The following is a 115,343-nucleotide window of genomic DNA, read 5'->3' on the forward strand; positions in this document are numbered from 1 at the left end:
CAGGTACCTTTGTGGTGGTTTTTACGTCTATCTCAATCTGTAACATATGGCTGGCAAAATCGCCTCTATCTGTTATAGATTGAGATTGTTTATCTCGAGCCATACGGTTTGTCTCGATCTGTAACAACAAGACGGGGATTCGGCCCCTAGATGTTACAGATCGAGACATCGGTCGTTTGATTTGGAGGAAGCCTTATGCGTACGATCACCGAGTCCGAGTCCACCCCGAGGGCCGACGGCTTCTTCATGCCCGCCGAGTTCGCCCCCCAGGACCGCGTGTGGATAGGCTGGCCCCACCGCACCGACACCTGGGCCCACGGCGCCAAGCCCGCCCAGAAGCAGTATGCCGCCATCGCCCGCGCCATCTCCGAGTTCACCCCGGTCTACATGTGCGCCAACCAGGTCGACTACGCCAACTGCAAGGCCGTCTTCGAGAACGACGAGAACGTCACCGTCGTCGAGATGACCACCGACGACGCCTGGTTCCGCGACACCGGCGCCACCTACGTCATCAACGGCAAGGGCGAGAAGCGCGCCAACCACTGGCACTTCAACGGCTACGGCGGCCTCATCGACGGCCTGTACTTCCCGTGGGACAAGGACGAGCAGATCGCCCTCAAGATGGCCGAGCTCTCCGGCTGCCGCCGCTACCGTCCCGACGACATGATCCTCGAGGGCGGCTCCATCACCGTCGACGGCGAGGGCACCCTCGTCGTCACCGACCAGTGCCTCCTGTCCCCCGGCCGCACCTGCTCCGCGGTGCTCGAGGAGGAGGACCCCGAGTCCCTCTGGCCCAAGTACCGCAAGAAGTTCGAGCCCTGGAGCGAGGAGCTTCGCGGGTACATGACCGAGCACCTCAAGGACTACCTCGGCGTCGAGAAGGTCATCTGGGTCAAGGAGGGCATCGACCCCGAGGAGACCAACGGCCACATCGACGACGTCGCCACCTTCATCGCCCCGGGCGTCATGGTCTGCATCTGGACCGACGACCCCGAGTACCCGTTCTACGAGCAGTGCCACGCCGCCTACGAGACCCTCTCCAACGCGGTTGACGCCAAGGGCCGCAAGCTGAAGGTCTACAAGCTCTGCATGCCCGTGAAGCCGCTGTACATGGACCAGGCCTCCTGCGACACCATCGACGCCGACGAGAACGCCGAGCCGCGCGTCCCCGACGAGCCGCTGATCGCCTCCTACATGAACTACCTCGTGACCAACCACGGCGTCATCGTCCCGCAGTACGGCGACGAGAACGACCAGCTGGCCGTCGACACGCTCCAGGAGATCTACGACGAGGTCTGGGGCGAGGGCGTCTACAAGTGCGTGGGCGTCAAGTCCGACCAGGTCGTCTACGGCGGCGGCAACATCCACTGCATCACGCAGCAGGAGCCCTCGGCGTAATAGTCTGTCTTCCCGGGGCACGGCACCTTGCCCTTCAATCGTCGGGCATGACCCTTAAGGTCTATGCCCTCCTCTTTCAGGGCAATCTGCCGCACCTCGGAAACCCAGCCAATCACGCCGACGCTTAATCGTCTGGCTTCCTGAGGCACCCCATCTCGCCGCTCAAACCGTCGCACGCGTACCAAAGTACGCTTCGCTCCTCTTTCGCGGCGACCTGGGGCACCTCGAAAACCCAGCCGATCAATCGGACCGACGCAGCTTGTTACCGCATTAGTCATTGGTGCCAACCCTGGCAACGACGCTGGTAGAAAAACGTCAGCGAAAACCCGTACACGCGAGCAAGGTGCCTTGAAGCGAGGCGGCATTGACCTTTTGGTCATGCCGTCGAAGCTGAAAGGCAGATTGCTCGCGTGTACGGGTTTGTAGCGTCGGCCGGTTACGGCGTTTGGTAAAACGCCGTAACCTACACCCGCTCTGCGATCTCGTGGATGAGGTAGTCGGTCTTTTCCCAGCCCAGGCACGGGTCGGTGATGGACTTGCCAAAGACGCCGCCGTCGACAGACTGGTTGCCGTCCTCCAGGTAGGATTCGATCATAAAGCCCTTGACCAGCTTGGAGATGGACTCGTTGCGGCGGCAGCTGTCGAGCACCTCCTTGCAGATGCGGTGCTGCTCCAGCGGGCGCTTGCCCGAGTTGTCGTGGTTGCAGTCGATGATCGCCGCCGGGTTGGCGTAGCCGGCATGCTCGGTATAGCGCTCAGCCAGACGCTCCAGATGCTCGTAGTGGTAATTGGGATAGGTACGACCGTCGAGACCAATGTAGCCACGCATGACGGCGTGCGCGAGCGGATTGCCGTCGCACTCGACCTCCCAGTTGCGGAAGATGAAGCTTTGATGTGCCTGGGCGGCGTAGATGGAGTTGAGCATAACGGTGGTGGAACCGGCGGTGGGGTTCTTCATGCCCACAGGCACCGAAATGCCGCTCGACACCAGACGATGCTCCTGGTTCTCGACCGAGCGCGCGCCCACGGCGACGTAGCTCAGCAGGTCGACGAGGTACTGGTAGTTGGACGGGTAGAGCATCTCATCGGCGGTAAAGAAACCGGTCTCCTCGATGACGCGCAGGTGCATATGGCGGATGGCCTTGACGCCCTCGAGCAGGTCGTCGGGAGCCTCGGGGTTGGGGTTGTGCAGCAGGCCCTTGTAGCCAGTGCCCTTGGTGCGCGGCTTGTTGGTATAGACGCGCGGAATGATGATGAGTTTGTCCTTGACCTCTTCGGCGACCTTGGCCAGTCGGCTCATGTACTCAAGCACCGAGTCCTCGCGGTCGGCAGAGCACGGGCCGATAATGAGCACCTTGCGCGCGTCCTCGCCGGTAAAGACCTTGGCGACCTCGGCGTCGAATGCCTGTTTTTTGGCGATAAGATCGGCGGAAAGCGGCATTTCCTCGCGGATTTCCATGGGGATCGGCAACCTGCGCTTGAATTCCATGGCCATACGGGGCCTCCTCAATCAAATAAGACAAAGTGTGCATTGTCGAATGCTCGGCATTATCCGCTGTCGCACGCTAAAGTGCAAGCCCTCGTCACCCCAAAACCTGCCAAAAAGGGACAGGTTTATTTTGGCAGGTTTTATCTGGGCAAACGTTGGCTGGCCCTGGAATGGAATGATGCCACGCGGCTTGGAAGAGGCCGTCGATTTGGTCCCAGGGGAGGCGGTTTGAGGGTCGCAGAACAAAAAACGGGGGCACAGGTTGTCCTGCGCCCCCGTTCTCGGGTGTTATTCGTTCCCTGCGGCAGAATTTACGCCGCTTCGTCGAACTGCGAGTTGTACAGGTCGGCGTAGAAGCCGCCTTGGGCGAGCAGCTCGTCGTGCGTGCCCTTCTCGACGATGTCGCCGTCGCGAATTACCAAGATCACGTCGGCGTTGCGGATCGTGGACAGGCGGTGTGCGATAACAAAGCTGGTGCGGCCCTGCATCAGCGCATCCGTGGCGCGCTGAATAAGCTCCTCGGTGCGGGTATCGACGTTGGATGTCGCCTCGTCCAAAATCAGCGCCGGGCGGTCGGCCAAAATGGCGCGGGCAATGGTCACGAGCTGGCGTTGGCCCTGCGAAAGGTTGGTGCCTTCCTCGTTGATCATAAAGTTGTAACCGCCGGCGAGCGTATGGATAAAGTGGTCGCAGCGTGCAGCGCGTGCAGCGGCCTCGACCTCGGCATCGCTTGCATCGGGGCGTCCGTAACGGATGTTCTCGCGGATGGTGCCGTTAAACAGCCACGTATCCTGCAACACCATGGCAAACTCGCCGCGCAGTGCCGCGCGGTCCCAATCGCGTACGTCGACGCCATCGACGCGCAGCGAGCCGCCGTCCACGTCGTAGAAGCGCTGAAGCAGCTTAATGAGCGTGGTCTTGCCCGCGCCGGTGGGACCGACGATGGCGATGGTCTGGCCGGGCTGTGCCTCGCAGCTAAAGTTGTGGATGATGGTCTTGTCGGGCGTGTAGCCAAACTTGACGTGGTCAAACTCCACATGGCCAGGGCGCTTTTCGGGAATCTGCGCGTCGGCCTTCTGCTCCTCCTCGGGCGCGGCCAGGAACTCAAAGACGCGCTCGGTGGCAGCGGCCATAGACTGCATCGTGTTGCTCACGTTGCCCAGCTGCTGCACGGGTTGCGTAAAGTTGCGAACGTACTGGATAAAGCTCTGTATGTCGCCGGGCGTGGCATTGCCGGTCAGCGCGAGCTGTGCGCCCACCACGACGACGCCCACGTAGCCCATGTTGCCCACCAAGCTCATAAGCGGCATCATCAGGCCCGACAGGAACTGCGAGCGCCAGCCACTAATAAAGAGGCGGTCGTTTTGACGGTCGAACTCTTCGATTGAGGCCTCGGCGCGGTCGAACACCTGAATGACGTTCTGGCCGGCAAAGTCCTCCTCGATAATGCCGTTGACGGTGCCCAGGACCTGCTGCTGCTCGCGGAAGTACGGCTGCGAGAAATGAATCATCACGGTCAGGATAATCGCGGCGGCCGGCAGTGTGAGCACGGTGACGCCGGTAAGCGGCAGGCTGATCGACAGCATCATGACGAGCACGCCGATAATCTGCGTCACCGACGTGATGAGCTGCGTCACGCTCTGGTTGAGCGACTGACCCAGCGTATCGACGTCGTTGGTGATGCGGCTGAGCACATCGCCCTTGCTGTGTCCGTTAAAGTAGCTCATCGGCACGACAGCGATCTTGGCGGCGATCTCCTTGCGCATGCGGTAGCAAATCTTTTGCGTGACGCCGGTCATGAGCCAGCCCTGGATGAGGCTGCAAACAGAGCTTGCCAGATACAGGCAGAGCAAAAAGCCGAGCGTCTTGGCGATCCAGGCAAAGTCGACATCGCCGGTACCGTTGACCTTGGCGACCAGGCCTTCGAACAGCTTGGTCGTAACCTGGCCGAGCACCTTGGGTCCCACAATGTTAAAGACGACCGAGCACACGGCAAAGGCGACGGCGGCAAGCACGGCAACCTTGTGTTGACCGATATAGCCGAGCAACTGCCGCATGGCGCCCTTAAAGTCCTTGGCCTTCTCGCCGCGGCCCATGCCACCCATGCGGCCCATGGGACCGCGCTGGCGGGTGGGCTTGGGAATCTGAGTCTTGGTCTCGTCTGCCATTAGTGCTCGCCTCCCTCCATAACGGCTGCAATTTCTTCTTGAGTGAGCCCCAGCTCCTCGGCGGAAAGCTGCGACTGTGCGATCTCCAGGTACGCCGGGCAGCTGTGCAGCAGCTCCTCGTGCGTACCAGTGCCCACCACGTGACCGTCGTCGAGCACGATGATCTGGTCGGCGTGCATGATGGTCGCGATGCGCTGGGCTACGACAACGAGCGCGGCGTCGGTAACGTTTTTGGCAAGCTCTTCGCGCAGGCGCGCGTCGGTCTTGTAGTCGAGGGCGCTAAACGAGTCATCGAACACCAGGACCTCGGGCTTTTTTGCCAACGCGCGGGCAATGGCCAGACGCTGGCGCTGACCGCCCGAGACATTGGAGCCGCCCTGGCTGATGGGGGAGTCGTAGCCGCCCTCGCGCTCGTCGATAAAGTCCTCGGCTTGGGCGATGCGCGCGGCCTCGTGCATGTTCTCGTCGCTTACCATGTCGCCGGCAAACTTAAGGTTGCTCTCCACGGTGCCCGAGAACAGACGCCCCTGCTGAGGGATGTAACCAATGCGGCGGCGAAGCTCGGAAAGGGTCATATCGCGCACGTCGATACCGTCGAGCGAAATGCTGCCGCCCGTGACGTCGTATAAGCGCGGAATCAGCTGTACGAGCGTGGACTTGCCCGAGCCCGTGGAACCAATGATGCCGAGCATCTGACCGGCATGCGTGGTGAAGTTCACGCCGCTCATGACGTCGGCGCGGGCATCGGGATACTGGAAGCTCACGTCGCGGAAGGTGAGCTCACCGCGCGGTGCGCTGGCCGCGGGCAGTTTGGGCGAGGCGGGGTCGTTGATGCTCGTGGGGCAGGTGATGACCTCTTCCACGCGCTCGGCTGCGACCTCGGCGCGGGGCAGGATGACCGAAACCATGGTGAGGATCATAAACGCCATGACGATCTGCATGGTGTAGGAGATAAACGCCATCATGTTGCCGACCTGCATCACGCCATCGGACACGCCCTGCGCGCCAAACCAGACGATAAGCACGGTGATGCAGTTCATGACGAGCATCATGAGCGGCATCATAAAGCTCATGGCACGATTGGTGTAGAGCTGCGTGGTCATTAGGTCGAGCGAAGCCTTGTCAAAACGCTCGAGCTCATGCTCCTCGCGGTTGAACGAGCGGATGGGCATAAGGCCGTCGAGCAGCTCGCGGGCGGTGAGGTTCACGCGGTCCACAAAGCTCTGCATCTTTTTGAACTTGGGCATGGTGAGGCCCATAAGCACGCCGACGACGGCCGAGACCGCGATGATGGCCACGGCGATGGTCCACTCCAGGCCGGTGTGGTTGGCCAGGACGCGCATGACGGCGACGATGCCCATGACGGGGGCCATCAGGCACATGCGGATAAACAGGGTTGCGGCCATCTGAATCTGCTGAATGTCGTTGGTGCAGCGGGTGATGAGCGAGGCCTGGCTAAACTTGCCCACCTCGGCCGGCGAGAAGTGCATAACCTTGTTGAAGGTCTCGCGGCGCAGGTCGCGTGCGATGGAACAGGCGGTGCGCGAGGCCACGGCGCCGGTCAGGATGGTGGCGATGAGCGAGATCAGGCACAGACCAAACATCGTGGTTGCCATGCGGCCCAGATAGGCGTTCTGCACGTCGGCGGGGTCGATGCCCTGCGCCTTGTACTCGTCTTGTACATAGCTCACGGCGCGTTGGGTCACGATGGAACCCGACATGGAGCCCATTTTGTCCGCCATATCGTTGGCACCCTCGACGAGCTTGCCCTGGTCGATTAGGCCGCCTTCAACGCCTAGGCGCAGGCTCTTCATGGTGATCTTACCGCCGTCGGTGTCAATTTGCTTTTGCATGTTCTGCGCTGCCGCGGCCTTCTGCTGCGTCTCGGCGAGCTGCTCGGGCGTCATTGCCGCCATCTGCTCGGGGGTGGGCATGGCCTGGGCGGCGTTGTTGTTATTCTCGCTGGACGAACCCATCATGTCATCCATGGAGTTGGCGTCAATGCCCTGGTTGAACGAAAGGACGACGGTCTCGGGCAGGCTCACGATGTCGGCAATCTTGCCGCCGTCGGCGCGCTCCTCCTCGGTGCCCTTGTACGTTCGAATGCCGTTATTATCCGCCTTGCTAAACACGGCCTCCACAGCTTTGGCGTCCTTATCGCTCATAAAGAGTTCGAGGTCGTCGAGCGATTCGGTGCGAATGGTGTCAGGTACGGGCGAGGCGATACCGCCTTGCTGCACGCCCACGTCGACGATGTCGCTCATATACGTAGGCAGCGCCAGATCGGCGTTGCAGCTGATTACGATAAGTACGATAGCTGCGAACAGTGCCAGGACATGCTTTTTAAAGAGCTTGAGAATCCTCACTCGGCATCTCTCCTTTCTTGATTTCGGTCGATAATTTCGTTGGCACGCCTAAGAAGGCGCACCATCTCTTGGGTATCTGTTTCGCCGAGCTGCTCGAGGAAGGCCGCGGTGCGGTCCTCGAATTCCCGATGCTTGATTTCGAGATCATGGAATCCCTTGTCGGTCACCGTGACGTGTACGCGACGACGGTCGGTCTTTGAGTGCTCGCGCTCGACCCAGCCTTTGGCTTCGAGAGCGCGCAGGATATTGGCGATGCGGGCGCTCGAGACCCAGGCACGATCGGCGAGTTCGCTTGGCGTGAGCGAACCGCCAGCGAGCATGAGGGCGCGCATGACGGCCATCTCGCCACTGAGGGCTTTGTCCGCAAAGCGCGAAATGCGCTGATGCATGCTGCCGAACTCGGTAAGGAGCTGACGCCCAAGTTCACGGAAATCGGTATCTTTCACCGAAAACCCCTAACACTAGAAACTATTTCTGGTGAAAGATGATACCTCCCGCTCAACCATCCTATTCGGTAGATTTCTGGACATGTCCCAAAAATCTACTTGGCCACTAGGCAATATAAAGAGCGCATAAAGACTTAAAATAATACAATTGCTGAAGCGTTTCAAAGAACTATTATGCCCGCGGTTAGGCGAGGGGATGTCGCCTTCTTTCTGACATAGGCGCGTGCGGCTACGATTCGCATGCATCCAAAGGAGATATATTCTTCCCGAGCTTTAAGAAGATGATGGCTCCGGCACTTTCCGCCATCATCGTGCTCGTCTTCTTTGCCATGGGCTCGACCATGACCTTTGGCCAGCTCATCAACGGCGGTCTTCCCGGCATCCTGCTCGGCGTGATCTGCTCGGTGGTCTTTGCAATTCCCATCATCGCGGTCGATAAGTTCACGGGCGGTACGGGTGTCGCAGGTGCGGCCATTTCGAGCTGCGCCGGAGCCAATGTTGCCACGCCTGCCGCCATGGCGAGCGTCAACGAGGCCATGTACGGTGGTGCCGTGCTTGCGACGGCTACGGCGCAGGTTGCAGCGTGCGCCATCGTGACGGCCATTTTGACCCCGCTGGTCACCAGCTGGTGCTTCAAGCATTTTGAGGGCCAGGGTCACGGCGACAGCAAAAAGGCCGCGGCTGACAAGGTCACCGCAGCCGCCTAATGCCAAGCGGCAATCAAAGCTAAATAACTAGCCACGCCACAGGGCCGCCCCGGGGGAAATCCCGTGGCCGCCCTGCAGTTTCTGTGGGTCTCTGGGGCACTTTACCCTGCTAAAGCTGGCATAACAGCTAGAGTGAACGTCGTACAAAGGCAAGGAAAAATACCAAACAAATCGGTGAACGGTAGTTGTTCACGCTCGCATTTCCTGCGGATTTGTTAAAAACGCCCTAATGGTATAAAAAAAGAAACATATAACAGCCCTGATGAAGGGGGTGGCTATGTTATCCTTCTCAAACGGGTGAAATCTTGGGTTTTTGGGTTGCAGTTCCAAGGTGAACAAACGTTTTTTCCTGTGCTAACGCGCGATGGAAGGCAAATGAAGCCGGTCATGCAACCCGAACATTCAAGAATTCAATAAGCAGCGGTGTGAGAGAGCGCCGCATTATACGTAACTAGGAGCGTGGTTACACAATGCAGGAGGCATGGGAAGGCTTCAAGGAAGGCATCTGGACGGGAGAGGTTGACGTCCGAGACTTCATCCAGAAGAACTACACCCCCTACGAGGGCGACGAATCGTTCCTCGCCGGTCCGACCGAGCGTACCAAGGAGCTGTGGGGCGAGGTTCTCGACCTGCTGCTCAAGGAGCGCGAGCAGGGCGGCGTCCTCGATATGGACACCAAGACTGTCACGGGTATCGTGAGCCACCCCGCTGGCTACATCGATAACGCCCACCGCGAGAAGGAGACCATCGTCGGTCTTCAGACTGACAAGCCGCTCAAGCGCGCTCTGCACGTCAACGGTGGTATCCGCATCGCTTGCCAGGCTGCCAGCCAGCACGGCTACAAGATCGACGAGAACGTCGTCGAGCGCTACACCTTCGAGCGCAAGACCCACAACGCCGGCGTCTTCGATGTCTACACCCCCGAGATGCGTGCTTGCCGCTCGGCTCACATTATCACCGGTCTGCCCGATGGCTATGGCCGCGGCCGCATCATCGGCGACTACCGTCGTGTCGCCCTGTACGGCGTCGACTACCTGATCAAGGACAAGGAGGCCCAGAAGGCTTCCACCCCGACGGTCATGACCGCCGACAACATCCGCGATCGCGAGGAGCTGCAGGAGCAGATCCGCGCCCTCGGCGAGCTCAAGATGATGGCCGAGACCTATGGTTTCGATATTTCCAAACCTGCTACCAACACGCAGGAGGCCATCCAGTGGATGTACTTCGCCTACCTCGCTGCCGTCAAGGAGCAGAACGGCGCCGCTATGTCCATCGGCCGTACCTCTACGTTCATCGACATCTACGCTGAGCGCGACCTTGCCAACGGCACCTTTACCGAGGAGCAGATCCAGGAGTTCGTGGATCACTTCATCATGAAGCTCCGCATGGTCAAGTTTGCCCGTACCCCCGAGTACCAGGCCCTGTTTACCGGCGATCCGCAGTGGGTCACCGAGTCCATCGGCGGCATGGGTGTTGACGGCCGTACGCTCGTTACCAAGATGAGCTTCCGCTACCTGCACACGCTCGAGAACATGGGCACCAGCCCCGAGCCCAACATGACCGTTCTGTGGTCGACCCGTCTTCCCGAGAACTTCAAGAAGTTCTGCGCCAAGACTTCTGTCGCCAGCTCCTCGGTCCAGTACGAGAACGACGACCTCATGCGCGTTTACCACGGCGACGACTACGGCATCGCCTGCTGCGTGTCCTCCATGCGCATTGGCAAGGAGATGCAGTTCTTCGGCGCTCGTGCCAACCTGGCCAAGTGCCTGCTGTACGCACTCAACGGCGGTGTTGACGAGGTCTCCAAGAAGCAGGTCGGCCCCAAGTATCGCGCCGTCGAGGGCGACACGCTCGATTACGATGACGTTATGGCCAAGTACAACGACATGATGAAGTGGCTCGCTGGCGTGTACGTCAACTCGCTGAACATCATTCACTACATGCACGACAAGTATTGCTACGAGCGCATCCAGATGGCTCTGCACGACAAGCACGTGCACCGCTGGTTCGCTACGGGCATCGCTGGCCTTTCCGTCGTGGCTGACTCCCTGTCCGCCATCAAGTACGCCAAGGTCCACCCCGTCCGTGACGAGAACGGCATCATCGTCGACTTCGAGACCGAGGGCGAGTTCCCCAAGTACGGTAACGACGACGACCGCGTCGACCAGATCGCTCACGACGTTGTGCACCAGTTCATGGAGTACATCCGCATGAACGACACCTACCGCAACTCCGTGCCCACGACCTCGGTTCTGACCATTACCTCCAACGTCGTGTACGGTAAGAAGACCGGCTCCACGCCCGACGGCCGCAAGGCTGGCCAGCCGTTCGCCCCGGGTGCTAACCCCATGCACAAGCGCGATAGCCAGGGCGCCATCGCTTCGCTGTCTTCGGTTTCCAAGCTCCCGTTCCGCGATGCCCAGGACGGCATCTCCAACACCTTCTCCATCATCCCGGGCGCGCTCGGCAAGGAGGACCAAGTGTTCTTTGGTGATATCGACCTTGATCAGCTGGGCGAGTAACTATTGTTAGTGCTATACTAACAATAACGATTACTGATTAGTGCACCGGTTTCGTCCGGCGCCTATCGATTGAAGGAGACACATTATGAAGGTTTCTGAAGTTTCCGAGACTCAGGCCGACAACCTGGTCCACATGCTCGACGCTTACGCCGAGAAGGGTGGCCACCACCTGAACATCAACGTCTTCAACCGTGAGACGCTGCTCGACGCTCAGGCTCACCCCGAGAAGTACCCGCAGCTGACCATCCGCGTTTCCGGCTATGCCGTGAACTTCCACACGCTCACCAAGGAGCAGCAGGACGAGGTCATTTCGCGTACCTTCCACAACAAGTTCTAAAGGGACTCAACTCCCACCGGAGACCCGGTAAGGCCTACGCACTTTGCCTCTCAAACGTCCTCGCCGCTTCGCGGCTGCGGAATGTTTGCGAGGCAAAGTGCTCCCGGCCTTGCCGGGTCTCCTGCGTTATCGCACTTTAGGGAACCACGCTAAATTAAATTGGTGTCCTCGGACATGCAAGAAGCCCTCGCTGCGCACTTCGTGCGGCGAGGGCTTCTTGCGTCCTGCGGAATGTTTTGGGAGGTAGCCCAAACAGCCCCGGCGGGGGTCCTGTGTAGTCACCCTTTAGGCGGAACTCTCCTAATGGGTTGAGCGTTCTGGATACTTACTTGCTACCGTTTATCGCGTATAGCTACCGTTTGCGGAGTAAGTAACACTTAGTAATAAACCGTGTAAAATCTCAGTTAAGAACGGAGTTTTCCAGGGAGACGCTGTCCTTTGTTTTGTGCAAGGGACGGCGTCTCTTTGGCGCTTGGAGGCCGTTCTGTAGCAGGACGGCGGACGTGCGTCACATATTAAAAAGTCAACGTCGAGATGGGTCGTGATAAGAATGGGCAAGTACGTAATCGTGGTTGAATCTGGTTCGGATGTGACGCCAGAGCTCTGCGAACGCTACGGCATCGTGCGTGTGCCCATGCATGTCACGATTGGTGACGAGACCGTCGAGGACGGCTCGATCGATCCGCTCGAGATCTATTCGCGCTGCAACGAGTTTGGCGTGATGCCCAAGACCAGCGGCTGCGCGCCGGCAGATTTCTCTTGCGTGTACGACCGCATTCACGCCGAACAGCCCGACGCGACCATTTTGCATCTTGCGTATTCCGAGGCCACGACCTGTTCGCATCAGTCCTCGAAGATCGCGGCAGAGGGGCGCGACTACGTGTTCTCCATGGACACGCGTTTTGTCTCGGTGGGCCAGTCGCTTGTTGTCGTCGAGACCGCCAAATACATCGAGGCTCATCCCGATGCCACCGTCGACGAGATCTTCGCCTTCGCGAGCTCCGTTATGGACCGCGTGTTGCTGGGCTTTGTTCCTACCGACCTTGCCTTCCTTAAGGCGGGCGGTCGCTTGTCCAACGTCGCGTTCCTAGGCGCCCATCTGCTCAAGATTAAGCCCTGCATTGAGGTAACGGGTGGCAAGTTCGTGGCGACCAAGAAGTTCCGCGGCTCTATGCTCAAGTGCGCCCGCGCCTTTATTGACCACATGGTTGCGAAGGGCGAAATTGACTACTCGCACATTGGCCTGGCGTATTCGGTAGGCCTTTCCGAGGAGCTGCGCGACGACATGGAAGTCTATGCGCACGACCTGGGCTTTAAGGACGTTACCTGGACTCAGGTCGGCGGCGTCATCTCGAGCCATTGCGGCCCGACCGCCTTCGGCGCGGTGCTCACGCTCAAGGCGTAACGCCTGGCGTCTATCGATTTCTATTGCCTCGGCGGCGGGCGGGTTGCGACAACCTTCCCGCCGCTTTTGCATGGGGCCAAAAAGGACAATCCAATTGACCGCTAAACCGTTTCGCCATCAAGCATATAGGCTAGAATGACTCTGGCATTTATGTAGCTAAAACCAATGAGAGGCAAGGTAGCGGGAATGGCTGAGATGAAGCTCGAGGGTATGGACGCTCGTCCTGAGGACTCCGCGTTTGCCCTGGGCCGCGTGCATTCGATCGAGACGATGGGAACGGTCGATGGACCCGGCATCCGCTTTGTGGTGTTTGTTCAGGGCTGCCCCATGCGCTGTGCGTATTGTCACAACCCCGATACCTGGTCGGTTAACGGCGGCACCATGGTGACCGTCGAGCACCTGATAGACGAGTTCCAGAGCAACCATGAGTTTTACCGCAGCGGTGGTATTACGGTATCCGGCGGCGAGCCGCTCCTGCAGCCTGAGTTCTTGGCCGACCTGTTCCGCGCAATGCACAACAACCCCGATGGTCGCGTACATACCTGCTTGGATAGTTGCGGCTATGCGTTCGACCCCGCGCATCCCGAGAAGTTCGATGCCGTACTCAACGAGACCGATATGGTGCTGCTCGACATTAAACACGCCGATCCCGTCGAGCATAAAAAGCTGACCGGTTGCGATCCTGCGCGCATCCTGGCGTTTGGCGATGAGCTGGCGCGTCGCAGGATTAAGGTCGTTATCCGTCACGTGGTAGTACCGGGCATTACCGACACGGCAGAGGAGTGCGAGGCACTCGGTCGTCTGATTGCTCCGTGGCATAACGTGGTGGGCCTGGAAATGCTGCCGTATCACACGATGGGCGTCGTCAAGTATGAGCAGCTGGGGATTCCCTATAAGCTCGAGGGCGTTCCACAGATGGATACCGCGCGCATGCCCGAGCTGCGCAACGCCGTCATGACGGGCATGAAAAAACGCCGCGCGGAACTCAAAAACGCCATCGGCTAGGGGTAGCTCATTTGGGGCCGGTAGGGTGGAGAAGTAGCTAAAAGAGCCCCGTCCTAAAAAGACTGCTCTCTGGGTTGCGGTGAGATGCGCAACAGAATCGTGCCATTTGGATAAATACGCTTGTGGTTTCTTTAAAGACACCTTAAACGCTTCTGAATATCTTCGGAAAGAAATGCCTGCTCGGTATTATGCTGCTCGTATATGAACGGGAGCAGCCAGGAGACCACGTGCGAAACGACGCATCGCGGGACGAGCATGTGCCGCAGCATAGCAGCAGATATGAGACGAAGGGCACGTCTTCGCGTGGCCTTGCCGACGCTCGCATCCGCGTGACGAAGATTGCCGCCGTTGGGATGCTAACGTTGGCGGTTATTATCCTCGGAATTACCGCTAAAACCTACGCGTCGGAGCGAACGGCACACTCAGATGCGTCAACGGTACAGACGCAAAACAAAAAGGTCTCTAAATCTAAAGCCGCCGCAAGTCAAACCCTGTCGACAGCGAGCCTCAAGACGAGGCTTTCGAAGGCGGACTTTAACGATATTCCCTCAGGCGATACCGTGCAGACCTTCTCGCTGGTTGATGACCAGATCCCCGCTCTGGAGGATGAGAGCCTCGCCGCGCTCCAAGATACCCTTGATCAGGCCCAGGAATTGGGCGACGTGGGCGTGGTGTTTTACGATCTTTCGAGCGGCAAGGGCGTGACGTATAACGCGGACGCCGAGGTGTACGGTGCGAGCAGCTACAAGGCGCTCTATGTACTCTACGTCTGCGAGTTACTGGTCGAGACAGGGCAAGTATCGCTCGATGATGCTCTGGGCACCTATGGCGGCTACAGTATGGGCTGGCTGACGGTTCGCGACCTGATCGAGACCTCGGTCGTCAACTCGGATAACGACTCGTTTGTCGCGTTGCGTGCAACGTTTGATCAAGATGGCTACGAGGATTGGATTGCCGCACTCGGCGTTGAAGACGAGGTCGCGCTCGATCCAATGAGCGATTTCCCCACCTATTGCCCGCGCACCTCGGCCAAGTTGTGGCGCGAGATGAGCGAGTATTTGAGCCGCGAGAGCGAGACGTCGCAATGGCTGTCGGGCCTTCTGGCCTCTACGACCCGGTCCTTTATCCGTGACGGCATTGCGGACGACCATGCCATGGTGCGTAACAAAGCCGGCTGGATCAGCGAGGCAGGTTGCAATGCGACGTGCGATGCTGGCCTCATCGATGTCGATGGCGACACCTACATTATGAGCATCATGTCATCGATGCCGTGGAGTGACCGTTCGAGTGAGGCCGTGGCCGCCATCGCCAAGGCGCTCTACGATACCCGCGCTGCGCTGGCCTAACGGCTTCGTATTGCGCGGTTGAGTCAAAATGCTGGTACCATACCGTGGATAAACAGTTTTCACAGGTTTGGGGGATGGTATGCCTACCATCGCAATCATCGGTGCACTCGAAAAAGAGGTTGCGCAGATTAAAGAAGAACTGAACGGCGCCCATGTGTCGCAAGAGGCAGGCTTGAGCGTTGTAAGCGGCGAACTCAACGGTCTGTCAGTGGTCGCCACGACCGCTGGCATGGGAACCGTAAACGCCGCTGGCGCAACACAGCATCTCATCAGCAAATATGCTCCGCAGGCCGTTGTGTTTTCGGGCATTGCGGGTGGCTTAAACTCCAAACTCCATATCAATGACGTGGTTATTGGCAAGTGCCTGCGCTATCTGGATACCGACACGGCGCTCATCGCCGAGTCGGCGCCGGAGCTTGAGGAGTTTGCCTCGACACCGGCTCTGGTTGACATCGCCACCACCGTGCTTGCAAAACATGGGTTTATCGATGCTTACGCTTCTGATTCCGCTGCGGAGAAGGACCCTAAACAGTTCCTGGTTGGCACTATCGCTACAGGCGACCGCTTTGTAACGGGCGACGTCATGCGCAGCGCCGCCATCGAGGCGACGCATGCCGATTGCGTTGAGATGGAAGGTGCTGCGATTGCCCATATTGCAGCCAAGAACGGTGTCGATTGTCTGGTGCTGCGTGCTATCAGCGATAATTGTGACGAGGCATATGACGCGTTTTGCGAGCGAGAGTTCGATTTGGACGAGTACGCCCGCACCGCGAGCGGCATTACACTCGATATCGTCCGCTGCATCGCCGCTGCGTAATCGTGCATCCCTATTGTAAGAACCTACGACCAAGGAGTATCCATGGCCGATTCCATTAACTACCAGCTTGCCAAGTTCGTCGCCAGCTACGGCAAGGTTTCGCAGATCCCCGAGTCCACCTGTCCCGAGGTGAGCTTTGTGGGCCGCTCCAATGTGGGCAAGTCGTCCATCATGAACAAGCTCTTTGGCCGCAAGAACCTGGTCAAGGTTTCGAGCACGCCGGGCAAGACGAGCAATATCAATTTCTTCGAGGCCGACGACGTGCACTTTGTGGACCTGCCGGGCTACGGTTTCGCCCGTCGTTCCAAGGCCGAGCGCGACCGCTGGGCCGAGCTCATCGGCGACTTCTTCGACTCCGAGCGCAGCTTTAACCTGGTTGTGTCGCTGGTGGACATTCGCCATGACCCCAGCAAGCTCGACCATGACATGATCGACTACCTGCAGGGCAACGAGTTCAACTTTATCGTCTGCCTCACCAAGGCCGACAAACTCAGCCGCACCCAGCAGGCCCGCCAAGCGGCAGCCATCAAAAAGCAACTCAACGTCCCGGCCGAAAACGTAATCATCACAAGCTCCCAGACCGGCACCGGCATCGACGAGCTCAAGCGCCGCATTGCCGAGGCCTGCCTCTAGTAGGGGCTCTTGGCAGACAATAGTTTGCATCTATCTATAGCACCCCAGTGATAGTTGTTGGTACACTATCACTGGGGTGATATTTTTATTCGGAGGTCGATATGGAGCTTTGGCACGGGTCGGAGGTTGTTGTCGAACGTCCGTCGTTGGATAAATGCAGACCATTCAATGACTATGGGCGCGGGTTTTATTGCACGCCACATGAGGAAATGGCGATGGAATGGGCATGCCGGACCGAGTCTGATGGCGTTGCCAATCGATATGAGCTTGATTTAGATGGCCTTTCGGTCTTGGATTTGGAGTCTGGGGAGTTTTCAATCCTCAATTGGCTTGCAATTCTGGCGAATAACAGAGAGTTCAATGTTTCGACGCCATTGGCGCGTGAAGGGCTTCGCTATCTACTTGATAACTGCTTAATTGATACATCTCCTTATGACGTTATTCGAGGCTATCGTGCTGACGACTCCTATTTTTCGTTTGCAAGACAGTTTGTCAGCGGCATGATATCGCTCAAACAGCTGCAACGTATCATGTGCTTGGGTGATGTGGGTATCCAATATGCCCTTATGAGCGAGCGCGCATTTTCGATGATTAGATTCTGCGATTGGAAGCGGGCTTCGGGGTCTGAGTTTTATCCCAAGCGTTTTGAGCGAGAGCAGAATGCTCGACGCAAATACTTGGATACGGTCAATGGGTTCGATTCCGAAGGCATCGACATTAGGGATTTAATGGCAGGGAGGGTTGATTTAAATGATCCAAGAGTTAACAGATCGTGGACCGAGTAGGACATATCCCGTCTACTACCTCGAGGACGCAATGAACAACCTCGGCGACTGCTTCGACTATGCCGTCAATGACTATGGAGCAGAAGGATCTGAAGTTGCTGAACTCTTTTGCCTGAGCGGGGTTGCTCGCGAGTTTGAACGCGGCAACGCATGGGTCGTGTCGGGAAAATCGGGTGTTGAGCTGTTCGCGCTTATCGCTGAAAGGTCGGGCTATCAAAACAGGCCTATACCGGACTGCACCTATCGATTTGAGAAGACGCCGGAATATTGGGCGGGCTGGATGCTGGCATACCTGCAGTGGCGCCTAGGAGAGTCTTTCGAAGATTTGCTGCATGTCGTTCCATTTGATGTGCTGCGCAGTCTGTATTACCCCTGGCACGAAGCCTCGGAGGAACGAGTGGTTCGCCTCGTCTGCGATATGGCGAAAAAAGCGTCCAGGCAAACCAAACTTGCGTTAGCAAGAAAGAAGCTTAAGAAAACCCAACAAGACCTAGCATACGAATCGGGTGTGTCACTACGCTCAATCCAAATGTACGAGCAGCGCCAGAGAAACATCAATGAAGCTTCGGTAACAAGCGTAAGAGCCATAGCAAAAGCCCTCCACTGCAACATCGAAGACCTCCTAGAACCAGTCTTCGAATACAAGGAACCCAGCGCAGCCTAAACCAAGCACATAGTCGAAGCCTGTCACTAGTAAGTGCTCCAGCCTAGCAAGAGCCCCTATCAATAAAGGGCCATAATTTCAGCCCGGCGCCCCTTCAAAGCGTGGGTCCCTAGAGACATCGCTAGCCACGTTGCCATAGGGCCACCCGGGGGCATCCCCTTAAAAACATTCCGCAGCACGAGGCCCGCTTATCCGCAGCTCCGAAGGAGCAGGATAAGCGGGCCTCAAGTGCGAGGACGTTTTTAAGGGGATGTCCCCGGGTGGCCCGGACAGACCGATCGGCGATGTCTACAGGTACTCGATTTGAGCGCCCTCGGTGTCGCACGTTAGAATGTGCGTCTCACACTTGGGGAACTGCTCACGCAGCTTGACCTGCAGGAATTTTGCCACGATGGTGTCGTCGGTCACAGCCATAAGGGTAGAGCCCGAACCGCTGATCCAGATGGTCTTGGCGCCGCCGTTAAGGCAGGTGTCGCGCACAGCGTTGTAGTCGGGAATCAGGCGACGACGATAGGGCTCCTGGATGCGGTCGTCATTGGCGGCAGCAATCAGGTCGAGGTCGCCGGCCTCCAGGCCTCGCGTCATGCCGGCGATACGGCCCATTTGCCATACGGCGGTGGAGAGCGGAATCTCCTGCGGCACGACCTTGCGCGCCTCGCTCGTGTGAACCTCGTAGGGCGGAATCACGGTAATAAAACGCAAGCGATCGCTCACCTCGTAGCGCAGGCACTGGGGGAGCGAATCGGTCGGCGTAAAGGAGCAGACGGCGCCGCCCAGGATGGCGGGAGCGACGTTATCGGGATGGCCCTCGACCTCGGTGGCAATGCGGACGAGCTCAGCGCGGTCGACGGTGTGGCCTGTCAGTGCGGCGGCGGCCATAATGCCAGCGACGACGCAAGTGGAGCTGGAACCCAGGCCGCGAGCGACGGGTACATCGGTTTGAATGTCGATGGCGACGGGGAAGGCCGGCTCGCCCCATGCGGCCAGCGCATCGACAAAGCTGACGTAGACCAGGTTGTTCTCGTTTTGGAACTCCTCGGGGCAGCCCGTGATGGTGAGCTTGTCAGCGCGCTCGAAGGTGAAGTGCGAGTAGAGGCTGACGGCCATGCCGAGGGTGTCGTAGCCGATGCCTAGGTTGGCGCTGGTTGCTGGGACGGTGATCTTGATCATGTGGGTCCTCCTGGCGTGCCTGGCTGTTTAGTTTGCTGCTCGGGCAGTCCTGCACAAGACGGAAAGCACATTAAGCGCTTTCCTTTGCGTGCGGAACTCGCGACGAACTAAACAGCCAGGCACGCTGTGCGCGTTCGTCATCATCCCGGGGGTTATCTGATAAAAGAAGGTGCGCCGGCTTTCGCCGGCGCTTAATAAGGGTTTTAGTTGGTAGCCATCTTTTTTGCTGCAGACTCGACGTAGCTTGCCATCTCATCGACGTCACAGACGTCTTCGAAGCGGACGGGTTTGGACTCGAGCTCGGCGAGCTGTGCCGGTGCGGCCGTATTGGTGGCCTGCTCGAGCACGCGCATGGCCTCAAAGTCGTCCTCGGGAACGTTGAGCCCCAGAGCATCGCAGCAGGCACGCGGGAACTTGTAGGGGCTGGCGGTCGAAAGCAGCACACGGGCCTTGGCGCCCTCGGCGGGAGCGACATTTTCAAAGACGTGATAGCCGCAAGCGGTGTGCGGGTCGATCACGTAGCCGTTCGCATCCCAGCAGCTCTTGATGGCAGCGCGCACCTCGTCCTCGCTGGCCCAGCCGCAGCCAAAGACGCTCTGAATCTTTGCCAGCAGGTCGGCGGGAACCTCATAGTGACCAGTCTTTGCCAGCTGCTCCATAAGGCCGGCAACAAGTTCGCAGTCGCCATCGGACAGGAAGTAGAGCATGCGTTCCAGGTTGGAGCTGATGAGGATGTCCATCGACGGCGAGATGGTCGTGAAGAACGGACGGTTGCGGTCGTAGACGCCGGTGGTCAGGAAGTCAGCCAGCACGTTGTTCTTGTCGCTCGCGACAATGAGCTTGGCGACGGGCAGGCCCATGCGCTTGGCATAGTAGCCGGCCAGGATATCGCCAAAGTTGCCGGTCGGTACGCAGAACTCCACGGCGTCGCCGGCCTCGATGGCGCCGGCGCGCAACAGCTGCGCATAGGCGGCAAAGTAGTAGACGACCTGCGGCACCAGACGGCCGACGTTGATGGAGTTGGCACTCGAGAGCACCGTTCCGGCGGCCTCCAAGCGCTCGGCAAGCTCCTTATCGGCAAAGATGCGCTTGACGGCACTCTGGGCATCGTCGAAGTTGCCGCGAATGCCGCAGACGGCGACGTTATCGCCTTCCTGTGTGGACATCTGCAGATTCTGCACGCGGCTGACTTTGCCTTCGGGATAAAAGACGGTGATGCCCGTGCCCGGAGCGTCGGCAAAACCGGCGAGTGCGGCCTTGCCGGTGTCGCCCGACGTGGCGGTGACGATCATGATGCGCTCGGCGCCGCCGTCCTTGGCGGAAGTGCGGGCCATGAGGCGGGGGAGCATCTGCAGGGCGACGTCCTTAAAGGCACTCGTGGGGCCGCCAAAGAGCTCAGTCACATAGGTCTGAGGGGCGTCAGCGCCCGGCGCAGCGTCGAGTTTGACGAGCGGCGTAACCTCTTCACTCGCGAACGTGCCGCGATATGCCTCATTCACACAGGCCGAAATTTCTTCGCCCGTGTAATCATTCAGTAACATTCCCAACACATCTTGAGCGATTTCAAAGTACGATTTATCTGCAAGCGAGCTGATATCGACCTGCTGGGTGCCGAGCTCGTCCGAGACAAACAAACCCCCGTCGGGAGCGATGCCGGTGCGGATTGCCACCTTACTTGAGCACGATAAAGTGCGTCCTCGTGTACTATGATAAGTTCCCATATAACACTGCTCCTCGGATGCCTTGGTCCCAATCGGTGAAACCATGGTATCAGAGCGTGCAAAATAGGTTCGCAGAGGCTTTTTAGAAAGGTAACCTCCAGCCCATGATTAAGATTGCCAAGTTTGGCGGCTCGTCGGTCGCCGACGCCGAACACTTTAAGAAGATCAAGGCCATCGTCGATGCCGACCCGGCCCGCCGTTTTGTGGTGGTTTCCGCCTGCGGTCGCCGCTTTAAGGGCGACACCAAGGTGACCGACCTGCTCTACCTGGTTAACGCGCACGTTAAGTATCACGTGTCGTGTGAGGAGCTGCTCGAGGACATTGGCCAGCGCTATTTTGATATCGCTGACGAGCTGGAGCTCACCTATCCCATCCGTGAGGAGTTCGCGGCCTTTGCCGAGCGCGCCCGCTCGGGCGGCTACTCCACCGAGGAGCTTGTGAGCCGCGGCGAGTACTTCACCGCTCGCCTGATGGCCGAGTACCTGGGCCTGCCGTTCCTGGACGCCGCGACGGTTGTGGCGTTCCATCACGACGGTACGCTCAGCATGAACCGCACCTCCGAGCTGGTGCAGGAGTACGGTCAGCAGGGCGGCTTTGTTATGCCCGGTTTCTATGGCGCGACGCGTGAGGGCCAGATTAAGCTGCTCGATCGTGGCGGCGGCGATATCTCGGGCTCGATCCTGGCCAAGTGTCTGGACGCCGACCTTTACGAGAACTGGACCGACGTCTCGGGCTTCTACTCTGCCGATCCGCGTATTGTTCCCGAGGCTCAGCCCATTGCGCGCGTTACCTACGAGGAGCTGCGCGAGCTTTCGTACATGGGCGCAAGCGTCCTGCACGAGGAGGCCGTGTTCCCCGTGCGCGAGGCGGGTATTCCGCTGGTCATCAAGAACACCAATGCGCCGCAGGACCCTGGCACCATCATTAGCGAGACGGCTGATGAGGGCGAGGCGGAGCCCATCATTACCGGCGTGACCGGCAAGCGCGGTTTTGTCGCCATCAACGTGGCCCGCGATCGCACCAAGCCCCGCGTCGGCTTTATGCGCCGTGCACTTTCGGTCTTCGAGCGCTATGACGTTTCCGTCGAGCACATGCCCACCGGCGTCGACCGCTTTGGCGCCGTGGTGCAGGAGCAGGATGTGCACGATTCGCTGTACTCGCTCGTGGGCGACATCCAGCAGGAGGTTGAGCCGCTCGAGATTGAGGTTGTCGAGGGCCTGGCGCTCATCGCGACCGTCGGCCGTAACCTGCGCGGCCGCGCAGGTATTTCCGGCCACCTGTTTGGCATGCTCGGCCAGGCTGGCGTGAGCGTGCGCATGATTTCGCAGAGCTGCGACGAGATCAACATCATTATCGGTGTCGAGGATAAGGACTTCGACCTGGCGATTCAGACCATTTACCGTGCCTTCTCCGACGAGAACGGCATTGTGAAGGTCTCCGATCTGGAGGCTCCTGCACCGATTGAACCCGCCCTGGCTGCCCTCCACAAATAGCGACCATCCCGGTAGATTTTTGGGATATGTCTAGAAATCTACCTTTTGGCGCACGAGTGGGTTTTGAGGCATGCTCCAAAAAATCTAGCGCGGGGCGTTTCGTTTCGGTTTCGTTTCGACGGGGTGGGTTTCGTGTCCGCCCCGTTCTTGTATACACTGGGCAAGAATATCCTGCCTGCTCGGCGTGCGGGCAAAAGCCACAACCTTTAAAGGGGGAAGCATGAAACAGTACACGGTTGCTATTTTGGGCGCGACGGGGGCCGTGGGCACCCAGATGCTCGAGTGCCTCAACGAGCAGGAGTTTCCGGTTGGCAAGCTCAAGCTGCTGGCGAGCGCGCGTTCTGCGGGCAAGACCGTCGAGTTCCGCGGCGAGCAGGTTGTTATTGAGGAGGCTTGCCCCGAGGCCTTTGAGGGCTGCGACATCGTACTCGGCGCTGCCGGCGACGATATCGCCAAGGAGCTGCTGCCCGAGGCCGTCAAGCGTGGCGCCGTCGTGGTCGACAACAGCCACGCCTTCCGTATGGATCCCGAGGTGCCGCTCGTCGTGCCCGAGATCAATGCCGACGACATCAAGTGGCATCACGGCCTTATCGCTAACCCTAACTGCGCAACCATCATCGGCCTGGTTCCCACCTGGCCGCTGCACAAGCTCGCCGGCGTGAAGCGCATGATCGTCTCGACGTACCAGGCGGCTTCGGGCGCTGGTGCTCCCGGTATGGCCGAGCTCGAGGCCCAGCTGGCCGCCCTGGGTCGTGGCGAGGAGATTCCCGAGCCGCGCGCATTTGCCGCCCAGTTGGCGAGCAACCTGATTCCGCAGATTGGCGGCGTCAAGGAGGAGGGCTTTACCTCCGAGGAGATGAAGTTGCAAAACGAGGGTCGCAAGATTATGCACCTGCCCGAGCTGCGCGTGAACTGCACTTGTGTGCGCGTGCCTGTGCTGCGCTCGCACTCCGAGAGCATTACGCTCGAGTTTGAGCGCGACATTACGGTCGAGGAGGCCCGTGCTGCGCTGGCTTCTGCCCCGGGTGTCAAGCTGGTCGACGACCTGGGCGCCGAGGATGCGCACGACCGATTCCCCATGCCGATGGACACCTCCGACCAGGACCTGATTTGGGTCGGTCGCGTGCGCCGCGACATCTCGAACCCCGAGGCCGCGCGTGGCATCACCTTCTGGTGCTGTGGCGACCAAATCCGTAAGGGCGCGGCAACCAACGCCGTCCAGATCGCCAAGCTGCTCTGCGAGTAGTGGTGGAACTGTCCGGCGGGGGCCGGGCTCAGCTTTCAGAACGTCCTCGACCATGTGCGGCGCCTTGTCCTGCTCCTTCGGAGCCGCGGACAAGGCGCCGCACTGGTCTGCGGAGTGTTCTGAAAGCTGAGCCCGGCCACCGCCTGCGGTGACTCGGCTGCGAGCGGCCTGCGATGGGTCCGTTGTTGGTTAGGGCCGCTGGGCTGATGTGAGGGCACGTGGCCGTTGCGGGCCCTGGTCCCGGCGGCGGCCTCGGCGCTTTGCGCCTGCCTCCTTTGGGGGCTGCGGGGCCGTGACGGCAGCTGCGGCGCTTCGCGCCTGCTGCCTGAGGTGACTTTGGGGTTGGGGTGAATTGAAGTTGAATACTTTTCCCGAGAAGTGAACGACCTATTTTGGACCCCCGAAGCATTGACATATTTTGACCGCTATTTCCTGCGGTTTTGCTGCGCGAATCCTGCGGTTTTGTAATCAAAAAGTGTGGATGCTTTGGGGTCCTATTTTTACTCGTTCACTTCTCGGGAAAAGTATTAGAGCTCAGCTGGCATGGGTACCGCTCTGGCGTAGAAGCCCCGCGTTTTCTTCGCTTGATTGGGGAAAGTGGCCTCGCTTAAGCAATTGCGATCCTGCCCAGACGTATCTGCGGAGTTGTCTACACAATTCGCGGTATTATAGTGCGGAGTTTTGAAAGGAGCCGCTGGTGGTCACGACGACGTTTGCTTCGCCTTTGGGCGAAATCCTGCTTGCCGCTGATGGCCGCGGTCTGACGGGGCTTTGGTTTGAGGGGCAGGAGCACTTTGGCTCCACGCTTCTCCGGGAAGACTCCGAACATGTTGAAGGGGCCGATGCGGTTTCCGGTGCTGGTGGCATGTCGTCGGCGAGTCCGGCTCATGGTGCGGCTTCTTCGGTGCTTGAGCGTTCGTGGGCTTGGCTGAATGCTTATTTTGCAGGGCAGGAGCCTCTGTATACGCCGCCGTTGCATATGATCGGTACGGCGTTTCAGCGTGAAGTTTGGTTTGAGCTGCTTTCTATTCCGCGTGGCGAGGTCGCCACGTATGGCGAGATTGCGGCTCGTATCGCCGCCCGCCATCGGGTGCCGGGGAACGAGGACCCCGTTGTGTCTCCTCGTGCGGTGGGGGCTGCGGTCGCTCGCAACCCTATTTCGATTATCGTGCCGTGCCATCGCGTGGTTGCCGCCGACGGCTCGCTTAACGGATATGCCGGCGGGCTCGATCGCAAGGAGTGGCTGCTTCGGCTTGAGGGCGCGTACGAGGAATAATGTTCGAGCACTTTGCATAGCCAAGATGCCGTGAAAAAACGGGACACGCTTTCCGAATGGAGACTCAGACGGAAACCACGTCCCGGAATTCCGTTTTAAAGCGGGATGCGCTTTCCGAATGGCGTCCCAAGCGGAAACCGTGTCCCGGAATACAGCCTCAGAGTGGGACGCCGTTTCCGGTTGAGACCACCTGCTTGGACATCTTTCTACGCTCGCTCTTGCAGGGCGTAGATCGACTTATCCATGTTGAACAGGTAAGCCACGACGCAGACAATAAAGAACATCGGCAGATTACCAAAGCCGAAGACTTCGCAGCCAATAAGGATGGGTGCGAGCAGCGTATTGGTGGCGCTGCCAAAGACGGCTGCGTAGCCCAGCGCGGCGCAGAGTTCGGCGGGCATGCCGAGAATCCCGGCGAGTACGACGCCCAGGCTGGCTCCGATGGAAAACAGCGGCGTCACCTCACCACCCTGATATCCTGCGGCAAGTGTGGCGATGGTGAGTACGAATTTGAGCGCCCAGTCCCAAGGCATGATGGCGACCTTACCGTTACCGTTGAGCGCCGCCGATATCAGGTTGGTGCCAAGGCCGCAGTATCGACCCTGCCACAGTGCGAACAGAATCGCCGATAGCGCGATGCCGATAGCGGCGATGCGCGCATAGGGGTTGGGGAGCAGCCGCGCCGCAAGGGTCTTGGCATGCGCAAGGCACCAGGCAAAGGCACCGCCTACCATGCCAAACGCGATGCCTAGTACCGCAAGCCGTCCAAGACCGGGGAGATCAAGCGCGCATGAGGCGACAACGGCGACCTCGAACTTCTCGAGTCCCAGGGCACCGGAGGTCATACTTGCGGCGAGCGAGGCTGTAAGCGCGGGAAACAGCGCGCGGTATTCCATGCGTCCTGCGACCAGTACTTCGATAGCAAAGACCGTGGCAGCAAGGGGCGTTCGAAAGAGCCCGGCAAAGCCGGCGGCCATGCCGATAAGCAAAAACGTGTTGCCGGGGTCTCGGAAAGGTAGACGTCGGCCGATCCAATGTGAGACGGTTGCACCGATCTGCACGGCCACGCCCTCGCGTCCCGCACTGCCGCCAAAGAGGTGCGTCCCCCACGTGCTCAGCATAATGAGCGGCACCAAGCGCGGCGAGATGGCGTCCTCACGCCCGTGGCCTACGTCGAATACCAGGCTCATGCCGCGGTCGGTGCCCTTGCCCCAAGCGCGGTAGGCAAACACGATGGCAAGGCCCATAAGGGCGAGGAAGGGGAGGAGCAGGGTGATGTGTTCGTCGCGGAAGGCGCCGATCGCCAAAAGCACGCGTCCAAAGAGCGCGCAGATGGCGCCAACGATGATACCGACGGGGATTCCGACGGCACCCATAAGCACGAGGCCACTATAGGTGTTGAGCAGACGTTTGATTCTGCTCGATGCGCCGCTTTCCGACACTTCTCCTCCAAAACAAAAAAAGACTCCTGCCGCGGCGTGATGCCTAGGGGCATCACGTAACAGCAGAAGTCATCAGCAACAAGGCGGTTTAGGGTAACGCGGCAGCTTGGCTGGCGCACCCAACGGAGACATTCATTCCGTAGCGGCATCATAGCGGTGGATACGGTTTGGGTCAAATGGTTGCCGTGGACAGTCCTGGTGCCTGCCCGCACCCCTCGTTTCCCCATATAAAACCTGCCAAAATAAACCTGTCCCTTTTTGGTCGGTGCGAAATGGGTAATACTAAAGAGTTATCCGACCAGATGGGAATTAATCGATGGCTTATATCGAATTCAAGGACGTCGTCAAAGCATACGGCGAGGGTGACGCCCGCATTCACGCGCTGGACGGCGCGAGCTTTACGGTCGAGCGTGGCGAGCTCGCCATCATTTTGGGTGCTTCGGGTGCCGGCAAGACCACGGCGCTCAACATTCTGGGCGGCATGGATACGGCGACTTCCGGCACCGTAACGGTGGATGGGCGCGACGTGAGTTCCGCCAATGAGGCGCAGCTCGTGGAATACCGCCGCGCCGACGTCGGCTTTGTCTTCCAGTTCTATAACCTGGTTCCCAACCTGACGGCGCTCGAAAACGTCGAGCTCGCGGCGCAAATCTGCCCCGATTCGTTCGATGCCGAACAGACACTTCGCCAGGTTGGCCTGGGCGAGCGCCTCGCCAACTTCCCCGCGCAGCTTTCGGGCGGCGAGCAGCAGCGCGTGTCCATCGCCCGCGCACTGGCCAAGAACCCCAAGCTGCTCCTGTGCGATGAGCCCACGGGCGCGCTCGACTATAAAACCGGCAAGCAGATCCTGCAGCTGCTGCAGGATACCTGCCGCAAGCAGGGCATTACGGTTATCATCATCACGCACAACTCCGCGCTCGCGCCCATGGCCGATCGCCTGATCTGCTTTAAGAGCGGTCGTGTGGAGAGCGAGACGGTCCAGCAAAATCCCGTGCCTATCGAGACGATCGAGTGGTAGCGCCCATGGACCAAGATCGCCGAAACAGCCAAAACCACGATACGGAGCACGTGGGTCACGATCGGGAGTTCGCGACCTACCGTACCGCTCAAAGCTCAAATGATATGGTGCCGACGGTTTTTCGCCGTGGCATCTCCCGCACAATCCGAGGCAGTCTTAAGCGCTTCCTATCTATCGTGGTCATTACCGCGCTCGGAGTGAGCGTGATGTGCGGTCTTAAGGCGGGCTGCGAGGATCTGCGCGATTCGGTCGACGTCTATTTTGACCAGCAGAATGTCTATGACATTAACGTGCAGTCGACCTATGGCCTTACGCGCGACGATCTTGCGGCCATTCAAGAGGTCGACGGCGTCGAGACGGCCGAGGGCATCTACACCGAGACCGCCTACACCGCCGTGGGTACCACGCGCGAGCGTGTAGTCGTGCAGAGCCTTTCCGGGAAGAATATCGATCAACCGGTGCTGGTGAGCGGCGATTTGCCCGAGAGCGCCGGCGAGGTCGCGGTGACTTCGAAGTTCCTGAAGGCTTCGGGCAAAAAGCTCGGCGACACGGTGAGTTTTGCCGCCAATGACGCGAGCTCGTCGAACCAAAGCGCCAAGGACCAGTTTGCCGCGGGTGATTACACCATTACGGCCGAGGTCCTCGATCCTACTGATGTGAGCTCCGACTCGACAGTCAACGCCTTTCGCGCTGCTTCGGCTGCGGACTATAAGTTCTATGTGAGCGAGGATGCCGCGACATCTTCTTCCTACTCCGCGGTCCACGTGATCGTCGAGGGAGCCAAGAGCCTCAACTCCTATTCAGATGCCTATACGACAAAGATCAACGAGGTCAAGGGTAATATCGAGAAGATTCGCGACGAGCGTGAGAAGGTGCGCGCCCAAGAGCTGACGGTCGACGCGCCGGCAAGCTTGGATGCCTCCGAGCGCCAGGCGAATATGCTCTTTGGGATTGAGCAGGACAACATCAACCGCATGCCCCAGGGCAGTGAGGAGCGTGCTCGGGCTCAGGCCGATTTGGACCAGCGCCGCGCCGCCACCGACCAGCAGTTTGCCGATGCACGCGCCGAGCTTTCCGATCTGGGCGAATGCACTTGGTACATCCAGGATCGCGGTAACATCGCAAGCTACTCAAGCGTCGAGAGCGACAGCTCTTCGATTGAGGCCATCGCCACGGTTTTCCCATTTATTTTCTTCGTCGTAGCCGTGCTCATCAGCCTTACCACCGCCACTCGTATGGTCGAGGAAGAGCGCACGCTCATTGGCCTGTACAAGGCGCTCGGCTATTCACGCGGGCGAATCCTGTCCAAATACGTGGACTACTCGCTGTGGGCATGTCTGTTCGGCGGCGTACTCGGCAACATCATCGGATTTGTGGGGTTGCCGCTGTTCCTGTTTACGGTGTTCGACGACATGTACTCACTGCCCCAGATGCTGCTTTCGTACGACATCGTGTCCTCGATCGTCTCGGTGGCGCTGTTTACCGTGGGCGTGGTGGGTGCCACGATTATCGCCTGCCGCCACGAGATGGCCGAGACCCCAGCCTCGCTTATGCGTCCCAAGGCCCCGCGAGCCGGCTCGCGCATCTTGCTTGAGCGCATCGGCTTTATTTGGCGCCGCATGGGCTTTTTGAACAAGGTGGCAGCGCGTAACCTGTTCCGCTACAAAAAACGTGCCTTTATGACCATCTTCGGTATCGCCGGCTGCACGGCGCTCGTGATCTGCGGTATGGGCATCCGCGATACGTCGGTGGCGCTTTCGCCCAAACAGTACGGGCATATCACGCGCTATGACTTGCTGGCGGTCGCCAATCCCGATGACTATGCTCAGACGTGTGCGGCGCTGGAAGAGCGTAGCGCGGCCAGCGACTCCGGCGTACGCGTGACCTCGACCCTGCCGATTATGACCGACAACGTCACCTTTACGTTTGGCGGTAAGAGCGAGACCGTACAGCTCATCGTGATTCCCGACGACCGCGCGAATGACCTGGACGATTACGTGCGCCTGGAGGATGAGTCCAAAGAACCGCTCGCCCTGCGTGACGGGGACGTGTATTTAAGCAAGAGTTCACAGCTGGTGCTGGGGATTCAGCCGGGCGATACGGCGCAGGTCCAGGATTCGTCGCTCAATGTTACCAAGGTCAAGGTTAGCGATATCTCGCTCAATTATTTGGGCAACACGCTTTATATGACGCAGGGCACCTATGAGCGCGCGTTCGGCCGAAGCGCGCGTCTTAACGGCATCTTTGTGCTGCTTAAGGGCTCGTCGGCCGACCAGATTGCGTTTAGCAAGAAGCTTAAGAGTGACGGTTGGCTTACGATTTCGAGTACGGCCGAGCATTGGGAGAACTATGAGTCGAACTTTACGATTATCAATTCGGTCGTAGTGCTTGTGACCTTTATGGCGGCGTGCCTGTCGTTTGTGGTGGTGTTTACGCTGTCTAATACGAATATTTCGGAGCGCGAACGCGAGCTGGCGACTATCAAGGTGCTGGGCTTCCGCCGTGGCGAGGTGCACCACTACGTCAATAAGGAGACGTTGATCCTTACGGCGATTGGCACCGCACTGGGCGTGCCGCTGGGTGGCCTGCTTGCCGAGAGCTTTACGTACGTTCTTCAGATGCCGTCGCTGTACTTTGATGTTGAGGTCGAGCCGCTGAGTTTCGTGCTCGCTGTGGTGCTTTCGTTTGGCTTTACGTTTATCGTCAACATCGCCACCAACCGAACCCTCAACAAGATTGACATGGTCGGTGCCCTCAAGAGCGCCGAGTAACCTGTTCTTGGATTCAAGTTGTAGCGAGCTGTGACGTGCCGCAGTCGATTTATTGCATAAACCGCCCCGAAGAATGCATATTTTGGCGGGGCGGTTGCTTTTTACCCGCAGGTACCCCCAGGGGCGGCGTGCAAATTCCGGAGAATTCAGCATTCCGGAGTCCACGAGTATGGGAGCGGGCGCACAAAACTGCGCTGAAAGCCCTGATTCTGAGCTCCCAACGCCTCAAGAGCCGCTCGTTTTTACAAGATGCGGCCCATGGCGCCTGCCTTTCGCCCAAAATTCAGTATGCAGGCACCCTCGGCTGCTGAAAACTCCCAAAAATGCACGGCGCCTCCTGCCCTAGGCACCCGCAGCAAGAAGACGAATAGCCTCGGCGAGTATGTAAACGCAGGGCCCTCCGACCCCGACCGACGATTTCGATTAGCGACCTTTGACGGAGTCAAGGGAGGAGCCAAATCGAAATACGTCGGGCGGGGTCGGAGGGCCCGATGGGATGGATTTCGGCCGAGGCTATTCGTCGCCGAAGCTGATGCCCAGCGCCTTGGCCTCGCGTACCAGGTCGCTCTGGGGATCGACAAACTTGAGCTTGCCGGCGACCTCCTCGAGCGGCATGTGGCACATCTTGCCGTCACGCAGGGCAATCATGTAGCCAAACTCGCCGCGTAGGCAGCCCAGTGCCGCCTCAACGCCGCACTGGGTCGCAAAGATGCGGTCCTGGGCGTCGGGCTGACCGCCGCGCTGCGTGTGGCCGGGGATGGCGACGCGGGTCTCGCGACCGGTCTTGGCCTCGATTTCCTTGGCAATGTCGTAGACAATCGACGGACTCGTGCGCTCGGCGAGCTTCTTCTTGTACTCCTTCTTGGGCAGCGCCGCGTCCTCCTTGGAGATAGCGCCCTCGGCGACGGCCACGATCGTAAAGCGGCTGCCGGTCTCCATGCGATGCTCGATGGTCTTGATGACGTTACCCATGTCGTAGGGAATCTCGGGAATCAGGATGACGTCCGCGCCGCCCGCGACGCCGGCGTACAGCGGGATCCAGCCAACCTTGTGGCCCATGATCTCGATAACGAACACGCGGCCGTGACTCGAGGCGGTGGTGTGGATGTCGTCGATGCACTTGGTGGCGACGTCGATGGCGCTCGTAAAGCCAAACGTCATTTCGGTGCCCCAGGTGTCGTTATCGATGGTCTTGGGCAGAGCGATAACGTTGAGGCCCTCTTCGCGCAGGCGGTTGGCAGTCTTGGTGGAGCCGTTGCCGCCCAGCATAAACAGGCAGTCGAGTTGCAGCTTGTGATAGGTGTGGACCATCGCAGGCACCTTCTCGACACCGTCGGCCTCGGGAATGTCCAGGCGCTTGAACGGCGTGCGGCTCGTGCCCAAAATGGTGCCGCCGCGGGTAAGGATGCCGCTAAAATCGGCGGGCGTCATGACGCGGAACCTGCTGTAGATAAGGCCCTGGTAGCCGTCCTCAAAACCATAGATCTCGATAGGTTCTTCGCTATTGGTCATAAGCGTTTTGACGATGCCGCGCATGGTGGCGTTGAGCGCCTGACAGTCGCCGCCACTGGTAAGAAGACCGATCCTAAGCATGATGAATCCTTCCGGGCAAGTTATAACATGCGCATAAGTTTACCCCCGCACACTGTTGATACGGGGGTAAAACGTGTTAGCTCAAGCGTATAGAAATGTAAACAACGTCAGGCGAGCGTAAGGTCGACGGGCCTGGCTCCTTACAGTGCGAAGGCGTCGACGTCGCCCCAGTGGCGGCGCAGCGTAATAGCGGCGGCGGGTTCGGTATTGTCAAAGACGACCGACCATTGCGTATTGCTGGTGATGTCTCCCTGTTTGGGCTCTTGCGCTGCGGCGCGCAGGGCTTCCCAGGCAATCGTTTCGTCCTGGGCACCGACATGGGCGTCAAGGACATCGGCAATTGCGACGGCGCGCTCTTTACCATGGCCCAGCTCGCCGTTCTTTTGGTTGGGCAGCACTTCGTCGCCATAGCAGGGGTAGAAGTTCGTAACCTGGCGTACAGGAGTCGCTTTGAAAGCGCGGTCCGGATCGTGCGGATCCCACTCTACTACGCGCGCGTCACCGGTGGCGTCGTTGATAAAGAAGTGATAATCGCGTCCTGCCATGGCGTGCATATCGTAGGCGGAAAGCAGGTCGACAGCTTCTTGTGTGGTGGCGGCACGGTCGAGTACCAGACGGATGGCGAGCGAGGTATTGATGACAGGGCGTTGCGTGTCCTGGTCACAGGGCTTGGAATCCAGGGTGAGTACGGCAACGGACACGCCGCATTCGTTAACACCGTCGAGCTGGGCAAACGGACCCATGAGTGCGGCGGCGCGTCCGGCGACGGAGTCAAGCGGAGTGTTATCGCCCAGGTTGTTAAGGGCGGCAAACCCGATGGAGGCATAGCCGCCGCGTGGGTGATTGCGCACCAGCAGCGCCGAGGTGTCGTCCTTAAAGTCGTAATTGCGACCGGTGCGCACGCGGCCTTCGGCATCTACGGCGACAAAAGCGCTGCAGGCAAACTGGGGAGCCTGGACATGTGCCGGCACACCGGGCAGCACCTGCGCCACCACGGCATCGATGTAGGCCTGGTCGTCGCGCACGCCAGCGGCGATGATGCGATCAAGATCGTAGTCGTAGGCGATGTCGATTGCGTACAGGTCATAGCCATCCGCGTAGCCGGTCAAGCGTTTGAGCGACGCGGCGGACTTGATTTGCTTGCGGTAAAGGATACCGGTGGCAGCGGCAAGGCCGACGGCGACTCCCGCGACACCGCAGGCGATGGCAATGTTACGTGGCTTCATGACGGCTCCTCTCGTCCTGTTGGCGTAATTATCGCAAAAGGAGCGCGGGCATGATGGCTCAACCTGGTGAGTGGCACGGGATTAAACATGGAATGAAGAGTGCGGCGCTGGCGTGGCGGGGTATGCTGGAGGGGACCATCAACCCAGCGAAAGGGGAGAGCATGACGGATCAGGAAACGCCCGAACGCGCGCATGTGACGGCCGACGATATCGAGGCCGCCAACGACCTTATCGACTTTATCGAGGCGTGCCCCAGCATGTTCCATACGGCGGCGACCATTATGGCCGAGCTCGACGAGGCGGGCTTTACCTACCTGCCCGAGAATGCGGCGTGGGACATCGAGCCGGGCGGGCGTTATTACACGCAGCGCAACACCTCGAGCGTTATCGCCTTTAAGGTGGGCGAGGACCTGGCCGCGACGTGGGGCGAGGACGGCGTTGCCGGCGACTATCATTTTCAGCTCACGGCGTCGCACAGCGATTCTCCGACGTTTAAGGTCAAGGCCGTGCCCGAGCTTGACGGCGCGGGCGAGACGCTGCGCCTGAACACCGAGGCCTACGGCGGCATGATCGACTACACCTGGTTCGATCGCCCGTTGGCGCTGGCTGGACGCGTGCTGGTGCGCGAGGGCGACCGTATTGAGAGCCGCCTGCTTGCCACCGAGCGCGAGGTCGCTATCATTCCGAGCCTTGCTATCCATATGAACCGTGGCGTCAATGAGGGCTTTGCACCCAACCGCGCTGTCGACCTGTGCCCGCTCATCAGCGCCGGCGAGCTTAAGCAGGGCGACTTTGATGCTCTGATCGCCGACGAACTGGACGTCGAGCCCGAGCAGATTCTGGGCCGCGATCTGTTCCTGGTCAATCGTCAGGACGCGCGCATTTGGGGCTGGGCCGACGAGTTTATCTCGACGCCCAAGCTCGACGACCTAGCCTGCGCCTACACCTCGCTGCAGGCATTTTTGGGCGCCGAGAATGCGCATGACATCTCGGTCTTTTGCTGCTTCGACAACGAGGAGGTTGGCTCCGAGACCAAGCAGGGCGCCATGTCGACGTTCTTGGCCGATGCGTTGCGTCGCATTAACGGGTCGCTGGGCTTTGATGACGAGTCGTACCACCGTGCGCTTGCCGCCTCGATGCTCGTGAGCTGCGACAACGCGCACGCCGTGCATCCCAACCACGCCGAAAAGTGCGATGCCTACAACCAGGTCGTGCTCAACGGCGGTATCGTCATCAAGGAAGCCGCCAACCAGCACTACTGCACCGATGCCTTTAGCCGCGCAGTGTTCCAGGCCATCTGCGATGACGCAGACGTGCCCACGCAAGCCTTTGCCAACAAGAGCGATATGGCGGGTGGCTCCACGCTCGGCAATCTGTCCAATATGCAGGCGAGCATGCACGCCGTGGACGTGGGCCTGCCGCAGCTGGCCATGCACTCGAGCTACGAGACCGGTGGCGTGCGCGACGTGATGTACGCGATCCGTGCCCTCACGGCTTTCTACGAGCGCGACCTAAACATCAACGGTGCCGAAAGTGTGGAGCTCTAAAACCTGCCAAAAAAGGACGGGTTTATTTTGGCAGGTTTTATCTGGGCAAATGCCGCAATGTCAACGGTAAGACGGAGCTGCTAAGGCTTGCAGATGAAGCCGACGCCAGCGAAACCGCCGCAGGGAGAGCAAAAGTCAGCGAGAGCCCGCCGTTTGAGCCAAGGTGCCGTGAAATGAAAAGGTGCTGACCTTCTGGTCGCGCCTTTGAAATTGAACGGCAGATTGGTAAAACGCCGGAACAATCTAATGCTCAATCCAACAACGTAAAGTTTCGCCGGCCAGCAGGTGACGCAGATTCTCCGCGGCAATGTCGACCACATTGTTGAGCGTAGCCTCCAAGTGAAACCAGCCGGAGACGTGCGGCGTGATGAGCATGTTGGGTGCATCCCACAGCGGGCTTGTGGCGGGCAGCGGCTCGGGATCGGTGACGTCGACCGCGGCGCCGGCGAGATGCCCCGATTCCAGAGCGGCAACCAGGTCGTCGGCGACCACAAGATCGCCGCGGCCGCCGTTGGCAAAGAACGCGCCCGGTTTCATCGCGGCGAAGAACTCGGCGTTCGCCAGACCGCGGGTCTCGGGCGTGCTGGGCATAAAGGATGCGACGATGTCGGCCTCTGCCAGGCGCTCAGACAGGGCATCCATGCCGTCCATGTCCTCAAACACAATGGGGTAGACGAGCGGATGGCGCTTGATGCCGCGGACATGCGCACCCATGCTGCGGCAGAGCGTGGCAAAGTGGCCACCGATATCGCCTGCGCCCAGCACCAGCACGTTGGCGTTTTTGAGCGAGGTGACCGGCCCCAAATCCTCCCAGCGATGCTCGCGCTGCAAGTCGTGATAGCCGGGCAGGCGCTTCATCATGGAAAGGACCATGGCAAACATGTGCTCGCTCACGGCCTGACCGTAGGCGCCGATCGAGCAAGACAGCTTGGCTTCAGCTGGCACGGTGCCGGCGGCAAGGTAGTCGTCATAGCCGGCGGTCTGCAATTGCAACAGCTGGAGATGGTCGCATGCCGTGAGCATGTCAGGGTCGATGTTGCCCAGGATCACGTCGGCATCGGCGACCTGTTCGCGCGTGATGTCGCCGGCGCTCGTGTAGATAAAATCCTCGCCCGGAGCGCTCGACTCAAGAATTGCACGATGGCGGTCGTTGACGGGCAGCAAAACCAGGATGTTCACAAGCATTCCTCTCCGCTCAACCTGCCAAAAAGGGACAGGTTTATTTTGGCAGGTTTTATCTGGCAAAACGTTCAAATAAAACGCCGGAGGCAAGACGAGCGTGCCCGCCAGCATCCGGCGCATCTACGGCTACCAGCTCAGCAGATCGTAGCCGTCCTCGGTCACCACGAGCTGTACCTCGCACTGGGCCGAGTCGCTGCCGTCCTTGGTGCGCACGCACCACCCATCGCCCTTGCTAATCTTAATGTCGGGTGCTCCGGCGTTGACCATGGGCTCGATAGTAAAGACCATGCCCGGAACCATGATAGTGTCCACGTCGGGCGCCTCGGTGGTAAAGCCCACAAACGGGTCCTCGTGGAACTCCTTGCCAATGCCGTGTCCGCCGTACTCGCGCACCACGCTAAAACCGGCGTCCTCGACCGTCTTTTGTACGGCCTCGGCCATCACGGAGAGCGGCAGCCATGGCTTGACGGCTGCCAGACCCGCCTCCACGCTGGCGCGGGTGACGTCGACCAAGCGCTGGCGCTCGGCCGAGACCTTGCCGATGCAGAACATGCGGCTCGAGTCGCTAAAATAGCCGTCTAAGATCGTTGAGCAGTCCACGTTGATGATGTCGCCCTCGTGCAGTACGTCCGTATCGCAGGGAATGCCGTGGCAGACTACGTCATTGATCGAGGTACACACGCTCTTGGGGTAGCCCTCGTAGTTGAGGTCGGCCGGCGTTCCACCATGCTCGACGGTGTAGTCGTAGATCATCTGGTCGATCTGGTTGGTGGTCATGCCCGCGGTGATATGCTCACCCACATAATCGAGCACGCCCACGTTGATGGCGGCCGAGCGCTTGATGCCCTCGATATCGGCAGGCGTCTTATAGAGCGTGCGGGGCAGGACGTTCCAGCCCTCTTCCCACAGGCGCTCGAGGCGCTCATCAAAGGAGCTGTGACATTTCTTGTATTTTTTGCCGCTGCCGCACCAGCAAGCGTCGTTGCGGCCGGGTACGGGTCCTTTGTCATACATAGCTAACTTCCTTTCATCCGCAGCTAGTATAGCCCACCCGCAGAGCAGCTAATTTGGGACGGGGCTTTTTTGACTGCTTTTGTCCGCGCGGCCTTGCGCCGCCATATCGCTCCCAAAAGCAGTCAAAAAAGCCCCGTCCCAAATTAGCTGCTCTTGGGCAGACGGGTGCTAGTAACTCACCTGGCAGGGGATGCCGAGGGCGCGCACGCGTGCGGCAATCGCGTCGAGCGCCTCGGGAGCCGCTTTAGCAAGGCCGGCGATCGGTGTCTCGCGCGCCACCGTGTAGATGGTCGCTTCTTGTGGGCGAATGCGCTCAAGCGCCGCGAGCCAGGGGCCGACGTATTCGTCGCCCGTGTTGTCAATAGACTTGCCTTGGTACTCGCCGGTTAGGAATAGCGTCTGGATAATAACGTGGCCATCAAAGCTCGCGAACGTCTCGATCTGGTGCTCGACGTCGTAGGGACCAACGGGCTGGTCGAGCAGCTGGATAAATGCCGGATCGACCGTATCGAGCTTGAGGATGTTGTCGTCGACCATCATGAGCGCATCATGCACCTGGGGACGGTCGGCGCGCGTGCCGTTGGAAAGCACGGCGATCTTGGTGTTTGGGGCAAGCTCGTCGCGCAGCGCGACGGCACCGGCGATGGCCTGCGGAAACTCCGGTGCGGCAGTGGGCTCGCCGTTGCCTGCGAAGGTGATCACATCGGGGAGCTCGCCCTCGGCTGCCATCTCGCGCAGCTTTGCTTCGAGCGCGTCGAGTACTACGGCGGCTGTGTTGCACGGCTCATGGCAGGGGCGCTCGGCGTTGAGGCCGTTTTCGCAGTACATGCAGTCAAAGGTGCAAATCTTGCCGCTGGCAGGCATCATGTTGACGCCGAGCGAGAGTCCAAGGCGTCGGCTGCGGACGGGCCCAAAGATGGGGCTGGCATTCAAAAACGTAGACATAGGCATATGCTCCTCGGGACAGTTGTACTTAAGCATAGCATTGGCCCCCGTGCCAATCGCGGGTCTGGACACTGTTGTCTAAGCCGAAACTGTGCAGCCTGGTGAGTTTTCGGAACCCTATCATGAAAGGGTGCGAGTCGGGTACAGTAAACGCACTTAAGTATGCGCAACATGGCGCCAGACTATCCAAGTCGCACCTCGGTGCGGCCTGATGGCGTTGACGATAGGATCACAACATGGATTTTACGGTCGAGAATGCGGGCACCACGATTGCCTGCCGCGAGTATGCCGGCCCGGATGTATCGTCCGATGCGCCCGCCTTGGTGTGCGTGCACGGTGCGTGCGTCGACGGCACATTTTTTGACGGCATCGCCCGCGAGCTCGCCTGTGGCTACCGCGTAATTGCCTACGACCGCCGCGGCTGTGGTGGCAGCAGCGAAGCGGCAGACGGCAGCTATGATCTTTCCACTCAGGCCGCCGACCTGCAGGCCGTGATCGAACACGTTGGCGCTTCGACAAATGTGCTTGCGCATAGCGCCGGTACGTTGGTGGCGCTGGAGCTTCTTCGCACCGAACCCCATCTCGTCGCCCGTGCGATTCTGCATGAGCCGGCTGTGTCGGCCGAAGGCGTCGGCATGGGCGCAGCTCCGGTTTTGCTCGATATGATTGCGGCTGGAAAGGTTTCAAGGGCACTCCGGCTTTTCTTGGGAGCCCTCGGCGACTTGGACCCCGAGGCTCCTGGGACGACCGAAGCGGAAGCCAAACATGCCCTGCGCAATGGTCGTTGCTTCATGGCCAATGAATACGGAACAAATATGACTTACGTTCCCAATTGGGATAGTGTCCGCGCATCGAAGTCCGTTGCTGCTGTGCTTCTCGGCGAGCTTTCGGTCGGTACGCCCCGCGAGGCTGGTACGCGAGCGGCTGCCGAATATCTCGATTGCCCCCTCGTGACGATCCCGGGCGCGCATAACGGTCTGCGCGATCGTCCCGTTACGGCGGCAAACGCCGTTCGCGATGTCTTGGAGCGTTAGCGCGCTCGATGACCTGCGGGGGGGGGGACTGTTGGCGTTTCGTCATTGTTAACGAATGTGCCCATAACCGCGCGCCCGCGGCTCCATTACCGCTGTTTGCCAGGTCATAAAAATGCAACGATAATCGCGCATTTGCCTGCAGCTGTTAGATGATACCCTTGTATCATTTGATATGCGCCGTTGCCGTGCGTGACGATAGAAAGGGCCCCATATGCTCAATAATCACGAGGCCAATCTAACCGACGAGGAGGCTGCCGCTGAGGTCGCCCGCGTCGCGAAGACCTACCCCGTGGTGCGTTTGCTGTCGGCCGATCAGATTAAGAGCGAGCCTAACTGCTTGCTCGCCGGCGATCGCTGCCCTTGTCTGCGTCAGTCGAGTCTTGAGGCCTTGGCAGATTCGGGTGAGGTGTCGGAGCAACTGCTCAACGATGGTGTTGAGTACCGCGCCCGTCTGCGCCCTCTAAAGGTCGAGGGTGAGCCTCACGTCTTGCTGATGGTGCGTCCGATTGATGAGCAAGAGGCCACAGAAGAGGACCTTGTCTACACCGACGTGCTGACGGGCGTGCGCAATCGCCGATATTACGAGGAAAAGCTCCGTAGCGCCCGCATGAATGCCGGCGTTGCGATGATCGACCTTGATGATTTTAGGGTCGTCAATGATACGTGTGGCCGTCATGCCGGCGACCTTGCGCTCGGTGCTGTGGCGACAGCCATACGCAGCGGAATCCGTTCGACTGACGAGCTTGTGCGCTATGGCTGCGACAAGTTTGTGGTCGTCATGCCCAATATTCCCTCCGATGACTTCACCCGTCGCCTGCATCAGGTATCCGATGCCGTTCATGCCACGATTATTCCGGGCCATGAGTACGTGAGCTTGACGGCATGTGTTGGTGGCGTTCGCATTCATGGCGAGACAGTCGATGAGGGCGTTGGCCGCGCTGTCCAGTTACTGAGCCACGCTAAGACAAAAGCCGGTACGGTCGTGACCGATGCCGATTCCATCGAGGCCTTCCAAAGCCAAAAGCCCCTGGTGCTGATTGCCGACGATTCCAAAGTGAGCCGGTCCATCCTCGGTGAGATGCTCAAGGACGACTATCGCATTCTAGAAGCCGATAGCGGTCGCGCCACGCTCGATGCGGTTGACCGTTATGGTGGCGACCTGTCCCTCGTGCTGCTCGATATTGTCATGTCGGACATGAGCGGCTGTGAGGTACTGGCCGAGCTTTCGCGTCAGGCAGCCCTCGATAGCCTACCTGTTATTGTGATCTCGAGCGAAGACACCGACGACGTGGTGTTACGTGCTTACGATTTGGGCGCCTCGGACTATATCAGTCGCCCGTTCGATGACCGCATTGTGCGTCGTCGCGTCAACAATATTATTCGACTGTATGCCAAACAGCGTCGTCTGACGAGTCTGCTGTCGCAGCAGTACAATGCGCGCGTCAATAACAGCCGTATACTCGTCGACATCATGGCGAGCGTCATGGAAGTCCGTAATGGCGAAAGCGGCAGGCATGTCACGCATATCGAGAAGTTGACTGAGCTGCTGCTTGGCGACTTGGCGCGACGGAGCGACAAGTACTCTCTTGGCAACGAGGAGCGTTCTTCGATTGCGTTGGCGTCGGCGCTGCACGATATCGGCAAGATGTCGATCGACGATGCGATTCTCAACAAGCCCGGACGTCTGACGCCCGAAGAGTTTGAAATAATGAAGACGCATACTACCATTGGCGCCGACATGCTGCGCAATCTGGGCAGAAACCATGAAGGAAGTGCCCTTTTGGACTATGCGTACCAAATCGCCCGCTGGCATCATGAACGTTGGGATGGTACGGGCTATCCTGACGGTCTTAAGGGCGACGATATCCCCATTGCCGCTCAGGTGGTCTCGGTGGCCGATGTGTACGATGCGTTGACGAGCGTGCGTGTGTACAAGGACGCCATTTCGCAAGAAGAGGCGATTCGGATGATTTTGGACGGTGAGTGCGGCGCTTTCAATCCGCTGCTTATCGAGTGTCTGCTCGAAGTGCGCGATCGCATTGCCGAGACGCTGGAGCGCCCTGCGGACGTTGTCGCGTTCCCTTCGGTTTAAGCTAGGCAAAGGGACGCCCCGTCGGACCATGTGGCCGGCGGGGCGTCCTTATCTGTTGTGCGGTTCGCGAACTAGCGGGCCTGCTTTACCTTGGCCGCCGCCTCGACAAACGACTTCCACAGGTTAAAGTCGGTCTCGAGCGTCTGCCAGGTGTACTCGGGATGCCATTGCACACCCAGGCAGAAAGGCTGGCCTTCGACCTCGATGCACTCGGGAACGCCGTCGGTTGCCTTGGCGACCAAGCGCGTGCTCTTACCCAGACGCTCGACGCAGCAGTGGTGTGCGGAGTTGGTCTGGATCAGCCTGTGCCCGCCAACCGCGCGCTCCAGAAGCGAGCCCGGCACGACCTCGACGGGATGCACAGGGTCGTTGAGCACGTGGGTATGGCGCCACTGCGTGCGGCCCTCGCGCGCGCCCAGGCTCGGTACGTCCATGCACAGGGTGCCGCCAGTGGCGACGTTGAGCAGCTGCGTGCCGCGGCAGGTGGTAAAGAGCGGCTTTTTGGCGCGGAGCACCTCGTCGACCAGCTTAAACTCAAAGCTATCGCGGATCTCGCAGCAGAGGGTGGGGTCGTAGGGTCGATCATCGCCCCAACGTTTGGGATTGACATCGGGGCCGCCGGGAATGGCGATGCCGTCGGCGATATCGACGTAATGACGGATGACCTCAATGTCCTCGGTGATGGACATCTGCAGCGGCAGGCCGCCGGCGGCAAGGATGGCATCGACAAAAACACTGGCGATTTCCTCGTTGGGGGAGAGCGTCTCGCTTAAAAACGGCTTTGCCTCTTCCCAACGCGGCGCCACCAGGATGAGCGGGCGGTCGGCGGGGGCAACGTCGACGTGCGGGGTATAGGACGAGGAAGTACGGGTTCCGATCATAGGTGCTGCTTTCGAATCTGAAGGTGACAGGGCGCATGAGAGACGTGGGACAACACTTTCAATGGATTTGTCCCACGGGGTTGCTGGTTAGTGGCCCTTGATGGAGTTGAGGAAGTCCTGGGCGCGCTTGGTCTGGGGGTGGTCGAAGAACTCGTCGGGCGTGCCGGTTTCCACGATTTGGCCGTCGGCCATAAACACGACGCGATCGGCCACGCGGCGGGCAAAGTTCATCTCGTGCGTAATGACGATCATCGTCATGCCCTGCTGGGCCAGACGGACCATGACCTCGAGCACCTCGTTGATCATCTCGGGGTCAAGGGCGCTCGTGGGCTCATCAAAAAGCATGGCCTTGGGTTGCATGGCAAGCGAGCGGGCGATGGCTACGCGCTGCTGCTGGCCGCCCGAGAGCTGTGCGGGCACCTTATCGGCCTGTTCGGCAACGCCCACGCGGCCCAGCAGGTCCATGGCGCGCTCGCGGGCCTCGTCCTTGGAGACGCCCAGCACGTCGACCGGTCCCAGCATGACGTTCTGCAGCACCGTCATATGTGCGAACAGGTTGAACTGCTGAAACACCATGCCCAGCTCGGCACGCATACGGGCAAGGTCCTTGCCTTCCTGCGGCAGGGGCTCGCCCTCGATGAGGATCTCGCCCGAGTCGATGGTTTCCAAGCGGTTGATGGTTCGGCACATGGTCGACTTGCCCGAGCCCGAGGGGCCGATCACGACGACGACCTCGCCGCGGTCGACCGAGAGATTGATGTCGTTGAGGACGTGCAGATCGCCATAGTGCTTATCGACGTGCCTGAGCTCGATCAGCGGCTGATTGCCGGTGGAAGAGGTGCTCTGTGCCATGGTGCTCGGCTCCTTATGACTGGAAATGGTAAAGCGTTAGCGGATGATGGTCGCGCCGGTCTTGTGCGAAACGTAGACAGCGGCCTTGTTGATCGCGACGTTGATGAGGATGTAGATGACCGCGATTACCAGGTAGACCGACACGAGGGCGTCATAGTTGGTAATGAGCACGCGGGCATTTTGCATGAGGTCGGGGTAGCTCACCACGTAAGCGACGGTGGTGTCTTTGACTACGACCACAAGCTGCGAAATCAACGACGGAATGATAAACCGAATCGCCTGCGGCAGCACGATTTTAAAGGTGATTTTAGCTTTGGAGAGACCGAGCGCTTGAGCTGCCTCGACCTGCCCGCGCGGCACGGCGTTGACGCCCGCGCGAAAGATCTCGGCCAGCACGCCGGCTGCAGCGAGCGCGACGGGGAGCGTGAGCATCCAAAACGACGGCAGCGCAATTTTGTACTGAGGCAGCACCAAAAAGAAGAAGTAGATGAACAGCAGGCTCGGCACACCGCGGAAGAAATCGGTGAGCACGCGGCAGACCAGCTGCAGCGGCTTAATGTCGCTGGTGCGGCCGAGCATAAGGGCTAGGCCCAACACCAGCGCGATGGCGCCAGCGGTGAGTGCGACTTTAACGGTGCCCTCAAAGCCGGCAAGCAGGAACTTCCAGGTGGTGAGGTGCGTAAAGAAATACCAATAGTGGACCGAAAGCTGACCGGTCACATAAAAGCGCTGCAACACGAGGACGGCGAGCGCGGCGACGGCAACAAGCGAGATAGCGGTGCCGATGCGAATCTTGGCGCGCATCTTGGGGCCGGGAGCCTCGTAAAGCGCATCGCGCATGGTGAGAGCGGAGGTGGAATGCTTGCTCATCGGAGGATCCTCACCTTCTTATCGATGTAGTTGCCAATGTGGCTCACCACAAAGGCCGTGCCCAGGTAGCCGAGCGCCGAGATAAAGAACGCGGCGACGCCGCCGAGCGAGCGCGTGTTGATGTAGCTCACCACGCCGGTGAGCTCCTGCGGTTGAAGCGGTACCTGGCTGCCGAGTGCGGTGGTGAGCATGACGGCGATAAAGAGGTTGGTCATGGGCAGCACGCTCGAGCGCAGCGCCTGCGGAATCACGATCTTGGCGAGGATGCGGCTGAAGCTCATGCCGAGCGAGCGCGCGGCTTCCACCTGGCCGACGCCGACGGTGTTGATGCCGCTCATAAAGTTCTCGGAGCCAAAGGCCGAGCCCAAAAGGACCGTGGCGACGATAACGCAGGTGCGGTAGGGCAGGACGACCTTGAGCGGCGGCAGCGCATAGACGACGATGATAAGCAGCGCGATGCCGGGGATGTTACGGAAGACCTGAACATACAGGTCGCCAAAAATGCGCAGCGGCTTGAGCGGCGACACGCGCATCACGGTGACAGCGACGGCCAGCACCATGGCGATGGCAAACGACTCAAGCGTCATGCCCCAGGTTGCTAGCAGCGCGTCGATATAGTTCTGGCCATAGAGCGACCAGAGCTCGGAGAGACTCATGCGGACCTCCCGCCGATAAGGAAAGGGGCTCCCGTGTGTACGGAAGCCCCGACAACTCAGTGTGGAAACAGTTTAGCGCAATAAAGCGCATCGTGCGTTTCCGTATGGTTTCGTAGCGGCCGTTACTGGGCTCGCTGTCTAGGCGCCGATCTCGGGCAGCTCGGGAACGTTGGTGTCGCCCGTGCGATCGCCGATGCAGATCTGCCACAGCTCGGTCCAGGTGCCATCGTCCTCGATCTTCTTAAGGAAGTCGTTGACAAAGGCGACGCCGTCGGAATCGAGCGGCAGGCCGATGCCGTAGGGCTCTTTGCTGCCGAAGGGCTTGCCGGCGATCTTGTACTTACCGGGCTCGCGGACCAGGGCGCTCTGCTGCATGTTGTTGTCGATGACGTAGGCGTCAACGCGGCCCTGCTGAAGTGCCTGACGGGCCTCCTCGTCGGTCTTGAACTCCTGCTGGCTGGCCTTGGGGGCGAACTCCTCCAGGATGGCGGGGCCGTTGGAGCCGGACTGGACGGCGACGTTCTTGTCGGCCAGGTCGTCGACGCTCTTGATGTCGTCGTTGTCGGCGAGCACCAGGATAGCCTGCTGGGTGTAGTAGTAGGGACCGGCAAAGGAGACAAGCTTCTTGCGCTCATCGGTAATAGTGTAGGTGGCAAAGACGGCGTCGACCTGGCCGTTCTGCAGGACGGACTCACGCGTGTCCGAGGTCACCTGGGTGATTTCGACCTTGTTCTCGCCCAGAATGTAGTTGGACAGGAGCTGCGCGATGCCGGCGTCGAAGCCACGGGTCTTGCCGTCTTTCTCGTTGAGGAGGGAGAAGAGCGTGGAGGTCTGAACGCCACCGATCTTAAAGACGCCGGCGTCCTTGACGGCCGTGGCCCAGGTGCTGGCGGCGATGGCGTCGTCATCGGCCTTGGGGCCGTTGTCGACGAGCTTGTCGAATGCCTTGGCATCGAGCGTGGTGGAAGCCTCGGTGTCCTCGGGGCTCTTGGAGGAGCCGGCGGCGGAACCCTTGTCGGCCTCGGCGCTGGTGTCGGAGCAGCCGGCAAGACCAAGGCCGGCGACGGTTGCAAAGGTGGCGGCGATGAAGCCGCGACGGTCGAGAACGACCTGCTGGGAGAGGTTCTTGCTCATGGTAGAACACCTTTCTCAATAAAATCCCTAGCGGTTGAATAGAGTTATACCCTATCGCGCTCAAATGGGTCAACACGAAATAACTCAGAAACATACTTACCTTATGGGTAATTCTACCTACCAAAAAGGGACAGGTTTATTTTGGCAGGTTTTATCTGGGCAAACGTCGATTATTACAGCTGAGATAGCGTTTTGCGGACAGCATGGTCGCTCGCGGCGGTCGCTATAATGGCGGCAACGCGACATATATAAGTAAGGAGATCGCGTATGAACGGTTATTCGTTTTTCGCGCCGACCATGACTTAAAACTACCACAAAGGGGACGGGCACCTTTGTGGTGATTCTTGCAGATGTGGCGGCCTGCCTCGATGTTTTGTCTCAATCTGTAACATCTGCAGCCATTTTTGCCGAGTAACTGTTACAGATTGAGATTTTCTCTTTAGGGGGATTTGAGTGTCTCGATCTGTAACATCTGGACGGACAAAAGGTCTCTATCTGTTACAGATTGAGACAAACAACAGGGGCAAAGACGGTTTGTCTAGATCTGTAACAATTGGGCAAGGATTTGTCCTCTAGGTGTTACAGATCGAGACAATTGAGTTGGGAAAATAAAAACCTCCGCAGGGGTGCTTCCCTTGCGGAGGTTTTTCTACTCGTTCAGCAGGCGTACTGCTTCGGCGGCCATGTTCTCAATCGTCATGCCGTTCTGAGCAAGCAACTCGTTGGGATCGTAGCGGTCGGGAAAGCCCTTGGCGATACCAAAGGTGCGCGTGCGCACGGGCGTGCAGGACAAGTAGCACGCGACGCGCTCGCCCCAGCCACCGTCCAAGATGCCGTCCTCGAGGGTGACGACAACGCGATGCTCGGCGGCAAGGCCATCGAGAGACTCGCGGTCAAGCTCGGTTGCAAAGCGCGGGTTGACGAGCGTGGCCTCTATGCCGTATTCGGCAGCCAAGCGGTTTGTCACGCGCTCGCCCAGCTCAAAGAAATCGCCAAGCGCGAGCACGGCAACGTCGCGGCCCTGACGCACCACGTCGTAGCGAACGGCGCTGTAGTCGGTGTCCTCGGCGGGCGCCAAATCGGGGCGGCTAACCAGGCCAATGCCCGGAACGCGGATCGCCACGGGATGCTCGCGGTGGTCGAGCGACCAGCTCAGCATGGACAGGTATTCCTCCATGCAGGCCGGTGCCAGATAGCGCATGTTGGGAAGTCCGCCCAGCATGGATATATCAAAGAACGAGAGGTGCGTCTCGGATGTGGTGCCAAAGATCGACGCGCCAAACACCAGGATGGTTGCGGGGGTGTCGTTGAGGCACAGGTCGTGCCACAGCTCGTCGTAGGCGCGCTGCAAAAACGTGCCGTACACACCAAAGACTGGCTTGGCGCCCGAGCGCGCAAGCGCGGTGGCAAAGGTCACGGCGTGCTCCTCGGCAATGCCCACATCGACGAACTGTTTGCCGGCGGCAGCGCGAAGCTCGGGTGTAAAGCCCATGATGTAGGGCGTGGCGGCCGTGATGCCCACGACCTGTGGATCGCGCTCGATGGCGGCGCTGAGTGCCTCGCCCGTAATGTCGGCATAGGTGCGCGGCGCAGGCTCGCTCGGATGGCCCGGGCAGAGCTTGCGCCCGGTTGCCATGTCAAACGGACCCACATGGTGCCAGCGCTCGGGGTCGCTCTGGGCCGGCTCAAAGCCCTTGCCCTTGGCGGTGGAGACGTGCAGCACGATGGGATGATCGATATTGCGTAGTTCCTGCAGCGCGTCGACGAGGGCTAACACATCGTTACCGGTGTCCAGATAGCGGTAGTCGAGCCCCATCGCGCGGAAAACGTTGCGCTCACAGGCGCCGTTGCTGGCGCGCAGCTCGGCCAGATTGCGATACAGGCCGCCATGGTTTTCGGCGATGGACTGGTCGTTATCGTTGACGATGATGATCAAGTTGCTGTCGAGCTCGGCGGCATTGTTGAGGCCCTCAAACGCCAGGCCGCCCGAAAGCGAGCCGTCGCCAATAACGGTAATGACGTTGTACGCGTCACCCGCCAGGTCGCGCGCGTGGGCAAGGCCGCAGCCCAGGCTCACCGACGTGGAGGTATGGCCCATGGCAAACAGGTCGTGCTCGGACTCGTCGGGATTGGCAAAGCCAGAAGCCTCACCATAACGCTCCGGATCGATATAGGTGTACGCGCGCCCCGTCAGCGCCTTGTGGGCGTAGGTCTGGTGCGAAACGTCAAAGACAATCTTGTCGATGGGGGAGTTAAACACGCGATGAAGCGCAACCGTAAGCTCAACGACGCCCAGGTTGGGGGCAACGTGCCCACCGACGGCGGCGGAGCTTTCGAGGATTGCCTGGCGGATCTCGCCGCAGAGCAGCGGAAGCTCGGCGCGGTCGAGAGCCTTGACGTCCTCGGGCGTTGTCGTTTGCGTAAGCAGCATCGTTGTGGGTTACTCCATGCGAATCGAGCGCCGGCGCTCTTTCGGCCGGCACAATTGCACAAAACAGTCTCGCACATTTTGGCGTTTGATATGTGACGGCGGCGCGGTAATTCGCCAACTGGTGGGGCAAAACGTTTTGTCCGATGCCATACTGGTAGATTCGATGATGATTAATTCAATGCGTGCAGGCTGTGGCTTGTCGCCGTGAGTCGCTGGAAGGAGGCAGCATGTCCGATGTCGTTCGTGCCGAGAAAATCGCGCACGAGGTCGACTGTGCCGCCCGTCAGCTCGCCCAGGCGGGCCGCTTGGACCTGACGCACGAGTTTATCCAGCATGGCGACGTGACGGTCTATGCACATGTGACTTCGGTAGCGCGGGCGAGCCTTTCCTTTGCCGAGCGCTTGGGCCGTGTCGGTGTCTCGGTCGACCGCGCCTCGTTGCTGCGCGGGGCCCTGCTGCACGATTACTTTCTTTATGACTGGCACGATCCCGACCCAAGCCATCGGCTGCATGGCTTTCGGCATCCGTTTTTTGCCCTGGCGCGTGCGGAGGAAGATTTTGAGCTGACGTCGCGCGAGCGGAATATTATCGTGCGGCATATGTTTCCGCTGGTGCCGGTGCCGCCGACGTGTCGTGAGGCATGGATTGTGTGCCTGGCGGATAAATGGTGTGCTCTGCGCGAGACGATTGCCGGCCGTCTGCCGCGCAAGGACGAGGCAGACGATGGCGTGAGTGAAGATTCGAGCGAAAAGAGGAGAGGGTAGACGGTGGGGACCGCGATCGACATGGCATTTGACGGCGCGACGCTTGCCGCCTGCCCGCTCTCGGCGCTGGTGCTCTCGTTTGCCTTTTACGGGTTTTGCGGTTGGGCATGGGAGTCGACAGTCTGCGCCATGCTCAACCAAGGACGCTTTGCCAACAGCGGATTCTTGCTGGGGCCGTGTTGCCCTATCTATGGTGTGGGCGGCATAGCCTGCTGGCTTTTGCTGCGCGGGATTCCGGATGCCTCGAGCCAATTTGTCGCCGCGGCGCTTGTGTGCAGCGTAATCGAGTACAGTGTGGGCCTTCTATTGGAAAAGACAACAGGCGCACGCTTTTGGGACTACTCGCACCTGCCGTTTAACTTGCACGGACGTATCTGCCTGTACTGGGCCTGCGCGTTTGGCCTGGGCGCGTTGTGCATTTGTCGTTTAGTGGAGCCGGCATTGCTGGGACTGCTTGGCCATCTGCCGGTGCTGATTGTGCGGCTGTCTGCCTTTATCGTCGCGATTGCGATGATGGTCGACGCGGTGTTCTCTTTGGCCAGTTGGCGTCGCCTGTCCGATCAGCTGGAGCGTGTGCGCGCCGACCTTGCCGACCGCATCAATGAGTCGCTTGCCGACGCGTCCGACTCCATGCTCGAACGTATTCCCGATTCGACGATCGACTCGGTAGCGCAGACGCATATCCGTAGCCGCGCCGTTAACGCGTGGCTGGCCGAGCTGGGCGACGCGGCGCTCGATGCCCTTCGTGAGAAGGCTTCGATGCCGACGTTTATCTCGGATGGTGCTCGCGGCCTGGCGCTTGCCGCCCGCCGCGTGGCCGATGCCGCGCCGAGCATGCCGCGTCCGTCGCTCAGTCGTCGCCTTGCCGGTAAGCGCATGAGCCGTCCGGTGCCGAGTGTGTCGCTCAGCCGTCGCGACCTGCGCTTCTTCAATGCTTTCCCGCGCTTGCGCATCAATCGCTACGAGGGCGTCATTCGAGCAACTAATCTCCGCGACCGCGCCCACGAGCTGTTTCGGCGCTAGCCGGGATGGGTGCGCACACGGCTCTCTTGCTCGCGTATTTCCCGTTCGTTTCGCGTCCGTTGCCGCGCCGTTTCCAAGATTGCGGCACCGTTTCCATTCGACAACGCAGCGTTTAACAACGCCGTATCTGGTCTACACCAGTTGCCCCTCGGCCGCATTATGGGCGCCGACAACGTTCATGCGACCAAAGGGGAGCGAATGTACGATACGGGATCGACAACGTTTATGCTCATCTGCACCATGCTCGTGTTTTTAATGACACCGGGTCTGGCGTTTTTCTATGGCGGCCTGTCCAGGCGCAAAAATGTCATCAACACCATGCTTATGTGCTTTGGCGCCATTGGTCTGGTTGGTGTGCTGTGGATTGTTGCCGGCTGGTCGCTGGCCTACGGCGGCGACGGCTCGAGCCCGTTTATTGGAGGCCTTGACCAGCTGCTGTGCTTGCCGGTGCTCAACCAGGTGCTGCAGGCGGCCGAGGGCAATGCTGCGGACGGTGCCGTCTACCCTCAAATCATCAACATCACCTTCCAAATGGCGTTTGCCATGATCACGGCTGCTATCGTCACGGGCAGCCTGGCCGGCCGCGTTAAGTTTGGTGCCATGACGGCCTTCCTGGGCATTTGGCTGCTCGTGGTCTATGCGCCGCTCGCCCACATGGTCTGGGGCGGTGAGGGTTCCTTTATCGGCGACATCATCGGCGCGCTCGACTTTGCGGGCGGCGACGTGGTGCACATCTCGTCCGGTCTCACGGGCCTGATTCTCTGCTTAATGCTCGGCCGTCGTCGCGGCTTTGGCATGGTGAGCTACCGCCCGCATAACGTGCCGTTTGTGGCGCTGGGCGCCGGCCTGCTTTGGTTTGGCTGGTTTGGCTTTAACGGCGGCAGCGAGTTTAAGGCCGACGCCGTGGCCGCGCTCGCCATCCTCAACACCGTGACGGCCAGCGCGGCGGGCATGGTCTCGTGGCTTGTCGTCGAGCGCGTGCATACCGGTCGCCCCACGCTGGTGGGTGCCAGCACCGGTCTGGTTGCGGGCCTTGTGGTGGTCACGCCGGGTGCGGGCTTTGTCGAGCCGTGGGCGGCGCTGGTCATGGGCCTGATCGTATCACCTGTCTGCTACCTGGCTATCAGCCATCTCAAGACCAAGTTTGGCTACGACGATGCGCTCGACGCGTTTGGCTGCCACGGCATCGGCGGCATCTTGGGCGGCGTGCTCACGGGCCTGTTCTGCGTGCCGGAGCTCTCGTGGACCGGTAAGGGCGGCCTGTTCTACACGGGCGACGTGTCGCTGCTCATCTCGCAGATTTTGGGCATTGTGGTGACGGTCGCTCTTGTACTGGTGCTCGACTTGGTGATCGCTGCGGTGGTCAAGGCGCTGTTCCGCGGCAGCCTGCGCGTGGACGAGGCAGACGAGGCGCTGGGCCTGGATGCGAGTCAGCACGGCGAGAGCGCGTATCCTTCGTTCTCTGGGCTCGATTAGCAGCACGGCTTTCCCAGGCACCCGACCTTGCCCCTCAAACCGTCGCTTGCGTACCGAAGTACGCGGCGCTCCTCTTTCGGGGCAATCTCGGGCACCTGGAAAACCCGTGCCACATGAATGAGCGGTTCATTTCTTTATTAAAGAGAGGAATTCACTATGAAGAAGATTACGGCGATCGTTCGTGCCGAGAAGCTTGAGGTTCTCAAAGACGCGCTGTTTGCTGCTGATGTTCGTGGCATGACTATTAACCAGGTGCAGGGCTGCGGCGCGCAGCATGGCTGGAAGGAATACGTGCGCGGCAACGAGTTGCTTGTCAACACGATCCCTAAGGTGCAGTTCACCCTTATCTGCGCCGATGAGCATGTTGACGGCATTGTCGACATCATCTGCAACGCCGCCCGCACCGGTGCCGTCGGTGACGGCAAGATTTGGGTCGAGCCGGTCGAGGAGGTCATCCGCATCCGTACCGGCGAACACGGCCCCGCCGCGGTGTAGAATCGACCGCCTACCATCCGCAACGTTAAAATGCTGCAATGAGGCACAAGACTTGCGTTGCGGATGGACGGATTATGGGTCGTAATAAATATCCCGAGGAGACGGTCGCGAAGATTCTCGACGCGGCGCTGGAGCTATTCTGCGCACAGGGTTATGAGGGGACGAGCATTCAAGACATCGTCGACCGCCTCGATGGCATGACCAAGGGTGCTGTCTATCATCACTTTAAGAGCAAAGAGGAGATTTTCAACGCCGCATTTGATCGGGCAATGGCTCCGATTGTTGAGCGCCGTCGCTCAACGCTTGGTATCGGCAATATGACCGGAGCCCAAAAGCTTAAGCGACTGTACGCGCCCGAGTCTGTCGTTCCACAAATTGAGCTATGGGCACGCATGCATCCTGCGGCAGATCCGGTAAAAAGCTCGCGTCTACTGGCGATGCAGTACCAGGGCTCGTTCGACGAGTCGGCCGATGGCTATCTCTTGCCAGTGATCGAGGAGGGCATCGCCGACGGCTCCATTGCGTGCAAATGCCCGCGCGAAGCAGCTGAGGCCGTATCGTTGTTGGCGAATCTTTGGCTGCTGCCGCTGTTCCGTCCGCTTGAATCCAAGGACCGAATGCTCGCTCGCGCGCAATGCTTGGCGCAGATGGCGGCCGCGGTGGGGCTTGATTTGGGTAATGAAGTGCTCCAGACAACGGCCCAGATTTGGGACGTATGGGACCACGCCGGGTGGTAATATAGATACTGACGGTATGTAATTGATTTGTAAGGGTAGCCACGGCTGCCCTTTTCAAGTCATTAAATACATACTAGCGGTATGTATAGGGGGCGGGCTTATGGCTGGAATGCGGAGGAGTAGCGTCTCGTTGACGCAAAAAACAGTGCGACCTATCAGGCTTTTCGGTCTTCTTGTTGCACAGCTGTGTGCGTATTCAATGTTGTCAGCACTGTGCTTTGCGTGTCCGCTTTACTTGTTCGATTGCAGCGGCTCGTCAACGTTATATGGCGCCGTTGCGGCGATAGCGTTCATACCGGGCGTGCTCGCGACTCCGGTTGGCGGGATTTTGGCGGATCGGGGAAGACATCGCGGGGTTCTTGTGGTACTCGGCATTGTTCTGATGGCTGCATCACTGCTGTTTATCCCCATGAAGTGTTCGCTGCCTCTTGCGGTTGTCGTGGCAGCAATGCTTTGCGTCCAATATGGCATCCAATCGCTGCTGAAACCGATACTTCAAATTGAGACGGTGCGCATGACGGGCCAAGAAAAGGTTGAGCGTGCCACTGCGTTGGTCTCGCAGATAACCATGATGAGTAATATCTTGGGGCCTGTAGTCGGGACGGCAGTCTATGGGTGCTTTGGTATCGATGCCCTATGCGAAACCGCGGCGTTGATGTTTGCGATGTCAGCCCTGCTGTTCGGGGGCGCACTCAAGCGAAATGCCTCATCTGGAATGACGGGGGACAGTACGACTTGCTCGACATGCCGAAACGATTTTCGGGAGTCGATTCGGTACCTGTTTCAAAACGCATCATTGCTCGTTGTGTTTTTGCTTGTGGCTATTTTGAACCTTGCGTTAGTTGGGTTAACGATTGGTGCTCCCGTTATTGTTGCAAAGCATCTCGGAATGCAATCATCCTTTGTTGGGATTATTGAGGTGGCTATGGGCTTAGGTGGTCTTGTCGGCAGTGGTTTGGTCGGTATTTGGCCGCATCGTTTTTCCTTCAAGGGCATATGTCGATATGTTGCGATGATCTGTTTTGGAGTCGTACCGATTATTGTCACGCTACTGAGCGGTCCTGATGAATTAGCGTTTGCCGCGCTTGCGGCCGGCTCGGCATGGGTCATGGCGTGGGCAAGCATTACATCGGTCGAAATCGTTTCATTTGTTCAGCGGTCAGCGCCAAAGGAACTCTGCGGAAAAGTGCTGGCACTCGTTTATATGACGCTTTCCTGTGCAACGCCTATTGGCCAATTGGTTTACGGGCTCGCATATGATCGATGGACACCGGCGATTGTATTCGCAGGCATGTTGGCGGTGCTGACGTTGACGACGGCGCTGTTTTATCGGCTGAAAAGTCGCTTATGGCGAATGTCTTAAGGCGCTGGAGGGACCGTGAATTTGTGGAGGCAGTGGCACGCCGCGCCGGGACGGCATTGTTTGGGCATGCCTCTCCTTCGTCTACAATATCGTGCAGACGAAGGAGAGGCATGCCCATGATCAAGATGTTTGCGAGTGACTTAGACGGAACGCTGCTGAACGCCCTGCACGAGGCAGATGGGACCATCCGCCGTGCCATTCGCGAGCTGACCGAGGCTGGCCTGCATGTGGTTCCCGCGACCGGGCGCTCGACGTTGCCGATCGGCGAACATGGCTTTACAGGTCTGGCACTCGACGCCTGCTGCTCCAACGGATCCATCGTACGCAACAGCCATGGCGAGGTGCTCAAGACCTGGACCATCGACCCGCAGGTTACCGAGGAGCTGCTCAGGGCGTTCCCGGACATTTGCTTTGATTGCTCCACGCCCGATGGCATGTTCTCGAGCGGATCGTTCGAGATGCACCAGGCGGGCTTTAAAAAGGACAGTCCTATCAAGCGCATCGTGATGCGCGGCATGCGTGCACGTGGGGGGTATCACGAGGAACAGTATTTCGACCAGTCGATCGGTGACATCCTGCGCCATGACGTATGCAAGATCAATTGTCGCGTGACCTCGCCCGAGCTGGAGCGCGACCTTAAGGCGTATTTGGCCGAGCGCTCGGACCGCGTGGTCAACGCGCCGTTCGATCCGGTGATGTTTGAGATCACGGACGTGGCGTGCAACAAGGGTGAGAGCGTGGCCTGGCTGGCGGGCTACTACGGCATTGCCGAGGACGAGGTCGCGGTTTACGGCGACGGCGGCAACGACATCGCCATGCTCAAGCGCTTCCGCCACAGCTACGCGACCAAAAACGGCAGCGATGCCGCCAAGGCCGCCGCGAGCGCGACTATCGGCAGCTGTATGGCCCATGCCGTCCCCAAACACATGCTTGCCACCATGCATAAGCAAAATTCCCGCACCATCATCGAATAATGTGACAAAGGGACTGTCACTTCGTCGCATCCAAATATTGCCTTTACGTGTTGATACACACGGTGTGCAATAATACTCGCACTGTGCAATAGCGCACAGGCAGAGTAACAAGGAGGACGCTTGTCCCAGCTCGAGAAATGCGATCGCCGGTCCCTTCGCTCGCAGCGTGCTCTTCGCCAGGCACTTGCCAGCGAGCTTGCCGAAAGCGGCGATCTTTCGCGCATTAACGTCGCTTCGCTCACCGAGCGTGCTGGCCTCACGCGCCGTACGTTCTATTCGCACTACCGCGATATCCCCGACTTTATCAATCAAATCGAGGACGGCTTGCTGTCCGAGATCCATGAGCGTATTGAGCTCATCACCGCAGCTCGGCTGCCCGATCTCTATCACAACATCGATGAGCTCGAGCCGGCGCCCGGTTCGGTTGAGCTACTGCGTTATCTTGCGGCCAACCGCGACTTGATCGGTGCTCTGCTGGGTCCGGGCGGCGACCAGGCCTTCATTAAAAGGATTATCGACACCGCGCGTGAGGCTGTGGTGCCGCGTGCACAGACGGGCATTTTGGGCCTGGCACTGGGCACGTTCTTTGACTACTACGTCACCTACGTCGTGAGTGCCGAGGTCGGCATGATTCAGCGCTGGTTTGAGCGTGGGCTCACCGAATCGCCCGAGGCCATGGCGCGCATGATGACGGTGCTCGCTTTTGTGCGCCCTGGTGACTTGTATGGCCAACCCATCGATATCAACGTGCCGGAGTACGGCATGAAGCTATTGAACTTGCAGCTCGAGGACGCGGCCGACACCCCCGCAACCGTCGAGTCCAACAACTAAGAGGAGAGACAATGAGCAAACTCGTCGAGGGCATCAAGGACCGTATGGTCACTGCCGCGCGTGAGGCCGCGCCCACCGTGGTGGACGCCGCGCAGAAGGCCGCGACCGCGGCTGCCGAGAAAGTTGCCGAGGCAGTTGCCGATGCCAAAAACTCGGTAGGGGAGACGTCCGTCGCTAGCGAGCCCGCAGCCGCCGCTCACGCCCCCGAAGGCGCAATCTTCAACCCCGACAACGCCCACGGCAACCTGCACCTGGGCATCGACGTTGGCTCCACCACCGTTAAGCTCGCCGTGCTCAACGATGACAACCAGATCGTCTACGCCAAGTACCAGCGCCATCACACCGACGTTCGCGCCTGCGCCCGCGACCTGTTCGAGGGTGCTGCGGCCGTGCTGCCGACGGCCCAGATGACCTGCGCCATTACCGGCTCGGGCGGCCTGCTGCTGTCCCAGTGGCTCGACCTGGAGTTTGTCCAAGAGGTCATCGCCAGCAAGCGCGCCGTCGAGACCCTCATCCCGGCCACCGATGTCGCCATCGAGCTGGGCGGCGAGGACGCCAAGATCATCTACTTTGACAACGGCATCGAGCAGCGCATGAACGGCACCTGTGCCGGCGGCACGGGCGCCTTCATCGACCAGATGGCAACCCTGCTGCACACCGACGCCAGCGGCCTTAACGAACTCGCGGCCAACGCCACCACCATCTATCCCATCGCCAGCCGCTGTGGCGTTTTTGCCAAGACCGACGTCCAGCCGCTGCTCAACGAGGGCGCCCGCCCCGAGGACGTGGCCGCCTCCATCTTCCAGGCTGTCGTGACCCAGACCATCTCGGGCCTGGCGTGCGGCCGTCCCATTCGCGGTAACGTCGCCTTCCTGGGTGGCCCGCTGCAGTATCTCTCCGAGCTGCGCCATCGCTTCTACCTCACGCTCAACCTGGACGAGGAGCACCGCATCGTGCCCCAAAATGCTCACCTGTTTGTGGCGAGCGGTGCCGCCATGGCGCACGAGTCCAATAAGCTCAGCACGTTCCCGCAGCTCATCGAGGCCATCGATGCCCTGGGTGACACACAGGGCGCCGAGGTCGAGCGTCTGGATCCGCTCTTTGCCACCGACGAGGACTTTGCCGAGTTCAAGACCCGCCACGACCAGGAAGTCGTCCCCAAGGGCAAGCTCGAAGGCTACACCGGTCGCGTGTTCATCGGTATCGACGCCGGTTCCACCACCATGAAGGCCGCGCTTGTGGGCGAGGACGGCCAGTTGCTGCATACCTGGTACGGCAACAACAACGGTGACATCCTGGGTACGGCCAAGGTCATCATGGCCGATTTCTACAACCACATCCCCGCCGGTTGCACCATCGGCCACGTAACCACCACGGGTTACGGCGAGGCGCTGCTCATCGAGGCCCTCAAGGCCGACTCCGGCGAGATCGAGACCGTCGCGCACCTGCGCGGCGCCAAGGCATTCCTGCCCGGCGTCGAGTTTATCCTGGACATTGGCGGTCAGGACATGAAGTGCCTGCGCGTCAAGGACGGCGTTATCGAGCACATCATGCTCAACGAGGCCTGCTCGTCGGGCTGCGGTAGCTTTATCGAGAGCTTCGCCGTCTCTATGAACATGGACGTGCGCGCGTTCGCCGACGCCGCCATCCATGCCAAGGCTCCGGTGGACCTGGGCAGTCGCTGCACGGTCTTTATGAATTCGCGTGTTAAGCAGGCGCAAAAGGAAGGTGCCACGGTGGGCGACATCGCGGCCGGTCTGTCCTATTCCGTCATTAAGAATGCCCTGTTCAAGGTCATTAAGCTGCGCGATCCCAAGGAGATCGGAAGCCAGGTGATCGTCCAGGGCGGCACCTTTATGTCCGATGCCACGCTGCGCGCGTTTGAGCAGCTCACCGGCGTTCACGCCGTGCGTCCCGACATCGCCGGCTGCATGGGCGCCTACGGTGCGGCCCTGCTCGCCCGCGATCGCGCTGGCGCCGACGGCGCCTCGACCATTCTTTCTGCCGAGGACATCGCGCACCTCACTGTGACGCAAAAGCACGTCCGCTGCGGCCGTTGCTCCAACAACTGCCAGCTCACCGTCAACGACTTTGGCGGCGGCAGGCGCTTCATTACCGGTAACCGCTGCGAGAAGGGCGCCGGCCACAAAAAGCAAAAGACCGAGGCCCCTAACCTCTTCAAAAAGAAAAACGAGTTGCTCTTTAATCGCGAGGTACTGAGCCCCGACGAGGCCCCGCGCGGCACCGTGGGTATCCCGCGCGCACTCAACATGTACGAGAACTACCCCTTCTGGCACGCGTTCTTTACGCGCTTGGGCTTTAGCGTGCAGCTGTCCGACCAGTCGAGCAAGAAGACCTACCAGGCGGGCATCGAGTCCATGCCGTCCGAGAGCGTATGCTATCCGGCCAAGATGAGCCACGGCCACGTGATGAACCTTATCGACCGCGATGTCGACTTCATCTGGATGCCGTGCGTTCGCTGGGAGCGCAAGGAGGATCCGACGGCTGGCAATTGCTATAACTGCCCCATCGTCATGAGCTACCCCACGGCGCTGGCACTCAATATCGACGAGATTCGTGAGCAGAACATCGAGTTCCTGTACCCGTTTGTGCCCTATCACGACAAGACCGAGCTCAAGCGCCGCTTGTACCAGGTGCTTGCCGTCGACCGCGTGGCCGATGCTGAGGCCGGTCGCGGTCGCGTGCGCGGTCCCAAGATCACGCGCTCCGAGGTCGATGCCGCCGTCAACGCTGCCTTTGAGGCCGATGCGCGTTTCCACGAGGACATCCAGACCATGGGCGAGGAGGCCCTTAAGTGGGTCGAGGACCACGGCGGTCACGGCATCGTGCTCGCCGGCCGCCCCTACCACAACGACCCCGAGATCAACCACGCCCTGCCCGAGCTTATCTCGAGCTTTGGCTTTGCGGTCTTTACCGAGGATTCGCTTGCGCACCTGGTGAAGCCCGAGCGCCCCATCCGCGTCGTCGACCAGTGGATGTACCACAGCCGCCTGTACGCCGTCGCCCGTTTTGTGACGATGCGCAACGACCTGGACCTGATCCAGCTCAACTCTTTCGGCTGCGGCCTGGACGCCCTGACTACCGATCAGGTGCAGGAGATTCTGGAGGCCAGCGGCAAGATCTACACCGTGCTCAAGATCGACGAGGTGTCCAACCTGGGCGCCGCGCGCATCCGCATCCGCTCGCTCATGGCCGCGCTTAAGGACCAGGAGGCCGAGCGCTTGGCCGAGGCCGCGGCCGCGGGCGAGACCTACGAGCAGGGCGATGCCGCGCCGGTGGCTCCCTCCACGGATGCCCCCGCATTCGCGAGCCGCAAGTACACGTTCGAGGCTCAGCGCGAGAGCGCATCGACCGCGTGGCCCAAGGTGCCCTTTACCGAGCAGATGCGCGAGGAGGGCTACACCATCCTGTGCCCGCAGATGGCGCCGATCCACTTTGACCTGGTCAAAGAGGTGTTCCGCGGTGCCGGCTACAACTTGGAGCTGCTGCCCTCGACCGATCACGACGCCGTCGAGGCCGGCCTGCGCTATGTGAACAATGACATTTGCTATCCGTCCATTTTGGTGACCGGCCAGATTATGGAGGCCATCGAGAGCGGCCGGTACGACCTGTCCAAGACGGCCGTGGTTATCAGCCAGACCGGCGGCGGCTGCCGTGCCACCAACTACATCGCACTCATCCGCAAGGCCCTGCGCGAGAGCGGCCACCCCGAGATTCCGGTGATCTCGCTTTCGGCGGTGGCGCTCGGTGAGGACAACCCCGGCTTTAAGATTACGCCGGCGCTGCTTAAGCAGGCAGTCTACGCGGTGCTCTTTGGCGACGTGATGATGCAGATGCTTTATCGCTGTCGTCCATACGAGGCTGCGCCCGGTGCCGCCAACGCACTCTACGAGGAGTACATGGCGCGCGCCCGCAAGCTGGCGCCCAAGTTCAACCGCCACAACTACACCAAGCTGTGCCGCGAGGCCATCCGCGCGTTCGACACCATGCCGCTCGTGGGCGAGGGCACCAAGCCGCGCGTGGGCGTGGTCGGCGAGATCTTGGTCAAGTTCCACCCCACAGCCAACAACCACGTGGTCGACGTTATCGAGCGCGAGGGCTGCGAGGCCGTGGTGCCGGGCCTGCTCGACTTCTTCCTGTACTCCATGAGCAACGCCGAGCTGCAGAAGGATGAGCTCGGAAGCTCTGCAACCACGCGCGTTGGTATGCAGGCGCTCATCAAGCTCGTGGACTGGATGCGTACGCCGGTGGAAGAGCTGCTCCAAAAGTCCCGCCGCTTTGAGGCGCCCGAGCGCATCGGCACCATGGCGGACAAGGCCCGTACGGTGCTTTCGGTGTGCAACAACATGGGCGAAGGCTGGCTGCTCACGGCCGAGATGCTCGACCTGATTGACCATGGCGCGCCCAACATCATCTGCACGCAGCCCTTCGCGTGCCTGCCTAACCACGTGGTGGGCAAGGCCGTGATCAAGGAGCTGCGCCGTCAGCACCCCGAGAGCAACATTGTCGCGGTGGACTACGACCCCGGCGCGTCCGAGGTCAACCAGCTCAACCGCATTAAGCTCATGATCAGCGTGGCCAAGGAGAACATGCGCGCCGGTAAGGGCTTTAAGCTCGAGAAGGTGGCGCCGCTCGCGATGGACGAGGTCACCGGCCAGATGCATGCCCATGATGGCTGCGTGAGCTGTGGCTCGGTCAGCGAGGAGGCCGTTGCATCGGTCGCCAAGCGTCTGGGACGCGGCATTAAGAAGTAGTTGGCCTGCTATGTGCTAGATATGAGACAAACGGGTGACAGCCGTATCGGCTACCACCCGTTTTTGCTGGACATATGCTGCGTAAATGCCCCAACTATCATCTCTTCCGAAAGCGACGTGTCAGTTGCACCAAAAATCGCCCTTGGAACCCTGAGATAATGAACATATGTAGCCGTTCGCCGCAAATTACCGTCCGTTTATGGAACCCACCCTCAGCGCGCGTCATCCTTACGGTTGAATAAATACACATCCATGGAATTAGGTAAGAGAGGACTGTTCCTATGAGCTACAAGACCGTTTGTGTTGCCGGTGGCGGCGTGTTGGGAAGCCAGATTGCCTTTCAGGCTGCCTACTGCGGCTTCGATGTGACGATCTGGCTGCGCAGCGAGGGCAGCATCGGCCGCACTCAGCCCAAGATCGATCATGTGCGCGAGGAGTACATCGCGGCTATCGAGGGCATGGCGGACGGCACGGGCGAGTGGTGTGCCGGTATCGCCGATAGCGACCAGCCCTTCGACAGGGAGGCGGCGCTCGCCGCCGTCGAGCGTGCCTACTCCACACTCAAGCTAGAGCTCGATCTTGCCAAGGCAGTGGCCGACGCCGATCTGGTTATCGAGTCGATGGCCGAGGACACCCAGGCAAAGATCGACTTCTACAAGAAGCTCGCCCCGGTTCTCCCGCAAAAGACCGTTGTCGTGACGAACTCCTCCACGCTGCTGCCGAGCACCTTTGCCAAGTACACCGGCCGCCCCGAGAAGTACCTGTCGCTGCACTTTGCCAACTCCATCTGGAAGAACAACATGACCGAGGTCATGGCTCAGGACCAGACCGACAAGCGCTATTTCGATGAGCTCGTCGACTTTGCCAGCGACATCCGTATGCTTGCCCTGCCCGTCAACAAGGAAAAGAACGGCTATCTGCTCAATTCCATGCTGGTGCCGTGGCTGCTTTCGGGCCTTGATCTGTACGTCTCGGGCGTCAGCGACCCCAAGAGCATCGACCTCGCATGGACGCGCGGCACTGGCGCGCCCAAGGGCCCGTTCCGCGTGTTCGACACCGTGGGCATCCAGACGGCCTACAACATCGTCATGCAGTATCAGAAGGTGCCGGGCTTGGTGAGCCCGCTGCTCAAAAAGATGATGATGCCCTACAACTTTAAGGCCATGGCATCCGTCCTCAAGCAGATGCTCGACGAAGGCAAGCTGGGCGAAAGTTCGGGCGAGGGCTTCTTCAAGTACTAAAAAGATCCCTCGGCAACATTGAGAAACGTATCTTTTGCATTGTCGATGCGCCGCATGGCCCGTGTGCCATTTTGGCGCATGACGCAAATGCAACTGATGCGTGGGGATAGAGGGGAACGGCAATGGATCGGCAAATCGTGCTTAAGCAGGATATCCTCGACGCGCTCTCCGCCGTCGGTATGTGCGCGGGGCAGACGGTTATGGTCCATTGCTCGCTCAGCGCGCTTGGATATGTGTGCGGCGGCGCTCAACCAGTGATCGAGGCGCTGCTCCAGACGGTGGGCGAAACCGGCACCGTCATGATGCCGACGCAATCATGGAAAAACTTGGACCCCGAGAGCGGCGTTCATTGGCAAGAGCCCCAAGAATGGTGGCAGTTGATTCGCGATAACTGGCCTGCCTATGACAAGCGCATCACGCCCACCAACACGATGGGAGCCGTAGCCGAAATGTTTCGCACGTGGCCGGGTACGCTCAGGAGCGATCACCCGGCGCGTTCGGTGGCGGCAAATGGCCGGCATGCGCAGTTCCTGACGGAGAACCACGACCTAAGCAATATCTTTGGCAACGGATCGCCCATCGCTCGCCTGTACGATTTGGACGGCTACGTGCTGCTTGTGGGCGTGGGCTACGACAAGAATACGTCACTGCATTTAGCAGACGCCCGTGCACAGTACCCCCGCAAACACGACTGCGTTGAGCACAGTGCGGTCATGGAAAACGGCCGACGCGCATGGAAGGAATACCGCACGCTCTATGTCGACGGCGAGGACTTCGACGAGATCGGCGCTGCTTTTGAGCGGGAATGTACGGTCAGCACCGCGCCGCTCGGCAACGGGACAATCCGCTTTATGCGCCAACGCGAACTTGTCGACTTTGCCGTGGACTGGATCGAGCACCATCGCGGCCGCTCCGATTGATCACTTGGGAGCGGAAGGGTTGCGGATTCCCTTCGCGCCCCGCGTTTCCGTATCGCTACAAGCTTTAACTTGCATTAAGGGGCGTTTGTTAAACTGCGAGTCATAATTAGACAGGGCTGGGAAAACGCCGTGGTATATGAGGGAACAACAATGGTATTCAAAGACGGTAACGATATGGAATTGAGTGACAAGGACAGCAGGCTGTTTTCGCGCCGAGCGGCTCTTGCGGGTGCGGCGGGCACGCTGGCGCTTGCCGGGACAGGGCTCATGGGCTGCTCGGTCGGCGGGGCCGGCACGGGCGCCGCATCTACTTCGAGCAACGAGCTCACTGACGAGCAAAAGAAACTCCACAAGCAGATTGTCGCGACCTACGACGTCGAGAAGCAGGCGGCCATCAAGGAGCGGCTCGATGCCGAGTACGCTGACGGCGGCTACAACGAGACCACTCCGTTTATTGCGCAGGATCCCTTTGGCACCGATACCCTGAGCTGCTACGTTCGCTTTGCGACAACGGATTCCGTAACCGTCTCCTACAAGGTCGACGGTCGCAAAAAGACTGGTGACACGCCCAAGGTCGCCGCGTTTTCCCATACGCCCCACGGCGGCGACGCGCCGGCCACGGAACACGAGTTCAAGGTCATCGGCCTCATTCCCAACCACAAAAACACGGTAACCATCACTTGCACGGCACAAGATGGTATCAGCCGCACCTCGACGTTCACGGTCAAGACGCCGGCTCTCAAAGGCGAGGAAGAAGAGCAGCTTGCCGTCACGTCGGGGGAGTCCAATACGCCGCTTGCCGATGGTCTCTTTACCATCTTGGGCAACGACTCGTCCAAGCTCGACTTTATGTACCTCTACGACAACGACGGCCAGATTCGCGGCGAGGTGCCGATTGTCGGCTACCGCAGCCACCGCCTGCTGTTCCCGGGCGACGGCAGCATGATCATGAGCGTCTCGACTACCAAGATGGCCCAGATCAACGCCATCGGCCAGGTGGTAAACGTCTGGAGCACGGGCGACTACGAGCTACACCACGACTACGCTTTCGATGACGATGGCAACCTGCTGGTGCTGGCGAGTCACGCCGGCTCCGAAGCCGATTTGGACGTCGATCGCGCGGCTGCCAAAAAAGATAAGGACGATCGCGTTAATGTAGAGGACCTCATCATTAAGGTCGACATAACAACAGGTGACGTCTCTCTCGTCGTGGACCTGGGCGATATGTTCCCCGACCTCAAGGCAAGCGCCAAGGTTGCCTCGGACGGCGACCTGGATTGGATTCACATCAACACGATCCAGTGGCTCGGCGGCGGCACCGTTTTGCTCAGCTCGCGCGAGACCTCAACGGTCATCAAGCTCACGGATATCTACGGTACGCCTACGGTCGATTGGCTTATGGGCTCGCCAGAGTTTTGGGCCGGCTCGGGCTTTGAGGACAAGTTGCTGCAGGCTCAAGGCGATTTTTCGCTCAACGCAGGCCAGCATAGTGTGACCTATCTGCCAAACGACGAGACGACCGCGACTGGTCGCTACCAGGTGCTGCTATACGACAACAACTTTGGTGCTGCCGAGAGCTATCCCAAGTTCGACTGGGGCCAGCTGGGCGCTGCGGTCGTGACCGACTACAGCAAGGGAACGCATTCGTTTGGGCGCATTTTTACGGTGGACGAGACCACGCGCACCTACGAGCTTGTGGACCAGATCGCAGTGCCGTTCTCAGGTTACGTAAGTAGTGCACAGCGCGTCGGCGATTCGAATAGCATGCTCTTGGCATCGGGCATAGCCAAGACCTTTGCCGAGTACGATCGCTATGGACTGCCCATTGCCACGTACGAGATGGAAGCCGAGAAGTACATCTACCGCGTGTACAAGTACGAGCTGTAGCGCTGCGCTTGGCTGTGCCTGTGCCCCGCGGCTGCGCGCGCTCGTACCGAGCCTACCTCGCGTTCCGCATCACTTCACGTCAAACTCCACGCGATCGAGTTCGGGTACGTTGAGGTCGATGAGCTTGCGGGCAACACGGCGGTCGTGCGCCCCGAGCGTCTCGCTTGTCGTTACGCGAGCGACAGTCTGGCGCTCGACAACGCCCTCCTTGTCGCCTTCGGCGGCCGAGGTCTCGACGGCGACGGTATAATCCTTAAAGCCCGGCAGCACCGCCGCAAGTTCGCGCGTGGTTTCAGTGACGCCGTAGCCGTCTTGCACGCCGGCCTGCGCCGAGCCAATAGATCCCGCCGTCATAATAATGCAGGGGATGGCAAAGATCACCGTGCCCACGATGATGCGGCGGCGCACCTTGCGCGACAGCTCGTTGACCTCGGCGTTTTCTTCAGCAGTCACAATACCGTCGCCGTTCAGGTCGCGCTTGAGCGGCACGCGCAAAAGAAGCAGCACGGCTTCGGCAGCCAGTGCGATAAAGACCACGTTGACGCCAAACTCATAAAGCGCCGAGAGAAACAGTGACCCGCTTGCAGTGGCGATGCCATAGCCCGCCGCGCACAGGGGCGGCATGAGCGCGGTCGCCACGGCCACGCCGGCGATAAGCGTGGCAGGTTCCTGGTCACGCGAGTTGCCCAGCCCGCCCGCAAAGCCGCCCGCGAGCGCGACGGCAAGATCCCACACAGTGGGCGTCGAGTTGTCGATGATGGCGGCCGTGGTGGTGCCAAGGGGCGAGAGCTTAAAATACAGCGTAGACGTGATCAGACAAAAGGCCATCTGTAGCGCGAGGCCGGCGACGGCCTCGACGGCAATCTCGCGGTCGAGCGTGGCGATGCCATATGCCATGGCAAGGACCGAGCCCATGAGTGGGCAGATGAGCATGGCGCCCACGATGGCAATGTCCGAGTCGATATCGAGGCCGATGCTCGCGATGAGCATGGCGATGATGAGGATGCATAAGTGCGAGCCGGTCAGCCGCGCCCCGTTTACAAAGCGCTTGCGAATCACGTGATAGGGTGCGCGACCCTCGCGAATGTTGAATGCGCGCTTTAGGAAGCGGCCGGTGTTCTCCAGGGCCTCACTATGGGCAGGTCGAATGCCGTGGCGCCGGTGATGGCGTTTGCGTAGTCGCTTGATCTGTTGTTTGTCGAGTTCCATGTCCACCTCGTATTGCCGCAGGAACGCGGGTGCGCTCGCAGCATGTACTCTACACCGTGGCGGGCGGGGCAGCCATCTTGACGTGAAACTTAGACGAGCAGGTAAGGGGGACGTCAAATGCGGTTGCGGCCGAGTGTTTCGACAGATACAGAGCGCGGGGCCGGATGGTCTCCGACCCTGCGCTCTGTACGGGTACGTTGTTGTTGGGTTTAGCCCAGCAGACTCAGGCCGACGGAGACAAACGCCAGGATAACGCCAACGACAGACTCGCCTCCCAACAGGCCGCTGGCGACGACCAGGCCCTGCTCCTGGAAGGCAGCATCCTTGGCAGCCTTCTCTTTGTCCGAAAGACCGGCACCGGCGTCGCGGTGTGCGGCCCACTTGTCGTAGGCGAGCTTGACGCAGGAGCCCAAGAAGGCCGTGAGCGACATGTAGAACGGCAGGTACACACCCAGACCGATCATCATGGCCGGAATGCCGAGCCAATACATGACGATGCCGGCGATAAAACCGCCTGCGAACCACGGCACGCTCGGGATGCCCGAGACCATGGTGGCGACTACGCTTGCCTGCGCGGCCACAAAGCTCTTGTCGGGACCAAAGGCGTCCGGACCATAGGCGGTGACGAGCGCGACTATGACGGCGGCAGCGACCAGTGCGCCCACGATGCCGCCGATGGCCTGGCCGATCCACTGTGCGCGCGGGTTGGTGCCCAGCACGGCGCCGGCCTTAAAGTCGTTCATGACGTCGCCCGCAAGGCCGCACGCCACGGCCACGATGCCGGCGATAAAGAACAGTTTGACCTGCGCAAGCTGCGCGAAGGCCGCTACGATGAGCATGACGATGAGGCCAAAGATCTCCATGGGGTCGATACCCGTCTGACCGCAGCTCTGCGCACTCATGATGGTGGTGACAAAGGTGAACAGCGTGACGATGACGGCTGGGACGGGGCCAAGGTCGAGCGCGACGGCGATGATCACGGCGATGGCGGCGGTGCCCAGGCCGATGATGCCGGCGTCGAGCTTAAGCGAGCCCGAGATGAGCGACTGCTCGTCGGTGTCGGTGGAGCTGTCGGCGGCAAGACCGCAGACGATACCGGCGACCTGCGGCAGGATGTCTTTAAGGACGACGGCGACGCCAAAGCCCATCATAAGGCCCATACCTAAGGACTTGACGATACCCTGCGCGGTCACAATATCGAACAGGCCGGCAGCGGTGCCGCCGACGATAATGCCAAAGTTGCCCAGCAGCGCGCCGGCAAACCAGAAGGCGACGGGGGCAAAGCCCACCAAAAAGCCGATGGACAGCAACATGGGCGAGTTGTAGATGGCAAAGGTCACGCCGGGGATATTGAGCGTGCACAGCATGCTGGGCACCACGCCCAGGGCGTCGCGCAGCACGCTATAGATGCCTGCGATGGCCATGGAGCCAAAGAGCTGCTTGCCGGTCTTGCCGCCGGCCTCGGTAGCAAGCAGGGTCTGGGCTGCGGCGTTGCCGGTGGGAAACTCCAGCGCGGCGTCCACGATAAAGTGACGGTGGATGAGCGCCGTTGCCAGAAGGCCCAAGATGGTGCCGGCGAGCGCCACGATAAACATGTCGAGCCAGCTGATCTGGTCGGCATAGCCCAGCATCCAGGCGCCCGGGATGGTAAACGCCAGGCCGCCGGCGACCATGGCACCCGCGGACATGATGGTGTGGGTAACGTTGGCCTCGTTGAGGCTGGCATTGCCCATGAGCTTAAGGAAGAACAGCGAGATGACGGCAGCGAAAATGATCGGCCAGGGGAGGGCGCCCATCTTGAGGGCCGTGTAGGCCGAGCTTGCCGTGATAATCACGCAGCCAAGGACGCCGATGACGACGCCGCGCAGCGTGAGTTGACCGCGCATAGAAGTGCGGTTCGAGGGATTGCCCATATAGAACTCCTTTGCGTATATCCGCTTCCCCCGAAAGCGCCGCTACGGATACGGCGCGGGAAGTCGGGTTACCAAGGGCCGCCGCGTGAGCTCGCGCACGACCGCGCATCAGTATAGCGGCAAGGTAGTCATTTTGGGACGGGGCTATTTTAGCTACCCTTTGACAGTCGACGAATTATCTGGGATTGGGGCAAATATCAACCGACATATTGGGGTAGCTAAAATAGCCCCGTCCCAAAATGACTACCTGGGATGGCTGGTTCGGGTAGGCGATATACTGCTGGGCAGACGAAAGGAGCGCCGACGATGCTTAATGGGTGCGCATATATATTGACGGTCGACGTGGGCAACACGTTCATTCGCTTTGGTCTGTTTGCCGAGGATTCGGCCGCGGCGCAGGAATGCCCGCTTGCGACGTGCGAGATCACGACGCCGCCGAGCATTACGGCCGATGAGGCGCGCATGAGGCTCGCGCGGGTCATGGGCGCACTGGCAGCCGATGCGGGCATGCCTGGTGTGCTCGTTCCCGCGGCAGCAGTGCTGAGCTGCGTGGTGCCGGCGCTCGAGCGCCCGTGGAAGGCGGCACTTTCCCGTACCTGCACGGGGCGCGTGCTCACCGTGGGGCCGGGACTTAAGACCGGCATGCCCGTGCACTACGACGACCCGGCCGAGATCGGTCCCGATCGCATCGCCGACGCCGTGGCGGCCCGTGCCGTCTACGGCTCTCCGTGCATCGTGATCGACCTGGGCACTACGACCAATATCGAGGTCATCGATGCGCGCGGAACCTTTGTCGGCGGTGTTATCGCGCCGGGGCTGGCGCTCGGCGCTCGCTCGCTCTCGGCCGCTGCGGCGCGCCTGCCGCAAGTCGAGCCCTCGGCACCCACGCATGTGATCGGTCGCAATACGCGCGAGGCCATGCGCTCGGGCGTGGTCTTGGGCGAGGTGGCCCGTATCGACGGCATGCTCGACATGGTGCTTGCCGAGATGCGCTCGACCAAGGCGGCAGGCGAGGGCAGCGTGCCCATTGTCATCACCGGCGACGATGCCGAGGCGCTCGCGGCGTTGGTCGGCCACAGCCTGACGGTAGACGACGCGCTGACGCTGCGGGGTCTCGCCGAGCTGTACCGCATCAACCAAAAGCCTCGCCGCGCATAAAGCCAAGGACGTCGGCGCCGGGAGGAAACAGCCCCGCCTTTCACCTGCTACAATGGGCCAAACTATTTCGATTTCGGAGGTGTCTGCCATGTCGGACGATCTTCATCAAACCGCGTCGGGCAAGCGCCGCGACGTTATTAGCTGGGACGAGTTCTTTATGAGCGTGGCCATCGCTGCGCAGCGCCGCAGCAAGGATCCCAATACGCAGGTGGGCGCGTGCATCGCCAGCACCAACCACCGCATTCTTTCGGTGGGCTACAACGGTACGCCCTCGGCGCTCAACGACGACTTTTTCCCGTGGGGCACGAGCGATGACCCGCTGCAGGACAAACATAACTACGTAGTTCATGCCGAGGCCAACGCCGTGCTCAACTACCGCGGCTCGCTCAAGGACCTTGAGGGTTCCACGGTCTACGTCACGCTGTTCCCGTGCCACGACTGTGCCAAAATCCTGGCGCAGGTAGGTGTGGGCGAGGTTGTCTATCTGGACAATAAGTACGCCGACACCGACGACGGCCGCATCAGTCGCCGCATTCTCGACTCCTGTGGCATTAGCTTCCGCCAGGTTATCGTCGATGTCCACATTGGTACCGGGGAACAAACGCAGCAGTAGCGGCAGCGTGTACGAGCGCCGGGCGTTGACAAAAGCGGCTAATTAAGCCCCGTTCCAAATTGACTGTCAAATTAACTGCTCGTGAAAGTCGTGTCCGCGCGCATGGACGGCTCGCGAGCGGGTACATGGCTGTAGTAACATAGCTCTGTCCGCGGGCGCGCCCGCGTTATTGTGAGAAAGGAGCCCCTGTGGCTGTTAACGAAGAGCTGCTTAAGAAGGTTCTTGAAGAGATTCGCCCCAACCTGCAGGCCGACGGCGGCGACATGGAGTATATGGGCGTTGATGACGAGGGCGTCGTCAAGCTGGAGCTTCAGGGCGCCTGCGCTGGTTGCCCCATGAGCGCTCTGACGCTTTCCATGGGCGTCGAGCGTATCCTCAAGGAGCACGTGCCCGGCGTTACGCGTGTCGAGCAGGTCAATGCCTCCGGCGAGGTCGAGGATCTGTACGACGAGTATGCGCCGTTCTGAGAAGCGAAAGCTGCGGGCGATGTGCTCCGCATAGACGTCATGCCCAAATGTGCGGCTGCGAGCGAAAGGCCCGCGGCCGCATTTGTATGTAGGGAACAGGGGGACCGATATGCTCAACGACCTCTACCATATGCTTGATCCTGTCGCCATTTCGGCGGGGCCCATCACCATCTACTGGTACGGCTTGGCCTATGTGGTCGGAGCTCTGCTCACGGCGGTCGTCATGTACCGAACGCAGCGTCGTTGGGGTTTTGACATTACGGTCGACGACCTGATGAGTGTCGTGGTTGGTGTGGTCTTTGGCCTCATCATTGGCGCCCGTCTGTTCTACGTCATCTTTTACGGTGACGGCTACTACTGGGCGCATCCGCTCGAGATCTTTGCCACCAACGAAGGCGGCATGAGTTTCCATGGCGGCCTGGTGGGCGGCATCATCGGCGGCGTGCTCGTGTGCCGTATGTACAAGCTCGACGCCTGGACCATCGCCGACCTTGCCGTTATCGGTGCTCCGCTGGCCCTGTGCCTGGGGCGCTGCGCCAACTTTGTCAACGGCGAGCTGTGGGGCAAGCCGACCGATCTGCCCTGGGGCGTGATCTTTGGCGGCACCGCGGGCGATGTGCCGCGCCATCCATCCCAGCTCTACGAGGCATTTCTCGAGGGCATTGTGCTCTTCTGCATTCTGCAGGTGCTCAGCCGCAAAAAACCGCTGCTGCCCCAGGGTACGTTTATGGGTGTGTTTGTGATGGGGTACGGCATTGTCCGCTTTTTCGTTGAGTTCGTGCGCGTGCCCGATGCCCAGCTGGGCTATCTGCTGGGCGGCGTCATCACCATGGGCCAGCTGCTGAGTTTGCCGCTCGTGATCGCCGGCCTGGCGCTCATCATTTTTGCCCTCCGTCGCAACCGTCCCCAGCGCATCTATCTCGACGCCTAACCACCACATACACCACAAAGGGGACAGGCACCTTTGTGGTGGTTTTGCCAGGCAACGATGACAGAACCGTAACGTTTCCCCAGATAAAACCTGCCAAAATAAACCTGTCCCTTTTTGGCAGGTTTCTAGAAAGGCTTTTCGGACTGTGAAGGATTCCGATCTCTCCACAACGGCTGCGCGCGATGCCGCCCGCATCGTTTGGTTTAAGCGCTATCCCGCCAAGCAGACGCTCGTCGCATTTTTGCTCGCCCTGCTGGCGACCACGGCGTTTTCCATCGATCCCGCCCCGGTGTCGAGCAACGCGGTCCTGGCGATCGATCCAAAGGCCTCGGGCATGCTTTACGTGTGCTACGAGGTACTCCTCTCATTTGCCGGCCATACCGACGCTGTGATGCTGCTCGCGCTGGCCTGCCTGCTCACGCTGCCGTTTCGCTATGTGTTCTTTGGCCGCGGTGACGCTTGGCGCCCCTCGGTCGTGCTGCCGTCGCTATTCTTTGCCGTCTGCATGGTGTTCGGCCGCAGTTACGACCTCACCGATTCGGCCGAGATTGTGCTGGGCGACAAGGCGCGCGTTATCTGCGCCTGGATTGGCGGCGCGGGCTGGATGCTTCTGGCGATTGTGTCCTTCTATCTGGCTTTTGAGTTTTTGGATTGGTTGAGTTCTCGCCGCATTCCGTTTTCGGAGGCGCATTTTGGCCGCGTGTGGCGTGTTACCCACGCCGTGCTCTCGGTCCATCCTTTTGTTGGGCCGTTTCTTGTACTCATGATTGTCTGGGCGCCCACGCTTATCGCCTCGCTGCCCGGCCTCTTTATGGGAGATACGGGCGCGCAGATTCGCCAATGGTTCAACTACCCCAACGGCACGAGCGACTACCTGCGCCTGCTTAACCCCAACGTGCTGATCAACGGCCATCATCCGGTGGTGCACACGGCCATCATCGGCTCGTGTGTGCAACTGGGGTTTTCGCTATTCAATAGCGCCAATGCGGGTCTAGCCATCTACACCTGCGCCCAATTTGTCATCACGGCCGCCTGCGTGGCCTATTCCATATCGTCGCTGCGCAAGCTGGGCGTGAGCCTGCCGGTCCGCGGCGTCATCTTGCTGTTCTTTGCGTTTATGCCGATGTTCTCCAACTACGCGGCGCTGCTGACCAAAGACGTACTGTTTGCCGATGCGTTTCTGGTACTGCTCGTTCAGACCGTCAAGCTCGTGGCATGTGGCCTGCCCCGTCGCGATGTCAATGCCGAGCGTGCGGGCGAGCGCACGCCTGTGCTCTTTGCGCGCCACGACTGGCTGTTGCTCGTGCTGGGCGCCATGGGTTCCACGTTTTTGCGCAATGGCGGCCTGGTCTTTCCGTTGGCGGCCTGCGTGATCGCGGCGGCGTTTTGCGCCTGGGACGCGCATGTGGCCCGTCGCGTGGTCAAACAGTCTGGCGTCGCACCCTCATGCGCCACGCCGCGCTTCCGCTGGGCCGGCGTTCTCGCGGTGCTCGTGCTCTGCCTTGCCTCCAACATGTACTTTACCAAGGTCTTTATGCCCGCGCACGATATCACGCCGGGCTCCAAGCGCGAGATCCTCTCGATTCCGTTTCAACAGACGGCGCGCTTCGTCCAAAAGCACGACGGCCTTAATTCGGGCGTTAACCCCAAGGTCAAAGACGACGGCACGATTGAGGAAGCTCCCTGCGACGGTCTGGTGACCGATAAGGAACGCGCTGCGATCGATCGGGTGCTCAAGTACGAGAATCTGGGCCGTCGCTACAACCCGGATAAGTCGGATGCCGTAAAAAACTGTTTTAACGAGTACGCCTCGCAGGAGGACATCAAGGCCTATTTTGAGGTGTGGGCCCAGATGTTCAAAAAGGATCCCGAGTGCTATATCTCGGCGCTCATCAATAACTACTACGGCTACTTTTATCCGAGTGCCCGCGATGCGTGGGTCTACAGCACGGCGCGCAGTGCCGAGATCATGGCGAAGCCCGATAACCTCAAGTACTTCGACTTCCATCCGGTCGATAGCAAGGTTGTGCGCTGGTGCGACCACCTGATCAACCTGTATCGCGTGGCAGTACAACGCATCCCGTTTATCTCGCTCACCATGAGCTCGGCTACCTATGTGTGGATCATGATCGCTGTGGTGGTCTATCTGCTACGTCGTCATTCGTGGCGCGGGCTGGCCATTTGGGTGCCGCTGCTGGGCGTGCTCGCCGTGTGCCTGATCGGTCCCTGCAACGGCTCGACCTACATGCGCTACCTGTATCCAGTCATCGCCTGCATGCCCTTCGCCATCGGCGCCACCATCACCCGCAGCGACCTTCTCTGGTTCTAACTTGGTGCAAAGGGGGCAGGTTGCTTTGCACCAAGGGGCTGCATCATCACGACGCCTTCATTTTGGGGTTTATCTCGCAGGCCACTAGGTATATCATAACGACGTTTGTTTATATTGCCCGAGCATCTGCGCTGGGCTTTAGGTCGAAACCGATAGGAGACACGTATGTCCGGACACTCTAAGTGGGCCACAACCAAGCATCGTAAGGGCGCGCAGGACGCCAAGCGTTCCGCCCTCTTCTCCAAGCTGAGCCGCAACATCACCGTTGCTGCCCGTCTCGGCGGCGACCCGCTGCCCGAGAACAACGCCAGCCTCGCCGCTGCCGTTGCCAAGGCCAAGGCTCAGTCCATGCCCAAGGACAAGATCAAGTCCGCTATCGACAAGGCCTTCGGTTCGGGTGCCGATGCCGCCGTCTACGAGAACATCGTGTACGAGGGCTATGGTCCCGCCGGCGTTGCCGTCTACGTCGACTGCCTGACCGATAACCGCAACCGTACCGCCGCCGATGTCCGTTCCGCCTTCTCCCACGCTGGCGGCAACCTGGGCACCTCCGGCTCCGTCGCCTTCCAGTTTGAGCGCAAGGGCCAGATCGTCGTCGCCAAGGAGATCCTGGACGAGAACGCCAAGAAGGAGACCATGATCGCCAACGGTGCTGCCGGTGACGAGGAAGAGTTCATGATGGCTATCGCCGAGGCCGGTGGCGACGACTACGAGGACGCCGGCGAGGAGTGGATCGTTTGGACCGCCGCCAACGACGTCATGGCTGTTTCCAAGGCGCTCGAGGAGCAGGGCATCCAGGTCAAGGGCTCCGATACCACTATGGTTCCGACCACCCCGACCGAGGTTTCCGGTGCCGACGCCAAGAAGGTCCAGCGCCTCATCGACCGTCTCGAGGAGCTCGACGACGTTCAGGATGTTTACAGCACCATGGACATGACCGACGAGGTCATCGCTGCCCTCGAGGAGGAGTAGCGCCTGCACGGGTTAAGCCGTGCATATCTGGGCATAATGAAGCGAGCATACAAGCCTCGTGGAATAGATGAGCCGGATCCGCGTGCGTATGGCACCGGACCCGGCTCTTTTATAATGATGCGAATCGTTTTGCATTCTGTGGACCGAAACCTGAAGGGAGCGCGCGTGCGCGTACTCAAACGAGCCCTAGCAATCGTGTACCTTGCCGCCGCCATCGTGGCGCTGGGCACGCTTGTCTGCCAGTTCTGGGGACCGTATACGTATCGCTTTATGCTGCTGTTGCGTGACACCATGCCTCGCGTCGTCGTTACGGTGTGCGCCGCCATCGTGGCACTTGGCGTGCTCATCGGGTTTTTCCGCCTGATGTTCGCGCGTCGCGAGCCGTCCTGCGTGCATCCGGCGGGGGAGCGCAACATCGAGGTCACCCTCGCAGCGCTTTCCTCGTGCGCTCGCGCTGCGGCAGAGCGCGACGACCGTGTGATGGTCGAGCATGTCGAGGCGCGCGTGCAGGGTTCCGACGAATCGCTCGTCCGTTTTAAGGTCGACGCCATCGCGCTCGATGACCGGGACGTGGCCTCCCTTGCAACCGCGATGCAGCAACGTATCGAGGAGGCCTGCGACACCATGCTCGGCACGCCGGGCACGACCGCGCGCGTCCGTTTTTTGCCGTCCAAGACTACCGTCCAGACCGTGGAGGTTTCCGGTGAGTGATACCAACCAAGACAAGACTGTCCGCACCCCGCGCCTGACCATCGATCAGAGCGCTGCGCCGGCGAGCGAGGTCGTCGATTCCAAGGCGGAGAGCACCGAGTCGCATGACGCGGTCGCCAACGACTTTGACGAGGCCATGGGTCTCATCAAGGGTACGGGGGCGGCCATCTGGAGCTATGCCGTCCGTCATCCCAACACCACGCTCGGAGCCGTCGCTGGTTTTGTGCTCGCCGTGCTGGTGCTCACGCTCGGCCTGTGGGACACACTCGTCATCGCATTCTTTGTGCTGATCGGCGCCGTGATTGGCCAGATCCGTGACGGCGAGAACGGGATCGTCAACTTCTTCGGCCGTCTGTTTAGCGGCCGCTAGTATGTATTCGACCGCCGCGTGTGCGGTGGGCATAAGGAGGAACCATGGCTTTTAACACGAAGGTCGATGTGGCCGATACCGAGCTCGAGGCAGACGAGACCGTCGCCGCCGAGGCTGAGGACGTAACGCTCGAGGACGGGGCGCTCGTCGAGGCCGAGCCCGCCGACGATGCGGACGAGGATGATGAGGAAGCGGACGAGTCCGAGGATTCGCTGACCTATTCCAACGGTGTGATCGAGAAGATCGTCGCCATGGCCACCCGCGAGGTGCCGCACGTCCTGGGCATGAAGGGCAACCTTATGCACTTTGTTCAGGAGCAGTTTGGTGCCGAGAACCTGACCAAGGGCGTGACGGTCGAGGTCACCGATGACAACCGCGTGGTCGTCAACATTTCCGTCATTATCGAGTACGGCGCCTACGCACCCGCGATTTTCGACGACGTTAAGGCGCGCGTGACCGAGCGTCTGGCCGCGATGACCGGCCTTGAGGTGGCAGGCGTCAACCTGCGCATCGAGGATGTCATCACCCCCGAGGAGTACGAGCATCGCACCAGCCAGCACGAGTAACCTACCAAATAGGGACAGGTTTGTTTCGATAGGTTTTACCTGCGAAAACGCTAAACGGTCGACCGCGCAAGCAAAAGTGCGGTCGACCGTTTTCTATATGCCCTCGATGTAGTCATTCCGCTCGTCTAACTTAGGGTTGCAATCTTCGCGTTCCGCGTTACCCTAATGGGCGCATTGTTTCCAAATTGTTAACGAGGGGTTGCCGTAATGGCCGACGAGCACGAAACAGAAAGCAAGGCATGGGCGATTGAGGCCGCCGCGGCAGAGGCGGCATCGCGTGCCGCCGAGGAGGTGCATCGTCCTCCCGTGGTGCCGATGGAGCGCGTGGTCGATCGCGCCGATATCGAGCGCGGCGAGCGTGCCGGTCAAAAGCGCAGCCAGGAGCCGGGCTTCCCGCGCTTTTTCGCCGAGCTCAATCTGGGCCTGATCCTCACGGCGTTCGCCATCGTGGCCTTTAAAACCCCCAATCACTTTGCCTTCGGCGGAACCTCGGGCGTGTCGGTCATTCTTTCCACGCTGTTCCCGACTCTGCCCGTCGGCGTCTTTATGTGGATCATCAATGCGGTTCTCGTCGTCTTGGGCTTTATCTTTTTGGAGCGCAAGGCAATCCTGTGGAGCGTTTTTGCCTCGTTTGCGCTTTCGGCCTACGTCTCGCTGTTTGAGCTCTTCATTCCGACGGATGTTTCGATGACGGGAGATATGTGGCTCGACCTGTGCTTTGCCGTGATTTTGCCGGCGCTGGGCAGTGCCATTGTCTTTGATATTGGCGCCTCGACGGGCGGCACCGATATCCTTGCCATGATCCTCAAGCGTCGCACGACGCTCGAGATCGGACGCGCCTTGCTACTGGTCGATATCGGCATCGTGACCATCGCGGCCTTTTTGTACGGTCCGCGCGTTGGCCTGTACTGCGTGCTCGGCCTGTTTGCCAAGACGCTTGTGGTCGACAAGGCCATCGAGAGCATTCACTTGCGCAAGGTCTGTACGATTATTTGCGCAGAGCCACGCAAAGTCGAGGAGTTTATCGTCAAGCATCTCAACCGCACGGCAACGATCAGCCGCGGCTACGGTGCCTTCTCGGGCAATTGCGTGACGGTGATCATGAGCGTGCTGAGCCGTCGCGAAGCAGTGCAACTGCGCCGCTATACCCGCGATATCGATCCAGATGCGTTTATCACAATCGTTGACAGCTCCGAGATCGTGGGCAAGGGCTTCCGCGGCACGAACTAGCGCGGATATACCCTTCGAACCATTGAATAAAGCCGCCTACGTTTCAAATCGGTCATCTTGGGGTATTTGTCCCCACATTGCGCGATAATGTTGCCAAAGACGTCGTTTGCGATCCAGGTGATTCGCTCTAGATACGAAGGGATGATTTCGATGTTCTGTTCGCAGTGTGGCGCCCCCATGGGCGATAACGACAAGTTCTGCGGCGTGTGCGGTGCCCCTAATACCGAGGCCCCCCATGCCTCTGCCGGTTCCGTCCCGCAGGGCCAGCCCCAGCCGCAGCCGTTCGTTGCGTCCCAGCCGGCTATGAACGTGCCCAAGGGCTGCATGGCGCAGGCCTTCAACGACATGATAAAGGTTCCCGGCGCCCTGGTTCGCGTATGTCAGATTGCCTTTTTGCCGGCGCTGATCTGCGTCGTATCGGTGCTGGTGCTGTTTATCCCCGTTATCGGTGGCATCGCGGCGGCCATTGGCTTTTTGCTCGCTTACGTGGCAAGCGTGTGCGGCGCTGGCTTTGCAATCGAGTGGGGTCGCGACCTGTCGCTCAAGGACGATAACGGCATGGAGCGTCCGCTGCTGCGCTCGACCTCCTTTGGACTGGGCATCTTCTCGTCTGTCATTACGAACGTACTCGGGTTCGTGGCCATTATTCCAGTGATTGGCGTGGTGTTCTCGGTGCTTGAGAGCGCTGTGATCGGTGCCGTTGGTTCGTACTATTACTTCGGTTCGAGCGGCCTCGAGGGTGCACTCATCGGGTCGATGGGTCTGCTTGTCTTTGCCATGATCGTATCGGCGGTGTTGGGCATTTTCTTTAAGATGTTTGGTGACGCTGCCGTGATGCACTTTGCAGTCGCCGGTCGCGTGGAAAGCGCGTTTTCGCTCGAGAAGGTCTGGAAGTCCTATAAGGCCAACCTGGGCAAGCTGTTCTGCGCCTCGATTCTCCCCGAGTTTTTGACGGGCATTGTTTCCAATATCATCACCTGGATTTTCACCGCCATCTTTGGCTTTGTTGCCGCGCTGGGCATTAGCAGCTATGGCTACTATTCTCGTCCTTCGGGTCTTGAGGCTATCATCGAGGGTGGCGGCATTACGCTCATCCTGTTCCTGATGATCGTTGCCTTTGTCACCGTGTTCCTGAATGTGTTTGGCACGATGCTCAAATATCGTGCCGTTGGCTACTGGGCCGCGCGCCATGCCAGCGAGTGGGCCGATGAGGATACCGACGATGTCCTGACGTTCGTGCTCCCGGGTGAGAAGAAGCCTGCTCCTGCGGGGTTCAATCCCACGGCCGCCACTGGTGCTGCCCCTGCGCCTGCCCCTGCCCCGGCACCCGCGCCTGCACCCGCGCCTGCACCTGCCCCGGCACCCGCGCCCGCGCCTGCGCCCGAGGCGACGCCTGCGGAACCCGATTGGAATGCCGTTGCCACGCCGGCGGATGAGCCGGGCGATAATCCTGCTGCCGAAAACAATCAAACCGAATAGTCGGTCGAGGCGCCCTGGGCAACTGAGCCCGGGGTGCCTTTTTCTACTGCGAAAGCAAGAAAATGCCTGGGAAAACGGTTGCAGCAAAATTTCTCGGAAATTGGTCAATGTTGCGCAACAACGTCGCGGCTATTGTTGAGAACATAGTCATGTAAGGTTTGAAGGCGTGCAACGCCTTAGGAAAAGGAGAAGCTTATGTTCTGTCCCACTTGTGGTTCTCCCATTTCGGATGATGCCAAATTCTGCCCCGTCTGCGGTTCTGCCGTCGGTGCGGCTTCCGCTGCTCCTGCTCCGCAGCCCGCGCCTCAGCCCCAGCCCGCACCTCAGCCCCAGCCTGCTCCGCAGCCCACGCAGATTCAGCCTACTCCGGTTCAGGCAGTTCAGCCTCAGCCTCAGCAGCAGTACGCCGGGCAGCAGCAGTATGCTCAGCAGCCTGCACCTGCCCCGATGGGCTATGCTCCGGTTAAGACCGACCGTGGCGTGATCGGCTGGCTCCTGCTTTCCATCGTGACCTGCGGCATCTATTCGTATTACTTCCTCTATTGCCTCGCCCGCGACATCAATGTCATGTGCCAGGACGACGGCGATTCCACGCCGGGTCTGGCGACATTCATCCTGCTGTCGTTTGTGACCTGCGGCTTCTACGGACTCTACTGGTACTACAAGATCGGTAACCGCCTGCAGGCTAACGCTCCTCGCTATGGCCTGACGTTCCAGGAGAACGGCACCACCGTTCTTATGTGGCAGATTGTCGGCGCGCTGCTGTGCGGCCTTGGCCCCATCTTTGCCATGAACATCATCATCAAGAACACCAATGCCATGGCAACGGCTTACAACGCCCGTCTTGGCGTTCGTGCCTAACGATAAGAGCGGCGTGAACAGCTCCCAGGGACATAAGGGCGCGGCGGAACTCATTCGCCGCGCCCTTTCTTGCATCGGTGTGCTCTTTGTCGCCTGGCTTGCGCTCTACCTGCTCGACATCGGCTGCGTGTTTCGCCTGATGACGGGCATTCCCTGCCCGGGATGTGGCATGACGAGGGCCTGGCTGGCGGCGCTGCGCCTCGATTTTGCGGCGGCCTTCGCTTATCATCCGCTTTTTTGGGTGGTGCCGATTGCGTTCGTGCTCGCGTTCGTGCGCGAGGAGGTGGCATCGAGCAAGCTAAAGCGCGGCATCGACATTGCGGTTATTGTTCTGTGCGTGCTGGTCGTCGCCGTATGGATCGTGCGCCTCATCAATCCGGCAGATGCCGGTCTACTCTTTGGCGGCCATGCGCCCGCCGGAGTCCCCGACGATATCATCCACCTCGAAACCCCACGCTGGCTCACCATCCTTCGCTCTTACCTGTCGTAACGGAGGACACGCTAGAAAAGCAGTCGACACACAAGCGGGGGCGAACGTTGAGATAACGTTCGCCCCCGCTTTGCTCTAGCCAGGTTGTTACGGGTGGGTGTGACGGCTACTCGCCATGCTTCTCTTCGTGACGAGCGGCGGTGCGAGCTTCGTGGATGCCCTTGATTGCGGCATGGCGAGCCGTGCGGGCATCATGGATGGCGTCACGAGCCTCGGCGGACATCGCCTTGGCAGAGCGTAACTTGGCGGCCAAGGCAGGATTGTTTTCGGCGACTGCGGCGATAGCGGGGCCGTCGAGCTCCTCTTGCGTGGGCTCGGCCAAAAAGTCGATAGCATACTGAGCGGCTACCATGGAGCCCTTGGCGAGCACGCTCTCGTCGATCTTATAGAAGCAGGAGTGCTGGGCATAGGTGGCGCCGATCTGGGGGTTGCGCGTGCCCACAAAGGCAAGCACACCCGGTACACGGCGCAGGTACTCCGAAAAATCCTCGCCCGAAAGCGTGCCGCGATAATGGCCTTCGCCGGCTGCACCCAGACACTTGACCACGGCCTGACGACAACGCTCACTCGAGGCGACGTCGTTTTCGACCTTGTAGTTGGCGATGGTGTAGTCGGTAAGTTCAGCCTCGGCGCCCAGGGCCGCCGCAGTGTGCTCTACGATGCGGCGCATGAGCTCGGGCATTTCCTCGTGCGTCGAATCGCCATAGGTGCGCACCGTGCCGGCGAGGTAGGCGGTACCGGCGATAACGTTGCGCGCAGTGCCGCCGTGCAGCTCGCCGACGGTAATGACGGCCGGTTCGTAGGGGCTGATCTCGCGCGAAACGATGGTCTGCAGGGCGTTGACGATCTCGGCCGCCACCATGACGGCGTCGTGGCCGCGCTGGGGCATGGCGCCGTGGCACGAGGTGCCGCGGACATCAATGCGGAACCAGTCGGTATTGGCCATGCGCGGACCGGGCTCGCAGCTTACGGTGCCGGCGTCGACCTCACTCCAGATGTGTGCGGCGTAGGCGCCATCGACGCCGTCGAGCACATCCGTGCCGATCATGAGTTTGGCGCCTTGGCCGTTTTCCTCACTGGGTTGGAAGACGATGCGGACCTCGCCGTGGATGTCGTCGGTCATATGGCGCAGGATCTGCAGCGTGCCGAGCATCATGGCAATGTGGCAGTCGTGGCCGCAGGCGTGCATGCAGCCCTCGTTGACGCTGGCGAACTCCTCGCCGGTCTGCTCGGTGACGGGTAGGGCGTCGATATCCGCGCGCAGCAGGATGCGGCGGCGCGGCGTGCCGTCCTCGCGGTAGGCGTCGGGTGCGGTGCCGCGAAGGGTCGCCACCAGGCCCGTCTTAAGCGGGCGCTCGTAGGGGATATTCATGGCGTCGAGCTGGTTGGCGATGTCAGAAGTCGTGCGCTCTTCGGCGAGGCTCAACTCCGGGTGCTTATGGAAGTGCCGGCGCTGCTTGATGATGTAGGGCTCAAACTCGGCGGCGATATCTTGGATGGCTGCGGTGACGTCATCAGCCGCGCGAGCCTCGGTCGCTGCCATAATTTGCTGTGCCTTGGTCTTCGTCATGGTCGATTTGCTCCTTGCTGGTTTATCGCAAAATCGTACAGGCTCTTTCCAGTATGCCACCTGCCACTTGGGGACGGGGCAGAAATGGTAGAAATGGATACCTCCGTAACCTTGACAGGTCCAAATTGCTTGTGCACGCAGCCTTGAATGCGGCTTTCAAGCTTGAAATCTACCATTTCTACCCCGTCCCCAAGGGGCAGGCGAGGCCGTTGGGGTTGGGAAAGGTGCCGTTTACCGCTTGACGTTTTGCAGCTGTGGCGGTGGAGTACACTCGGGGGTGTTGAATTTCCTGCCAGAGATGGGGATGCCCATGCAACATATCGATCGGATTATCCGCTCTAAGAACGTCTTTACCTCGCAAGATGGCATCGATACCGCCCGTGAGCTGGCGATTGCCATCGCAGGCGACCGTATCGTCGCAGTCGGCAAGCCCGATGACGTGATCGCCGCCGCGCCTTCCGCCACGCCGGTTATCGACTACGGCGAGCAGTTTGTCTGCCCCGGTTTCCATGACGCTCATCTGCACTTCTTTCATACCTCGGTCGGTTCCTCGCCGTATATGCTCATGGATGGGGGCACGTCCGAGGTGGCGCTGGTGCGGCACGCGCTCGAGTTTTCCCAGGATCTGCCCGACGACGCTTGGGTTGTGACGCAGGGCTGGCGCGACTACCGTTGGGACCCGCCCGAGCATCCTACCAAGGCGTCGCTCGATGCGGTATTTCCCGATCGTCCTTGCGTTATGTACTCGGGCGACGGCCACACGCTGTGGCTCAACAGTCGCGCTCTCGAGGCGCTCGGCGTCACGCGCGATAGCGAGCCGCCAGCGGGCGGCAGCTACGACAAGGACGCAAACGGTGAGCTCACGGGCATTGCTCACGAGGCGGCCGCCATGCAGCTGTTGCCGCGCTGCCTTGAGTGGCTGGGCGAAGATCGCATCGCAAGCGCTTACGCCGATCAAATGAGGCGCATGGCCGAGCAGGGCATCACCTCGATCTGCGACATGTCGCTCATGCCCATGCCGGGCTGCGATTTTATCCGCGACGACGTCTACGACAAACTGCAGACAGCCGGCAAGCTGGGCATTCGTGCCCATCTGTTCCCCACGCTGCTGGATGACCAGTCGCGTCTAGAAGAGCTGCAGGCACGTTACGCGAACAACGCACTGCTTTCGGCGCCGGGCTTTAAGCAGTTCTTTGACGGCGTGTCGAGCGAACATACGGCATATCTCACCGAGCCCTATACCAATCCGCGCTTCCCGGGCGACCAAGGCCGTCTGACGGTTTCCGCCGAGCGCATGCGCAAGCTGGTTCTGGCGGCTGCGGAGCGCGGCCGCGCCGTGCGCATCCACGTTATCGGCGACGGTGCGATTCATGCCGCGCTGGATATCTTCGAGGAAGCCGCCGGTCTGTACGGCCTGCCCCAGCACGGCCACAACACGCTCGAGCACCTGGAGAACCTCCTGCCCGAGGACATCGACCGCCTGCGCAAGCTCAACGTGGTCGCCTCGAGCCAGCCCTGCCACATTACGCTCGACCCGGGTGGACCGGAGCGCGATTTGGGCTTGGAGCGCAGCCGCATCATGTGGCCGTTCGCAACCTATAAGCAGCGCGGCATTCGCCAAGCCTTCGGTACCGACAGCCCCATCACGCCCGTTACCAGCATGGACGTGCTCTACACGGCTATCACGCGCCAGGACCCCAAAAGCCACTGGCCCGAGGGCGGCTGGTTGCCGAGCGAGCGCATCGACGCGGCAACGGCTTTGCGCAACTACACCTTGGGCAGCGCCTATGCAGCAGGCGACGAGCAAAACCTCGGCAGCTTGGAGCCCGGCAAGTATGCTGACCTGGTAGTCTTGGACCAAAACCCGCTCACCGTTGACCCCCAAGAGCTTCAGGCCACCAACGTTCAGGCCACCTACCTGGCAGGTAACGTAATCTACGAGCGCTGATGCTCATGCCGTGTCGTTAAACTCGGCCCGGGCGACTTATTTTGGGATGGCGCTCGAGCCACGTCTGCATATCGGTGGGGACTCGTTATGAGCGTCCCTGCTCTGCCGGATTTGTGCGTGGGGTGGAGGCGCTGCTGCCCCGCGCGTTCAAATTGGACATTTGCAATGCTGCCTCATGGTGTTTTGCATACTTCCCATTACAGATTGCATAAAAAGGTTGGGATGTTCTTTCTGGCCCTGATGTACCCCCGCCTGGGCCGTGCAAAAAACGGAGTATTCAGCACTGCGAGCTCTGCCGGCGCCGTTGCGGTCGGGTAATGTCATGGGGATTGACGTCATTTTGGCGTCCGGGCAGGCACGAGGCATGCCTTTATGCCCTGATGGGGTCTGCCTGCCGACCCAAATCGCCGGTCGAAGGCGTCCTTGGGACCAATAAGATGTGTCTGGCGCGTATACAGCCATCCTGGTCTGCTGAATACTCCCAAAAATGCACGGTGCTCCCCAGGGGACCCGTGCGTGCAGCGAAAGCCATGCCCATGTTCCTATCCACATCGCCATTTTGCTGCACTGACGTTTCTGAATGCCGCGCCCGAACTAGTTAACTTGGCTCCCGTGTGGCTCCGGAGGGGCGGGGCATAAGGTTTGTCGCGAGTTCCGCACGAGCCGAAGGCCACTTAATGTGGCCTTCGTGCGAGCAGGACTGCCCGAGCAGGAAACCTTATGCCCCGCCCCTCCGGCGCCACACGGGAGCTGCGCACAAGTTATCCCCCCGGCATTCAGAAAATCTAAGTGCCAAAAAATAAGATTTTTTGACTCTGTGTTGTATAACCCGCCATTCGTGGGTACCATTCAACGCGTACGCAAACAAATGGGGTTAATTCGCGTGGCATAACCACGCGGCCCAAAAAGGAGGAGACAAGCATGTCGTCATTGAAACCGCTTGCAGATCGTGTTCTGGTCAAGCCCGACGAGGCCGAGCAGAAGACCGCTTCTGGTCTGTATATCGCCAGCAACGCTCAGGAGAAGCCGCAGCGCGGCACCGTCGTTGCCGTTGGCGCTGGCAAGGTCAACGACAAGGGTGAGCGCATCCCCATGGACGTCAAGGAAGGCGACGTTGTCATCTACGGCAAGTTCGGTGGCAACGAGGTCAAGGTCGACGGCGAGAAGTATCTGCTGATGCGCGCCGACGACATTTACGCCGTCGTCGAGGCCTAGTCTCATCAGGCTCTCTGATTCGTCTTTGAACGCGGTCGCCGCATAGGACTCGGAAGCGGCGACGTGAGTCACATTTCTTTTGGAGGATTACCTACCATGGCAAAGAACATTACGTTCAATACCGATGCCCGCGCTAAGCTCGCCAAGGGCGTCAACACTCTGGCCGATGCCGTTACCGTCACCATGGGCCCCAAGGGTCGCTATGTCGCCCTGCAGCGCACGTTCGGTGCCCCGACCATCACCAACGACGGCGTTTCCGTCGCCAAGGAGATCGAGCTCGAGGACAACATCGAGAACATGGGTGCCCAGCTGGTGAAGGAGGTCGCCACCAAGACCAACGACACCGTGGGTGACGGCACCACCACCGCAACCCTGCTCGCTCAGGCCATCGTTAACGACGGTCTTCGCAACGTCGCCGCTGGCGCCAACCCGCTGGCCATCCGTCGCGGCATCGACAAGGCCGTCAACGCCGCCGTCGCCGAGATGAAGAAGCAGGCCAAGCCGGTCGAGACCAAGGAGCAGATTGCTTCCGTCGGTACCATCTCCGCCGGTGACCCCGAGGTCGGCGAGAAGATCGCCGAGGCCATGGAAGTCGTGGGCAAGGACGGCGTCATCACCGTCGAGGATTCCCAGACGTTCGACATCACCATCGACACCGTCGAGGGCATGCAGTTCGATAAGGGCTACGTCTCCGCTTACTTCGTCACGGACAACGACCGCATGGAGGCCGTGATGAAGGATCCGTACATCCTCATCACCGACCAGAAGATCTCCAGCGTCCAGGACATCATGCCTGTTCTCGAGGCTGTCCAGCGCGCTGGCCGTGGCCTGCTCATCATCGCTGAGGACATCGACGGCGAGGCTCTGCCCACCCTCGTCCTCAACAAGATCCGCGGCGCCCTCAACGTCTGCGCCGTCAAGGCTCCGGGCTACGGTGATCGCCGCAAGCGCATTCTCGAGGACATCGCCGTCCTCACCGGTGGTCAGGCTGCTCTGGACGAGCTGGGCGTGAAGGTCGCTGACATCACCGCCGATATGCTCGGTACCGCTAAGTCCGTCACCATCTCCAAGGACAACACCGTCATCGTCGGCGGCGCTGGCTCCAAGGAGGCCATCGACGCCCGTATTGCTCAGATCAAGGGCGAGATGGAGAACACCACCTCTGACTTCGACCGCGAGAAGCTCCAGGAGCGCCTGGCCAAGCTCTCCGGTGGCGTTGCCGTCATCAAGGTCGGCGCTGCCACCGAGTCCGAGCTCAAGGAGATCAAGCATCGCGTCGAGGACGCCCTGCAGGCAACCCGCGCTGCTGTCGAGGAGGGCATTGTCGCTGGCGGCGGCGTCGCCTTCATGGACGCTGTTCCTGCGCTCGATGCAGTCGAGATCGACGACCCCGAGGAGAAGATCGGCGTCGACATCGTCAAGAAGGCTCTGACCGCTCCGGTCGCAACCATTGCCAAGAACGCTGGCTTTGAGGGCGCTGTCGTGGTCGACAAGGTCGCCGAGCTGCCCGCTGGCCAGGGTCTCAACTCTGCCAGCGGCGAGTGGGGCGACATGATCGAGATGGGCGTCCTCGACCCCGTCAAGGTCAGCCGCGTCACCCTGCAGAACGCTGCTTCTGTCGCCAGCCTGATCCTCATCACCGAGGCCACGGTTTCCGATGTGCCCAAGAACACTCAGCTTGAGGATGCTATCGCTGCTGCTACCGCTGGTCAGCAGGGCGGCGGTATGTACTAAGGCCGACAAGGTCTAGAACTCCCACCGGGAATCCGGGGGCGTGACGGGGCTTCTCTCCGGAACGTCCTCGGACATGCAAAGAGGCTCCGCATCGCGCTTCGCGCTGCGGAGCCTCTTTGCGTCCTGCGGAATGTTCCGGAGAGAAGCCCCGTCACGCCCCCGGATTCCCTACGTTTACGGCCTTGAGGTCGGCGGGCGGAGAACGTGGTTGTTGGGGATACGTATCCCGGACGCTGTTTCGCGCTTTGCGCGAAAAGCGCGTTACTTTGGGGAGGGTGGGGAACGTGGTTGTCGCGGCAACTGAACCCCACCATAAATTACCCTTGGCATACTTGCGCGAAAGCCTGCTCGTGCTAGACTTGGAATTGCTGTTTCAGGGCGGGGTGAAATTCCCCACTGGCGGTAAATCGGACGGTGCCAGAGGGGCACCGTGGCGCAGGCGAGGTGCCTGCGTCCGAGCCGATGAGTCCGCGACCCGTGCGTGCGTTGGTTCGCATGTCGGCTGAACTGGTGAGATCCCAGTACCAACGGTTAGAGTCCGGATGAAAGAGGCAGGTGATCTTATGTCTGAACAGTCGCAGCATATCCATTTTGAGAACACGAATAGGTGGAGCACCAAACAGCTCGTTACCATGGCGCTGATGTGCGCCTTGGGCGCCCTGTTTATGTACGTGCAGCTGCCCATCCTTCCTTCGGCGCCGTTTTTGACCTACGACCCGTCGCTGGTGCCGGCGATGGTGTGCGGGTTTGCGTATGGTCCCGGCGCCGGTACTGCTGTTGCCGCTATGGCTATCGTTATTCACGCGCTCACCACGGGTGACTGGGTCGGTGCGCTTATGAACCTGGTTGCCACGCTGGGCTACATTCTGCCCGCGGCTATCGTCTACCAGAAGATGCATACCTATAAGGGTGCCGTGATTGGCCTGGTGTTCGGCGTCATTACCGCTACGGCGCTGTCTATGGTCGCAAACCTTACCATTGGCGTATGGTTCTGGTATGGCTCGGTCGATGCGATCGCTCCGCTCATGGTTCCTGCCGTGCTGCCGTTCAACCTTATCAAGACCGTGCTCAACTCGGTGCTCACGCTTGCAGTGTACAAGGCGGCCTCCAACCTCATCACGCCTAAAAAGAACCAGGTCAAAGGCCGCGCATGATTGATTGTCGAGGAGTTTCCTTTAGCTATGACGGTGTCACGCCGGCGCTCGACGGTATCGATCTGAACATCGAGGATGGCGAGTTTTTCTGCATCCTCGGCGGCAATGGGTCGGGCAAGTCGACGTTTGCCAAGCATCTGAATGCGCTGCTGCAGCCCGATGCAGGAACGGTGCGTATCAACGGCATGGATGCATCAGATCCCGAGTTGGTCTACGACATTCGTTCGACCGCGGGCATAGTGTTCCAGAATCCCGATGATCAGCTGGTGGCAACGCTTGTCGAAGATGACGTTGCGTTTGGTCCCGAAAACCTTGGCGTGCCATCGGCGCAAATTGCGCAGCGCGTACGCGAGGCGCTGAAGGGTGTGGGCCTGGTGGGCTTTGAGCGCCGCGAGACCCATGCACTTTCGGGCGGCCAAAAGCAGCGCGTGGCGCTTGCCGGCGTGCTCGCCATGGAACCGCGCGTGCTCATATTGGACGAGGCTTCCTCGATGCTCGATCCGCGTGGACGTAAGGGCCTCATGAAGGTTTGCCGCGCGTTGCACGATCGCGGCATGACCATCGTGATGATTACGCACTTTATGGAAGAGGCCGCCGAGGCCGATCGTGTCGCGGTGTTTCGGGCGGGGCGCGTTGCCATGCTCGGTGCGCCCGAGGAAATCTTGACGCGGGCGGACGAAGTTGCCCAGCTCAACCTGGATATGCCGGCGTCGTGCTGTCTAGGTAGGGCTCTTCGCGCGAAGGGCGTACCCATTTGTGCACAGGTGCGCGAGGCGGATATGGTCGCCGAGATTGCACAGGTTTATGCTGAGCGGAGCGGGGCGGACGTCGCTGCGCGGCCCTCCGCATCCGATTCTCGTGTGCTTGACCATGCATCCTCTGCAGCCGACGGGATGGTCGCGTCGGAACCAGTCATCGAGATTTCGCACCTCTCGCATAGTTACACGCTGAGCGCCCGCGAGCGCCGCCGATGGCGCAAGCGCTCGACCACTGTGGGCGCATCGGGCAAACAGGCTCTTTGGGGCAACGATCCAAACAGCCCCTGGGCGCTACGTGATGTTTCGCTGACGGTGCGTCGCGGCGAGTTTCTGGGCCTGGCGGGTCATACCGGCTCGGGTAAATCAACGCTGGTTCAGCATCTCAACGGGCTGATTCGTCCACAGGAGGGGAGCGTTTGCGCACTGGGGCTCGACCTATCAAGCAAGAAAGGCGCCGCCGCGGTTAAGGCCAAGGTCGGCGTGGTGTTTCAGTATCCCGAGCGCCAGCTATTTGCCGAGACCGTGGCGCAGGACGTGGCGTTTGGCCCGCGCAACCTTGGCCTGCCGCAAGACGAGGTTGTTCGCCGTGTCGCAACATCGCTTGCGCGCGTGGGCCTCGACCTTGCTGCGATAGGCGACAAGAGCCCCTTTGAACTTTCGGGCGGTCAGCAGCGCCGCGTGGCGTTTGCCGGCGTGCTCGCCATGGAGCCCGAGGTCTTGGTGCTCGACGAGCCCATGGCGGGGCTCGATCCGGCTGCGCGCAGGGATTTCCTGGAGCTCATCGATCGGCTCCATCGTGAGGGCCTGACCGTTGTCATGGTTTCGCACAGCATGGATGACCTGGCAAATTGTTGTGACCGTATCGTTGTGATGAACGAGGGCGCGGTGTTTGCCGATGGAACGCCCGCACAGGTTTTTGCGCACGCGAACGAGCTCAAATCGATCGGTTTGGGCGTTCCCGCTGCACAGCGCATGGCATTGTCGCTCGTGCAAGCCGGTGTGCCGCTCCGCTGCGACAAGCTTTATACGGTTGAGGCGCTGGCCGACGAGTTGGCCGGCATGCTGCTAGGCTGCGCGGACGGACCTTTGAGGGCGTCGCGTCAGGCTGGTTCCAAGATGGCCACGCAAGAGGAGGGCTGCTAATGGAGGCATTCTCATTTGGCAGCTACTATCCGGGGGAAAGCGCGCTGCATCGCCTGGATCCGCGCACTAAGTTGCTCCTAGGTTTCGCATTTCTGATCACTGCGCTCACCGTCGGCAGCTTCCGCGGGCTGCTTCCGGTCGCAATTTTTGTCGTGCTGGTCTATGTCGCGGCCCGGGTTCCGTTGCGTCGGGTCCTATCGTCGATGGCACCACTGCTGGCGATTGTCGTGGTGGTCGCGGTGCTCAACCTGTTTTCCGATCAGAGTGGCCGCATCCTGTGGCAGTTTGGCTTTTTGCAGGTGAGCGAGGGCTCGCTGCGTTCTGCGACGTTTATGGCGTGTCGCCTGACGATGATGATGGCCGGCATGAGCGCCATTACGCTCACCACGCCGACGCTCGACCTCACCGCGGGTTTTGAGCGCCTGCTCGCACCATTCGCGCGTGTGGGGCTTCCGGCGCACGAGCTCGGCATGATTATGGGTATCGCACTGCGGTTTATGCCACAATTTGCCACCGAGATGAAACAGACGGCCGATGCACAGGCAAGCCGTGGCGCGCGCGTGACGGGCGGTCCGCTCGGTGGCGTGCGCATGCTCGGCAGTGTGGCGATTCCGCTGTTTACTGGCGTGTTCCGTCATGCCGAGACGCTTTCGGCCGCCATGGATGCGCGCTGCTATCACGGCGAGCGGGGGCGCACGCGTCTGCATGCGCTTACGTTTGGCCGCGGGGATGCACTGGCCGCGGTGGCGATGGCGCTGTTGGTGGCATGCGTTGTCGTTATCAATCTTCAACTCGTCTAAGCTCGATTCGAGCGCAAGAAAGGGGTCTCTATGACCGACATCGATCGCACGGCTCAGCTCGAGCGCGTCTGCTCGTATCTCAGGCGCATTCCGGCGTGGTATCTTGCCACGACCGATGCAAACGACGGGCATCAGCCCCGCGTGAGGCCGTTTTCGTTTGCCATGGTCGATAACGACAAGCTGTGGTTTTGCACGTCGCGCGACAAGGACGTGTGGGCGGAGTTGAGCAAGAATCCCAAGTTTGAGGTATCGGGCTGGAAGCCGGGGGAGTGCTGGATCGTGTTAACTGGCGAGGCTGCACTCGAGGACGATGCATTCGTGAGTGACAAGGTGCGCCAGACGGGCTTTAAGCACATGGTGGGCATTGGCGAGCAACACGATAGTGCCAACGATGGCCGCCTTGCGTTCTTCTCGGTCCGCAACATCGCCGCGCGGTTCTGCGATATCGACGGCAGCGAAGAGCTCCTCGAGCTTTAATATCCCAAATTAGCTGCCCATTCCAAAAAGACTGGTCAGATGACAGGAGGAAACGTGGACGGATTGAATACGGTGCTGGAGTATCTGACGTCGGTGCCGGCGTGGTACCTAGCGACGAGCGTGGACGGGCAGCCGCATGTGCGTCCGTTCTCGTTTGCGCAGATTCAGGACGGCAAGCTGTGGTTTGTAACGGCGCGCACCAAAGATGTGTGGCAAGAGCTGCTGCAAAACCAGCGCTTTGAGGCCACGAGTTGGTGGCCGGGCCATGGTTGGTTGATCCTGCGCGGACGTGCGGGTCTGGACGACCGGGCTTCGGATGAAATGCGCGAGGCCGGGTGGAAGCATCTTGAGCGCTTGAGCGAGCACTATGAGGGGCCTAACGATCCCACGCTCGTCTTCTTTAGCGTCGAGGACCCCGAGGCTTTTATCTGCAATCACGACGAATGGGTTCCGGTCGAGCTCTAGGCTGCTCTGGGCGACCCTTAAGTTTGGTATTCCGTATAAGGTGGGCTCTGCATTGGCCAGCAGTATGATGCGCTGCGGCTAATGCAGAGCTCGCTTATTTTTTGTCAATTCTTTCAAGCGAATGTGTCGGGTATGTTTCAATGCATGAAGACACAAATTATTTGCGTAAATATGCATTCTCGGGTGCTAAAGTTTCAACCTACCTCATAACGACGGCTGCGGAATGCGCAATGACGCATAAGACCGCAGACAAGGAGTCCGATATGTCTTTAAAGGTTGGAATCGTCGGCGCGGCTGGATATGCCGGCGCCGAGCTTATTCGCCTCGTGCTCGGCCATCCCGAGTTTGAACTTGTTGCCATTACGTCCAACGCCGATGCCGGCCAGCTGCTGTCCGCGGTGTATCCGAGCTTTGCTGGCGTGAGCGATCTGGTTTTCACCACGCATGACGCCCCTGAACTCAAGAGCTGCGATGCGGTTTTTCTCGCCGTGCCGCACACGGCTGCCATGGCACAGGTGCCCGCTCTGCTTGCATCGGGTGTCTCTTGCTTTGATCTTTCGGCCGATTACCGTCTGAGCGACGCGTCTGTCTTTGAGACATGGTATGCCGCCGAGCACACGAGCCCCGAGTTGCTCAAGACACGTGCCTTCGGTCTGCCCGAGTTGTTCTGCCAGGACTTAGAGACCGCTGCTTCCAGCCATGCCGCTGGCAGACCCGTGCTGGTCGCCTGCGCCGGTTGCTATCCCACCGCAACGAGTCTTGCTGCCGCGCCTGCCGTGCGTGCGGGCTGGGTGGCCCAGAGCGGCCCCGTAGTCGTCGACGCCATCAGTGGCGTGACGGGTGCCGGTAAGTCGTGCAACACCCGCACCCATTTTTGCAGCGCGGACGAGAATCTGGAGGCCTATGGCGTAGGAAAACATCGCCATACGCCAGAAATCGAGCAAATTCTGAGCCTTACCGATCGCGTCGTCTTTACTCCGCACCTGGCACCGCTCAAGCGCGGCCTGCTCTCTACGGTGACGCTGCCGCTCGCAACGCAGGCTCTCGAAGCGCTGACTCTTGAGGATGCCGTCGACCATTACAAGAAGTTCTACGCCGGTCGTACCTTTGTGCGCGTGCTCGATGCCGGCCAGCAGCCCAAGACGGCTTCGGTTGTCGGTACCAATGCCGCCCAGATCGGCCTTGCGCTCAACAAGCGTGCGGGCGTGCTGGTGGCGACGGGCGCCATCGACAATTTGTGCAAGGGCGCTGCGGGCCAGGCGGTCCAGTGCGCCAACATCGTCTTTGGTTTTGACGAGCGACGAGGCTTGCCCACAGTGGCGTGCCCGGTGTAGCACATTCGATTATTAACGATTTGGTAGTCGGGTATCGAGTTTGGCGCCACTTTTAAGCTGGTCTCATGATTGTGGCTGGCATGGCGCACCAACCGATGCCCATTTTTTGTTTGACATAAGGAGTCGTAAAGACGATGAATGCTGAGCAGTTCGATATCAAGATTCGTGCCGTAGAGGGCGGCGTAACGGCGGCAGCCGGCTTTAAGGCGGCGGGCATCCATGCCGGATTCCGCAAGAATCCCGAGCGCCTGGATTACGCGCTCGTTGTGCCCGATAAACCCTGTCCCGGGGCCGGCGTGTTTACGACTAACCGCTTTTGTGCGGCGCCCGTGCAGGTGAGCCGTGCCAACCTGGGCGGTACGGACAAGGGCTATGGCATCATCGCCGGTGTTTCAATCAACTCCGGCAACGCGAACGCCGCCACGGGCGAGACCGGCCTTGCCTGTGCGCGCGAGACGTGCAACATCGCCTCGCAGGTCATTGGCTGTGAACCCCAACAGATTTTAGTTGCCTCCACGGGCGTGATCGGACAGATTCTGCCGATCGACACGTTTGAGACGGCAATTCCGTCCGCCTACGAGGCACTCTCTGCCCATGGAGGCGCCGATGCAGCCCGTGCCATCATGACGACCGATACGCATTCCAAGGAGTATGCCGTTCGCTACCGCAGTGAGGCTGTGGGCCATGTGGGCAACGCTTATACGGTGGGCGGCATGTGCAAGGGATCGGGCATGATCATGCCCAATATGGCCACCATGATCGCGGTCATTACTACCGATGCCCCCGTCGAGTCGGCGGCGCTCCACACCCTACTGCTCTCGACCGCTAAACAGACCTTTAATAAAGTGACGGTCGATTCCGATACCTCGACCAACGACACCTGTATCATGCTGGCTTCTGGCGCTGCCGCCGCGGATACCGAGGCCATCGTCGAGGGCACTGACGCCTTTGACGAATTGGCCTTTGCCGTGCACGAGGTGTGCGAGAGCCTGGCGCGTAACATCGCGGCCGATGGCGAGGGTGCGTCAAAGCTCGTGACGGTTAACGTCACCGGCGCCGCCAACGACGAGGAAGCCGATATCGCCGCCCGCGCCGTCGCCAACTCGCCGCTCGTCAAGACCTGCATCGCTGGCCACGACTGCAATTGGGGTCGCGTTGCCATGGCGCTCGGCAAGTGCGGCGTAAAGTTTAATCAGGAAGACGTTTCCATCGACATGATGGGCATGCCCGTCTGCCGCGATGGCCTGACTGTTCCTTTTGACGAGGACGAGGCCCTGCGACGTTTTGAGGCGCCCGAGATCGTGATTTCGGCCGACCTGGGCGCAGGCGACGCGGCAACGACCGTGTGGACCTGCGACCTCACGCACGAGTACATCTCAATCAATGGTGACTACCGCTCCTAGACTCCAGGCACGCTGCGCATCTCGCCGCGATTGCGGGCAGCGGAGCACAGCGCGATAACGATACGAAAGACGAGGCAGATTATGAAATTCGCACGCGATTGTCGTTCGAGCGAATCCAACGAAGCAACTGCGCAGCTGCTGTTCGAAGCGCTGCCGTGGATTAAAAACCTGACCGGCAAGACGGTCGTTATCAAGTATGGCGGGGCCGCCATGGTAGACGAGCAACTGCGTCGCGACGTGATGAGCGACATCGTTTTGCTCAAGATTATCGGCATGCGCCCCGTCATCGTGCACGGCGGTGGTAAAGCCATCAACGAGGCGCTGAGCCATTACGATATGCCCGTCGAGTTTAAGAACGGCCAGCGCGTGACCACGCCGGCGACCATGGATATCGTGCGCGAGGTGCTGGGCGGCAAGGTCAACCAAGAGCTGGTGGCGGCAATCAACCACCACGGTAACTTGGCCGTGGGCGTATCGGGCAGCGACGCCGGCACGCTCATCGCCGAGCCGCTCGACCCCGAGCTCGGACGCGTGGGCAAAGTGACGCATGTCAACACCGACTACATCGAGAACTTGCTCGATAGCGAGTATATTCCTGTCATCGCTACCGTCGCGGCGGGGGAGGACGGTGGCTTTTTCAATATCAACGCCGACACCGCCGCCGGTGCCGTTGCGGCGGCGCTCCACGCGCACAAGGCGATCTTTTTGACCGACGTCGACGGCCTGTACAAGGACTTTAGCGATAAAGACTCGCTCATCTCCAACCTAACGCTCGACGAGGTTAATGAGATGCTCTACGGTGGCGAGGTCGATAAGGGCATGATTCCCAAACTGCGCGCGGCCGTCGATGCGCTTGTCGGCGGCGTATTTCGCGCTCACATCATTAACGGTACCACGCCGCATTCGCTGCTCCTGGAGCTGTTGACCGATGCCGGCGTCGGCACCGTGATCCACTCTACCGAGACGGCCTACGAATTTGATACGCACCCGCACCCGCTTTCGACCTTTGCGGCGCGCCTGACCGAAAACCTCGACGAGGTCGAGAAGCTCCAGACGGTCTAGCTGGTTAGAAATCGTCACACCGTTACACCCACAGTCCGCGCCACCTGGCGCTTAACGAAAGGCATCTCATGTCACTTGCAGCTCAACAATCGCTCGAATCCCACTACGTTATGCAAACCTTTGGCCGCTCGCCGGTCGAGTTTGTCGAGGGCCACGGCATGAAGCTCACCGGCGACGATGGTCGCGAATATCTCGATTTTCTTGCAGGTATTGGCGTATGCAGCCTAGGCCACGGCAACCCGGCGGTGCTCTCGGCGCTCGAGGCCCAGGCCAAAAAGCTCCTGCATGTCTCGAACTACTTCTACATTGAGCAGCGCGGCCAGGTCGCGGCGTTGCTGTCCAAGCTCGCCAACGACGATGCGGACGGTGCGCGCGTGCTTGCCGACGCGATTGCCGCTGGCGACGAGACCACGGCGGCGGCGCTTGGCGCTCCGGCTGCGGGCGAGCAGGTGTGGGAGACGTTCTTTGCCAATTCCGGTGCCGAGGCCAACGAGGGCTCTATGAAGCTCGCGCGTCTGTATGCCCAACGTGCCGGCAACGGTGGCAACACCATCGTGTGTATGCGCGGCGGATTTCATGGTCGTACGCTCGAGACCATTGCCGCGACCATGCAGGATTGGCTGCAGGACAGTTTCCGCCCGCTGCCGGGTGGCTTTGTGGCATGCACACCCAACGATGTAGATGAACTGCGTGCAATTTTTAAGCAGCTGGGAAGCGAGATTTGCGCTGTGATGCTCGAGCCGATCCAGGGCGAAAGCGGTGTGCATCCCATGACCGAGGAGTTTATGGCTGCGGCGCGCGACTTGGCACACGAGGTGGGTGCCGTGCTTATCGCCGACGAGGTCCAGTGTGGTATTTTCCGCTCCGGCAAGCCGTTCGCGTTTCAGACTTATGGTGTGGACCCCGATATCATGAGTCTTGCCAAGGGCATCGCCGACGGCGTGCCCATGGGTGCCGTGGTGGCAAAGAAAGAAATCGCTGACATCTTTAAGCCCGGCGACCATGGTTCGACTTTCGGCGGCAGCTGCTTGGCCATCGCGGCGTGTGCCGCGACGCTCTCCGCGCTTGTGCGCGGTGACTACGCAGACCATGCCGCCAAGGTGGGTGCCTATATGGAGGCAAGGCTCGCCAAACTGCCGCATGTTACCGAGGTGCGTGGTCGCGGCCTAATGCTCGGCTGCGATTTGGACGATGCTGCGGGTGATGCGCACGACGTTGTGGCTCGCGCATTGGTGGCTGGTGCGGTGATTAACGCTACGGGTGCACATACACTGCGCTTCCTGCCGCCGCTCGTGTGCGAGGAAGCCGATGTGGACAGCCTAATCGAGATCCTGGCGGGTGTTTTAGCTTAGCGCCATCAGGCATAGCAGTTTGAAGCGGGTTCCAGACCGTCACGTGCCGTTTGGCGCACGATTGGGCAAACTGGAGCCCGTTTTGCTATCGATTTACCATGGCTGGGATAGGCCGTGTGCAAACAAAAACGGTCCCCTTGCGAGGACCGTTTCCAATTCAGTGGTGGGCGATGAGGGATGTCCGCGTGCGGCTGGCGCCGCCCGCGCCCCGCTTCGTCGCTCCGCTCCTCGCGTGCTGCGCTGGAAAACGCTTCGCGTTTCCTCAGCTCCGCACCCTTGCGGGTTCGAATCCCTCTGCACTGGGCCCAAAAGGGAAAGGCCCCCATCGCTGGGAGCCTTTTCAATCAAGTGGTGGGCGATGAGGGATTCGAACCCCCAGCCTTGTGCGTGTAAAGCACCTGCGCTAACCGTTGCGCCAATCGCCCGCGGGAATTGAGTATAGCGGAAACCCTGCGGGGTTCACCGCTAATTCATAACGAAATCTAAGCGGAGACTTCGGTGCCCTTGTTCTCGTCGATAAAGAAGCGCTTGTACCAAATGAGGAACGTCAGCGTGGTATAGATCTTGCGCTGGTTGAGCGCGCGGCCCTCAAAGTGATCGTCGAGCAGCTTCATGAGCGCATCGGTGTCAAAGAAATCGGCAGCCCACGGTGCGGTGAAGTACTCCTTGACGTAGTCGTAGTATTTCTGCTCGCGCAGCCAGAACTTAACTGGCACCGGGAAGCCAACCTTCTTGCGCGTTGCCCACTCATCGGGCAGCGTGCGATTGGCGGCGTGGCGCAGGACAAGCTTGCAGCCCTTTTCGTTGACACGGTAGTTGGCGGGAATATGCTCGGCGAACTCCATGACCTTTTTGTCCAGGAACGGAACGCGGAGCTCCAGGGAGTGCGCCATGCACATCTTGTCTGCCTTGAGCAGGATGTCGCCCGGAAGCCACATGTTCATATCCAGGTATTGTTTCTTAGAGAGCTCGCAGCAGTTGGGGACCTGCTTGTAGTACTCTGCGCACATTTCGGAGGCGTTCTTGCCGGTGTCGTAAGCTGGCTTGAGAACCTCGTCAACCTCGGACGGGTCGAACACCTTTGCCTGGCCCACGTACCAGCGCTCGGGGACCTCGGCGCACTTGGTCAGGAAGTTGTGACCCTTAAAGTAGGGGAGATGCTGAACGAGCGAGCCCAGGGCACGGCGCACGCCGAGCGGCACGCGTTTCTTGAAGGATCGCATCTCGGGGGTGTCCTCGTACCACTCGTACCCGGCAAACAGCTCGTCGGCGCCCTCGCCCGAAAGGACGACGGTAACTTCCTCGGCGGCCATCTGTGCCAGATAGTACAGCGGTACGCTGGAGAGGTTCGATTGCGGCTCGTCCATGTGGTACTGGATATCGGGTAGTGCGTCGAAGAACTCGTCGGCGGTGATCATCTTGCGCACGTTCTTAATGCCAAGCTTGTCGGAAAGCTCGGCGGCGTAGTTAGTCTCGTTGAAGTTCTTGTAGTCAAAGCCGACGGAATACGTGGTGTCGGGCATGAGGCAGGCGGCAATGTAGCTGGAGTCGACGCCGCCGGAGAGGAACGAGCCAACTTTAACATCGGCGATGCGGTGCGCGGCAACGCTCTCGTGCACGACCTTGTCGCACTCGTCCACGTACTCCTCGAAGCTCTTGGAGTTGTCATCGGTAAAGTCGCAGCTCCAGTAGCGCTTGATATCCATAGTGTTGGTCGTAAGGTCGTACGTAAAGCAATGCGCGGGGGCAAGCTTGAACACGCCCTTAAAGAACGTCTCCTCCGTGGCAGGGAACTGTAGCGTGAGGTAGGGACGCAGCGCGTCGCGGTTGACAGCCTTCTCAAACTTGGGGTGGTCCAGGAAGCTCTTGATCTCGGAGCCAAACAGCAGCGAGCCGTCGGAGGCCCGGTAGTAATAGAACGGCTTGATGCCAAAGATGTCACGGGCGCCGAAGAGCTTGTTCCTGTTCTGGTCGTGAATCACGAACGCATACATGCCGCGCAGGCGGTTGACCAGGTCCTCGCCCCACTCCTCGTAGCCGTGCACCAGGACCTCGGTGTCGGCGTTGCAGTGGAAGACGTAGCCGGCAGCCTCGAGCTCGGCGCGAAGCTCCTGGAAGTTGTAGATCTCGCCGTTGAAGACGATGGTGACCTTGCCGTCATCGCTCGACATGGGCTGAGCGCCAGCCTCGGAAAGGTCGAGAATCGAAAGACGGCGGAAGCCGAGGGCGACGTCATCGACGATGTGCTGGCCACCCATATCCGGCCCGCGATGGATGATGCGATTCATCATGGCCGTGAGAACCAGCTCACTCTGTTCATCTGTACCGGTAAAACCGACAAAACCGCACATGCAAGATCCTTTCTGCTGACGGCTTAGGTGCGCTGCCGCAAGGTTTGCAGCAGTCGATATCAATCAATCCTTACTATCATGCCAATCTTTTGCTTCGTGATGGGGCATAAGCGCCGAGGGGACCGAAAAACCACGGCCCGCACGTTGGGCGAAGCGGCGGGCCGTGACTGCGACGATTGCTGTGTGCGAGAGCGCGAGAGGGGCTGGCGCTTGCCGCGCTTGGCAAGGCGATGCTCTACCTTGGCGACGACGTGGATGAGCGGAATCGTCACAACCAGATAGTAGGGTGCGGCGCAAATGTAGGGTGTGATGTTGCCCGTGGTGGCCGTGAGGTTTTTGGAGAACAGCATGAGTTCCATGACGCCGACGCTCGAAAGCAGCGACGTGTCCTTGTAGAGCATGACAAACTCACTAGTCATCCCTGCATCACGCGCATTTGTAGGGCGGGGGTTTTGTTATTTCGAATTAACCGTGCGCTGGTCCTTGCAAGTTTTTAGGGTGCTGAGACACTCGCAAGGTCAGGTGGCATATTAGGATGGTTGATAATACAGGGGCGCGACCGGATTCATCTGGGACGGTTTTTGCTCTTTTAAGGTTAGGTTTAGCGAGAAAGGTCGTTATATGTCGGGTACGACGAAGGAGAAGCTGGCTTTGATGCGCTATGTGGAGCTGCTCGAGGCCGAGGCCCTTGTTGTTTCCAAGCCGGATACTCTTTGCGACCAGCGCATCGAGTTTGCGACCGACGACTCGCGCCAGGTACGTCCGGGCACATTGTTTGTCTGCAAGGGCCGTGCGTTCAAGCCCGAGTATCTGGTCTCGGCGATTGCCGAAGGCGCCGTGGCGTACGTGTCCGAGGTCGATTACGACGTCGATATTCCCGCTGTGATCGTCAACGATATCCGCCGTACGCTCGCTGTGGTGGCGGACGCCTATTACGGTCATCCCTCGGGCAAGGTGAAGATCTGCGCTTTTACGGGCACCAAGGGCAAGTCGACCTGCAGCTTTTATCTGCGTGGCATTCTCGCCAACGAGGCTAAGCTCACGGGCCGTCATCGACCAGCCCTCAACACGGGTATCGAGTTCGATGACGGTATCGAGGCCGGTCCTTCTAAGCTAACGACCCCCGAGTCCTTCCTTTTGCAGTCGCGTATCGCACATGCCGCCGAGGCGGGCGCTCCGTGGCTGGTCATGGAGGCGTCGAGCCAGGGCCTCAAATACGAGCGTACGGGCAAGATTGACTTTGAAGTGGGCGCCTTTACCAATATCGGTGAGGACCATATCTCGCCGATCGAGCACCCCACGCTCGAGGATTACTTTGCCAGCAAGCTCAAGATTTTTTCGCAGAGCCGCTTTGCCGTGGTCAACCTCGATATGGACCACGTCGACCGCGTGCTCGAGGCGGCGTCCCGCTGCGAGCGCACGGTGACGTTCTCGCTGACCGATGGACGCGCCGACGTGCGTGCGTTGGCCATTCGCAACGGCGATTGCGGCGTGATCGCCACGGTCCGCACGCCGCGCTTTACGCGTGACATCGTGATCCCCACGCCCGTCAAGTTCAACGTGTCCAATGCGCTTGCCGCGATTGCCTGCGCCGAGGCCCTCGGCATTTCCGAAGAGGGCATCGTCCATGGCTTTGAGGGCGTCTTTGTTCCCGGTCGCATGGAGCTCTATCCGTCTGCATCGGGCAAGATTTTGGGCGTCGTTGACTATGCGCACAACGGCATGAGCCTCGAGACGCTTCTGCGCGACCTGCGCGAGAACTATCCCGAGCGCGAGCTGGCGGTTGTCTTTGGCGCAACGGGAGGCAAGGGTGTCGATCGCCGTACTACGATGGGTATCGCTGCCGGCAAGTACGCCGATCGCATCGTGATTACCGAGGATGACCCGGGCCCCGAGGACGTCGAGGACATCTGCGCCGAGATTGCGCGCAATGTCCAGGCGCAGGGAAACGATAACTGGCAGATCGTGTGCGACCGCGCCGCCGCTATCGAGACGGCCGTGCGCGAGACCGACCGCCCCGCTGTGGTTATCGTGACCGGTAAGGGCGAGGAGGAGTGCATGCTGCGCAAGAACGGACCCGAGCCCTGCGAGCGTGATGGCTCGGTTCTCAAACGCATCCTTGCGGCGTACGACGCCTAAGCGTCGCTGCCTTTAGGATGGCGTTTGTGGATCCTCGACGCCCGATGATGCCGTGTCTTTCAAGCGTGTTCACCTTAGGGAAAACGCGGTACCAAGATTAAGTCTTTTCTACGTAATAAATGGAGTGACCATGTCCCACAACACCCTGCCGACCGTTGCCGAGCTTTCGGGCGAGATGCGCGAGCGCCTTGCCAAGGTCAGGTATGTCTTTACCGATCTGGACGCAACGATGCTCGCGCCCGGCTCGTGCGTGCTGCGCGACAACGACGGCAATCCCTCGACCAAGCTCGTCGAGGCCGTCGTGGCGCTTGCCCGCGCTGGCATCCAGGTAATTCCCACTTCGGGTCGCAACCGCACCATGATCCACGAAGATGCCCGCGTGCTCGGCCTCAACTCCTACATTGGCGAGATGGGTGGCCTGGTCATGTACGACCTCAAGGCCAACGACTGGGAGTATCTGACCGGCGACATGCCTTACGACCCCGCCTGCGGCCTTACGCCGCACCAGGTGATTGAGCAGACCGGCGTGTGCGAGAAGATTCTCGCTCGCTGGCCGCACAAGATCGAGTACCACAACGACATGTCGACTGGCTATAAGTACCGCGAGGTCACCGTCGGCATGCGCGGCGATATTCCCGATGACGAGGCGCAGGCCATCCTCGACGAGGCCGGCTGCGGTCTGGTCTGGGCCTGCAACGGCCACTTGACTCATCTGTCCAAGCCGACGACCCTCGAGCTCGATCGCGTCGAGGACGGTCGTGCCTTTAACATCAATCCGTCGGGTCTCGACAAGGGCGTGGCGGTCGCGCGTTTCTGCGAGCATCTGGGCATCGAGCGCGACGAGACGCTGGCACTCGGCGATTCCGAGTCTGATTTCTACATGGCCGACCACGTGGGCACGTTCTGCCTGGTCGAGAACGGTCTGACCAGCGCCGGCGCGTCCGAGTTTCTTGCGTCCTGCGATAACGCCTTTGTCACGCGTGGCAGGATCGTTGACGGCTGGGCGGCGACGGCGGAGCTGCTCGTCGCGGCCCGTTCATAGCGCAGTGCCGTTACGCTTGGCCATATCTTTTCGAGAGAGAATCTGGTGAGGTAATGTCCGATATCGAGAATCTGGCCGGTGATACGCGCCCCATCGGCGTGTTCGACTCGGGTCTGGGCGGCTTGACGGTTGCGCGCGCGATTGCGACGGCGCTTCCGCACGAGTCCGTCTACTACTTTGGCGATACCAAGCGCTGCCCTTACGGCACCCGCACCGAGGACGAGGTGCGCTCGTTTGCGCTACAGGCGGGGCGCTGGCTTTCGAGACACGACGTCAAGATCATGGTCATCGCCTGCAATACGGCGACGGCAGCGGCGCTTCGCCTGGCTCAGCAGGTGCTCGATGTCCCCGTGATTGGCGTAATCGCGCCGGGCGCGCGTGCCGCCATCAACAGCACCCGCACGCGCCGTGTGGGCGTGCTCGCCACCAACCTCACCATCCGCTCGGGCGCCTACACGCGCGCCATCCAGGACTTGGATGCCGGCGTGGACGTGTATGGCTGCCCTTCCTCGAGCTTTGTCGAGGTTGTCGAGCACGAGCTCGCCTCGGGCGCGCATCTGCAGGAGCAGTGGCTCGAGAACGAGGATATTTTTGATACGCCAGCCGTTCGCGCGCTGGTCAACGCCACAGTCGAGCCACTGCACGATCGTGGCATCGATACCGTGGTGCTCGGCTGTACGCACTTTCCGCTGCTGGTGGGCCCCATCCGTCATGCGTTGGGGCCCGGGGTGCGCGTGGTGAGCTCCGCCGAGGAGACCACCCGCGAGCTGACCGATATCCTCACGCGCCGTGAGCAGCTGGCGGGCAACACCGCCGAGCCGCAGCATCGCTTTGCCACCACGTCCGACAACATTGCCGAGTTTGCGGTGGCGGGCAGCTTTATCTTTGGCCAGCCGCTCAAAAGCATCGAGCATGTCGATATCGACGAACTCGGTTAGGCACGCAATGTCGCCGGAGTCTTCGCCACATCTTTTGCCGAAAGGATAGTTCCATGGAATATATGCAGGTCAACCGCGCCAACGGCCGCGCCGCAAACGAGCTGCGTCCCGTTAAGCTCACCCGCGGCGTCATGAAGCACGCCCACGGCTCGTGCCTGGCAGAGTTTGGCGACACGCGCGTGCTGTGCGCCGCCACCATCGAGGAGGGCGTTCCGGGCTGGCGCAAGGGCGCCAAGGCCGGTTGGGTAACGGCGGAATATGCGATGCTGCCGGCGTCGACCGGCAAGCGCTGCAAGCGCGAACATGCCAACCGCAAGGGCCGTTCCATGGAGATCGAGCGCTTGATCGGCCGCAGCCTGCGCACCGTCGTCAACATGAAGGCGCTCGGCGAGCACACCGTTACCGTTGACTGCGATGTGATCCAGGCCGATGGCGGCACGCGTACGGCGAGCATCACCGGCGCCTGGGTGGCGCTGCACGACGCCCTTGCCATGTGGGTCGAGGCGGGCAAGCTCGAGCGCATTCCGCTTACCGGTCAGGTTGCCGCTATTTCCATGGGCGTCGTCGACGGCAACACCCTGCTCGACTTGGATTATTCCGAGGACAGCCACGCCGAGGTCGACATGAACCTCGTCGCCACCGACTCCGGCGAGATGATCGAGCTCCAGGGTACCGGCGAGCAGGCGCCCTTCGACCGCAAGCGTCTCAACGCCCTGCTCGATCTGGGCGACAAGGGCATCGCCGAGCTCATCGAGCTTCAGCGTCAAGCCCTCGCCTAACCTGCCAAAAGGGGATGTTGATTTTGGCAGGTTTAATCTGCGAAAACGCCGAAGTATAAGACTGCCGTTGATTGAGAGGGGAGAGGCCGAGGCCCTCGTCGTCCTCTACACGGCATTGCTATAAGAGACAAGGAGGCCAGCTATGGCACTTGAGAAGATTGACATCGACACCCTCGACCCGGCGGCGACCATTGTTGTGGCCACGGGTAACGCCCATAAGCTCACCGAGATCGAGGCCATTTTGGGCAAGGTCATGCCCGAGGTGCGCTTTGTGGCGCTCGGCCAGCTGGGCGATTTTGAGGACCCCGAGGAAAACGGCACGACGTTTTTGGAGAACGCCATCATCAAGGCGCAGGCTGCGGTCGAGGAGACGGGCCTTATGGCCATCGCCGACGATTCCGGCTTGGTCGTCGACGCGCTGGACGGTGAGCCGGGTGTGTATAGCGCGCGTTATGCGGGCGTACACGGCGATGATGTCGCCAACAATGCCAAACTTCTCGTTAATCTGGAAGGCGTGGCAGACGAGGATCGCACCGCACGCTTTATGAGCGTCGTTGCGCTCATCGACCAAGACGGCCTGGTCACCTATGGCGAGGGTGCCTGCGAGGGCGTTATCGCACACGAGGGCCGCGGCGACCACGGCTTTGGCTACGACCCGCTGTTCCTGCCGGTCGATACGCCGGGCAAGACTATGGCCGAGCTCACAGCGGACGAGAAGAACGCCATCAGCCATCGTTTCCATGCACTCGAGCACCTGTCCGCCAAACTCACGGGCGAGGAGTAGGCCGTGCGTGCGGTGGTGCAGCGCGTGCTCAACGCCGGTGTGACGGTCGACGGCGAGTGCGTGGGCCGCATTGGGCGCGGCTATCTGGTATTGCTGGGTGTGGGCCATGGCGATACGCGTGCCGAGGCCGATAAACTATGGGGCAAGCTCCGCGGGCTGCGTATCAACGAGGACGAGAACGGCAAGACTAACTTGGCGCTTGCCGATGTCGACGGCGAGGTGCTCGTGGTGTCGCAGTTTACGCTGTTTGCCGATTGCCGCCACGGCCGTCGTCCGTCGTTTACGGATGCTGGCGCGCCCGATGTCGCCAACGAGCTTTACGAGTACTTTCTGACGCTCGTCGCCCAGGACGTCGACCACGTGGCGCACGGCATCTTTGGCGCCGACATGAAAGTCGACCTGGTCAACGACGGCCCGTTCACCATTGTCCTCGATACCGACAATCTGTAAGTAGCCTAATTAGCTACTTGCGTGGGATTGTAACAGGGTGCTATAGTATTAGAGTTTTGTCTATCTTAGGGGTATTATCCCCTTTTTGAATTGCATCCTCTGGAGGCCCTGTTCATGGAAGAGATGGAAGTCAATTACGTCGACGACATCCACGAGAAGCTGACCGATATGGTGGGCGATCGCGTCAAGGTGAAGGCCAACATGGGCCGTACCCGCGTTGTCGAGCGCATGGGTACCATCAAGAGCGTCCACCCGGCTGTCTTTATCGTCGAGGTTGACGAGCGCCGCGGCCGCAAGTCGCGTCAGTCCTACCAGTACATCGACGTCCTTACCGGTCAGGTTGAACTGTTCGACCCCGAGAGCGGCGAGCACATCTTTACTCCGCTCGGCAACCAGCTCGAGGAGCATTAACGGTGACCGATCGGTCCCTCATCCTTACTGCGCCGGCAAAGATTAACCTCTACCTGGGGGTTCATACCGAGCGCGATACCCGCGGCTACCACAAAGTCGATTCCCTGATGGCAGCTGTCGGCCTAGCCGATACCGTGACGGTCACGCCGGCGCAGGCGTTGACCGTCCAGACGGTTCCGGCATCAGATTTTCCCATGCAAAAGAATACTGCCTACCGCGCCGCCGTCGCCATGGCCGATCATTTCGGGCGCGAGGCAAACGTGTGCGTGACGATTGAGAAGCGCATCCCGCTGTGCGCCGGCCTGGGCGGCCCCTCGACGGATGCCGCGGCGGTTATCGTTGCCCTGGCTGAGCTGTGGGGCATCGACCGCACTGATCCTGCGCTGGACGAGATTGCGCGTGGCATCGGCGCCGACGTGCCGTTCTTTTTGCATACGAGCCCCGCATTCTACGTGGGTGGGGGAGACGTTCTGGCAACTGAGTACCCCGCGCTTCCTGTGACGCCCGTTGTGCTGGTCAAGCCGCGGGAGGCGAGCGTTTCGACAATTGAGGCCTATCGACGTTTTGACGAGGCCCCGGTGCCCGCGACTGCGCCCGGTGCCATTGCATCGGCTCTTAGCGTGAGTGATGCGAAGATGGCGTATTCGCTCATCCATAACAACTTGGGCGTCATTTCTGCTTTGATGGAGCCGCAGATCCAGGCGGTTCTCGACTGGCTGAGCGAACAGGAGGGAACCGTTGCCGTGGACGTGTGCGGGTCGGGTGCCTGCTCGTTTGCCATTTGCGACACCGCCGCCACGGCCGAAAGGCTTGCAGGGGCTGCCCAGCAAAATGGCTGGTGGTCCTGCGCGACTGAGCTTATTCCCAACACGGTTCAAATCGACGCGCCAAAGAAATAAAAATTTCTCTAGCACGCGGCGAAAAACTTTGTTACTATAGTCGAGCTAACGGGTTGTGGCTCAGTTTGGTAGAGCACTGCGTTCGGGACGCAGGGGTCGCTGGTTCAAATCCAGTCAACCCGACCAGAGCATGAGAAGGGACCGCTTCTTGCGGTCCCTTTTTTTAGCTATTGTTGTGATGCCGCGATACCCGCGGTATACTCATTCGAGCTTGTCTCGCTGTTTTGTGGAGGTCTACATGTTTGGACTGAGGGCTCCTGAGCTCATCATTATTCTCGTCGTTGTCCTGATTATCTTCGGGCCCAAGAACCTGCCGAAGCTCGGCAAGTCCCTCGGCTCTACCGTCAAGAATATCCGCGAGGGTATGGAGGGCGACGATAAGGACGAGACCAAGCAGGCCGAGGACGTTGTGGTCGAGGAGTCCGAGGAGGACAAGAAGATCGCAGAGCTCGAGGCCCAGCTCGCCGCCGCCAAGAAAAAGAAGGCAGAGGACGGCGACGCGGACGCAGAGTAGTCCCATCCCTTTGGGGTGAGCACCTGACCGGCTTGCCCGCAGGCTAGCCGGTCTTTTTCGTTATGTTGACAGTTGATTGTTACATCATAGTTGGGGAGATATCCGTATGGACGCAAGCCAGATCGTACTGACCGCTGAGGGCCGCCAGAAGCTCGTCGAGGAGCTCGCTTGGCGTGAGGGCGATTACGCCAAGGAGATCGTCGAGGACATCAAGGAAGCCCGCGCGTTTGGCGACCTTTCGGAGAACTCCGAGTACGATGCCGCCAAGGACAAGCAGGCTCAGAATGCTGCTCGCATTGCCGAGATTCAGGCTATTCTCGCCAACGCTCAGGTTGCTGCCACCACGGGCGATCTGACCGTCTCCATCGGTTCCACCGTTTCGCTGATTGATCCCAACGGTGAGGTCATGGAAGTCACGCTCGTCGGTACCACCGAGACCAACTCGCTCGAGCACAAGATCTCCAACGAGTCCCCGGTCGGCCACGCCATCATCGGCCACGGCGAGGGCGACTCCGTCGAGGTCGTTACGCCTTCCGGCAAGACTCGCGTCTACACCATCGCCAAGATCGCACGCTAGACCACGGTCCCGCGTAAAGGTATGTTTTCGCTCCCTGGGACCGAATCCTGGGGAGCGTTTTAGTTTGAGGAGCTAACTTATGGCAGAGAACCAAAACGCCGCCGAGCAGGCATCGACGCTCAACGACGAGCGCGCCACGCGCCTGGCCAAGCGCGCCGCCCTGTTCGAGGCGGGCCAGAACCCCTATCCCGAGCACTCCGAGATCGAGGACTACGTTGCCGACATCGAGGCTAAGTATGCCGATCTTGCCGATGGCGAAGACACCGAGGACGTCGTGAAGATCGGCGGCCGCGTGGTCGCCAAGCGTGGTCAGGGCAAGATCATGTTCATCGTCGTGCGCGACGCAACGGCCGAGATTCAGCTGTTCTGCCGCATCAACGACATGGATGAGGCAGCCTGGAATACGCTCAAGGCCCTCGACCTTGGCGATATCCTGGGTGTGACCGGTGTGGTTGTGCGTACTCAGCGCGGCCAGCTCTCCGTCGCCCCTAAGAGCGCGACCCTGCTCTCCAAGGCCGTTCGCCCGCTGCCCGAGAAGTTCCACGGTCTCTCCGACAAGGAGACCCGCTATCGTCAGCGCTATGTCGACCTGATCGCCAACGACGATGTCCGCGAGACCTTCCGCAAGCGCTCGCAGATCCTCTCCACCTTCCGTCGCTTTATGGAGTCCGACGGCTACATGGAGGTCGAGACTCCCATTCTGCAGACCATTCAGGGTGGCGCTACGGCTAAGCCGTTCATCACGCACTTCAACGCTCTCGATCAGGAGTGCTACCTGCGCATTGCTACCGAGCTGCACCTCAAGCGCTGCATCGTCGGTGGCTTTGAGCGCGTCTTCGAGATCGGTCGTATCTTCCGTAACGAGGGCATGGACCTCACCCACAACCCCGAGTTCACCACGATGGAGGCCTACCGTGCCTTCTCCGATCTCGAGGGTATGAAGGCGCTCGCCCAGGGCGTCATCAAGGCTGCCAACAAGGCCATCGGCAACCCCGAGGTCATCGAGTACCAGGGCCAGACCATCGATCTTTCCGGTGAGTGGGCAAGCCGCCCCATGACTGATATTGTCTCTGACGTGCTCGGCAAGAAGGTCACCATCGACACGCCTGTCGAGGAGCTTGCTGCCGCCGCGCGCGAGAAGGGCCTGGAGATCAAGCCCGAGTGGACTGCCGGCAAGATCATCGCCGAGATTTACGATGAGCTGGGTGAGGACACCATCGTCAACCCGACCTTCGTGTGCGATTACCCCATCGAGGTCAGCCCGCTCGCCAAGCGTTTTGAGGACGACCCGCGTCTGACCCACCGCTTTGAGCTGGTCATCGCCGGCCACGAGTACGCCAACGCATTCTCCGAGCTCAACGACCCGGTCGACCAGGCTGAGCGCTTTGCCGCCCAGATGGCCGAGAAGGCCGGCGGCGACGATGAGGCCATGGAGTATGACGAGGACTACGTGCGCGCCCTCGAGTACGGTATGCCTCCCGCGGGCGGCATTGGCATCGGTATCGACCGTGTGGTCATGCTGCTCACCAACCAGGCTTCCATCCGCGATGTCCTGCTGTTCCCGCACATGAAGCCCGAGAAGGGTTTCCAGTCCGGTGCCGCTGCCGCCAAGGCTGCCGAGGCCGGCAACGCCGCGAGCCCGTTCGTTAAGTCGCTCAAGCCCACGCTCGATTACTCCAAGATCGCCGTTGAGCCGCTTTTTGAGGAGTTCGTCGACTTCGATACCTTCTCCAAGAGCGATTTCCGCGCTGTGAAGGTCAAGGCATGCGAGGCCGTCAAGAAGTCCAAGAAGCTGCTGAACTTTACGCTCGACGACGGTACCGGTGCCGACCGCACCATCCTCTCCGGCATCCACGAATACTATGAGCCCGAGGACCTGGTCGGCAAGACCCTGCTTGCCATCACCAACCTGCCTCCGCGCAAGATGATGGGCATCCCCAGCTGCGGCATGCTCATCAGTGCCATCCACGAGGAGGAGGGCGAGGAGCGCCTCAACCTGATCCAGCTCGACGCCTCCATTCCCGCCGGCGCAAAGATGTACTAACTAGTTACGCGGTTCTACGAACCGCGTAACGGCTCGACGCTGCGCGGGCCGCACCTGTACAATCTGACGTTCAACTTCAAGGGCGCGACCGAAAGGTCAGCGCCCTTTCGTTTCACGTCACCTTGTCTCAAATGCAGCCCGCTCGCTGACTTATGCTCAACCTGCGACGTTGCTCTGGTTGGCACTTCGTATTCCACTGCAACTTATGGGGTCGGGGGATTATCGGTGCCCTGCATCTTCATAAACTCAACGCTTACGAAGCGCGCGCCGTTCGTGTTAGGGTAGTTCCACCACATAAGTAGTCGCAGACGCACGTACCACGGGCGGGCGAGATGAAGTCCCAGTAGCTCCATCTCGCCCGCCCGTTTTTGTTGTGCACCGCGGCGTAACACAGAAAGGATTTTGCCCTTTATGCCTATCAATAAACGAGAGAGCTTGCTGTTTACCTTTATCATGTGCTTTTGCATGGTGCTCTGGATGAGCATCTACAACGTTGCCCTGCAGCATGGGGCCATCAACGGCGAGGTCATTGCCGCCGCGTGGCTCGGCTTCCCCGTTGCCTACATTTTTGCCATGTGCTGCGACTGGTTTGTTGCCAGCCCCCTTGCCAAGGGTTTCGCTTTTAAATTCCTGGTCACGCCGGGGTTGCTCGCTTTATCTTCCGCCATGCCTTCCCCATGGGAACCGTCTTTGAAGAGCAGCATATGGAGCTCGTACGTATGCCGGGCGCTCCCGCTGCCGATGTCGACGATGACGTTGCCGAGAGTATGGACGCCGAGCCCGCCTGCTAGGCAAGAGCCTCTAACCTAGAGCGCCCGCCGCACCCGGCGATTCCTTTTTTGTAGACGTTGTCGTATGGCTGCACGCGGAAAAGGCCACAGCGGTTAACATATACTCCATATGGGTAAAGAGACCAAAGCGCCGCCACGAGTGGCGCTTTGCGTTTGAAAAACTAGCTCGTCTAAGAGGAACTAGCATGTTGGACCGTTTTACCGATCGCGCGCGCAAGGTCATGTCCATGGCCAAGCAGGAGGCGCTCGATCTTCACTCAAATAAGGTGGGTACCGAGCATCTGCTGCTCGCGCTCGCCAAGGAGGACGAGGGCATTGCCGCCGAGGCACTGCGCTCACTCGATATCTCCTACGATGACATCATGGACACGCTCAAGGAGGTCCAGACCACCGTTCCCGAGCCCAGCGAGGAGACCGAGGCAGCTAAGCTCGCCTTTACGCCGCTCGTCATCAGCGTGATGGAGCGTTCCTTCCGCGTGGCGCGCGAGAACAACCAGACCTATGTGTCGACCGAGCACCTGCTCATCGGTATCGTCGAAGAGGGCAACGGCATGGCCATGGACATTCTCATGCGCCTGGGTGTTTCGTCCGCTTCCATTAAAAAAGCCATCGAGAAGCTTACCGCCAAGGATCAAGACAAGAAGCGCCCGCTCGCCGGTGCCGGTGCCGGGCGTCCCGGTACAGGCCTGCCGTTCTTTAGCGGCTCGGACGCCTCGCAGCAAAAGGGGAGCGGCACCGACACGCTCAAGCAGTTCGCCACCAACCTTACGCAGAAGGCGCGCGACGGCGAGCTCGACCCGGTGATCGGTCGCGAAAAGGAAGTCCAGCGCATGATGGAGATCCTTTCGCGCCGCACCAAGAACAACCCGCTTATCTTGGGTGACCCCGGCGTGGGCAAGACGGCCATCGTCGAGGGCCTAGCGCAGCAGATCGCTGCCGGCAACGTGCCCGAGAACCTTATGAACCAGAACATCTGGACGCTCGACTTGCCGGGTCTTGTCGCGGGCGCCAAGTATCGCGGTGAGTTTGAGGAGCGCCTCAAGAACGTGATCCAGGAGGCAACCGAAGCCGACGACGTCATCCTGTTTATCGACGAGATGCACACCATCATCGGTGCCGGTTCTGCCGAGGGATCCATCGATGCAAGCTCCATGCTCAAGCCCGTGCTCGCGCGCGGCGCTTTCCAGATCATCGGTGCCACCACGGCCGAGGAGTTCCGCAAGTACCTCACCAAGGACCCGGCCTTCGAGCGCCGCTTCCAGACCATCGATGTTGAGGAGCCAAGCGTCGAGGACACGGTCAAGATCCTGACCGCGCTCAAGCCACGCTACGAGGAGCACCACCACGTGCGCTATACGCAGGGTGCCATCGAGGCCGCCGCGAACCTCTCCAACCGCTACATCCAGGATCGCTTCCTGCCCGATAAGGCCATCGACCTCATCGACGAGGCCGGCGCCCGCGCCCGCATTGCCGCCAACCGTGCGCCTGAGCCGGTGCGCGAGGCCGAGCATCGCGTGGAGGAGCTCAAGGCTGCCGCGCAGGAGGCCACCGAGGGCGACGACATGAACAAGGCCGCCGAGATTACCGAGCAGCAGAAGGCTGCCGAGATTGAGCTCGCCGAGGCCAAGGCAGCTTGGACGGCCGAGCTCGACGCCAGCCCGCTCACCATCGATGTCGCCCAGGTTGCCGACATCGTGTCCGTGACCTCGGGCGTGCCGGTGTCTTCGCTCACCGAGAGCGAAAGCCGTCGTCTGTTGCAGACCGAAAGCGTGCTCAAGACCCGCATTATCGGCCAGGATGAAGCTGTCGAGGCCGTGGCCAAGGCAGTGCGCCGCAGCCGCTCGCCGCTCAAGGACCCGCGTCGTCCCGGCGGCAGCTTCATCTTCTTGGGTCCTACCGGCACAGGCAAGACCGAGCTCGCCAAGACGCTCGCCGAGTACCTCTTTGGCAGCAAGGACGCGCTTATCAGCTTCGACATGTCGGAGTTTGGCAGCGAGTTCGAGGTCTCCAAGCTTATCGGTAGCCCCCCGGGCTACGTGGGCCACGACGAGGGCGGTCAGCTCACCAAGGCCGTTCGCCGTCACCCGTACTCGGTCGTGCTGTTCGACGAGATCGAGAAGGCGCACCCCGATATCTTCAACATCTTGCTGCAGGTGCTTGAGGAGGGTCGCCTGACCGACAGCCAGGGCAAGACGGTCGATTTCCGCAACACCGTGATCATCATGACGTCCAACGTGGGCGCCCGCGAGATTGCGCAGGATGCGAGCGTTGGCTTTGGCACCACCGGTGAGCAGGGTCTTACCTCGAGCGAGATTAAGGGCCGTGCGATGGGCGAACTCAAGCGCCTGTTCCGCCCCGAGCTGCTCAACCGTATCGATGACATCGTGGTGTTTCAGAAGCTTTCGGGCGAGAACCTGACCAAGATCGCTCACCTGCTGGTGGACGACCTGCGCCAGCGCCTGATTGCCAACGGCATGAACATCAAACTCACCGATGCGGCCTACGACAAGATCGTAGCCGAGGGTACCGACCTCACCAACGGCGCACGTCCGCTGCGCCGCGCCATCCAAAAGCTCATCGAGGATCCGCTGTCCGAGGAGCTGCTGGCCGGCGAGTGGGGCAGCGGCGATACCGTCCTGTGCGACGTGGCCGACGGCAAGTTCGTCTTTAGCCACGGTACGGGCGAGATCCCAGCGCCGCGTCCGGCAGGTGCGCTTGGGGGCGATACCGCTCCGGAAGCGCCGCACACCGGAAACGCCGCGCCTGTGAGCAGTGGCGTAAGCTCGGGCCCCGGCGGCATGATGCAAGCCGGTTCCGGCGCGCTGTAGGGCGTAACAAAACCTTGTGTCCACGAGGGCGTTCCAAAGGAGCGCCCTTTTTTCTGTTGGAAAGGCCCCTCGTTCAAAGTAAATCTCATTAAACATACCAACGGTGTATGCATAAGCGTTGATCGAGCATTGAGGTTGGTTAAAGGGTCCAACGTCCCTTCGGCGCGGTCCGTCTACCTGCTTTATCTTAATAAAGTGGCGTTTCTCCGCCGTTAGCCGATGATGCGAGAGCGCTCGGCGTTTTCGACTGGTTTATGCAAACGAAGTCTGGGAATATACAAGGCGCATGTCTTATTGTCTAACCAGTTGCGCCAAGGAGGCACCATGGACTACAAGATCACCGGCTATGAGCCCGCCCAGCTGTTCCATTTCTTTGAGGAGGTCAGCGCGATCCCCCGTGGGTCTGGCAACGAGAAGGGCATCAGCGATTTCCTGGTTGCGTTTGCCAAGGAGCGCGGCCTCGATGTGTACCAGGACGAGGTCTACAACGTCATCATTCGCAAGCCCGCATCTGCCGGTGCCGAGAATGCCCCGACCGTAATGCTTCAGGGCCACATCGATATGGTGTGCGACAAATTGGGCTCCGTTGAGCACGACTTTACGACCGATGGTATCGACCTGATCGTCAAGGACGGCGTTCTCACCGCTAACGGCACCACGCTGGGCGCCGACAACGGTATCGCCGTCGCTCTGATGCTCACTGTTCTCGATGACGATTCGATTGTTCACCCCGCCCTCGAGTGCGTATTCACCACCGACGAGGAGACTGGCCTGGTCGGCGCCGAGACGCTCGACAAGTCCCAGATTAGCGCCCGCACCATGATCAACCTTGACTCCGAGGAAGAGGGCGTTGCCACCGTCAGCTGCGCCGGCGGCGTCGTCGTTACCTACACCTGCCCGATCGCGCGCGAGCACAAGACCGGTAGCACCCTCACGTTCGACATCTCCGGCCTGCTGGGCGGTCACTCCGGCAGCGATATCCACCTGGAGCGCGGCAACGGCAACCTCATCATGGCCCGCATCATCGACCGCCTGATGGTTGCCGGCGAGCCCGCCATCGTTAGCTTTAACGGCGGCACCAAGGACAACGCCATCAACCGTGAGTGCAAGGCTGTTCTGGTCTACGCCGACCACGCTGCCGCCGAGGCCGCGGCCCAGATCGCAAAGGGCATTATCGCCGACGTCACTGCCGAGCTCGAGGTCTTCGACCCCGGCTTTACCTGCACTGTCGAGATTGCCGACGACGCCGAGGTCGAGGCCATGGACGAGAAGTCCGCGCTTGCCCTCATCCGCGCCCTGCGTCTTGCCCCCAATGGCGTGATCCGCCGCAACGTTGCTACCGACGGCTCCGTCGAGGTTTCCTCCAACATCGGTGTGGTTGCCACTTCTGACGACGAGGTCAAGATCATGCTGTCCCCGCGCTCCTCGATCACCTCGCTGCAGAACGAGTTCAAGGACCGCCTGCAGACGCTGGCCGATGTCTTGGGCTTCGACGCCAAGTTTGAGTTCGAGTATCCCGGCTGGAGCTATGCCGAGCATTCGCCGGTCCGCGACGTCTTTGTCGAGAGCTATCGCGAGCTCTTTGGCTCCGAGCTGCGCATCGAGTCCATTCACGCCGGCCTTGAGTGCGGCCTGTTTGCCGAGGCCCTGCACGGCCTGGACGCCATCGCCGTGGGCCCGACGCTCTCCGATGTCCACACCCCGGACGAGAGCATGGAGCTCGCTTCTGCCGAGCGCTTCTACGAGCTGCTCATCGACGTCCTCAAGCGCCTCGCCGCGTAAAGGTCGCCTTGGTTAAGCCGCTCTAAAACGGCTGGCTATGAAAACGGCCGTCTGGCGTAATGCCGGGCGGCCGTTATTCGTCACAGTGCGAGGATCCCAAGGTGCTCAAGTAGGATCTTAAGCCCGATGAGGACGAGTACGACGCCACCCACGATGGTGGCGGGTTTTTCGTAGCGCGCGCCAAAGGTGTGGCCGATCGCTACGCCGGCGACGGAGAAGATAAACGTTGTGACGCCGATAAGTGATACAGAGGGCACGATATCGACCGAGAGCGCGGCAAACGAGATGCCCACGGCGAGCGCGTCAATCGAGGTGGCGATGGCAAGGATTAGGTACTCGCCCAGGTCGATCTTTTCGGCATCCTTGCCGTCGCCTTCGTCCTCATCCTCGTCTTCGGTAAAGGTTTCCCACAGCATCTTGCCGCCGATAAAGGCCAAAAGGATAAAGGCGATCCAATGGTCTATGGGACCGATGATGCCCATGAACTGGCCGCCGAGTGCCCAACCGATTACGGGCATGCCGGCCTGAAAGCCGCCAAAGAACAGGCCGAGCACAACGGCGACTTTAAGGTTGATCTTTTTCATGCCGAGACCCTTGCAGATGGAAACGGCAAAGGCGTCCATCGAAAGGCCAACGGCGAGCAACACGAGCTCTGCGAGTCCCATAGTCTGGCCCCCTCTCTGCGGGCGAACCCGATTACACGACCACTCCCTCATTTATATGAGACCCGATGCTACCACATGAGCAGCCAAAAGAGCCCCGTCCCAAATGAGCTACCTAAGCGGTGTTCGCTCATTCTGTAAGCATCGGAATTTGCGGGCGTCACAGGGGCAAACCGTGAGAAACTTATTGACGTTTATGGAGCGTATACGATGGGAGCGATGCCTTGGATAAGAACGAGCTGCAAAAGCGTATGGAACAGGCCATCCGCCTGACGGCACCTGGTCAGCCGATCCGCACCGCCCTTGACATGATCATCGCCGGTCACCTGGGCGCGCTTATCTGCGTCGGCGACACCGAAAACGTGCTCGCTGCCGGTAACGACGGCTTCCCGCTCAACATTTCGTTTACCTCGAACCGCCTGTTCGAGCTTTCCAAGATGGACGGCGCCATCGTCATCGACGGCGACCTT

Annotated in this window: 94 protein-coding genes, 2 tRNA genes and 1 riboswitch (1 of these 97 running past the window's edge); of the genes, 71 read left to right on the plus strand and 25 right to left on the minus strand. The window is 60.2% G+C overall.

Translation table 11 applies throughout. The features are described 5' to 3' along the window. Positions 1–195 precede the first annotated feature (195 nt). A complete protein-coding gene (locus ACQRCA_RS02330) occupies positions 196–1,398 on the plus strand; it encodes an agmatine deiminase family protein (protein WP_427718164.1) in 1,203 nt (400 codons plus the stop codon). A gap of 463 nt (positions 1,399–1,861) precedes the next feature. On the opposite strand, the gene ACQRCA_RS02335 is transcribed toward ACQRCA_RS02330, so the two are convergent. The 4 genes from ACQRCA_RS02335 to ACQRCA_RS02350 form a co-directional block, all read right to left on the minus strand. Then, entirely contained in the window at positions 1,862–2,893 is a 1,032-nt protein-coding gene (locus ACQRCA_RS02335; protein ID WP_427718166.1) for a 3-deoxy-7-phosphoheptulonate synthase, read from the minus strand. A 305-nt stretch (positions 2,894–3,198) separates the two neighbouring features. Continuing rightward, on the minus strand, positions 3,199–5,055 hold the full coding sequence (locus tag ACQRCA_RS02340) for an ABC transporter ATP-binding protein (protein ID WP_427718168.1): 1,857 nt from the start codon (positions 5,053–5,055) through the stop codon (positions 3,199–3,201). Next, positions 5,055–7,421, minus strand: coding sequence for an ABC transporter ATP-binding protein (locus ACQRCA_RS02345; protein WP_427718170.1), 2,367 nt, complete (start codon positions 7,419–7,421; stop codon positions 5,055–5,057). Before ACQRCA_RS02345 ends, ACQRCA_RS02340 begins: the two co-directional genes overlap by 1 nt. Continuing rightward, complete coding sequence (locus tag ACQRCA_RS02350; protein ID WP_154514934.1) at positions 7,418–7,867, minus strand: MarR family winged helix-turn-helix transcriptional regulator; 450 nt, start codon at positions 7,865–7,867, stop codon at positions 7,418–7,420. The genes ACQRCA_RS02345 and ACQRCA_RS02350 overlap by 4 nt, the downstream gene beginning before the upstream one ends. Positions 7,868–8,124: 257 nt before the next feature. Between ACQRCA_RS02350 and ACQRCA_RS02355 the strand changes: the two genes are divergently transcribed. The 10 genes from ACQRCA_RS02355 to ACQRCA_RS02400 all read left to right on the plus strand — a co-directional run bounded on the left by ACQRCA_RS02355 (position 8,125) and on the right by ACQRCA_RS02400 (position 18,088). Then, entirely contained in the window at positions 8,125–8,574 is a 450-nt protein-coding gene (locus ACQRCA_RS02355; protein ID WP_427718427.1) for a 2-keto-3-deoxygluconate permease, read from the plus strand. 470 nt (positions 8,575–9,044) lie between these two features. Next, positions 9,045–11,096, plus strand: a complete 2,052-nt coding sequence (gene pflB, locus ACQRCA_RS02360) for a formate C-acetyltransferase (RefSeq protein WP_427718174.1) — start codon at positions 9,045–9,047, stop codon at positions 11,094–11,096. 85 nt (positions 11,097–11,181) lie between these two features. Continuing rightward, positions 11,182–11,433 carry an autonomous glycyl radical cofactor GrcA3 gene (grcA3, locus tag ACQRCA_RS02365; RefSeq protein WP_055252439.1) on the plus strand — a complete coding sequence of 84 codons (252 nt, stop codon included), beginning with the start codon at positions 11,182–11,184 and terminating at the stop codon, positions 11,431–11,433. Between the two features lie 550 nt (positions 11,434–11,983). After that, complete coding sequence (locus ACQRCA_RS02370) at positions 11,984–12,838, plus strand: DegV family protein (protein WP_427718179.1); 855 nt, start codon at positions 11,984–11,986, stop codon at positions 12,836–12,838. A gap of 186 nt (positions 12,839–13,024) precedes the next feature. Next, positions 13,025–13,843 carry a pyruvate formate-lyase-activating protein gene (gene pflA / locus ACQRCA_RS02375; RefSeq protein WP_427718181.1) on the plus strand — a complete coding sequence of 273 codons (819 nt, stop codon included), beginning with the start codon at positions 13,025–13,027 and terminating at the stop codon, positions 13,841–13,843. Positions 13,844–14,070: 227 nt separating this feature from the next. Beyond that, positions 14,071–15,189, plus strand: a complete 1,119-nt coding sequence (locus tag ACQRCA_RS02380) for a serine hydrolase (RefSeq protein ID WP_427718184.1) — start codon at positions 14,071–14,073, stop codon at positions 15,187–15,189. A gap of 79 nt (positions 15,190–15,268) precedes the next feature. Next, a complete protein-coding gene (gene mtnN / locus ACQRCA_RS02385; protein ID WP_427718186.1) occupies positions 15,269–16,006 on the plus strand; it encodes a 5'-methylthioadenosine/S-adenosylhomocysteine nucleosidase in 738 nt (245 codons plus the stop codon). Between the two features lie 42 nt (positions 16,007–16,048). Next, positions 16,049–16,639 carry a ribosome biogenesis GTP-binding protein YihA/YsxC gene (yihA, locus tag ACQRCA_RS02390; protein WP_055252447.1) on the plus strand — a complete coding sequence of 197 codons (591 nt, stop codon included), beginning with the start codon at positions 16,049–16,051 and terminating at the stop codon, positions 16,637–16,639. 101 nt (positions 16,640–16,740) lie between these two features. Beyond that, positions 16,741–17,424, plus strand: a complete 684-nt coding sequence (locus ACQRCA_RS02395) for a DUF3990 domain-containing protein (RefSeq protein WP_427718189.1) — start codon at positions 16,741–16,743, stop codon at positions 17,422–17,424. Between the two features lie 31 nt (positions 17,425–17,455). Beyond that, complete coding sequence (locus ACQRCA_RS02400; RefSeq protein WP_427718192.1) at positions 17,456–18,088, plus strand: helix-turn-helix transcriptional regulator; 633 nt, start codon at positions 17,456–17,458, stop codon at positions 18,086–18,088. Between the two features lie 288 nt (positions 18,089–18,376). On the opposite strand, the gene thrB is transcribed toward ACQRCA_RS02400, so the two are convergent. Next, complete coding sequence (gene thrB / locus ACQRCA_RS02405) at positions 18,377–19,258, minus strand: homoserine kinase (protein WP_154514914.1); 882 nt, start codon at positions 19,256–19,258, stop codon at positions 18,377–18,379. Between the two features lie 203 nt (positions 19,259–19,461). Continuing rightward, complete coding sequence (gene thrC / locus ACQRCA_RS02410; protein WP_427718194.1) at positions 19,462–20,979, minus strand: threonine synthase; 1,518 nt, start codon at positions 20,977–20,979, stop codon at positions 19,462–19,464. A 104-nt stretch (positions 20,980–21,083) separates the two neighbouring features. On the opposite strand from thrC, the gene ACQRCA_RS02415 reads away from it, so the two are divergent. From ACQRCA_RS02415 to ACQRCA_RS02425, 3 genes are all read left to right on the plus strand, one after another. Next, positions 21,084–22,472 carry an aspartate kinase gene (locus ACQRCA_RS02415; protein ID WP_154514910.1) on the plus strand — a complete coding sequence of 463 codons (1,389 nt, stop codon included), beginning with the start codon at positions 21,084–21,086 and terminating at the stop codon, positions 22,470–22,472. A gap of 220 nt (positions 22,473–22,692) precedes the next feature. Beyond that, complete coding sequence (locus ACQRCA_RS02420) at positions 22,693–23,718, plus strand: aspartate-semialdehyde dehydrogenase (RefSeq protein WP_154514908.1); 1,026 nt, start codon at positions 22,693–22,695, stop codon at positions 23,716–23,718. A gap of 697 nt (positions 23,719–24,415) precedes the next feature. Continuing rightward, entirely contained in the window at positions 24,416–24,994 is a 579-nt protein-coding gene (locus ACQRCA_RS02425) for a methylated-DNA--[protein]-cysteine S-methyltransferase (protein WP_427718197.1), read from the plus strand. 206 nt (positions 24,995–25,200) lie between these two features. Here the strand turns inward: ACQRCA_RS02425 and ACQRCA_RS02430 are convergent, their stop codons facing one another. Continuing rightward, the gene (locus tag ACQRCA_RS02430) at positions 25,201–26,436 is read right to left on the minus strand and encodes a chloride channel protein (protein WP_427718200.1); all 1,236 of its coding nucleotides are present in this window, start codon (positions 26,434–26,436) and stop codon (positions 25,201–25,203) included. A 316-nt stretch (positions 26,437–26,752) separates the two neighbouring features. Here ACQRCA_RS02430 and ACQRCA_RS02435 point away from each other — a divergent pair, with 316 nt between their 5' ends. Together ACQRCA_RS02435 and ACQRCA_RS02440 are read left to right on the plus strand one after the other, a co-directional pair. Then, entirely contained in the window at positions 26,753–27,454 is a 702-nt protein-coding gene (locus ACQRCA_RS02435; protein WP_427718202.1) for an ABC transporter ATP-binding protein, read from the plus strand. Positions 27,455–27,459: 5 nt separating this feature from the next. Further along, positions 27,460–30,225, plus strand: coding sequence for an FtsX-like permease family protein (locus ACQRCA_RS02440; RefSeq protein ID WP_427718204.1), 2,766 nt, complete (start codon positions 27,460–27,462; stop codon positions 30,223–30,225). Positions 30,226–30,738: 513 nt separating this feature from the next. Here ACQRCA_RS02440 and ACQRCA_RS02445 read toward each other — a convergent pair. Then, positions 30,739–31,818 carry a 6-phosphofructokinase gene (locus tag ACQRCA_RS02445; RefSeq protein ID WP_154514896.1) on the minus strand — a complete coding sequence of 360 codons (1,080 nt, stop codon included), beginning with the start codon at positions 31,816–31,818 and terminating at the stop codon, positions 30,739–30,741. A 140-nt stretch (positions 31,819–31,958) separates the two neighbouring features. Then, the gene (locus ACQRCA_RS02450; protein WP_427718207.1) at positions 31,959–33,044 is read right to left on the minus strand and encodes a carcinine hydrolase/isopenicillin-N N-acyltransferase family protein; all 1,086 of its coding nucleotides are present in this window, start codon (positions 33,042–33,044) and stop codon (positions 31,959–31,961) included. A 161-nt stretch (positions 33,045–33,205) separates the two neighbouring features. On the opposite strand from ACQRCA_RS02450, the gene ACQRCA_RS02455 reads away from it, so the two are divergent. Beyond that, positions 33,206–34,591, plus strand: a complete 1,386-nt coding sequence (locus ACQRCA_RS02455) for a M18 family aminopeptidase (protein ID WP_427718208.1) — start codon at positions 33,206–33,208, stop codon at positions 34,589–34,591. A 243-nt stretch (positions 34,592–34,834) separates the two neighbouring features. Here the strand turns inward: ACQRCA_RS02455 and ACQRCA_RS02460 are convergent, their stop codons facing one another. From ACQRCA_RS02460 to ACQRCA_RS02470, 3 genes are all read right to left on the minus strand, one after another. Further along, complete coding sequence (locus tag ACQRCA_RS02460; protein ID WP_427718211.1) at positions 34,835–35,776, minus strand: D-2-hydroxyacid dehydrogenase; 942 nt, start codon at positions 35,774–35,776, stop codon at positions 34,835–34,837. Between the two features lie 123 nt (positions 35,777–35,899). Further along, positions 35,900–36,787: a type I methionyl aminopeptidase gene (map, locus tag ACQRCA_RS02465; protein WP_427718214.1), complete on the minus strand. Its 888-nt coding sequence runs from the start codon at positions 36,785–36,787 to the stop codon at positions 35,900–35,902. 168 nt (positions 36,788–36,955) lie between these two features. After that, entirely contained in the window at positions 36,956–37,732 is a 777-nt protein-coding gene (locus tag ACQRCA_RS02470; protein ID WP_427718216.1) for a radical SAM protein, read from the minus strand. 236 nt (positions 37,733–37,968) lie between these two features. Here ACQRCA_RS02470 and ACQRCA_RS02475 point away from each other — a divergent pair, with 236 nt between their 5' ends. After that, positions 37,969–38,766, plus strand: a complete 798-nt coding sequence (locus ACQRCA_RS02475; RefSeq protein ID WP_427718218.1) for an alpha/beta fold hydrolase — start codon at positions 37,969–37,971, stop codon at positions 38,764–38,766. Positions 38,767–38,977: 211 nt separating this feature from the next. Next, the gene (locus ACQRCA_RS02480) at positions 38,978–40,858 is read left to right on the plus strand and encodes a diguanylate cyclase (protein WP_427718221.1); all 1,881 of its coding nucleotides are present in this window, start codon (positions 38,978–38,980) and stop codon (positions 40,856–40,858) included. A gap of 71 nt (positions 40,859–40,929) precedes the next feature. Here ACQRCA_RS02480 and ACQRCA_RS02485 read toward each other — a convergent pair whose 3' ends face one another. The 6 genes from ACQRCA_RS02485 to ACQRCA_RS02510 all read right to left on the minus strand — a co-directional run bounded on the left by ACQRCA_RS02485 (position 40,930) and on the right by ACQRCA_RS02510 (position 47,682). Continuing rightward, positions 40,930–41,739, minus strand: a complete 810-nt coding sequence (locus tag ACQRCA_RS02485) for a gamma-glutamyl-gamma-aminobutyrate hydrolase family protein (RefSeq protein ID WP_427718223.1) — start codon at positions 41,737–41,739, stop codon at positions 40,930–40,932. 87 nt (positions 41,740–41,826) lie between these two features. After that, positions 41,827–42,591, minus strand: coding sequence for an amino acid ABC transporter ATP-binding protein (locus ACQRCA_RS02490; RefSeq protein WP_022094659.1), 765 nt, complete (start codon positions 42,589–42,591; stop codon positions 41,827–41,829). Positions 42,592–42,627: 36 nt separating this feature from the next. Further along, on the minus strand, positions 42,628–43,461 hold the full coding sequence (locus ACQRCA_RS02495) for an amino acid ABC transporter permease (RefSeq protein WP_373094275.1): 834 nt from the start codon (positions 43,459–43,461) through the stop codon (positions 42,628–42,630). Continuing rightward, entirely contained in the window at positions 43,458–44,117 is a 660-nt protein-coding gene (locus ACQRCA_RS02500; protein WP_154514877.1) for an amino acid ABC transporter permease, read from the minus strand. The genes ACQRCA_RS02495 and ACQRCA_RS02500 overlap by 4 nt, the downstream gene beginning before the upstream one ends. 138 nt (positions 44,118–44,255) lie before the next feature. Next, positions 44,256–45,251 (minus strand): glutamate ABC transporter substrate-binding protein, encoded by a 996-nt coding sequence (locus ACQRCA_RS02505; protein ID WP_427718227.1) that lies wholly within the window; start codon positions 45,249–45,251, stop codon positions 44,256–44,258. 649 nt (positions 45,252–45,900) lie between these two features. Next, positions 45,901–47,682, minus strand: a complete 1,782-nt coding sequence (locus ACQRCA_RS02510; protein WP_427718229.1) for a 1-deoxy-D-xylulose-5-phosphate synthase — start codon at positions 47,680–47,682, stop codon at positions 45,901–45,903. A 227-nt stretch (positions 47,683–47,909) separates the two neighbouring features. Here ACQRCA_RS02510 and ACQRCA_RS02515 point away from each other — a divergent pair, with 227 nt between their 5' ends. The 12 genes from ACQRCA_RS02515 to ACQRCA_RS02570 all read left to right on the plus strand — a co-directional run bounded on the left by ACQRCA_RS02515 (position 47,910) and on the right by ACQRCA_RS02570 (position 64,168). Further along, complete coding sequence (locus ACQRCA_RS02515; RefSeq protein WP_427718231.1) at positions 47,910–48,446, plus strand: HD domain-containing protein; 537 nt, start codon at positions 47,910–47,912, stop codon at positions 48,444–48,446. 3 nt (positions 48,447–48,449) lie between these two features. After that, entirely contained in the window at positions 48,450–49,469 is a 1,020-nt protein-coding gene (locus ACQRCA_RS02520) for a putative ABC transporter permease (protein ID WP_427718234.1), read from the plus strand. A 198-nt stretch (positions 49,470–49,667) separates the two neighbouring features. Then, positions 49,668–50,945: an ammonium transporter gene (locus ACQRCA_RS02525; protein WP_427718237.1), complete on the plus strand. Its 1,278-nt coding sequence runs from the start codon at positions 49,668–49,670 to the stop codon at positions 50,943–50,945. A 156-nt stretch (positions 50,946–51,101) separates the two neighbouring features. After that, on the plus strand, positions 51,102–51,440 hold the full coding sequence (locus ACQRCA_RS02530; RefSeq protein ID WP_117629936.1) for a P-II family nitrogen regulator: 339 nt from the start codon (positions 51,102–51,104) through the stop codon (positions 51,438–51,440). A 74-nt stretch (positions 51,441–51,514) separates the two neighbouring features. Continuing rightward, the gene (locus ACQRCA_RS02535; RefSeq protein ID WP_427718241.1) at positions 51,515–52,177 is read left to right on the plus strand and encodes a TetR/AcrR family transcriptional regulator; all 663 of its coding nucleotides are present in this window, start codon (positions 51,515–51,517) and stop codon (positions 52,175–52,177) included. 100 nt (positions 52,178–52,277) lie between these two features. Further along, complete coding sequence (locus tag ACQRCA_RS02540; RefSeq protein WP_427718243.1) at positions 52,278–53,540, plus strand: MFS transporter; 1,263 nt, start codon at positions 52,278–52,280, stop codon at positions 53,538–53,540. Positions 53,541–53,656: 116 nt separating this feature from the next. Continuing rightward, positions 53,657–54,514, plus strand: a complete 858-nt coding sequence (locus ACQRCA_RS02545; protein WP_427718244.1) for an HAD-IIB family hydrolase — start codon at positions 53,657–53,659, stop codon at positions 54,512–54,514. Between the two features lie 120 nt (positions 54,515–54,634). Further along, on the plus strand, positions 54,635–55,345 hold the full coding sequence (locus ACQRCA_RS02550; protein ID WP_427718246.1) for a TetR/AcrR family transcriptional regulator C-terminal domain-containing protein: 711 nt from the start codon (positions 54,635–54,637) through the stop codon (positions 55,343–55,345). Between the two features lie 11 nt (positions 55,346–55,356). Continuing rightward, the gene (locus ACQRCA_RS02555) at positions 55,357–60,120 is read left to right on the plus strand and encodes an acyl-CoA dehydratase activase-related protein (protein ID WP_427718249.1); all 4,764 of its coding nucleotides are present in this window, start codon (positions 55,357–55,359) and stop codon (positions 60,118–60,120) included. Between the two features lie 281 nt (positions 60,121–60,401). Continuing rightward, entirely contained in the window at positions 60,402–61,361 is a 960-nt protein-coding gene (locus ACQRCA_RS02560) for a 3-hydroxyacyl-CoA dehydrogenase (protein ID WP_427718252.1), read from the plus strand. 122 nt (positions 61,362–61,483) lie between these two features. Then, positions 61,484–62,281 carry an aminoglycoside N(3)-acetyltransferase gene (locus ACQRCA_RS02565; RefSeq protein ID WP_427718255.1) on the plus strand — a complete coding sequence of 266 codons (798 nt, stop codon included), beginning with the start codon at positions 61,484–61,486 and terminating at the stop codon, positions 62,279–62,281. A gap of 150 nt (positions 62,282–62,431) precedes the next feature. After that, positions 62,432–64,168, plus strand: coding sequence for an aryl-sulfate sulfotransferase (locus ACQRCA_RS02570; protein WP_427718258.1), 1,737 nt, complete (start codon positions 62,432–62,434; stop codon positions 64,166–64,168). A 69-nt stretch (positions 64,169–64,237) separates the two neighbouring features. Here ACQRCA_RS02570 and ACQRCA_RS02575 read toward each other — a convergent pair whose 3' ends face one another. Both ACQRCA_RS02575 and ACQRCA_RS02580 read right to left on the minus strand, forming a co-directional pair. After that, complete coding sequence (locus ACQRCA_RS02575) at positions 64,238–65,377, minus strand: DUF389 domain-containing protein (RefSeq protein ID WP_427718260.1); 1,140 nt, start codon at positions 65,375–65,377, stop codon at positions 64,238–64,240. Between the two features lie 209 nt (positions 65,378–65,586). Continuing rightward, entirely contained in the window at positions 65,587–67,290 is a 1,704-nt protein-coding gene (locus ACQRCA_RS02580; protein WP_427718262.1) for an OPT/YSL family transporter, read from the minus strand. Positions 67,291–67,596: 306 nt separating this feature from the next. On the opposite strand from ACQRCA_RS02580, the gene ACQRCA_RS02585 reads away from it, so the two are divergent. The 13 genes from ACQRCA_RS02585 (at position 67,597) to ACQRCA_RS02645 (ending at position 79,467) form a co-directional block, all read left to right on the plus strand. Further along, a complete protein-coding gene (locus ACQRCA_RS02585; RefSeq protein WP_154514831.1) occupies positions 67,597–68,448 on the plus strand; it encodes a type III pantothenate kinase in 852 nt (283 codons plus the stop codon). An 88-nt stretch (positions 68,449–68,536) separates the two neighbouring features. Beyond that, positions 68,537–69,061 carry a deoxycytidylate deaminase gene (locus tag ACQRCA_RS02590; protein WP_154514829.1) on the plus strand — a complete coding sequence of 175 codons (525 nt, stop codon included), beginning with the start codon at positions 68,537–68,539 and terminating at the stop codon, positions 69,059–69,061. Positions 69,062–69,249: 188 nt separating this feature from the next. Next, a complete protein-coding gene (locus ACQRCA_RS02595) occupies positions 69,250–69,528 on the plus strand; it encodes a NifU family protein (protein ID WP_427718265.1) in 279 nt (92 codons plus the stop codon). 109 nt (positions 69,529–69,637) lie between these two features. Beyond that, the gene (gene lgt, locus ACQRCA_RS02600; RefSeq protein ID WP_427718268.1) at positions 69,638–70,459 is read left to right on the plus strand and encodes a prolipoprotein diacylglyceryl transferase; all 822 of its coding nucleotides are present in this window, start codon (positions 69,638–69,640) and stop codon (positions 70,457–70,459) included. Positions 70,460–70,604: 145 nt separating this feature from the next. Next, positions 70,605–72,788 (plus strand): DUF6020 family protein, encoded by a 2,184-nt coding sequence (locus ACQRCA_RS02605; protein ID WP_427718271.1) that lies wholly within the window; start codon positions 70,605–70,607, stop codon positions 72,786–72,788. Between the two features lie 165 nt (positions 72,789–72,953). Beyond that, the gene (locus ACQRCA_RS02610) at positions 72,954–73,760 is read left to right on the plus strand and encodes a YebC/PmpR family DNA-binding transcriptional regulator (RefSeq protein ID WP_427718274.1); all 807 of its coding nucleotides are present in this window, start codon (positions 72,954–72,956) and stop codon (positions 73,758–73,760) included. 165 nt (positions 73,761–73,925) lie between these two features. Further along, positions 73,926–74,471: a hypothetical protein gene (locus ACQRCA_RS02615; RefSeq protein ID WP_195838499.1), complete on the plus strand. Its 546-nt coding sequence runs from the start codon at positions 73,926–73,928 to the stop codon at positions 74,469–74,471. Further along, the gene (locus ACQRCA_RS02620) at positions 74,464–74,841 is read left to right on the plus strand and encodes a DUF2273 domain-containing protein (protein ID WP_427718277.1); all 378 of its coding nucleotides are present in this window, start codon (positions 74,464–74,466) and stop codon (positions 74,839–74,841) included. Before ACQRCA_RS02615 ends, ACQRCA_RS02620 begins: the two co-directional genes overlap by 8 nt. A gap of 44 nt (positions 74,842–74,885) precedes the next feature. Next, entirely contained in the window at positions 74,886–75,407 is a 522-nt protein-coding gene (locus ACQRCA_RS02625) for an Asp23/Gls24 family envelope stress response protein (protein WP_154514821.1), read from the plus strand. A 207-nt stretch (positions 75,408–75,614) separates the two neighbouring features. Next, positions 75,615–76,637 carry a YitT family protein gene (locus ACQRCA_RS02630; protein ID WP_427718279.1) on the plus strand — a complete coding sequence of 341 codons (1,023 nt, stop codon included), beginning with the start codon at positions 75,615–75,617 and terminating at the stop codon, positions 76,635–76,637. Between the two features lie 150 nt (positions 76,638–76,787). Further along, positions 76,788–78,116, plus strand: a complete 1,329-nt coding sequence (locus ACQRCA_RS02635) for a zinc-ribbon domain-containing protein (RefSeq protein WP_427718282.1) — start codon at positions 76,788–76,790, stop codon at positions 78,114–78,116. A gap of 195 nt (positions 78,117–78,311) precedes the next feature. Continuing rightward, a complete protein-coding gene (locus tag ACQRCA_RS02640; protein ID WP_427718284.1) occupies positions 78,312–78,977 on the plus strand; it encodes a DUF4234 domain-containing protein in 666 nt (221 codons plus the stop codon). Positions 78,978–78,990: 13 nt separating this feature from the next. After that, positions 78,991–79,467 (plus strand): DUF2752 domain-containing protein, encoded by a 477-nt coding sequence (locus ACQRCA_RS02645; RefSeq protein WP_427718287.1) that lies wholly within the window; start codon positions 78,991–78,993, stop codon positions 79,465–79,467. 106 nt (positions 79,468–79,573) lie between these two features. Here ACQRCA_RS02645 and ACQRCA_RS02650 read toward each other — a convergent pair whose 3' ends face one another. Further along, complete coding sequence (locus ACQRCA_RS02650) at positions 79,574–81,037, minus strand: M20 family metallopeptidase (RefSeq protein ID WP_427718289.1); 1,464 nt, start codon at positions 81,035–81,037, stop codon at positions 79,574–79,576. Positions 81,038–81,341: 304 nt separating this feature from the next. Between ACQRCA_RS02650 and ACQRCA_RS02655 the strand changes: the two genes are divergently transcribed. From ACQRCA_RS02655 to ACQRCA_RS02710, 12 genes are all read left to right on the plus strand, one after another. Continuing rightward, positions 81,342–82,985 (plus strand): amidohydrolase, encoded by a 1,644-nt coding sequence (locus ACQRCA_RS02655; RefSeq protein WP_427718291.1) that lies wholly within the window; start codon positions 81,342–81,344, stop codon positions 82,983–82,985. A 921-nt stretch (positions 82,986–83,906) separates the two neighbouring features. Continuing rightward, on the plus strand, positions 83,907–84,200 hold the full coding sequence (groES, locus tag ACQRCA_RS02660) for a co-chaperone GroES (protein ID WP_427718293.1): 294 nt from the start codon (positions 83,907–83,909) through the stop codon (positions 84,198–84,200). A 96-nt stretch (positions 84,201–84,296) separates the two neighbouring features. Further along, the gene (groL, locus tag ACQRCA_RS02665) at positions 84,297–85,934 is read left to right on the plus strand and encodes a chaperonin GroEL (RefSeq protein WP_154514811.1); all 1,638 of its coding nucleotides are present in this window, start codon (positions 84,297–84,299) and stop codon (positions 85,932–85,934) included. Positions 85,935–86,299: 365 nt separating this feature from the next. Further along, positions 86,300–86,492: riboswitch (FMN riboswitch) on the plus strand. A 5-nt stretch (positions 86,493–86,497) separates the two neighbouring features. After that, positions 86,498–87,088 (plus strand): ECF transporter S component, encoded by a 591-nt coding sequence (locus ACQRCA_RS02670; protein ID WP_427718296.1) that lies wholly within the window; start codon positions 86,498–86,500, stop codon positions 87,086–87,088. Then, positions 87,085–88,989 carry an energy-coupling factor transporter ATPase gene (locus tag ACQRCA_RS02675; protein ID WP_427718298.1) on the plus strand — a complete coding sequence of 635 codons (1,905 nt, stop codon included), beginning with the start codon at positions 87,085–87,087 and terminating at the stop codon, positions 88,987–88,989. The genes ACQRCA_RS02670 and ACQRCA_RS02675 overlap by 4 nt, the downstream gene beginning before the upstream one ends. Then, positions 88,989–89,789 carry an energy-coupling factor transporter transmembrane component T family protein gene (locus tag ACQRCA_RS02680; RefSeq protein WP_427718301.1) on the plus strand — a complete coding sequence of 267 codons (801 nt, stop codon included), beginning with the start codon at positions 88,989–88,991 and terminating at the stop codon, positions 89,787–89,789. Before ACQRCA_RS02675 ends, ACQRCA_RS02680 begins: the two co-directional genes overlap by 1 nt. 30 nt (positions 89,790–89,819) lie before the next feature. Continuing rightward, a complete protein-coding gene (locus ACQRCA_RS02685; protein ID WP_154514803.1) occupies positions 89,820–90,266 on the plus strand; it encodes a pyridoxamine 5'-phosphate oxidase family protein in 447 nt (148 codons plus the stop codon). Positions 90,267–90,320: 54 nt separating this feature from the next. Next, a complete protein-coding gene (locus tag ACQRCA_RS02690) occupies positions 90,321–90,731 on the plus strand; it encodes a pyridoxamine 5'-phosphate oxidase family protein (RefSeq protein WP_427718303.1) in 411 nt (136 codons plus the stop codon). Positions 90,732–90,994: 263 nt separating this feature from the next. Next, on the plus strand, positions 90,995–92,065 hold the full coding sequence (gene argC / locus ACQRCA_RS02695; protein WP_427718305.1) for an N-acetyl-gamma-glutamyl-phosphate reductase: 1,071 nt from the start codon (positions 90,995–90,997) through the stop codon (positions 92,063–92,065). A 134-nt stretch (positions 92,066–92,199) separates the two neighbouring features. Further along, positions 92,200–93,468 carry a bifunctional glutamate N-acetyltransferase/amino-acid acetyltransferase ArgJ gene (gene argJ, locus ACQRCA_RS02700; protein WP_427718308.1) on the plus strand — a complete coding sequence of 423 codons (1,269 nt, stop codon included), beginning with the start codon at positions 92,200–92,202 and terminating at the stop codon, positions 93,466–93,468. Between the two features lie 81 nt (positions 93,469–93,549). After that, positions 93,550–94,530 (plus strand): acetylglutamate kinase, encoded by a 981-nt coding sequence (argB, locus tag ACQRCA_RS02705; protein WP_427718310.1) that lies wholly within the window; start codon positions 93,550–93,552, stop codon positions 94,528–94,530. A 68-nt stretch (positions 94,531–94,598) separates the two neighbouring features. Then, positions 94,599–95,882 (plus strand): aminotransferase class III-fold pyridoxal phosphate-dependent enzyme, encoded by a 1,284-nt coding sequence (locus tag ACQRCA_RS02710; protein ID WP_427718313.1) that lies wholly within the window; start codon positions 94,599–94,601, stop codon positions 95,880–95,882. 349 nt (positions 95,883–96,231) lie between these two features. On the opposite strand, the gene ACQRCA_RS02715 is transcribed toward ACQRCA_RS02710, so the two are convergent. From ACQRCA_RS02715 to ACQRCA_RS02725, 3 genes are all read right to left on the minus strand, one after another. Further along, positions 96,232–96,307: transfer RNA gene (locus ACQRCA_RS02715), tRNA-Val, on the minus strand. A gap of 57 nt (positions 96,308–96,364) precedes the next feature. Next, positions 96,365–98,233: an asparagine synthase (glutamine-hydrolyzing) gene (gene asnB / locus ACQRCA_RS02720; RefSeq protein ID WP_427718316.1), complete on the minus strand. Its 1,869-nt coding sequence runs from the start codon at positions 98,231–98,233 to the stop codon at positions 96,365–96,367. 59 nt (positions 98,234–98,292) lie between these two features. Continuing rightward, positions 98,293–98,652 carry a hypothetical protein gene (locus ACQRCA_RS02725; protein ID WP_427718319.1) on the minus strand — a complete coding sequence of 120 codons (360 nt, stop codon included), beginning with the start codon at positions 98,650–98,652 and terminating at the stop codon, positions 98,293–98,295. A gap of 202 nt (positions 98,653–98,854) precedes the next feature. Between ACQRCA_RS02725 and ACQRCA_RS02730 the strand changes: the two genes are divergently transcribed. The 14 genes from ACQRCA_RS02730 (at position 98,855) to ACQRCA_RS02795 (ending at position 114,211) form a co-directional block, all read left to right on the plus strand. Beyond that, complete coding sequence (locus tag ACQRCA_RS02730) at positions 98,855–100,372, plus strand: Mur ligase family protein (RefSeq protein ID WP_427718322.1); 1,518 nt, start codon at positions 98,855–98,857, stop codon at positions 100,370–100,372. A 130-nt stretch (positions 100,373–100,502) separates the two neighbouring features. Next, positions 100,503–101,414, plus strand: a complete 912-nt coding sequence (locus tag ACQRCA_RS02735) for an HAD family hydrolase (RefSeq protein ID WP_427718324.1) — start codon at positions 100,503–100,505, stop codon at positions 101,412–101,414. Between the two features lie 53 nt (positions 101,415–101,467). After that, positions 101,468–102,352 carry a glutamate racemase gene (murI, locus tag ACQRCA_RS02740; protein ID WP_427718327.1) on the plus strand — a complete coding sequence of 295 codons (885 nt, stop codon included), beginning with the start codon at positions 101,468–101,470 and terminating at the stop codon, positions 102,350–102,352. 53 nt (positions 102,353–102,405) lie between these two features. After that, positions 102,406–103,131 (plus strand): ribonuclease PH, encoded by a 726-nt coding sequence (gene rph / locus ACQRCA_RS02745; RefSeq protein WP_427718330.1) that lies wholly within the window; start codon positions 102,406–102,408, stop codon positions 103,129–103,131. Positions 103,132–103,273: 142 nt separating this feature from the next. Beyond that, positions 103,274–103,915 carry an RdgB/HAM1 family non-canonical purine NTP pyrophosphatase gene (gene rdgB, locus ACQRCA_RS02750; RefSeq protein WP_427718333.1) on the plus strand — a complete coding sequence of 214 codons (642 nt, stop codon included), beginning with the start codon at positions 103,274–103,276 and terminating at the stop codon, positions 103,913–103,915. A 3-nt stretch (positions 103,916–103,918) separates the two neighbouring features. After that, entirely contained in the window at positions 103,919–104,365 is a 447-nt protein-coding gene (gene dtd, locus ACQRCA_RS02755) for a D-aminoacyl-tRNA deacylase (protein ID WP_117797049.1), read from the plus strand. A gap of 114 nt (positions 104,366–104,479) precedes the next feature. Further along, positions 104,480–104,776, plus strand: coding sequence for a Veg family protein (locus ACQRCA_RS02760; RefSeq protein WP_118206416.1), 297 nt, complete (start codon positions 104,480–104,482; stop codon positions 104,774–104,776). Positions 104,777–104,778: 2 nt separating this feature from the next. Further along, a complete protein-coding gene (ispE, locus tag ACQRCA_RS02765; protein WP_427718337.1) occupies positions 104,779–105,675 on the plus strand; it encodes a 4-(cytidine 5'-diphospho)-2-C-methyl-D-erythritol kinase in 897 nt (298 codons plus the stop codon). Positions 105,676–105,724: 49 nt separating this feature from the next. Next, a tRNA-Pro gene (locus ACQRCA_RS02770) sits at positions 105,725–105,801 on the plus strand. Between the two features lie 112 nt (positions 105,802–105,913). Continuing rightward, positions 105,914–106,189 (plus strand): twin-arginine translocase TatA/TatE family subunit, encoded by a 276-nt coding sequence (gene tatA, locus ACQRCA_RS02775; protein ID WP_195838497.1) that lies wholly within the window; start codon positions 105,914–105,916, stop codon positions 106,187–106,189. A gap of 106 nt (positions 106,190–106,295) precedes the next feature. Beyond that, positions 106,296–106,766 (plus strand): transcription elongation factor GreA, encoded by a 471-nt coding sequence (greA, locus tag ACQRCA_RS02780; protein ID WP_006234960.1) that lies wholly within the window; start codon positions 106,296–106,298, stop codon positions 106,764–106,766. A 79-nt stretch (positions 106,767–106,845) separates the two neighbouring features. After that, a complete protein-coding gene (lysS, locus tag ACQRCA_RS02785) occupies positions 106,846–108,810 on the plus strand; it encodes a lysine--tRNA ligase (RefSeq protein WP_154514782.1) in 1,965 nt (654 codons plus the stop codon). A 976-nt stretch (positions 108,811–109,786) separates the two neighbouring features. Next, positions 109,787–112,429, plus strand: coding sequence for an ATP-dependent Clp protease ATP-binding subunit (locus ACQRCA_RS02790; RefSeq protein WP_427718343.1), 2,643 nt, complete (start codon positions 109,787–109,789; stop codon positions 112,427–112,429). A 324-nt stretch (positions 112,430–112,753) separates the two neighbouring features. Further along, positions 112,754–114,211: an aminoacyl-histidine dipeptidase gene (locus ACQRCA_RS02795; RefSeq protein WP_427718346.1), complete on the plus strand. Its 1,458-nt coding sequence runs from the start codon at positions 112,754–112,756 to the stop codon at positions 114,209–114,211. An 80-nt stretch (positions 114,212–114,291) separates the two neighbouring features. Here ACQRCA_RS02795 and ACQRCA_RS02800 read toward each other — a convergent pair whose 3' ends face one another. Then, positions 114,292–114,876 (minus strand): manganese efflux pump MntP family protein, encoded by a 585-nt coding sequence (locus tag ACQRCA_RS02800; RefSeq protein WP_427718348.1) that lies wholly within the window; start codon positions 114,874–114,876, stop codon positions 114,292–114,294. Positions 114,877–115,124: 248 nt separating this feature from the next. Between ACQRCA_RS02800 and disA the strand changes: the two genes are divergently transcribed. Then, positions 115,125–115,343 carry the start of a DNA integrity scanning diadenylate cyclase DisA gene (gene disA / locus ACQRCA_RS02805; protein WP_370450554.1) on the plus strand. 822 nt of this gene lie beyond the right edge of the window, so the window shows 219 of its 1,041 coding nt (coding positions 1–219); its start codon is at positions 115,125–115,127; the stop codon falls past the right edge of the window.

Source organism: Collinsella sp. SGI.095 (assembly GCF_050314535.1).
Taxonomy (GTDB): Bacteria; Actinomycetota; Coriobacteriia; order Coriobacteriales; family Coriobacteriaceae; genus Collinsella.

Excerpts from the sequence above, each read along its gene's own strand:
- ACQRCA_RS02330 (WP_427718164.1), top strand. The coding sequence starts at position 196 with ATGCGTACGATCACCGAGTCCGAGTCCACCCCGAGGGCCGACGGCTTC.
- ACQRCA_RS02335 (WP_427718166.1), bottom strand. The coding sequence starts at position 2,893 with ATGGCCATGGAATTCAAGCGCAGGTTGCCGATCCCCATGGAAATCCGC.
- ACQRCA_RS02340 (WP_427718168.1), bottom strand. The coding sequence starts at position 5,055 with ATGGCAGACGAGACCAAGACTCAGATTCCCAAGCCCACCCGCCAGCGC.
- pflB (WP_427718174.1), top strand. The coding sequence starts at position 9,045 with ATGCAGGAGGCATGGGAAGGCTTCAAGGAAGGCATCTGGACGGGAGAG.
- grcA3 (WP_055252439.1), top strand. The coding sequence starts at position 11,182 with ATGAAGGTTTCTGAAGTTTCCGAGACTCAGGCCGACAACCTGGTCCAC.
- ACQRCA_RS02370 (WP_427718179.1), top strand. The coding sequence starts at position 11,984 with ATGGGCAAGTACGTAATCGTGGTTGAATCTGGTTCGGATGTGACGCCA.
- pflA (WP_427718181.1), top strand. The coding sequence starts at position 13,025 with ATGGCTGAGATGAAGCTCGAGGGTATGGACGCTCGTCCTGAGGACTCC.
- mtnN (WP_427718186.1), top strand. The coding sequence starts at position 15,269 with ATGCCTACCATCGCAATCATCGGTGCACTCGAAAAAGAGGTTGCGCAG.
- yihA (WP_055252447.1), top strand. The coding sequence starts at position 16,049 with ATGGCCGATTCCATTAACTACCAGCTTGCCAAGTTCGTCGCCAGCTAC.
- ACQRCA_RS02395 (WP_427718189.1), top strand. The coding sequence starts at position 16,741 with ATGGAGCTTTGGCACGGGTCGGAGGTTGTTGTCGAACGTCCGTCGTTG.
- ACQRCA_RS02400 (WP_427718192.1), top strand. The coding sequence starts at position 17,456 with ATGAACAACCTCGGCGACTGCTTCGACTATGCCGTCAATGACTATGGA.
- thrB (WP_154514914.1), bottom strand. The coding sequence starts at position 19,258 with ATGATCAAGATCACCGTCCCAGCAACCAGCGCCAACCTAGGCATCGGC.
- thrC (WP_427718194.1), bottom strand. The coding sequence starts at position 20,979 with ATGGGAACTTATCATAGTACACGAGGACGCACTTTATCGTGCTCAAGT.
- ACQRCA_RS02415 (WP_154514910.1), top strand. The coding sequence starts at position 21,084 with ATGATTAAGATTGCCAAGTTTGGCGGCTCGTCGGTCGCCGACGCCGAA.
- ACQRCA_RS02420 (WP_154514908.1), top strand. The coding sequence starts at position 22,693 with ATGAAACAGTACACGGTTGCTATTTTGGGCGCGACGGGGGCCGTGGGC.
- ACQRCA_RS02435 (WP_427718202.1), top strand. The coding sequence starts at position 26,753 with ATGGCTTATATCGAATTCAAGGACGTCGTCAAAGCATACGGCGAGGGT.
- ACQRCA_RS02440 (WP_427718204.1), top strand. The coding sequence starts at position 27,460 with ATGGACCAAGATCGCCGAAACAGCCAAAACCACGATACGGAGCACGTG.
- ACQRCA_RS02445 (WP_154514896.1), bottom strand. The coding sequence starts at position 31,818 with ATGCTTAGGATCGGTCTTCTTACCAGTGGCGGCGACTGTCAGGCGCTC.
- ACQRCA_RS02450 (WP_427718207.1), bottom strand. The coding sequence starts at position 33,044 with ATGAAGCCACGTAACATTGCCATCGCCTGCGGTGTCGCGGGAGTCGCC.
- ACQRCA_RS02455 (WP_427718208.1), top strand. The coding sequence starts at position 33,206 with ATGACGGATCAGGAAACGCCCGAACGCGCGCATGTGACGGCCGACGAT.
- ACQRCA_RS02460 (WP_427718211.1), bottom strand. The coding sequence starts at position 35,776 with ATGCTTGTGAACATCCTGGTTTTGCTGCCCGTCAACGACCGCCATCGT.
- map (WP_427718214.1), bottom strand. The coding sequence starts at position 36,787 with ATGTATGACAAAGGACCCGTACCCGGCCGCAACGACGCTTGCTGGTGC.
- ACQRCA_RS02470 (WP_427718216.1), bottom strand. The coding sequence starts at position 37,732 with ATGTCTACGTTTTTGAATGCCAGCCCCATCTTTGGGCCCGTCCGCAGC.
- ACQRCA_RS02475 (WP_427718218.1), top strand. The coding sequence starts at position 37,969 with ATGGATTTTACGGTCGAGAATGCGGGCACCACGATTGCCTGCCGCGAG.
- ACQRCA_RS02480 (WP_427718221.1), top strand. The coding sequence starts at position 38,978 with ATGCTCAATAATCACGAGGCCAATCTAACCGACGAGGAGGCTGCCGCT.
- ACQRCA_RS02485 (WP_427718223.1), bottom strand. The coding sequence starts at position 41,739 with ATGATCGGAACCCGTACTTCCTCGTCCTATACCCCGCACGTCGACGTT.
- ACQRCA_RS02490 (WP_022094659.1), bottom strand. The coding sequence starts at position 42,591 with ATGGCACAGAGCACCTCTTCCACCGGCAATCAGCCGCTGATCGAGCTC.
- ACQRCA_RS02495 (WP_373094275.1), bottom strand. The coding sequence starts at position 43,461 with ATGAGCAAGCATTCCACCTCCGCTCTCACCATGCGCGATGCGCTTTAC.
- ACQRCA_RS02500 (WP_154514877.1), bottom strand. The coding sequence starts at position 44,117 with ATGAGTCTCTCCGAGCTCTGGTCGCTCTATGGCCAGAACTATATCGAC.
- ACQRCA_RS02505 (WP_427718227.1), bottom strand. The coding sequence starts at position 45,251 with ATGAGCAAGAACCTCTCCCAGCAGGTCGTTCTCGACCGTCGCGGCTTC.
- ACQRCA_RS02510 (WP_427718229.1), bottom strand. The coding sequence starts at position 47,682 with ATGCTGCTTACGCAAACGACAACGCCCGAGGACGTCAAGGCTCTCGAC.
- ACQRCA_RS02515 (WP_427718231.1), top strand. The coding sequence starts at position 47,910 with ATGTCCGATGTCGTTCGTGCCGAGAAAATCGCGCACGAGGTCGACTGT.
- ACQRCA_RS02525 (WP_427718237.1), top strand. The coding sequence starts at position 49,668 with ATGTACGATACGGGATCGACAACGTTTATGCTCATCTGCACCATGCTC.
- ACQRCA_RS02530 (WP_117629936.1), top strand. The coding sequence starts at position 51,102 with ATGAAGAAGATTACGGCGATCGTTCGTGCCGAGAAGCTTGAGGTTCTC.
- ACQRCA_RS02535 (WP_427718241.1), top strand. The coding sequence starts at position 51,515 with ATGGGTCGTAATAAATATCCCGAGGAGACGGTCGCGAAGATTCTCGAC.
- ACQRCA_RS02540 (WP_427718243.1), top strand. The coding sequence starts at position 52,278 with ATGGCTGGAATGCGGAGGAGTAGCGTCTCGTTGACGCAAAAAACAGTG.
- ACQRCA_RS02545 (WP_427718244.1), top strand. The coding sequence starts at position 53,657 with ATGATCAAGATGTTTGCGAGTGACTTAGACGGAACGCTGCTGAACGCC.
- ACQRCA_RS02555 (WP_427718249.1), top strand. The coding sequence starts at position 55,357 with ATGAGCAAACTCGTCGAGGGCATCAAGGACCGTATGGTCACTGCCGCG.
- ACQRCA_RS02560 (WP_427718252.1), top strand. The coding sequence starts at position 60,402 with ATGAGCTACAAGACCGTTTGTGTTGCCGGTGGCGGCGTGTTGGGAAGC.
- ACQRCA_RS02565 (WP_427718255.1), top strand. The coding sequence starts at position 61,484 with ATGGATCGGCAAATCGTGCTTAAGCAGGATATCCTCGACGCGCTCTCC.
- ACQRCA_RS02570 (WP_427718258.1), top strand. The coding sequence starts at position 62,432 with ATGGTATTCAAAGACGGTAACGATATGGAATTGAGTGACAAGGACAGC.
- ACQRCA_RS02575 (WP_427718260.1), bottom strand. The coding sequence starts at position 65,377 with ATGGAACTCGACAAACAACAGATCAAGCGACTACGCAAACGCCATCAC.
- ACQRCA_RS02580 (WP_427718262.1), bottom strand. The coding sequence starts at position 67,290 with ATGGGCAATCCCTCGAACCGCACTTCTATGCGCGGTCAACTCACGCTG.
- ACQRCA_RS02585 (WP_154514831.1), top strand. The coding sequence starts at position 67,597 with ATGCTTAATGGGTGCGCATATATATTGACGGTCGACGTGGGCAACACG.
- ACQRCA_RS02590 (WP_154514829.1), top strand. The coding sequence starts at position 68,537 with ATGTCGGACGATCTTCATCAAACCGCGTCGGGCAAGCGCCGCGACGTT.
- lgt (WP_427718268.1), top strand. The coding sequence starts at position 69,638 with ATGCTCAACGACCTCTACCATATGCTTGATCCTGTCGCCATTTCGGCG.
- ACQRCA_RS02610 (WP_427718274.1), top strand. The coding sequence starts at position 72,954 with ATGTCCGGACACTCTAAGTGGGCCACAACCAAGCATCGTAAGGGCGCG.
- ACQRCA_RS02625 (WP_154514821.1), top strand. The coding sequence starts at position 74,886 with ATGGCTTTTAACACGAAGGTCGATGTGGCCGATACCGAGCTCGAGGCA.
- ACQRCA_RS02630 (WP_427718279.1), top strand. The coding sequence starts at position 75,615 with ATGGCCGACGAGCACGAAACAGAAAGCAAGGCATGGGCGATTGAGGCC.
- ACQRCA_RS02635 (WP_427718282.1), top strand. The coding sequence starts at position 76,788 with ATGTTCTGTTCGCAGTGTGGCGCCCCCATGGGCGATAACGACAAGTTC.
- ACQRCA_RS02640 (WP_427718284.1), top strand. The coding sequence starts at position 78,312 with ATGTTCTGTCCCACTTGTGGTTCTCCCATTTCGGATGATGCCAAATTC.
- ACQRCA_RS02650 (WP_427718289.1), bottom strand. The coding sequence starts at position 81,037 with ATGACGAAGACCAAGGCACAGCAAATTATGGCAGCGACCGAGGCTCGC.
- ACQRCA_RS02655 (WP_427718291.1), top strand. The coding sequence starts at position 81,342 with ATGCCCATGCAACATATCGATCGGATTATCCGCTCTAAGAACGTCTTT.
- groES (WP_427718293.1), top strand. The coding sequence starts at position 83,907 with ATGTCGTCATTGAAACCGCTTGCAGATCGTGTTCTGGTCAAGCCCGAC.
- groL (WP_154514811.1), top strand. The coding sequence starts at position 84,297 with ATGGCAAAGAACATTACGTTCAATACCGATGCCCGCGCTAAGCTCGCC.
- ACQRCA_RS02670 (WP_427718296.1), top strand. The coding sequence starts at position 86,498 with ATGTCTGAACAGTCGCAGCATATCCATTTTGAGAACACGAATAGGTGG.
- ACQRCA_RS02675 (WP_427718298.1), top strand. The coding sequence starts at position 87,085 with ATGATTGATTGTCGAGGAGTTTCCTTTAGCTATGACGGTGTCACGCCG.
- ACQRCA_RS02680 (WP_427718301.1), top strand. The coding sequence starts at position 88,989 with ATGGAGGCATTCTCATTTGGCAGCTACTATCCGGGGGAAAGCGCGCTG.
- ACQRCA_RS02685 (WP_154514803.1), top strand. The coding sequence starts at position 89,820 with ATGACCGACATCGATCGCACGGCTCAGCTCGAGCGCGTCTGCTCGTAT.
- argC (WP_427718305.1), top strand. The coding sequence starts at position 90,995 with ATGTCTTTAAAGGTTGGAATCGTCGGCGCGGCTGGATATGCCGGCGCC.
- argJ (WP_427718308.1), top strand. The coding sequence starts at position 92,200 with ATGAATGCTGAGCAGTTCGATATCAAGATTCGTGCCGTAGAGGGCGGC.
- argB (WP_427718310.1), top strand. The coding sequence starts at position 93,550 with ATGAAATTCGCACGCGATTGTCGTTCGAGCGAATCCAACGAAGCAACT.
- ACQRCA_RS02710 (WP_427718313.1), top strand. The coding sequence starts at position 94,599 with ATGTCACTTGCAGCTCAACAATCGCTCGAATCCCACTACGTTATGCAA.
- asnB (WP_427718316.1), bottom strand. The coding sequence starts at position 98,233 with ATGTGCGGTTTTGTCGGTTTTACCGGTACAGATGAACAGAGTGAGCTG.
- ACQRCA_RS02725 (WP_427718319.1), bottom strand. The coding sequence starts at position 98,652 with ATGACTAGTGAGTTTGTCATGCTCTACAAGGACACGTCGCTGCTTTCG.
- ACQRCA_RS02730 (WP_427718322.1), top strand. The coding sequence starts at position 98,855 with ATGTCGGGTACGACGAAGGAGAAGCTGGCTTTGATGCGCTATGTGGAG.
- ACQRCA_RS02735 (WP_427718324.1), top strand. The coding sequence starts at position 100,503 with ATGTCCCACAACACCCTGCCGACCGTTGCCGAGCTTTCGGGCGAGATG.
- murI (WP_427718327.1), top strand. The coding sequence starts at position 101,468 with ATGTCCGATATCGAGAATCTGGCCGGTGATACGCGCCCCATCGGCGTG.
- rph (WP_427718330.1), top strand. The coding sequence starts at position 102,406 with ATGGAATATATGCAGGTCAACCGCGCCAACGGCCGCGCCGCAAACGAG.
- rdgB (WP_427718333.1), top strand. The coding sequence starts at position 103,274 with ATGGCACTTGAGAAGATTGACATCGACACCCTCGACCCGGCGGCGACC.
- ACQRCA_RS02760 (WP_118206416.1), top strand. The coding sequence starts at position 104,480 with ATGGAAGAGATGGAAGTCAATTACGTCGACGACATCCACGAGAAGCTG.
- tatA (WP_195838497.1), top strand. The coding sequence starts at position 105,914 with ATGTTTGGACTGAGGGCTCCTGAGCTCATCATTATTCTCGTCGTTGTC.
- greA (WP_006234960.1), top strand. The coding sequence starts at position 106,296 with ATGGACGCAAGCCAGATCGTACTGACCGCTGAGGGCCGCCAGAAGCTC.
- lysS (WP_154514782.1), top strand. The coding sequence starts at position 106,846 with ATGGCAGAGAACCAAAACGCCGCCGAGCAGGCATCGACGCTCAACGAC.
- ACQRCA_RS02790 (WP_427718343.1), top strand. The coding sequence starts at position 109,787 with ATGTTGGACCGTTTTACCGATCGCGCGCGCAAGGTCATGTCCATGGCC.
- ACQRCA_RS02795 (WP_427718346.1), top strand. The coding sequence starts at position 112,754 with ATGGACTACAAGATCACCGGCTATGAGCCCGCCCAGCTGTTCCATTTC.
- ACQRCA_RS02800 (WP_427718348.1), bottom strand. The coding sequence starts at position 114,876 with ATGGGACTCGCAGAGCTCGTGTTGCTCGCCGTTGGCCTTTCGATGGAC.